This is a genomic window from Alicyclobacillus fodiniaquatilis, from assembly GCF_042678105.1.
GTDB classification, from domain to species: domain Bacteria; phylum Bacillota; class Bacilli; order Alicyclobacillales; family Alicyclobacillaceae; genus Alicyclobacillus; species Alicyclobacillus fodiniaquatilis.
This window is the reverse complement of the sequence record NZ_JBHUCX010000004.1, coordinates 115,618-230,960: the sequence shown is the minus strand read 5'-3', so window position 1 is coordinate 230,960 and position 115,343 is coordinate 115,618. Positions and strand designations below refer to the sequence as shown.

The 115,343-nt window shown below is 51.9% G+C and carries 121 protein-coding genes and 2 pseudogenes (1 of these 123 running past the window's edge); 41 read left to right on the top strand and 82 right to left on the bottom strand.

What is annotated here, in order from left to right; genetic code table 11:
• On the bottom strand, positions 1 to 124 hold the 5' portion of the coding sequence (locus tag ACFSB2_RS01790) for a 3-hydroxyacyl-CoA dehydrogenase/enoyl-CoA hydratase family protein (protein ID WP_377940846.1). Its footprint begins 2,282 nt before the window's first position; only the first 124 of its 2,406 coding nucleotides appear in the window; it begins with the start codon at positions 122 to 124; its stop codon lies off the left edge, out of view.
• Positions 125 to 360: 236 nt separating this feature from the next.
• The gene (locus ACFSB2_RS01785; RefSeq protein WP_377940845.1) at positions 361 to 1,302 is read right to left on the bottom strand and encodes an aminotransferase class IV; all 942 of its coding nucleotides are present in this window, start codon (positions 1,300 to 1,302) and stop codon (positions 361 to 363) included.
• A gap of 170 nt (positions 1,303 to 1,472) precedes the next feature.
• Here ACFSB2_RS01785 and ACFSB2_RS01780 point away from each other — a divergent pair, with 170 nt between their 5' ends.
• From ACFSB2_RS01780 to ACFSB2_RS01770, 3 genes are all read left to right on the top strand, one after another.
• Entirely contained in the window at positions 1,473 to 2,180 is a 708-nt protein-coding gene (locus ACFSB2_RS01780) for a Na-translocating system protein MpsC family protein (RefSeq protein WP_377940844.1), read from the top strand.
• 122 nt (positions 2,181 to 2,302) lie between these two features.
• Positions 2,303 to 3,421 carry an ATP-binding protein gene (locus tag ACFSB2_RS01775; protein ID WP_377940843.1) on the top strand — a complete coding sequence of 373 codons (1,119 nt, stop codon included), beginning with the start codon at positions 2,303 to 2,305 and terminating at the stop codon, positions 3,419 to 3,421.
• 145 nt (positions 3,422 to 3,566) lie between these two features.
• Positions 3,567 to 4,340, top strand: a complete 774-nt coding sequence (locus tag ACFSB2_RS01770; RefSeq protein WP_377940842.1) for a phytanoyl-CoA dioxygenase family protein — start codon at positions 3,567 to 3,569, stop codon at positions 4,338 to 4,340.
• Between the two features lie 64 nt (positions 4,341 to 4,404).
• On the opposite strand, the gene ACFSB2_RS01765 is transcribed toward ACFSB2_RS01770, so the two are convergent.
• The gene (locus ACFSB2_RS01765; protein ID WP_377940841.1) at positions 4,405 to 5,301 is read right to left on the bottom strand and encodes an AraC family transcriptional regulator; all 897 of its coding nucleotides are present in this window, start codon (positions 5,299 to 5,301) and stop codon (positions 4,405 to 4,407) included.
• 191 nt (positions 5,302 to 5,492) lie between these two features.
• Between ACFSB2_RS01765 and ACFSB2_RS01760 the strand changes: the two genes are divergently transcribed.
• Positions 5,493 to 5,843 carry a histidine triad nucleotide-binding protein gene (locus tag ACFSB2_RS01760; protein WP_377940840.1) on the top strand — a complete coding sequence of 117 codons (351 nt, stop codon included), beginning with the start codon at positions 5,493 to 5,495 and terminating at the stop codon, positions 5,841 to 5,843.
• On the opposite strand, the gene ACFSB2_RS01755 is transcribed toward ACFSB2_RS01760, so the two are convergent.
• The 5 genes from ACFSB2_RS01755 to ACFSB2_RS01735 all read right to left on the bottom strand — a co-directional run bounded on the left by ACFSB2_RS01755 (position 5,840) and on the right by ACFSB2_RS01735 (position 9,642).
• Complete coding sequence (locus tag ACFSB2_RS01755; protein WP_377940839.1) at positions 5,840 to 6,298, bottom strand: OsmC family protein; 459 nt, start codon at positions 6,296 to 6,298, stop codon at positions 5,840 to 5,842. The genes ACFSB2_RS01760 and ACFSB2_RS01755 overlap by 4 nt on opposite strands.
• Before the next feature lie 157 nt (positions 6,299 to 6,455).
• A complete protein-coding gene (locus ACFSB2_RS01750; RefSeq protein ID WP_377940838.1) occupies positions 6,456 to 6,800 on the bottom strand; it encodes a cupredoxin domain-containing protein in 345 nt (114 codons plus the stop codon).
• Positions 6,801 to 6,917: 117 nt separating this feature from the next.
• The gene (locus ACFSB2_RS01745) at positions 6,918 to 7,481 is read right to left on the bottom strand and encodes a phosphatase PAP2 family protein (protein WP_377940837.1); all 564 of its coding nucleotides are present in this window, start codon (positions 7,479 to 7,481) and stop codon (positions 6,918 to 6,920) included.
• On the bottom strand, positions 7,472 to 8,527 hold the full coding sequence (locus ACFSB2_RS01740; protein ID WP_377940836.1) for a phospholipase D-like domain-containing protein: 1,056 nt from the start codon (positions 8,525 to 8,527) through the stop codon (positions 7,472 to 7,474). Before ACFSB2_RS01740 ends, ACFSB2_RS01745 begins: the two co-directional genes overlap by 10 nt.
• 338 nt (positions 8,528 to 8,865) lie before the next feature.
• Positions 8,866 to 9,642: a YheC/YheD family protein gene (locus ACFSB2_RS01735; RefSeq protein ID WP_377940834.1), complete on the bottom strand. Its 777-nt coding sequence runs from the start codon at positions 9,640 to 9,642 to the stop codon at positions 8,866 to 8,868.
• 165 nt (positions 9,643 to 9,807) lie between these two features.
• Between ACFSB2_RS01735 and ACFSB2_RS01730 the strand changes: the two genes are divergently transcribed.
• A complete protein-coding gene (locus tag ACFSB2_RS01730) occupies positions 9,808 to 10,008 on the top strand; it encodes a hypothetical protein (RefSeq protein ID WP_377940832.1) in 201 nt (66 codons plus the stop codon).
• On the opposite strand, the gene ACFSB2_RS01725 is transcribed toward ACFSB2_RS01730, so the two are convergent.
• The 3 genes from ACFSB2_RS01725 to ACFSB2_RS01715 all read right to left on the bottom strand — a co-directional run bounded on the left by ACFSB2_RS01725 (position 9,996) and on the right by ACFSB2_RS01715 (position 14,289).
• On the bottom strand, positions 9,996 to 10,715 hold the full coding sequence (locus ACFSB2_RS01725) for a hypothetical protein (protein WP_377940830.1): 720 nt from the start codon (positions 10,713 to 10,715) through the stop codon (positions 9,996 to 9,998). The two genes, ACFSB2_RS01730 and ACFSB2_RS01725, sit on opposite strands and share 13 nt — an antisense overlap.
• Positions 10,712 to 13,822: a DEAD/DEAH box helicase gene (locus tag ACFSB2_RS01720; RefSeq protein ID WP_377940829.1), complete on the bottom strand. Its 3,111-nt coding sequence runs from the start codon at positions 13,820 to 13,822 to the stop codon at positions 10,712 to 10,714. Before ACFSB2_RS01720 ends, ACFSB2_RS01725 begins: the two co-directional genes overlap by 4 nt.
• Positions 13,823 to 14,106: 284 nt before the next feature.
• A complete protein-coding gene (locus ACFSB2_RS01715) occupies positions 14,107 to 14,289 on the bottom strand; it encodes a hypothetical protein (protein WP_377940828.1) in 183 nt (60 codons plus the stop codon).
• 149 nt (positions 14,290 to 14,438) lie between these two features.
• Between ACFSB2_RS01715 and ACFSB2_RS01710 the strand changes: the two genes are divergently transcribed.
• The 3 genes from ACFSB2_RS01710 (at position 14,439) to ACFSB2_RS01700 (ending at position 15,607) form a co-directional block, all read left to right on the top strand.
• Positions 14,439 to 14,777, top strand: a complete 339-nt coding sequence (locus tag ACFSB2_RS01710) for a YtrH family sporulation protein (protein ID WP_377940827.1) — start codon at positions 14,439 to 14,441, stop codon at positions 14,775 to 14,777.
• Positions 14,774 to 15,226 carry a hypothetical protein gene (locus tag ACFSB2_RS01705; protein ID WP_377940826.1) on the top strand — a complete coding sequence of 151 codons (453 nt, stop codon included), beginning with the start codon at positions 14,774 to 14,776 and terminating at the stop codon, positions 15,224 to 15,226. Before ACFSB2_RS01710 ends, ACFSB2_RS01705 begins: the two co-directional genes overlap by 4 nt.
• 63 nt (positions 15,227 to 15,289) lie before the next feature.
• The gene (locus tag ACFSB2_RS01700) at positions 15,290 to 15,607 is read left to right on the top strand and encodes a DUF1811 family protein (RefSeq protein ID WP_377940824.1); all 318 of its coding nucleotides are present in this window, start codon (positions 15,290 to 15,292) and stop codon (positions 15,605 to 15,607) included.
• A 114-nt stretch (positions 15,608 to 15,721) separates the two neighbouring features.
• Here the strand turns inward: ACFSB2_RS01700 and ACFSB2_RS01695 are convergent, their stop codons facing one another.
• Both ACFSB2_RS01695 and ACFSB2_RS01690 read right to left on the bottom strand, forming a co-directional pair.
• Positions 15,722 to 16,831: a M24 family metallopeptidase gene (locus ACFSB2_RS01695; protein ID WP_377940823.1), complete on the bottom strand. Its 1,110-nt coding sequence runs from the start codon at positions 16,829 to 16,831 to the stop codon at positions 15,722 to 15,724.
• A 31-nt stretch (positions 16,832 to 16,862) separates the two neighbouring features.
• The gene (locus tag ACFSB2_RS01690; RefSeq protein WP_377940822.1) at positions 16,863 to 17,993 is read right to left on the bottom strand and encodes a YheC/YheD family protein; all 1,131 of its coding nucleotides are present in this window, start codon (positions 17,991 to 17,993) and stop codon (positions 16,863 to 16,865) included.
• Between the two features lie 146 nt (positions 17,994 to 18,139).
• Between ACFSB2_RS01690 and ACFSB2_RS01685 the strand changes: the two genes are divergently transcribed.
• Positions 18,140 to 19,228 carry a glycosyltransferase family 4 protein gene (locus ACFSB2_RS01685; RefSeq protein ID WP_377940864.1) on the top strand — a complete coding sequence of 363 codons (1,089 nt, stop codon included), beginning with the start codon at positions 18,140 to 18,142 and terminating at the stop codon, positions 19,226 to 19,228.
• 200 nt (positions 19,229 to 19,428) lie between these two features.
• Here ACFSB2_RS01685 and ACFSB2_RS01680 read toward each other — a convergent pair whose 3' ends face one another.
• From ACFSB2_RS01680 to ACFSB2_RS01660, 5 genes are all read right to left on the bottom strand, one after another.
• Positions 19,429 to 20,343, bottom strand: coding sequence for a proline dehydrogenase family protein (locus tag ACFSB2_RS01680; protein ID WP_377940821.1), 915 nt, complete (start codon positions 20,341 to 20,343; stop codon positions 19,429 to 19,431).
• Positions 20,344 to 20,480: 137 nt separating this feature from the next.
• Positions 20,481 to 20,654 carry a hypothetical protein gene (locus tag ACFSB2_RS01675; RefSeq protein ID WP_377940819.1) on the bottom strand — a complete coding sequence of 58 codons (174 nt, stop codon included), beginning with the start codon at positions 20,652 to 20,654 and terminating at the stop codon, positions 20,481 to 20,483.
• Between the two features lie 76 nt (positions 20,655 to 20,730).
• The gene (locus ACFSB2_RS01670) at positions 20,731 to 21,693 is read right to left on the bottom strand and encodes a 4-hydroxy-3-methylbut-2-enyl diphosphate reductase (protein ID WP_377940818.1); all 963 of its coding nucleotides are present in this window, start codon (positions 21,691 to 21,693) and stop codon (positions 20,731 to 20,733) included.
• Positions 21,694 to 21,737: 44 nt separating this feature from the next.
• A complete protein-coding gene (locus ACFSB2_RS01665; RefSeq protein ID WP_377940863.1) occupies positions 21,738 to 23,216 on the bottom strand; it encodes a nicotinate phosphoribosyltransferase in 1,479 nt (492 codons plus the stop codon).
• A gap of 25 nt (positions 23,217 to 23,241) precedes the next feature.
• Positions 23,242 to 24,138, bottom strand: coding sequence for an inositol monophosphatase family protein (locus ACFSB2_RS01660; protein WP_377940817.1), 897 nt, complete (start codon positions 24,136 to 24,138; stop codon positions 23,242 to 23,244).
• A gap of 279 nt (positions 24,139 to 24,417) precedes the next feature.
• On the opposite strand from ACFSB2_RS01660, the gene ACFSB2_RS01655 reads away from it, so the two are divergent.
• Positions 24,418 to 25,893 carry a class II fumarate hydratase gene (locus tag ACFSB2_RS01655; RefSeq protein ID WP_377940816.1) on the top strand — a complete coding sequence of 492 codons (1,476 nt, stop codon included), beginning with the start codon at positions 24,418 to 24,420 and terminating at the stop codon, positions 25,891 to 25,893.
• Between the two features lie 171 nt (positions 25,894 to 26,064).
• Here ACFSB2_RS01655 and ACFSB2_RS01650 read toward each other — a convergent pair whose 3' ends face one another.
• From ACFSB2_RS01650 to ACFSB2_RS01625, 6 genes are all read right to left on the bottom strand, one after another.
• Positions 26,065 to 26,460 carry a hypothetical protein gene (locus tag ACFSB2_RS01650; RefSeq protein WP_377940815.1) on the bottom strand — a complete coding sequence of 132 codons (396 nt, stop codon included), beginning with the start codon at positions 26,458 to 26,460 and terminating at the stop codon, positions 26,065 to 26,067.
• Positions 26,453 to 26,794, bottom strand: a complete 342-nt coding sequence (locus ACFSB2_RS01645) for a hypothetical protein (protein ID WP_377940814.1) — start codon at positions 26,792 to 26,794, stop codon at positions 26,453 to 26,455. The genes ACFSB2_RS01650 and ACFSB2_RS01645 overlap by 8 nt, the downstream gene beginning before the upstream one ends.
• 473 nt (positions 26,795 to 27,267) lie before the next feature.
• Positions 27,268 to 28,239 (bottom strand): electron transfer flavoprotein subunit alpha/FixB family protein, encoded by a 972-nt coding sequence (locus tag ACFSB2_RS01640; protein WP_377940813.1) that lies wholly within the window; start codon positions 28,237 to 28,239, stop codon positions 27,268 to 27,270.
• A gap of 41 nt (positions 28,240 to 28,280) precedes the next feature.
• On the bottom strand, positions 28,281 to 29,051 hold the full coding sequence (locus ACFSB2_RS01635; RefSeq protein ID WP_377940812.1) for an electron transfer flavoprotein subunit beta/FixA family protein: 771 nt from the start codon (positions 29,049 to 29,051) through the stop codon (positions 28,281 to 28,283).
• A gap of 268 nt (positions 29,052 to 29,319) precedes the next feature.
• Entirely contained in the window at positions 29,320 to 29,763 is a 444-nt protein-coding gene (locus ACFSB2_RS01630) for a redoxin domain-containing protein (protein WP_377940811.1), read from the bottom strand.
• Positions 29,764 to 29,801: 38 nt separating this feature from the next.
• Positions 29,802 to 30,335, bottom strand: a complete 534-nt coding sequence (locus ACFSB2_RS01625) for a peroxiredoxin (protein ID WP_377940810.1) — start codon at positions 30,333 to 30,335, stop codon at positions 29,802 to 29,804.
• A gap of 127 nt (positions 30,336 to 30,462) precedes the next feature.
• On the opposite strand from ACFSB2_RS01625, the gene ACFSB2_RS01620 reads away from it, so the two are divergent.
• Positions 30,463 to 30,738, top strand: coding sequence for a hypothetical protein (locus ACFSB2_RS01620; RefSeq protein ID WP_377940809.1), 276 nt, complete (start codon positions 30,463 to 30,465; stop codon positions 30,736 to 30,738).
• Positions 30,739 to 30,877: 139 nt separating this feature from the next.
• Here ACFSB2_RS01620 and ACFSB2_RS01615 read toward each other — a convergent pair whose 3' ends face one another.
• The 12 genes from ACFSB2_RS01615 to ACFSB2_RS01560 form a co-directional block, all read right to left on the bottom strand.
• A complete protein-coding gene (locus ACFSB2_RS01615) occupies positions 30,878 to 31,312 on the bottom strand; it encodes an RrF2 family transcriptional regulator (protein WP_377940862.1) in 435 nt (144 codons plus the stop codon).
• Positions 31,313 to 31,380: 68 nt separating this feature from the next.
• Positions 31,381 to 31,692 carry a non-heme iron oxygenase ferredoxin subunit gene (locus ACFSB2_RS01610; protein WP_377940808.1) on the bottom strand — a complete coding sequence of 104 codons (312 nt, stop codon included), beginning with the start codon at positions 31,690 to 31,692 and terminating at the stop codon, positions 31,381 to 31,383.
• Positions 31,693 to 31,749: 57 nt separating this feature from the next.
• Positions 31,750 to 33,147 carry a Fe-S cluster assembly protein SufB gene (gene sufB / locus ACFSB2_RS01605; RefSeq protein WP_377940807.1) on the bottom strand — a complete coding sequence of 466 codons (1,398 nt, stop codon included), beginning with the start codon at positions 33,145 to 33,147 and terminating at the stop codon, positions 31,750 to 31,752.
• A gap of 64 nt (positions 33,148 to 33,211) precedes the next feature.
• Positions 33,212 to 33,634, bottom strand: a complete 423-nt coding sequence (gene sufU, locus ACFSB2_RS01600) for a Fe-S cluster assembly sulfur transfer protein SufU (RefSeq protein ID WP_377940806.1) — start codon at positions 33,632 to 33,634, stop codon at positions 33,212 to 33,214.
• Complete coding sequence (locus tag ACFSB2_RS01595; RefSeq protein WP_377940805.1) at positions 33,621 to 34,853, bottom strand: cysteine desulfurase; 1,233 nt, start codon at positions 34,851 to 34,853, stop codon at positions 33,621 to 33,623. The genes sufU and ACFSB2_RS01595 overlap by 14 nt, the downstream gene beginning before the upstream one ends.
• Complete coding sequence (locus tag ACFSB2_RS01590) at positions 34,850 to 36,127, bottom strand: SufB/SufD family protein (protein WP_377940803.1); 1,278 nt, start codon at positions 36,125 to 36,127, stop codon at positions 34,850 to 34,852. Before ACFSB2_RS01590 ends, ACFSB2_RS01595 begins: the two co-directional genes overlap by 4 nt.
• A 15-nt stretch (positions 36,128 to 36,142) precedes the next feature.
• The gene (gene sufC, locus ACFSB2_RS01585) at positions 36,143 to 36,928 is read right to left on the bottom strand and encodes a Fe-S cluster assembly ATPase SufC (RefSeq protein WP_377940801.1); all 786 of its coding nucleotides are present in this window, start codon (positions 36,926 to 36,928) and stop codon (positions 36,143 to 36,145) included.
• A gap of 276 nt (positions 36,929 to 37,204) precedes the next feature.
• Positions 37,205 to 37,513, bottom strand: coding sequence for a metal-sulfur cluster assembly factor (locus tag ACFSB2_RS01580; protein WP_377940800.1), 309 nt, complete (start codon positions 37,511 to 37,513; stop codon positions 37,205 to 37,207).
• A 44-nt stretch (positions 37,514 to 37,557) separates the two neighbouring features.
• Entirely contained in the window at positions 37,558 to 38,673 is a 1,116-nt protein-coding gene (gene ald, locus ACFSB2_RS01575; protein WP_377940861.1) for an alanine dehydrogenase, read from the bottom strand.
• Between the two features lie 106 nt (positions 38,674 to 38,779).
• Positions 38,780 to 39,046, bottom strand: coding sequence for a hypothetical protein (locus tag ACFSB2_RS01570; protein WP_377940799.1), 267 nt, complete (start codon positions 39,044 to 39,046; stop codon positions 38,780 to 38,782).
• A 164-nt stretch (positions 39,047 to 39,210) separates the two neighbouring features.
• Positions 39,211 to 40,224 carry a hypothetical protein gene (locus tag ACFSB2_RS01565; protein WP_377940797.1) on the bottom strand — a complete coding sequence of 338 codons (1,014 nt, stop codon included), beginning with the start codon at positions 40,222 to 40,224 and terminating at the stop codon, positions 39,211 to 39,213.
• On the bottom strand, positions 40,217 to 40,771 hold the full coding sequence (locus ACFSB2_RS01560) for a sigma-70 family RNA polymerase sigma factor (protein ID WP_377940795.1): 555 nt from the start codon (positions 40,769 to 40,771) through the stop codon (positions 40,217 to 40,219). The genes ACFSB2_RS01565 and ACFSB2_RS01560 overlap by 8 nt, the downstream gene beginning before the upstream one ends.
• Positions 40,772 to 40,930: 159 nt before the next feature.
• Here ACFSB2_RS01560 and ACFSB2_RS01555 point away from each other — a divergent pair, with 159 nt between their 5' ends.
• Positions 40,931 to 41,995: a quinone-dependent dihydroorotate dehydrogenase gene (locus ACFSB2_RS01555; protein ID WP_377940794.1), complete on the top strand. Its 1,065-nt coding sequence runs from the start codon at positions 40,931 to 40,933 to the stop codon at positions 41,993 to 41,995.
• A 114-nt stretch (positions 41,996 to 42,109) separates the two neighbouring features.
• Here ACFSB2_RS01555 and fabI read toward each other — a convergent pair whose 3' ends face one another.
• Entirely contained in the window at positions 42,110 to 42,880 is a 771-nt protein-coding gene (gene fabI, locus ACFSB2_RS01550; protein ID WP_377940793.1) for an enoyl-ACP reductase FabI, read from the bottom strand.
• 168 nt (positions 42,881 to 43,048) lie between these two features.
• On the opposite strand from fabI, the gene ACFSB2_RS01545 reads away from it, so the two are divergent.
• The 3 genes from ACFSB2_RS01545 to iadA all read left to right on the top strand — a co-directional run bounded on the left by ACFSB2_RS01545 (position 43,049) and on the right by iadA (position 46,768).
• Positions 43,049 to 43,657: a superoxide dismutase gene (locus tag ACFSB2_RS01545; protein WP_377940792.1), complete on the top strand. Its 609-nt coding sequence runs from the start codon at positions 43,049 to 43,051 to the stop codon at positions 43,655 to 43,657.
• A gap of 277 nt (positions 43,658 to 43,934) precedes the next feature.
• On the top strand, positions 43,935 to 45,362 hold the full coding sequence (locus ACFSB2_RS01540; protein WP_377940791.1) for a hypothetical protein: 1,428 nt from the start codon (positions 43,935 to 43,937) through the stop codon (positions 45,360 to 45,362).
• Between the two features lie 68 nt (positions 45,363 to 45,430).
• A complete protein-coding gene (gene iadA, locus ACFSB2_RS01535; RefSeq protein WP_377940790.1) occupies positions 45,431 to 46,768 on the top strand; it encodes a beta-aspartyl-peptidase in 1,338 nt (445 codons plus the stop codon).
• A 135-nt stretch (positions 46,769 to 46,903) separates the two neighbouring features.
• Here iadA and folE read toward each other — a convergent pair whose 3' ends face one another.
• The gene (gene folE / locus ACFSB2_RS01530; protein WP_377940789.1) at positions 46,904 to 47,497 is read right to left on the bottom strand and encodes a GTP cyclohydrolase I FolE; all 594 of its coding nucleotides are present in this window, start codon (positions 47,495 to 47,497) and stop codon (positions 46,904 to 46,906) included.
• A gap of 325 nt (positions 47,498 to 47,822) precedes the next feature.
• On the bottom strand, positions 47,823 to 49,013 hold the full coding sequence (locus tag ACFSB2_RS01525) for a hypothetical protein (RefSeq protein ID WP_377940788.1): 1,191 nt from the start codon (positions 49,011 to 49,013) through the stop codon (positions 47,823 to 47,825).
• Positions 49,014 to 49,182: 169 nt separating this feature from the next.
• Between ACFSB2_RS01525 and ACFSB2_RS01520 the strand changes: the two genes are divergently transcribed.
• Positions 49,183 to 49,845: an SGNH/GDSL hydrolase family protein gene (locus ACFSB2_RS01520; RefSeq protein WP_377940787.1), complete on the top strand. Its 663-nt coding sequence runs from the start codon at positions 49,183 to 49,185 to the stop codon at positions 49,843 to 49,845.
• Between the two features lie 50 nt (positions 49,846 to 49,895).
• Positions 49,896 to 50,129 carry an RNA polymerase subunit sigma gene (locus tag ACFSB2_RS01515; RefSeq protein ID WP_377940785.1) on the top strand — a complete coding sequence of 78 codons (234 nt, stop codon included), beginning with the start codon at positions 49,896 to 49,898 and terminating at the stop codon, positions 50,127 to 50,129.
• Here ACFSB2_RS01515 and ACFSB2_RS01510 read toward each other — a convergent pair.
• The 3 genes from ACFSB2_RS01510 to ACFSB2_RS01500 form a co-directional block, all read right to left on the bottom strand.
• Positions 50,116 to 51,690: a recombinase family protein gene (locus ACFSB2_RS01510; protein WP_377940783.1), complete on the bottom strand. Its 1,575-nt coding sequence runs from the start codon at positions 51,688 to 51,690 to the stop codon at positions 50,116 to 50,118. The genes ACFSB2_RS01515 and ACFSB2_RS01510 overlap by 14 nt on opposite strands.
• Before the next feature lie 15 nt (positions 51,691 to 51,705).
• Complete coding sequence (locus ACFSB2_RS01505) at positions 51,706 to 51,870, bottom strand: hypothetical protein (RefSeq protein ID WP_377940782.1); 165 nt, start codon at positions 51,868 to 51,870, stop codon at positions 51,706 to 51,708.
• Positions 51,871 to 51,976: 106 nt separating this feature from the next.
• Positions 51,977 to 52,636, bottom strand: a complete 660-nt coding sequence (locus ACFSB2_RS01500; RefSeq protein WP_377940781.1) for a DedA family protein — start codon at positions 52,634 to 52,636, stop codon at positions 51,977 to 51,979.
• Positions 52,637 to 52,782: 146 nt separating this feature from the next.
• Between ACFSB2_RS01500 and ACFSB2_RS01495 the strand changes: the two are divergent.
• Positions 52,783 to 53,079 (top strand): annotated as a pseudogene (locus ACFSB2_RS01495) (sigma-70 family RNA polymerase sigma factor); the annotation flags it as partial.
• 212 nt (positions 53,080 to 53,291) lie between these two features.
• Here ACFSB2_RS01495 and ACFSB2_RS01490 read toward each other — a convergent pair.
• The 4 genes from ACFSB2_RS01490 to ACFSB2_RS01475 all read right to left on the bottom strand — a co-directional run bounded on the left by ACFSB2_RS01490 (position 53,292) and on the right by ACFSB2_RS01475 (position 57,955).
• A complete protein-coding gene (locus ACFSB2_RS01490; RefSeq protein WP_377940780.1) occupies positions 53,292 to 54,023 on the bottom strand; it encodes a hypothetical protein in 732 nt (243 codons plus the stop codon).
• A gap of 193 nt (positions 54,024 to 54,216) precedes the next feature.
• A complete protein-coding gene (locus ACFSB2_RS01485; RefSeq protein ID WP_377940779.1) occupies positions 54,217 to 55,311 on the bottom strand; it encodes a GerAB/ArcD/ProY family transporter in 1,095 nt (364 codons plus the stop codon).
• Positions 55,311 to 56,426, bottom strand: coding sequence for a Ger(x)C family spore germination protein (locus tag ACFSB2_RS01480; RefSeq protein ID WP_377940777.1), 1,116 nt, complete (start codon positions 56,424 to 56,426; stop codon positions 55,311 to 55,313). Before ACFSB2_RS01480 ends, ACFSB2_RS01485 begins: the two co-directional genes overlap by 1 nt.
• Positions 56,423 to 57,955: a spore germination protein gene (locus ACFSB2_RS01475; RefSeq protein WP_377940776.1), complete on the bottom strand. Its 1,533-nt coding sequence runs from the start codon at positions 57,953 to 57,955 to the stop codon at positions 56,423 to 56,425. The genes ACFSB2_RS01480 and ACFSB2_RS01475 overlap by 4 nt, the downstream gene beginning before the upstream one ends.
• A gap of 127 nt (positions 57,956 to 58,082) precedes the next feature.
• Here ACFSB2_RS01475 and ACFSB2_RS01470 point away from each other — a divergent pair, with 127 nt between their 5' ends.
• Positions 58,083 to 58,895, top strand: coding sequence for a DUF2935 domain-containing protein (locus ACFSB2_RS01470; protein ID WP_377940775.1), 813 nt, complete (start codon positions 58,083 to 58,085; stop codon positions 58,893 to 58,895).
• Between the two features lie 145 nt (positions 58,896 to 59,040).
• A complete protein-coding gene (locus tag ACFSB2_RS01465; protein WP_377940774.1) occupies positions 59,041 to 59,163 on the top strand; it encodes a hypothetical protein in 123 nt (40 codons plus the stop codon).
• 130 nt (positions 59,164 to 59,293) lie between these two features.
• Here ACFSB2_RS01465 and ACFSB2_RS01460 read toward each other — a convergent pair whose 3' ends face one another.
• Complete coding sequence (locus tag ACFSB2_RS01460) at positions 59,294 to 59,479, bottom strand: hypothetical protein (protein WP_377940773.1); 186 nt, start codon at positions 59,477 to 59,479, stop codon at positions 59,294 to 59,296.
• A 239-nt stretch (positions 59,480 to 59,718) separates the two neighbouring features.
• Between ACFSB2_RS01460 and ACFSB2_RS01455 the strand changes: the two genes are divergently transcribed.
• The 3 genes from ACFSB2_RS01455 (at position 59,719) to ACFSB2_RS01445 (ending at position 62,161) form a co-directional block, all read left to right on the top strand.
• On the top strand, positions 59,719 to 61,269 hold the full coding sequence (locus ACFSB2_RS01455; protein WP_377940772.1) for a recombinase family protein: 1,551 nt from the start codon (positions 59,719 to 59,721) through the stop codon (positions 61,267 to 61,269).
• Between the two features lie 45 nt (positions 61,270 to 61,314).
• Complete coding sequence (locus tag ACFSB2_RS01450; protein ID WP_377940859.1) at positions 61,315 to 61,623, top strand: sigma-70 family RNA polymerase sigma factor; 309 nt, start codon at positions 61,315 to 61,317, stop codon at positions 61,621 to 61,623.
• Positions 61,624 to 61,693: 70 nt separating this feature from the next.
• Entirely contained in the window at positions 61,694 to 62,161 is a 468-nt protein-coding gene (locus ACFSB2_RS01445; RefSeq protein WP_377940771.1) for a hypothetical protein, read from the top strand.
• Positions 62,162 to 62,260: 99 nt separating this feature from the next.
• Here ACFSB2_RS01445 and ACFSB2_RS01440 read toward each other — a convergent pair whose 3' ends face one another.
• The 4 genes and pseudogenes from ACFSB2_RS01440 to ACFSB2_RS01425 all read right to left on the bottom strand — a co-directional run bounded on the left by ACFSB2_RS01440 (position 62,261) and on the right by ACFSB2_RS01425 (position 67,444).
• Entirely contained in the window at positions 62,261 to 63,502 is a 1,242-nt protein-coding gene (locus ACFSB2_RS01440) for a S1C family serine protease (protein ID WP_377940770.1), read from the bottom strand.
• Between the two features lie 49 nt (positions 63,503 to 63,551).
• Positions 63,552 to 63,818 (bottom strand): annotated as a pseudogene (locus tag ACFSB2_RS01435) (alpha/beta hydrolase family protein); the annotation flags it as partial.
• A gap of 159 nt (positions 63,819 to 63,977) precedes the next feature.
• Positions 63,978 to 65,945: a dynamin family protein gene (locus ACFSB2_RS01430; protein WP_377940769.1), complete on the bottom strand. Its 1,968-nt coding sequence runs from the start codon at positions 65,943 to 65,945 to the stop codon at positions 63,978 to 63,980.
• Positions 65,942 to 67,444, bottom strand: coding sequence for a dynamin family protein (locus tag ACFSB2_RS01425; protein WP_377940768.1), 1,503 nt, complete (start codon positions 67,442 to 67,444; stop codon positions 65,942 to 65,944). Before ACFSB2_RS01425 ends, ACFSB2_RS01430 begins: the two co-directional genes overlap by 4 nt.
• A gap of 159 nt (positions 67,445 to 67,603) precedes the next feature.
• Between ACFSB2_RS01425 and ACFSB2_RS01420 the strand changes: the two genes are divergently transcribed.
• The 3 genes from ACFSB2_RS01420 (at position 67,604) to ACFSB2_RS01410 (ending at position 70,259) form a co-directional block, all read left to right on the top strand.
• Positions 67,604 to 68,647, top strand: a complete 1,044-nt coding sequence (locus ACFSB2_RS01420) for a M42 family metallopeptidase (RefSeq protein WP_377940767.1) — start codon at positions 67,604 to 67,606, stop codon at positions 68,645 to 68,647.
• An 81-nt stretch (positions 68,648 to 68,728) separates the two neighbouring features.
• Complete coding sequence (locus ACFSB2_RS01415) at positions 68,729 to 69,124, top strand: hypothetical protein (RefSeq protein ID WP_377940766.1); 396 nt, start codon at positions 68,729 to 68,731, stop codon at positions 69,122 to 69,124.
• Between the two features lie 34 nt (positions 69,125 to 69,158).
• Positions 69,159 to 70,259 carry a tetraprenyl-beta-curcumene synthase family protein gene (locus tag ACFSB2_RS01410; RefSeq protein WP_377940763.1) on the top strand — a complete coding sequence of 367 codons (1,101 nt, stop codon included), beginning with the start codon at positions 69,159 to 69,161 and terminating at the stop codon, positions 70,257 to 70,259.
• Between the two features lie 23 nt (positions 70,260 to 70,282).
• Here the strand turns inward: ACFSB2_RS01410 and ACFSB2_RS01405 are convergent, their stop codons facing one another.
• The 8 genes from ACFSB2_RS01405 to ACFSB2_RS01370 form a co-directional block, all read right to left on the bottom strand.
• Positions 70,283 to 71,143: a YihY/virulence factor BrkB family protein gene (locus ACFSB2_RS01405; protein ID WP_377940762.1), complete on the bottom strand. Its 861-nt coding sequence runs from the start codon at positions 71,141 to 71,143 to the stop codon at positions 70,283 to 70,285.
• A gap of 99 nt (positions 71,144 to 71,242) precedes the next feature.
• The gene (locus ACFSB2_RS01400) at positions 71,243 to 72,256 is read right to left on the bottom strand and encodes an RluA family pseudouridine synthase (protein WP_377940761.1); all 1,014 of its coding nucleotides are present in this window, start codon (positions 72,254 to 72,256) and stop codon (positions 71,243 to 71,245) included.
• A gap of 82 nt (positions 72,257 to 72,338) precedes the next feature.
• Positions 72,339 to 72,587 (bottom strand): NifU family protein, encoded by a 249-nt coding sequence (locus tag ACFSB2_RS01395; RefSeq protein ID WP_377940760.1) that lies wholly within the window; start codon positions 72,585 to 72,587, stop codon positions 72,339 to 72,341.
• A 105-nt stretch (positions 72,588 to 72,692) separates the two neighbouring features.
• Positions 72,693 to 73,265: a GNAT family N-acetyltransferase gene (locus ACFSB2_RS01390; RefSeq protein ID WP_377940759.1), complete on the bottom strand. Its 573-nt coding sequence runs from the start codon at positions 73,263 to 73,265 to the stop codon at positions 72,693 to 72,695.
• Between the two features lie 106 nt (positions 73,266 to 73,371).
• The gene (locus ACFSB2_RS01385) at positions 73,372 to 73,860 is read right to left on the bottom strand and encodes a hypothetical protein (RefSeq protein ID WP_377940758.1); all 489 of its coding nucleotides are present in this window, start codon (positions 73,858 to 73,860) and stop codon (positions 73,372 to 73,374) included.
• 146 nt (positions 73,861 to 74,006) lie between these two features.
• Positions 74,007 to 76,145, bottom strand: a complete 2,139-nt coding sequence (locus ACFSB2_RS01380) for an ATP-dependent helicase (protein WP_377940757.1) — start codon at positions 76,143 to 76,145, stop codon at positions 74,007 to 74,009.
• 158 nt (positions 76,146 to 76,303) lie between these two features.
• Entirely contained in the window at positions 76,304 to 78,142 is a 1,839-nt protein-coding gene (locus tag ACFSB2_RS01375; RefSeq protein WP_377940755.1) for an AMP-dependent synthetase/ligase, read from the bottom strand.
• A 202-nt stretch (positions 78,143 to 78,344) separates the two neighbouring features.
• Positions 78,345 to 78,998, bottom strand: a complete 654-nt coding sequence (locus ACFSB2_RS01370) for a TVP38/TMEM64 family protein (RefSeq protein WP_377940754.1) — start codon at positions 78,996 to 78,998, stop codon at positions 78,345 to 78,347.
• A gap of 181 nt (positions 78,999 to 79,179) precedes the next feature.
• Here ACFSB2_RS01370 and ACFSB2_RS01365 point away from each other — a divergent pair, with 181 nt between their 5' ends.
• From ACFSB2_RS01365 to ACFSB2_RS01325, 9 genes are all read left to right on the top strand, one after another.
• On the top strand, positions 79,180 to 79,695 hold the full coding sequence (locus ACFSB2_RS01365; protein WP_377940753.1) for a DJ-1/PfpI family protein: 516 nt from the start codon (positions 79,180 to 79,182) through the stop codon (positions 79,693 to 79,695).
• 201 nt (positions 79,696 to 79,896) lie between these two features.
• Positions 79,897 to 80,607, top strand: coding sequence for a peptidylprolyl isomerase (locus tag ACFSB2_RS01360; protein WP_377940752.1), 711 nt, complete (start codon positions 79,897 to 79,899; stop codon positions 80,605 to 80,607).
• Positions 80,608 to 80,620: 13 nt separating this feature from the next.
• Positions 80,621 to 81,040, top strand: a complete 420-nt coding sequence (locus ACFSB2_RS01355; RefSeq protein ID WP_377940750.1) for a hypothetical protein — start codon at positions 80,621 to 80,623, stop codon at positions 81,038 to 81,040.
• Between the two features lie 201 nt (positions 81,041 to 81,241).
• Complete coding sequence (locus ACFSB2_RS01350) at positions 81,242 to 81,982, top strand: phosphocholine cytidylyltransferase family protein (RefSeq protein WP_377940749.1); 741 nt, start codon at positions 81,242 to 81,244, stop codon at positions 81,980 to 81,982.
• The gene (locus tag ACFSB2_RS01345; protein ID WP_377940748.1) at positions 81,979 to 82,725 is read left to right on the top strand and encodes a CDP-alcohol phosphatidyltransferase family protein; all 747 of its coding nucleotides are present in this window, start codon (positions 81,979 to 81,981) and stop codon (positions 82,723 to 82,725) included. The genes ACFSB2_RS01350 and ACFSB2_RS01345 overlap by 4 nt, the downstream gene beginning before the upstream one ends.
• A gap of 1 nt (position 82,726) precedes the next feature.
• A complete protein-coding gene (locus tag ACFSB2_RS01340) occupies positions 82,727 to 83,917 on the top strand; it encodes a glycosyltransferase (RefSeq protein WP_377940745.1) in 1,191 nt (396 codons plus the stop codon).
• A gap of 492 nt (positions 83,918 to 84,409) precedes the next feature.
• Entirely contained in the window at positions 84,410 to 84,664 is a 255-nt protein-coding gene (locus tag ACFSB2_RS01335) for a hypothetical protein (protein ID WP_377940743.1), read from the top strand.
• Complete coding sequence (locus tag ACFSB2_RS01330) at positions 84,655 to 85,035, top strand: retropepsin-like aspartic protease (RefSeq protein ID WP_377940742.1); 381 nt, start codon at positions 84,655 to 84,657, stop codon at positions 85,033 to 85,035. Before ACFSB2_RS01335 ends, ACFSB2_RS01330 begins: the two co-directional genes overlap by 10 nt.
• A 188-nt stretch (positions 85,036 to 85,223) precedes the next feature.
• Positions 85,224 to 85,595, top strand: coding sequence for an NUDIX hydrolase (locus ACFSB2_RS01325; RefSeq protein ID WP_377940741.1), 372 nt, complete (start codon positions 85,224 to 85,226; stop codon positions 85,593 to 85,595).
• Between the two features lie 203 nt (positions 85,596 to 85,798).
• Here the strand turns inward: ACFSB2_RS01325 and ACFSB2_RS01320 are convergent, their stop codons facing one another.
• Together ACFSB2_RS01320 and ACFSB2_RS01315 are read right to left on the bottom strand one after the other, a co-directional pair.
• Complete coding sequence (locus ACFSB2_RS01320) at positions 85,799 to 86,758, bottom strand: mannonate dehydratase (RefSeq protein ID WP_377940740.1); 960 nt, start codon at positions 86,756 to 86,758, stop codon at positions 85,799 to 85,801.
• 23 nt (positions 86,759 to 86,781) lie between these two features.
• Positions 86,782 to 87,546: an SDR family NAD(P)-dependent oxidoreductase gene (locus ACFSB2_RS01315; protein ID WP_377940739.1), complete on the bottom strand. Its 765-nt coding sequence runs from the start codon at positions 87,544 to 87,546 to the stop codon at positions 86,782 to 86,784.
• A gap of 171 nt (positions 87,547 to 87,717) precedes the next feature.
• Between ACFSB2_RS01315 and ACFSB2_RS01310 the strand changes: the two genes are divergently transcribed.
• Complete coding sequence (locus tag ACFSB2_RS01310) at positions 87,718 to 88,392, top strand: nucleotidyltransferase domain-containing protein (RefSeq protein WP_377940736.1); 675 nt, start codon at positions 87,718 to 87,720, stop codon at positions 88,390 to 88,392.
• A gap of 255 nt (positions 88,393 to 88,647) precedes the next feature.
• Here ACFSB2_RS01310 and ACFSB2_RS01305 read toward each other — a convergent pair whose 3' ends face one another.
• From ACFSB2_RS01305 to ACFSB2_RS01265, 9 genes are all read right to left on the bottom strand, one after another.
• The gene (locus ACFSB2_RS01305) at positions 88,648 to 89,826 is read right to left on the bottom strand and encodes an acyl-CoA dehydrogenase family protein (RefSeq protein ID WP_377940735.1); all 1,179 of its coding nucleotides are present in this window, start codon (positions 89,824 to 89,826) and stop codon (positions 88,648 to 88,650) included.
• Between the two features lie 30 nt (positions 89,827 to 89,856).
• Positions 89,857 to 90,558: a PIG-L deacetylase family protein gene (locus tag ACFSB2_RS01300; RefSeq protein WP_377940733.1), complete on the bottom strand. Its 702-nt coding sequence runs from the start codon at positions 90,556 to 90,558 to the stop codon at positions 89,857 to 89,859.
• A 57-nt stretch (positions 90,559 to 90,615) separates the two neighbouring features.
• On the bottom strand, positions 90,616 to 90,927 hold the full coding sequence (locus ACFSB2_RS01295) for a DUF1806 family protein (RefSeq protein WP_377940731.1): 312 nt from the start codon (positions 90,925 to 90,927) through the stop codon (positions 90,616 to 90,618).
• A gap of 141 nt (positions 90,928 to 91,068) precedes the next feature.
• Positions 91,069 to 91,938: a metallophosphoesterase family protein gene (locus tag ACFSB2_RS01290; protein ID WP_377940729.1), complete on the bottom strand. Its 870-nt coding sequence runs from the start codon at positions 91,936 to 91,938 to the stop codon at positions 91,069 to 91,071.
• A 35-nt stretch (positions 91,939 to 91,973) separates the two neighbouring features.
• Positions 91,974 to 92,555, bottom strand: coding sequence for an HAD family hydrolase (locus tag ACFSB2_RS01285; protein ID WP_377940727.1), 582 nt, complete (start codon positions 92,553 to 92,555; stop codon positions 91,974 to 91,976).
• 104 nt (positions 92,556 to 92,659) lie between these two features.
• Positions 92,660 to 94,168 (bottom strand): carboxypeptidase M32, encoded by a 1,509-nt coding sequence (locus ACFSB2_RS01280; RefSeq protein ID WP_377940725.1) that lies wholly within the window; start codon positions 94,166 to 94,168, stop codon positions 92,660 to 92,662.
• Between the two features lie 67 nt (positions 94,169 to 94,235).
• The gene (locus ACFSB2_RS01275; protein ID WP_377940724.1) at positions 94,236 to 95,345 is read right to left on the bottom strand and encodes a phosphodiester glycosidase family protein; all 1,110 of its coding nucleotides are present in this window, start codon (positions 95,343 to 95,345) and stop codon (positions 94,236 to 94,238) included.
• Positions 95,346 to 95,462: 117 nt separating this feature from the next.
• On the bottom strand, positions 95,463 to 96,290 hold the full coding sequence (locus tag ACFSB2_RS01270; RefSeq protein WP_377940723.1) for a sulfurtransferase: 828 nt from the start codon (positions 96,288 to 96,290) through the stop codon (positions 95,463 to 95,465).
• A gap of 112 nt (positions 96,291 to 96,402) precedes the next feature.
• Positions 96,403 to 97,182 carry an SDR family NAD(P)-dependent oxidoreductase gene (locus tag ACFSB2_RS01265; protein ID WP_377940721.1) on the bottom strand — a complete coding sequence of 260 codons (780 nt, stop codon included), beginning with the start codon at positions 97,180 to 97,182 and terminating at the stop codon, positions 96,403 to 96,405.
• Positions 97,183 to 97,291: 109 nt separating this feature from the next.
• On the opposite strand from ACFSB2_RS01265, the gene ACFSB2_RS01260 reads away from it, so the two are divergent.
• A complete protein-coding gene (locus ACFSB2_RS01260; RefSeq protein ID WP_377940720.1) occupies positions 97,292 to 97,615 on the top strand; it encodes a hypothetical protein in 324 nt (107 codons plus the stop codon).
• A 120-nt stretch (positions 97,616 to 97,735) separates the two neighbouring features.
• Here ACFSB2_RS01260 and ACFSB2_RS01255 read toward each other — a convergent pair whose 3' ends face one another.
• Positions 97,736 to 98,653 carry a hypothetical protein gene (locus ACFSB2_RS01255; protein WP_377940718.1) on the bottom strand — a complete coding sequence of 306 codons (918 nt, stop codon included), beginning with the start codon at positions 98,651 to 98,653 and terminating at the stop codon, positions 97,736 to 97,738.
• Positions 98,654 to 98,848: 195 nt separating this feature from the next.
• Here ACFSB2_RS01255 and mnmA point away from each other — a divergent pair, with 195 nt between their 5' ends.
• Positions 98,849 to 99,958, top strand: coding sequence for a tRNA 2-thiouridine(34) synthase MnmA (gene mnmA, locus ACFSB2_RS01250; RefSeq protein ID WP_377940717.1), 1,110 nt, complete (start codon positions 98,849 to 98,851; stop codon positions 99,956 to 99,958).
• A gap of 125 nt (positions 99,959 to 100,083) precedes the next feature.
• On the opposite strand, the gene ACFSB2_RS01245 is transcribed toward mnmA, so the two are convergent.
• From ACFSB2_RS01245 to ACFSB2_RS01235, 3 genes are all read right to left on the bottom strand, one after another.
• Complete coding sequence (locus tag ACFSB2_RS01245; RefSeq protein ID WP_377940715.1) at positions 100,084 to 100,236, bottom strand: hypothetical protein; 153 nt, start codon at positions 100,234 to 100,236, stop codon at positions 100,084 to 100,086.
• Entirely contained in the window at positions 100,226 to 100,360 is a 135-nt protein-coding gene (locus ACFSB2_RS01240) for a hypothetical protein (RefSeq protein ID WP_377940714.1), read from the bottom strand. Before ACFSB2_RS01240 ends, ACFSB2_RS01245 begins: the two co-directional genes overlap by 11 nt.
• 282 nt (positions 100,361 to 100,642) lie before the next feature.
• Complete coding sequence (locus ACFSB2_RS01235; protein WP_377940713.1) at positions 100,643 to 101,269, bottom strand: ECF transporter S component; 627 nt, start codon at positions 101,267 to 101,269, stop codon at positions 100,643 to 100,645.
• Between the two features lie 341 nt (positions 101,270 to 101,610).
• Here ACFSB2_RS01235 and ACFSB2_RS01230 point away from each other — a divergent pair, with 341 nt between their 5' ends.
• Positions 101,611 to 102,525, top strand: coding sequence for a DMT family transporter (locus tag ACFSB2_RS01230; protein ID WP_377940712.1), 915 nt, complete (start codon positions 101,611 to 101,613; stop codon positions 102,523 to 102,525).
• Between the two features lie 16 nt (positions 102,526 to 102,541).
• On the opposite strand, the gene ACFSB2_RS01225 is transcribed toward ACFSB2_RS01230, so the two are convergent.
• Together ACFSB2_RS01225 and ACFSB2_RS01220 are read right to left on the bottom strand one after the other, a co-directional pair.
• Positions 102,542 to 103,387 (bottom strand): energy-coupling factor transporter transmembrane component T family protein, encoded by an 846-nt coding sequence (locus tag ACFSB2_RS01225; protein WP_377940711.1) that lies wholly within the window; start codon positions 103,385 to 103,387, stop codon positions 102,542 to 102,544.
• 3 nt (positions 103,388 to 103,390) lie between these two features.
• Positions 103,391 to 105,220: an ABC transporter ATP-binding protein gene (locus ACFSB2_RS01220; protein WP_377940709.1), complete on the bottom strand. Its 1,830-nt coding sequence runs from the start codon at positions 105,218 to 105,220 to the stop codon at positions 103,391 to 103,393.
• A gap of 119 nt (positions 105,221 to 105,339) precedes the next feature.
• Between ACFSB2_RS01220 and ACFSB2_RS01215 the strand changes: the two genes are divergently transcribed.
• A complete protein-coding gene (locus tag ACFSB2_RS01215; protein WP_377940708.1) occupies positions 105,340 to 106,233 on the top strand; it encodes a LysR family transcriptional regulator in 894 nt (297 codons plus the stop codon).
• Between the two features lie 130 nt (positions 106,234 to 106,363).
• On the opposite strand, the gene ACFSB2_RS01210 is transcribed toward ACFSB2_RS01215, so the two are convergent.
• The 6 genes from ACFSB2_RS01210 to tkt form a co-directional block, all read right to left on the bottom strand.
• Entirely contained in the window at positions 106,364 to 107,314 is a 951-nt protein-coding gene (locus ACFSB2_RS01210) for an aldo/keto reductase (protein WP_377940707.1), read from the bottom strand.
• A gap of 16 nt (positions 107,315 to 107,330) precedes the next feature.
• Entirely contained in the window at positions 107,331 to 107,522 is a 192-nt protein-coding gene (locus ACFSB2_RS01205; RefSeq protein WP_377940706.1) for a hypothetical protein, read from the bottom strand.
• A gap of 47 nt (positions 107,523 to 107,569) precedes the next feature.
• Positions 107,570 to 108,862: a replication-associated recombination protein A gene (locus ACFSB2_RS01200; RefSeq protein WP_377940705.1), complete on the bottom strand. Its 1,293-nt coding sequence runs from the start codon at positions 108,860 to 108,862 to the stop codon at positions 107,570 to 107,572.
• Positions 108,863 to 109,156: 294 nt separating this feature from the next.
• Positions 109,157 to 110,065 (bottom strand): fumarylacetoacetate hydrolase family protein, encoded by a 909-nt coding sequence (locus tag ACFSB2_RS01195; RefSeq protein ID WP_377940704.1) that lies wholly within the window; start codon positions 110,063 to 110,065, stop codon positions 109,157 to 109,159.
• A 16-nt stretch (positions 110,066 to 110,081) separates the two neighbouring features.
• Positions 110,082 to 111,518, bottom strand: coding sequence for an aldehyde dehydrogenase family protein (locus ACFSB2_RS01190; RefSeq protein ID WP_377940702.1), 1,437 nt, complete (start codon positions 111,516 to 111,518; stop codon positions 110,082 to 110,084).
• A 150-nt stretch (positions 111,519 to 111,668) separates the two neighbouring features.
• Entirely contained in the window at positions 111,669 to 113,660 is a 1,992-nt protein-coding gene (tkt, locus tag ACFSB2_RS01185) for a transketolase (protein ID WP_377940701.1), read from the bottom strand.
• A 504-nt stretch (positions 113,661 to 114,164) separates the two neighbouring features.
• On the opposite strand from tkt, the gene ACFSB2_RS01180 reads away from it, so the two are divergent.
• A partial coding sequence (locus ACFSB2_RS01180; RefSeq protein WP_377940700.1) for a glycosyltransferase family 39 protein occupies positions 114,165 to 115,343 on the top strand: 1,179 nt, incomplete at its 3' end.

The following is a 115,343-nucleotide window of genomic DNA, read 5'->3' as shown; positions in this document are numbered from 1 at the left end:
TCAACGCATCCGGTACGATATCAAGCAACAGCACGGAAATGCCCACGTTTGCCAAATGGGCGGCAATTTGCGCGCCCATGACGCCCGCACCCAAAACTGCTGCTTTGCGGATATTGAGGGTCACGATGACAATCCTCCTTCGTCTACCTCCCTTTGACCGACCGGTCGGTAGATCATTTCACTCCATGTTAGCAAAAACCCTAAATCGCTGTATAGAACGCCCGTCTCGGTGTATCTTATATCAGCAAACACATGAAAATGTCAGTCAAGCGATTTATCGTATATGCGCGCGCCAAGATGTCAGTTCAATTCAAATAACGCAGCGAAAATGGACAGGCTCAAAGCCTGCCCATGTTCAACTCAAGTGGTCGATGCCGCATTTGCATTTCTGAATTGTTGAATTCGCGCGTCAAACGCAGAACGCAATTGGTGAACAAGTTCCAAATTCGCAGCCTGCCATATCCTCGTACATCCTTCTGGCTCCACCGCCAACGGATGTGGTGCGACACTAGGCAATGTCGCTTCGATTGGACAATGAGGATGTGTAATCACTTCACCGATTGGAAAAATTTCTGTCGTCGTCCCCGTGAGAAACATCCCCTCAACACGCGCCAACTGTGTATAAGGCAATTTTTGCTCATAGACGGGAATCTGTAAATCTGCGGCCAAGTCGAGCACAAACCGCCGAGTGATGCCAGGCAGTATGTACCTGTCCGTCGGCGCTGTGATGAGCGCGCCATCGCGAACGAACCACAAATTTGAACTAGCGGCCTCCAGCATGTAGCCGTCACGAACAAGCAGCGCCTCATCTGCCCCCGCGTCATGCGCCGTTTGCTTGGCGAGAATATTCGGCAGTAAATTGATGGTTTTGATATAGACGTTTGCCCAGCGCTCATCAGCTTGAGCCAGCAATGTCCCAACGCAGGCAGAAGGATGAGTGGTTACGGGGCGAACCACCAGACTGACAGCTGGCGCAATCTCCCCTTCTGGGAACAAGTGGTTCCGCAGCGCCGCGCCGCGTGTCACCTGCAGATAAACCGACGCCTCGCGCTCACCGCTTTTCGCGATGGCGGTTTGAATCAGTTCCTTATAGCCCAACGCATCATGCGGTGATGCGATCCGCACCGCCGAGAGGCTGTTCAGCAATCGCTCAATATGCCATTCAAGTAGAAACGGCCGCCCAGCGTAGACCCGGATCACCTCATAGACGCCGTCGCCAAACTCATGACCACGCTCTTCAATGGGTACGACGCCTTCGGCGGGATCGACAAAACGGCCGTTGTAATAGCCTATCACAGCCATACGCAACCCCCTCACTTTGTCAAAAGTTACAGTCATCATATCACAACAGGGCTTGGGGACATGTGAAAATCCATTCTCAAACCACCTGTCTCCGCATAGCCGTAAACAATCGGGTTGAAAATACTGTCAAATCAAATTATGATAAATCTGGGGCAGAGGACATAGCGCCTGTGCCTGATGAAGGAATGACCAATTTGGATAATTCTCAGCAAAAGGAACTTGGGGCATACATCGGCAGATTATTGCGGGATAGTTTTGGCAAAGGGCCCGAGGGTACTTTTGTTTCCATTGGCGGACATTTTGTCACCGTGTATCTGCGGAATTTTATGTCCCCCACTGAACAAATCCTGATGGAACAACGCCAGGAAGCGATGGTCGTCTCCACGCGGGCAACCCTGATGGAAAAACTGATCCCTGAAATCAAAACAGGCATTCTTTTTATCACAGGCATCGAGTTGCAAGAACTCTATTACGACTGGGGATTGCACAACCGGTCAGGCATGATGATTGGCATTTCTGTCGAGCCTTTTGCTGCGCCACCAGTAAATGAAACGTACGTCGGAAAAGCGCAAGTTCACCGCGAAGTGGATGATATCAGTCAACAGGCGCAAAAGGTGCCTGATGAAACGTATTCATGTGAATTGAATCGCAGAACGCTTATCGTCATCCGCAACGGCATATTGGTTGCCATTGAGAAGGAATTGATTCGGCTAGGGTATGAAATTGCGCTGAAGTACGCGAAGGGAAACTTAGAAAAACGATACCTTCATAACAGCAATCACTTTGAGTCGAGTTTGAATAAAAAAGTCATTGACATCTTTTTGGACTGGGATTTCGTTCGCGATAAAAGTGTCATCGCATTTGTTTTGAACGAGTGACCATCATCAATTTGGCGGGTATGAGCTAGACGCGAGCTAGACATGAGCCGAATGAGACACAACGTGTCTCGTTCGGCTTTTTATGTGTCTGCGCGCCGTTTGACAAAAGGAGTGTGTATTGTTTGAAGGATCAAAGTCTCAAACTTGCCGAAAAAGAATGTTCAAAACTGCGGCGCGCACTGCAATTCGCTGGTGTTGGTCTGTGGGAACTGGATTTGGATACACATGTATCGGTCTGGAGCGAGGAAACTTATCACATTTTCGGGCTCAAGCCCAGCCATGAGCCGATCCCGCTGCATGCCATCTTACAGATGATTTTGCCGGAAGATGCGACTGTTGTGCGTTCAGCTATCGCCAAAGCGCGCGCAGAACGCATTGACGTCAAATATCGAATGAAACGCGATGATGGCTCCATACGGTTTTTGCACGCACAGGCCACAGCTGCACCTACACCCGCATCGCGCGTGATTGCAGGCATTGTCCAAGACATCAGCGCGCAAAAAGAAGCCGAACAGAAACTAGAGGATATCCAGTCCAGTCACAAATTCATCACCGAAAATACGACCGATGAAGCGATGATGAAAATTGAAAAATTATCTGCCGTCGGCCAACTCGCCGCCGGCATTGCACATGAAGTGCGCAACCCGCTGACCGCGCTCAAAGGGTTTACACAGATATTGCACGCGACGGCGATGGGTGACCAACGACGATATTGTGACATCATGCGCGGCGAGCTGGATCGCATTGAAATGATTCTGAACGAACTATTGTTGCTCGCCAAACCACATGTGATAAATATTCAACCCACGAATATGAAATACATTCTTGAGGAAGTGACAACCCTGCTCTACGCCCAAGCTGCTTTGAACAATGTCGTGATGAAAACAGAAATTGGCAATAAGATTCCACTGGTGGCATGTGACGCCAATCAACTCAAACAAGTGCTGATCAACGTGATGCAAAACGCCATTGAAGCCATGCCCCATGGTGGAGACATGGTCCTCAAACTGACGGCAGATGAAGGAAACGTGCATCTCGCGTGCATCGACAATGGACAAGGGATTCCGGCGGATCGACTCAATCAGTTGGGGAAGCCGTTTTTTTCAACCAAGTCAAAGGGAACGGGGTTGGGGTTCATGATCAGCCGCAAGATCATCGAAGCGCATGGCGGCGATATCCAAGTTGCCAGTGAAGTCGGCAAAGGGACGACCGTCCGCATTGTCTTGCCAGCCCATACATAATGTCAAAACAGACAGCCGGTCAACTGCAATGAGGTTCAAAGCGCGAGATTGGCAGATTCGCCAACCTACTTTGGGAAATTACCCAGGCAAGGCGACTGGCTCCTCCATTATAAAGGTATTAAAGGAAGCTAAGGAGGATAAGCCAATGACTAACCGACTGTCCAAAGAACAAATCGATTTTTACCAAGAAAACGGATTCGTGCAAGTGGATGACGTGCTTTCTGCAGATGAATTGCAAGAGTTTCGGCAATACATCGAGGAAGCCATGCAGGAAGAAAACCAGAACGCCATCAAAAACAACGCTCAAAACGGCAGCTACTATCGTGTGCTCAATCAAAAAGTGAATACATGGCGCGATCACGGAGGAATGGCGAGGTACGCGTTCCACCCACGCTTCGCACAGATGGCCCGCCAACTCACAGGCGCGGATGGCATTCGCTTTTTTCACGATCACGCTTTGTGGAAGATGCCCGGAGACTCGAAACCGACGCCTTGGCATCAAGATTTGCCGTATTGGCCAATGGATCAAGACAAAGCGTTGTCCATCTGGATTGCGCTTGACGACGTGGACGAAAATAACGGCTGTATGATGTTTGTCCCCAAATCGCAAACGGTCGGCAAATTAAAGGGCATCGATCTCGTCAATCCGCAAGACATTTTTCAATTTACAAAAGGGACTTTCGTAGAGGAACAACGTCCAGTCATCGTCCGGATGAAGGCCGGAAGCTGCACATTCCATTCCGGTCTGACTTTTCACTACGCGCACGCCAACAACACGGCCAATCCGCGTCGGGCGTTTGCCATCATCTTCATGCCAGATGGAACAGTGTACAACGGGCAGAGACATGTGGTGACAGATGACTGCGCCTTGACACCCGGACAACCTTTTGCTGGTGGTCGTTTTCCTCGTCTCGCTTGAAAAGCGCCCTCATCCAATTCGCAAAAAGCCGTCCGCAGGTCCATGCCTGCGGGCGGCAAAATCCTCAATCTGATGCGTTCACATTCACTTGGCGCCGATATTCACTGGGTGTCAGCCCCAGTGCGCGCTTAAACGTTTTGTTGAAGTAGCTGATATCCCCAAACCCTACACGCAGCGCGATTTCCGTAATCGGCTCTTCGGTCTTCGCAATGAATTCCCTTGCAAATGAAAGTCGAATATCATTGCGAAACTGGATGAACGTCTTCCCGACATGACGTTTAAATTTATCGGTAAAAGCAGACTGGCTCAAGCCGCACAAATGGCTGACCTGCTCTAATGTCAAAGGGCTTGCATAGTGAACCTGGATAAAATCACGGACATGATTCAACATGGCCTGCTCGTCCGTGATGCTGGCCATGGTCGGCTCTTCTTGCTTGTGCTGATAGCATCTGCTTAAAAAAATGAACACTTCAATCAGACGCGTTTTGATCAAAATTTGATACCCTAATTGCTGTCGTTCATACTCCTCTAGCAATTTATCCAACAGCAATTTCATTTCCATTCGTTCCTCTATGTTCAACTTCAGGTGCGATTGAAAATTCAGTACCTCCCGCAGGAAAGGCTCTACATAGAAAAAATCGAGGAATGATGTCACCTTGGACAGGGTGATTAGTTCTTCTTTGAACACGGATGGTTGAAACAAGATATTGTACACCGTCAAGGAACCTGCCCCATCAACACGGTACATATGCTCAACTTCAGGTTCAATGACAAACACATCACCTGCGGTGATGGTATAAGAATGTCCTTTGTACACATGCTCCCCACGCCCGCTCACAACATAGACAAGTTCAACGAAATCGTGACAATGCGCTTCGATGCCACTGTCCTGAAAGTAATAAGATTCTGCATGAAAGAGCAGTTCGTTATTGAAATAATCCTTTCCCTCCAGCCGATACATACGATTCTCCTTGGCCATTCGGATCTGATGCCTTATCTGATTCAAATCACTTCAAGAAAATACTTGCGCGATCCGATATAATGATGGTGGGTTACATATCGATGTTTGCAAACAGCATGAGCAAATAACGTAAAACGGTTGCTAATCCACATGGGCTTAGACAAATCATCATGTTTTTGGAAAGGATTTTGATGCGTGTGACCGATTGTCTCTTCTGCAAAATTGTCGCTGGTGAAGTGCCCGCTGACAAGGTGTTTGAAAACGACGAAGTATTGGCATTTCACGATATTCGCCCGCAAGCGCCCGTCCATGTGCTTTTGATTCCAAAGAAGCACATTGCCTCGGCACAGGATGTCACGGCAGAGGATGCGCCGTTGATTGGCCGTTTGCAAGCCATTGTCCCTGAAGTGGCCGAGAAACTGGGCGTTGCCAAACAAGGGTATCGACTCGTGACCAACATCGGCTGGCACGGACAGCAAACGGTCGCACACCTGCATTACCATCTGGTAGGTGGGCGTCAATTGGCATGGCCTCCGGGTTAATCCGCGGGGCCATCCGATGTGACCACATCCAACGGTGGCACCTCTGTTCCATTGAGCACTAAGTGGGCGATCACGTTTGCCCGTATGGAGCCAATGGCTGAACAGTACTTTTCTTCACTTAAGTGAATGGCCCGCCACGCCTTCGAGGCTGGGACATCCCCTTCCACATGATATGTCAAGTGAATTTCGGTAAACGCCTTAGGATGCTCGTCTCGCCGTACTGCTGACGCTTCAATTTCCAGCCCTTTCATGTCCAAGCGCATTCGCTCCAAAATCATCGCGATATCAATTCCAGTGCAACCGACAATGCCCATCAACAACAGCTCCATGGGACGATTGCCTTGACCAGTCCCTCCCTCTTCGCGCTTGGCATCCATATAAATCGTGTTTCCAGATGGCCCGTCCGCTTGAAAATGGCGTTGACCAAGCCATTTGCTAATTACTTTCATTTCCAATCACGCTGCCCCCCATTCTGAAAATACTTTCGTATTTTTGTAGTTCACCTGCGTGACGCCTTGTATGTTCATGCCACTCGGATGAGACATCACGTATGGCGGTATACTCAAGTATAGTATACCGCATTCCACACGTCAGAACTTTTCAAACATATGTTCATCTAATGTGCAGATGGCCTTCCATTCCCGGCTCAGGCACCCCGTTCTTATCCGAATAATAGCGAAATGAACCTTTCTTATCTGGCGTAAATCGAACATCGACCTTTTGGCCAGGTTGCAGATTTTGCGTGAATACATAAAAGTCGGGAACGACAAAATTATGTATACGTGTGCCATTGTTCTGAACGACGGCATGAAATTCCTGCCGGAATTCTGCCTGGATATTTGCAGGCTGGATGCTTCCATCCTGCAAAACGACCTGTACCGTAGCAGCCGATACAGTGAACGGTGCCAGTGCAAAACTTCCAATCAATACGCTTGCGCACAAAGTTAATACACGCACAGGCACTCACCTCACTCGCGCTTCAATCATCTATCTCATCGTTGAGGAATTTTTCATGTCCCAGGGGACATGGGCGGACACATACTTAGCATGGCTTTGCCTGCATCGTCTCATGCGTCACCACCACGCGAGTGAAGCTGCCAGATTCGCGCAAATCAGTCCCACACAGATGCCGCCCGCCGCCCCGACAACCACATCGCTCATGTAGTGAAGACCGCAATAAACACGAGATATGCACAAGCAAATGGCCATCACCAGCAAAATGGTGTGGTACCCAGACAATCCACTTGCGCCGCATGCCAATGCCATAGCGCCGCCAGCGTGATTGCTCGGAAACGAATCACCGGGATCATGCGCGAGCAACGGCTGAAACGGCTCAGTATCAAATGGTCGCGGTCGCGCAAGCAAACGACTGATGGGCTCGTGAATCAGACGAATGACAACTGCGGCCACAATGGCGGATCCTGCTCGAAAAAAAGTCATTCGTTCATCACTGGTACCACCGATGACATCGGCTGCAGCAATCACGAAGAGACCCAGCATCGCAATGGGTGTATATTTCGCGACAACGACCATCACCACATTGACGAAAGTCCATTTCGGCCACAGCCGTTCAATCTGTCTTGTCACCCAGTTGTCCACATGAAGACAAATTGCCCAGAACGAATCCATCAACCCCATGCATGCTGGCTCTCTTTCATCGGATAATCGGTTCCTCTAGCCATCTGCGTGCTCAAATCATCTCGAAACGACGCATCCAATTGCGGGACGTTCTGAAGCACAACGTCCGCTTCATGGTTATATGTATAAGCCTGATGGCTGAAATTCGCACTGCCGATGATGAATGTTTTACCGTCATCCACGTCGATGATTTTGGCGTGCATCAACTCGCCGTCATAGGGCCGATAATACCGAACCATCGCCCCGGCGTTGCGCAAGGCATCCACAGATGCGCGATTGTAATACTCCGTCGGGTCCACCAATAAATTCAACGCCACTCCGCGCCCGACAGCAGCCTCTAGCGCAGAGACCACTTGCTTGTCGGAGAGGACAAACGCCTCCATATCGATGGTTTTCCGTGCAGTTTGAATCGCATGTAGCACCGCTGTTTGTATGTGCGCGTCATCCACGAGCGGCAATTGCAGCGTCGGGGCTTCAACTGCTTGTCCACCAGCTCGCGCAAAATCCCAGAGAAACATCGTTTTAAACGATGCGTTTGGGTGCATGATGACAACTGAAGCGTCATTGTTTTTCCAACTTTGGTCGCCAAAATTCATGCCGCCAATCAGAACGCCATCATCCGTGACCAGCATTTTGACGTGGTCTATTCCCTCTTTTATCGAAAGTTGGCGCACATTGACGCCATCCTTCTGCAAGGTGGGAAATCCGGTTTCCGTCGAATGGGATTCAGTCGCATCCAGCACCACGCGAACGTCCAACTTGTGTTTGTGCGCTTCGGCCAACGCAGACATGATATCCGGATCTGACAGTTCGTACATCTCCAAGTAAACTTCGTGGTGGCTGTGCGCAATCAACTGCAACGCCGCTTGCTTCACCTCTGGTCCCCAGACAAAGCGGATTCCACTTTTCGTCGTCACCTGCTGCGGCAATCGTTGTGTGGTATCCATGACAACCCCATTTTTGGGGGTACAACCAACCAAAGCCACAGCAAACAGACAAAGAAAACCAGTGGCAAGTCGACGAAGAAAAGAGTTGGTATGCTTCATTAGAATGAACTCACCTCATAAATTCCAAAGCGCCTATCGGATATCATTCCCGGTGCCACGGCATTCGCGATGCTGCAATGGACTGACCATTTTCAACTGCCTACCGGGGGGTGCTGGTACCACGTAAAGCGTCTCTCAAGTGTCGCTGATACAGTTTCCACAGAACGCAGAAAAGCCCTTTTTACTATCCTTTATTTATCCAAAATGATAAATTTGGTTGCGAACAAATGGTCGGCTTCCTCGCGTCTTATCTGGATGTCAACAACAAACATCACGATATCACGACAAGAAAGCCCAGAATAACTCGTTTTTCTGTATATCACAAATGGCAATGGCCGTCACGCCCGTTTTGCCTTTGCGCGGTGGTACGCGCCCCAACGATACTCTATCCGCCGGAATAGACCAGGGCTTTGTTTGTTTCTCGCAAACAATCTGTGGCTCGGCGCAGTATTCTGCTCGATGAGCCACACCTTTCCTTTCACATCCACCGCCGCATCGAAGCCCAGCTCTCGATATTTTTGATAGTTGTCAAAATGACGGGCTGCCAGAAAACCCAACTGTTCCAATTTCTGCATACATTTTTTGCATTTCTCTTGTTTCCACCCAAGCGCATTGGCCAGCGCGACATCCACATCAATGACCGTTCCATGAGACAGCGCCGTATTGGTGACAATGCTGTTCCCACCAGCCACTTTGGCCACCATTCCAGAAAATTGCCATTTCCCGCCTGGTCGATCACGCTGCATCATCACGCGAATATCAAACGGTTTTCCTTTGTATTTCGCCAAATGAATTCCCTGTTGAACAATGTAGGCTTTGCCATCTCGCACTTCGTCCAAATAGCGTGTCACATCATCCAGCGACGAACATGCGCGCTGGGCGTAGACATTTTTCTTGACCATATAACCGTGCTTGGTCGTCCATACTTTGCAAATCCCCTTGCCTTGACTCCCGGCGCACGGTTTTACGTAAACCATGCCATACCGCCGCATGTATTGTTTGAGTGACGCATGTGTGTACCGCGTCGTCTCTGGCAGGTATCTTCGGACATGTTTATCCTTGGCGAAAAAACGATAGAGTAGATATTTGCCCATTTCCGGTTTCCGCGCGCTCACCCGTCCATCTCCTTAAGTTTTCCATAGATTATGCACAACGCGCCGAAAACGAACGGGCAAAAAGAATTTGTGTGAAAAGAAAATTTTAAGCGAAAAGGTGAAACATTTTGCGGAGGTGCGCCGTCTAATCTAGTGAGAGATTAAAAGATGAAAGAGGGAATCAACGTGGGACTCGGATTTCTTTTCACCGTTGTCTTGCTGTCCGCAATGCTTGGTCTGTTCGCGAAGTACGCACTGTCCGCCGACCAACAACCAACCGATTCAGAGGCCAATCCGCTTGAACACGCCATCGAAATTCAAGAAAGCCAGACACAAGCCGTCAGCGTTGAATCCGAACAGCCAGTTGAACATCCTCACGCCATGTGATGTGGATGTGTCCACATTTGACGTTTCTGCTGGTCAAATTGTGGGACGAGCCGTCCGCTCGACTCCATTGGGGTGTCATCGGGCACAGCGATTGTGCGTTGCGGACCTCCCGCGCCAAAGGCGCTGGGTTCTAGCGTTTCGCGGACTGGGTGCGCATGACGCAGCCACTGCTCACTTTCTCGGTGCGCTTGGTCCAACAACCAATCGACTTCCAGCCCGACAAAGCGAAATATCGCCAAGGGATGCTGTTGCGCCTCCGCTAACAAATGATGTAACAACGCGAATGCATGCACACAGAGTGGTTGCCAATCACTGCAAGTACACTTGGTTTGATCTTGCAGCTTGTTCCACGATGAGTCGTCAGGAAACAAAGTCAATCCGTTCTCGTTGACGAAATCAATCAGGTCAATGTCCCACTCCCCTGAAAAGTGCGCAGCAATCCAATCTGGTCGATGCGCCAACCATTTCGCAACCTGGTTTGCATATGCGGTGTAATCAGCCAAACACGGCAGAACCACTTGAAAGTTCCCCCGCTCTGGCCCTGTCGCCTTCACTGTGGCGGCAATGACGCCTTGACGCATGTGGACATCGTGCACAACGCCAGCACGCGCGTCTTGTTTGCCTCTGCGCACACGCGATTTGTCTGCTTGTTGCAAAATGTTCTTCCACGCTTGCTCCACAACGGAAATACGCGCCTTGGCACTCACGCTTCATCTTCCTCCCAGACACTTTGCTTATCCAGTGCAAATAACGCACGCAATGCGTCATCGTCCAGTTCCGTCACCCATTCGCTCGAACCGCCGACAATGGCCTGCGACAACTCTCGTTTCATGGTGATCAACTTGTCGATCCGCTCTTCCAACGTGCCTGCGCAAACCATTTTGTGAACCTGCACATCCTTTGTCTGCCCGATGCGGTACGCCCTGTCTGTCGCTTGATCTTCAACCGCAGGGTTCCACCACCTGTCAAAATGAAAGACGTGGTTGGCCCGCGTCAGATTGAGACCCACACCGCCAGCGCGCAACGAAAGCACTAAAACCGGTGAGGGATCCGTTCCCTTCTGAAACGCCTCGACCATCTCACCGCGCGCCGCGGCGTTTAAGCCCCCATGGAGAAATTTGGGACGAACAGCCAGCGCGTCGGCCAGCGCATCACAGATAATTTCTCCCATGTCGCGAAACTGTGTGAAGACAAGCGCACATTCACCTTCAGCGACAACGGTACTTAAGAGCTCGACCAACTGACGCAATTTGCCAGAGCGCCGCACCGTCGCGTTGCCGCCCGAAATGAGACAAGGATGGTCACACACCTGCTTCAAGCGCACCAGCGTCGCCAAAATCTGTCCCCTGCGCGACATGCCGCCACCTTGCAGAGGTTGAATATCGGTGAACAGTTGGTTGACCAAAGCCTGATACACCGCCGCCTGTTCACTGGTCAACAAGGCGTGTTCGTTCACTTCCCATTTCTCCGGCAGTTCCGTCTGAATATCAGGATCTGACTTGCGCCGTCGCAACAGAACTGGCCGCAGCAAAACCTGTAACTTCGTAGCCGTCTCGCCATTGGGGTTGCGTTGAATCGCTTCCACAAACATCTTGCGGAACCAAGTCACCGTGCCAAGGTATCCAGGATTCAAAAAATCCATCAACGCCCAGAGTTCTTCCAAGCGGTTCTCCATTGGCGTACCCGTCAAGGCGATGCGATGCACGCCCACAACCGTTCGTATCGCCTGCGCCTGCTTGGTATCCGCATTCTTTATATTTTGCGCCTCATCAACGATGATCGTATCAAAATCATGCATCGTCAGACCATCCAGATCACGCACCAGCGTGGCATACGTGGTCAACACCAGATCCACATCCGCGTTCGGGCCGACATGTCCTGTCAAATCGCGTTGCTGGCCATGGTGAACATACATGCGCAAACTCGGGGCAAACCGCTTCAGTTCGGCCTTCCAGTTTGGCAAGAGCGAAGTTGGGCAAACAAGCAGATGGACGCCGGACGCGGCGTTCGCGGCTTGTAAGTGCAAGAGATAGGCCAACACTTGAACCGTTTTTCCAAGCCCCATATCATCTGCCAAGCAGGCTCCACAGCCAATCGAGCGCAGGTGCAACAGCCAAGAATAGCCTACTTGCTGGTAATGGCGCAGTTCTCCTAAAAAGGATGACGGCTGCGCGACAAGCGGCGGATCGGCAGCTTGACTGAGCATATGAAGCACCTGTTCCAAAGGCTGCGCCTCTTCCTGAAAATCCACCTCTACGGGAATATCCTCTTCATCTGATGGCATCAACAAGACGCGCGACAGATCCATCAACCTCGTAGCATCGGTGTGAAGGCCTCCCAGCTCATTGATCTGACGTAATATTTCGTCCACCGGCACCAAACGCCATGACCCATTCACCTGAATAAATGGCGTTTGCGCCGCCACGAGCTGCGCAAACGTCTGACTTGACACCTCTTCATCATCAATGACCACCGACCAGTCGAAATCCACCAGCCGATTTGCGTCAAACCCTTGCATGGCTGCGCCGGACTGGCGCTTTTTTTCAGCTTTGGCGCGTTTGACTCGAACGCGCACACGCACGCGGCTGCCATCGGAGCGCAAGACGTTCGGCGCTTCCACGACCACGCCAAGCGCACGCAGCTGCGGGACAGATTCGGTCAAGAAACCATAGACATCATCGGCAGAAATGATGCAGCCATTTGGGGCAGGCAACATCAATGATTGACGAATTTGCGGACAGACGGCGCCCGCTGATTTGAGCGCTGGCAATATCCATGTATCTGGCGCAAGAAGCATGTCGTCACCGAGCGGCCACACGCGTTCCACTTGCCGCCACCAGTCATCCAGCCAACCAGCTGTGTTCGTGTAGCGGTGGCGAACCTGATAATACAGCTGCCAATCAGCAGAAGTGCCATCCCCCGTCGGCGGCATGAGACACAAGGAAAGTTCGTAAAAGCTTTCTCCCGACTGATCATCAATCAGTTCGGGCATCCAACCTGATTTTTGCAAGGCCTGGCGCATCGTTTTTGCGACCAACCAGCCATCTGCCGTAAAGGTCCGCTTCGCCCCGCGCAGGGCCTCCTGCCATGCCGAGATGACATCCGCCTCGCCACGATACATCACACGGTACGATCCGCCGTTGGTCGCCGTTGCATCGTTCACACCGACGATGGTTTTGCGCACAAGTACGTCCACGCAAAGCAAAAGCAGCCAATCCATCGAATCAAAATATTCGTCCACATCTGCTTTGCCTAGACATGCAGTGACAAAACGCCGTACCTTGCCAAACAGTCCCATACGCTGACTGCGCAAACGCGCCGTTGACCAAGCAGGTACCCAAACACCGACAAACGTTCCATTGCCGGAACCCCAACTTGGCATAATATCATCCGTAGCGGCTGCTGTTTCACGCAGCACGCGCAAACACTCAAATGGTGAAAACGAACCTACGAACGCAGCAGCAATCACATCCTGTTGCCACACCAACGTCTGAGCCAGCGCAAAGGCGTCGAGCGCCAGTTGCAGTTGTTGACCAGCTTCTGTATGGAAAACCGCTTCATCCAGGCCGAGCTTTGCAAGTTCATACAACAGATGCACAAGGCCGACATCTGTCAATGCCACCTCGCCTGCTGACAGATCCACCGCCGCGATGACGCCATCATCGACCAGCGCTTGCAGAATAGGGCGAAGCGGGTGATCCGGCACTGCCGACGCCGCTTCTCCAAAGGAGAACACGACCTGATCCTGTTCATTCATTTGCGCTCGCATCTCCCAGCGCAGACCAAGCATCATTTTACCATCGTTGTCAGCCATGCTCTCACCGCTTTACTGAAGGGTCGCCTGCTAAAAGGTCAATTGCTCAAAAAGTCTGTTCCTCCATCTTATCATTTGTGACAGTTTGACGTAAAACCAGAGACAAGCGCGTCACCCCGTTCAGCAAAAAAAGGACAGGCTAGTTGTGCTGCCTGTCCTGCGCAAAAAGACATAAAGATCAAGTAGACTGCCATGCATGATACGTCCTACACCAGCAGAGAAATACCGGTCCATCAAGGGATCGTGAATAGCGCCATCAAGGCGCTGTGCGATTTCGCAGTCGCTTAACGCTCAACATCGTGATCGTCCGGGCTATCATTGGCAGCGAGTGTCCGCGCATCGCCAAGCGTCGCTTCACAGCGCCCGCCCTCATCACAAATATCATCAGGTGATTTTTCCTTGGCCACTGCCTGCCCCAGTTCATTTGCCAGCTGCATCTTCGATTTGGATTGTCGTGGGTCTGTCAACATGACCACCTCCTTTGCCACAGTTCACTTAGTCTTTTCGGAGACGACGGACGATATGCGAATCATTTAATGCGTGCGCACGCATACGCATAGACCTTGTCCCGTATGTTTGGAGTATAGATGTGATTGCAGATGAAAAGAGGATGCCCATGTTTACCGGAACAATCGCGACCTGTTTGCTCGATTTCTGCGTGGCGATGGGGCTTGTGGTCGGCGGTTCTCTCTTAGGTGGCTGCGCCGCGTTGATCACGCACAACAATCCGGGTTCAACGATGCTCAACCTGGCCGACGAACTGAAAATTTGGGCGTTGGTTGCAGCGCTTGGCGGTACGATGGACACGTTGCGCGTGATTGATAGAGGGGTGTTTGGCTTAAATATTCTCCCGATGGCCCGTCAATTGATCTTTCTTGTCGCGGCGTTCCTTGGATGCCAAGCCGGCTATCTGATCATTGAGTGGATCGTTCACGGAAGCGACGGCCATCTATGAAAAGACTGATTGCCATTTTTTTGCTTGGCGTCATGGCCGGCGCTGTGGCGGTAACGCTTTATGCGACGCGGGATTTGGACAAACTTCACGACCAAGTGAAAACGTTGGAACAGACGAATGAGGAGCTTTCGACAGAAAATGCATTTTTGACGGCGCAGTCACAACAGCCAGACATCAAACAACCGCTCAAAAACATTCAGGTGGAATGTATCACCACGCCCGATGATCCGTCCATAGAAGCCGTCATCAAACAGAAGGTGATCAAACGCTTGTCCTTTTTTCTCGGCAAACCGCAAGACGTGCTGGTCAATCACCCGGATTTGCCCGCCAATATCTTGGATGGCCAATTGGTCCACGTGGGGAAACAAAAGTTTCGAGTCACGGTCACACTTGTTATAATGACTCACGACGAGTTGCACTTGCGTGTCCGCGGACGCTTGGACACATGAAGTTGCCTGGCAGATGGCGCACGCAAAGGTATCGACTATATTTACAGGACGGAGTCGTGGCTTGTGCTTTATAGTGATATGTCAAAAGAACAACTGCAAAAAGAGATGAAGGAATTACAGCAAAAAGGACAGCGCGCTTTTGATGAAGAAAATTGGAGTGAATACGAGGTGCACATGACGAAATGGTACCTTGCCAAAAGCTATGAAATGCTCCCTGACGCAAAAATTGAAGTTGGACGCACGTATCGCCTCGCTGAAGTGTATGACCGCCTGACCGTCACCGCACTGGAAGGCGTGATGGCTTGGGGAATACAGCAATCATCCGGAGAGACCATTGCCGTGCCCATCGCACGGCTTGAAGCGTATGACGACGATTTGTAATGAGTAAAATATTCCCCTAGTCCAGATTGTAACCCCCCCCCCTCAAAATCCACATCCGAAAACGGGGTTGCGCCAAATTCGCAAACCCCCGTTCAGATATCGACACTCGGCTGCTCAGATGCGGACAATCATATCAGCGAGCGTCTTTGGCGCACTGTTGAGTGTTTTTGCGCCTTCTTCTGTGATGACAATCAAATCTTCAATCCGCACACCGAATTTCCCCGGCAGATAAACCCCTGGTTCAATGCTCATGACCATCCCCGGCTCCAGCACTTGCTGGTTGCCAGCCATGACAAAGGGCGCCTCGTGAATATCTAAACCGACACCGTGGCCTGTCCGGTGATTAAAATACGGACCATATCCACCATCTGTGATGACTTTGCGCACAACCTCGTCGACATGTCCCAAAGTGACGCCGGGCTTCGCTGCGGCAATGCCCGCCAGATTGGCTGCTAGCACCAACTCATACACAGTGCGCACTTCCTGTGTCGCTTCGCCAATTACAAACGTGCGCGTAATATCGCTGCAGTACAGATTGTGAATGCCGCCTGTATCGACAATCAGCGTCGTCCCTGCCTGCAGTTTTGTTCGATCCGGTTCGTGGTGCGGTTCGGCCCCATTTGCCCCGACGCCGACAATCGGCGGAAATGACATTCCTTCGGCGCCGACTTCTTCCCACAATTGCGCCAGACGGTTCGCGATCTCCTTCTCCGTCTGACCTGCGGCAAATTGACGGGCAAGTCGTTGCACGACCTCGTCAGCCTGCTTCGACGCATGCAGAAGTTCCTGCAGTTCGACTTCGTCTTTGACCACCCGCACCGCTTCAATGAATCCATCGCCCGCCACCGTCTGGAGCGCCGCAGGCAAATCCGCCTGCAGTGCAAGCAGATGTCTCGCCTGCCAAGCGCCATCAATCGCAAGTTGCCCGCTTTGTGCGCCTATCGCTTGCACGATGAGTGGATAAGGTGAATCCCCGTCTGACCAATACGTGGTGGGTACCTGCATGGCCGAGACAGGCGACCGGAACATCTCGTGTGCGACGGCGCGCACTTCGCCATCGCGTCGGACGATGAGTGCGGCTGCCCGCTCGCCCGTTTCTAATCCAACTCCGGTAAAATAGTAAAAACACGCAGGATGTGTCAGTAAGATGGCCGCTACATCTGCTGCTGCTAGTTGTTCTCTAAGGCGTGTTTGACGTGTTGCGTGAATGTTTTGCCCAGACATAACCGCACCTCCTATATCGCCCCTAAGTGTATCAGAGCGACGGTGCCGTGTTAAGCAAATATCGCGCGAAACGAGCCACCTGCTGCATGGTCACCTCCACCTCGTGATTGGTCAGAATATCACGTCCAGGACGGCTGTTGCAGTCATACACATATGCTGCCTTATCGGCGGCAGATATGCCCACGTCGATGCCCAGGATGCCGACATGTGGATACTTCAATGAGACGAGTTTGGCGACCTCTAAAGCCTGATCGGCGACATGACTGATATCTGCTTCCTGCAATTGCAACGCGGCGATGGTTTCACGCGTCGCCTGCGCATTTTGCAGTGTCAATGATTGAATGGAGCCGCCTGCATGGAAATTGGTGAGCGCATGCCCCACTCTGCCAAAGCGGGCAGTCAACGCAGTCACACCCCATATCCCCTGGCTGCCTCGCGCCACGGTGACGCGAAAATCGACTTTGCGGCCATCTTGTGTCTGGAGGAGACCAATGTCTTCCTGAAGCAGATACACACGCTGCGTCAAGGCGCGATCGAGCCGACGGCAAAGCTCATCTTCACTCCATTCCGCCTTGATGTCTCTGTCGTAAAACCGCTCGCCGCGCACTGCAAATCGCTTGTTGGTCAGTGGCTCTATGCGCAGCATATTTCGTCCACCAGAACCGTATACCGGCTTGAACCACATCGGCGACTGCGTTTCATTTAATCGGCGCAGAACCACGTTTGCATCGATATCAAACTGCGTTGACGGCAATAGTTTTTTGTCTGCTGTTGCCTTGCGTTGCTCATATTCCAGCAACAACCATTGATGGAGTTCATCTTTCGCTGGCAGTTTTGGGTTGAAAAAAATGATGCCCAAACGCCGCAGCGTCGCCAACGCCTTCCTGTAGGCGCCGCGATGTGTTTTCAGTTCAGAGAGATACATTGCGTCGTATACAACCCCACCTGCCATTTTGCAATGCCGGGATCGCCAGATATGGGGACGCTTTTTATCGAGCGACCATCCGCGACAAAAACCGCGCGCGTCAATGCGTTCCGGTGTGGTCAATACCATCTCCAAATCAAGCGTGGAGCAGGCATTTGCCAACCACTCAAACGTCTTTTGACGGCGGCGGAGATGACGAAGGGCCCGGGGATCACTTCCAGTCAATACAAAAAACACGACGCCCCCTCCTTGCATCAAAGACGGATCTCAAAATCTGATCCTGGCCCATCGTATTCAAACAGCCGTGACGGTTTGACGGCAAATCCGTATTCTAAACTCAAAGACAAGTCAGATCTACGAAGGAGTGACTTGCAGTGCACGTGATGCTTGTTGCGCCAGAGGATCTCCCGATTCCGCCAACACGTGGGGGAAGTGTGCAAATCTACCTCTCCCACTTATGCGCTGCTTTGGCGGAACGAAAACACATTGATATCACACTCATCAGTCCAGGCAACGTTGCACAAAGCAAACAGTACACCCATACGCCCTATCGCCACATTGTGGTCAAGGGAGACAAAAAAACCTACTGGCGGCGGGTTCACAGGTTTGTGAAAGCAGGAGAACCTGACGTCGTCCAAATTGATAATCGCCCTTTAGAAGCGCTGCACATCCTGGAGGCCAATCCTCACAGTAAGGTGGTTTTAAATTTACATTCACTCACTTTTCTCGGTCCACGCCACATCAAAACTGAGGAAGCAAGGACCATTTTGCAAAAAGCCGACGCCGTTGTCTGCAACAGCCGCAACTTGGCAGATACCATTGCAAGGCGCTACAAACTCAAACACAACTGGCGGCGCCATGTCATCTATCCTGGTGTACAATCGACAACCGACACGCCGGCGCTCACGCGCGGACATTCCACCGATACGATGCGCGTGCTTTTTGTCGGGCGAGTCATTCGCCAAAAAGGCGTTCACATCGCGATTGAGGCAATCCGTCAACAACACCGTCAAAACAATGTGTCATTGACCATCGTCGGCAAAACACACGCTTGGGAAAAAACGTACCGCAAGCAAATTGAACTCGATGCCAAAGGGTTACCCATCAAGTTCGTCGGATTCGTGCCGCCACACGAGTTGACAGAACTGTACAAAAAACATCATCTGCTGATTTGCCCCTCGCAAAAGCATGAGGCGTTCGGCCTCGTCAACATCGAGGCAATGAACCACGGTCTGCCCGTCATCGCCAGCAAGCTTGGCGGCGTTCCCGAAGCGGTCGGAAAGCACGGCGGCATACTTGTGTCTCGTTACCAAATGCCCAGTGAGTTCGCCAAGGCCATTGACAAAATGCGCGATCCGAAACGTTACAACAAAATGAGTAAATACGCGCTGCGGCATGCGCAAAAATTCACATGGAAAAAAACCGCACGCAAGTTTGATCACCTCTATCGCGACATCTGCCCAGCCAGATAGTCCGCGTCTGGTACAAAGGCATACAAAAACACCCGCCGAATCGGCGGGTGTTGCACATTTTTTGATCCTCCAATGATGAGGGAGCTTTAAACCTATCCTGTAAGTAAAATCGATACCTTCGTGTGCACCATCCGCAATGCTCCGATTGACCTTTTATTTTCCATGGTTCTGCTGGTGCGGGATGTATCACGCATGGCGGTCTATTGAAACATACCGCGCATGACGAAACTGACGTTTGCTGGGCGTTCGGCCAAGCGTCTCATGAAATAACCGTACCAGTCATCGCCATAAGGCACGTAAATGCGCACAGGATAGCCTTCATCTACAAGTTGTTGCTGCAAATTGTTGCGTATGCCGTAAAGCATCTGGAACTCATATTGCGCCTTGGCAATGCCCTTTTGCGCAATCTGCTCTTTGGCGTAGCTGATGATTCGTTCATCATGAGTGGCGATGGACGTCAACCCTGGGCTGGGCAAGTGGACATCCAACATTTTTAGGTAGTTTGCATCCACATCTGCTTTGTCTGGAAAGGCCACAGACGCAGGTTCCTTGTAGGCGCCTTTCACAAGGCGGATGCTGGCGCCGCGTTCAGCCAGTGCGCGCACATCGTCCAAACTGCGGTACAGATACGATTGAATCACGGTTTGCAACTTGTCGTAGGATGCGGCCAACGACGTGAAAATGTCCAGCGTCATCTGACAACGCTCAAAGTCCTCCATGTCGATGTTGACCCACAACCCCCGCGATTTCGCACATGCAATGATCTGACGCATGTTTTCGAGGCAGAGTTCCTCACTGATATCCATACCAATTTGCGTCAGTTTCAAACTGAGGGAAGAATTGACTCCCGCCTCGTGAATCGCTTCGAGTGTACGCACACAGAAATCTGCAGACGCGCGCGCCTCCTGTTCATCCGCGACAAACTCGCCAAGGTGATCCAGCGTCACAGCCATGTTGTTCTCATTGAGCGCACGCACCGTGGCAATTGCACTTTCAATGGTCTCCCCGGCGACAAAGCGATTTGCGCCAAAGCGCAATCCATATCGACGCGCCCAATCGTTCATGCCTTTATTTTTTGCCAACTGCAGGAAGAAAGAACGAAGCGCCTCTTCCATAAAAACATCCCTCACTTTTAATCAACCACTCACGTCCGCGTGCCTAAGCCACACGCGGCAATCCAAATCATCGTTCTTTTCCAATCGTCGCCCGATGTGCGTTTTTTGAGCTGCCCTGACGCAGCATCGGGCTTCTATTACCTGGTGATATGCAACAATTTCAATATGCTGACACCCCGCTCACCCGCAGTGTACCCGAGGACAAAGCCGAGCAATACAATGAAGGCCAGCCAAAAGACGACGGTCAGGAAGGTCAGTAAAAAGCGTCCCAAACTTCTCCGCCGTGCAAACCGACGTAAAATCATCAACACGATGGCTATGATTCCTGAAATGACAATAAGTAAATATAGCAGTGTTCACCGCTCCCCAAACCCCGGCCGCCTTTGATTAAGAACGTACGGCCGGCAAAATGCGGTCGGGATTGACCGTTCGGACAATGGCATGTGTACGAACATCTGTCGCATCAAACTGCGTGAGATAATCTATCACTTCTTTTGTGATGACCGTCGGTGTGCTCGCGCCCGCCGTCACGGCCACCCGTTTTGCATCCATCAACCAAGACGGACGGATCTCACTGACATCGGCCACTCGGTGAGCCCGCGTTCCAGCAATTTCCTCTGCCACTTGCGCCAAGCGATTGGAATTGTTGCTGCGCGGATCACCGACAACAATACAGACATCTGCCGTGCCTGCTTGTTCTGCCACGGCCTGCTGACGCATTTGCGTCGCCATGCAAATTTCATTGTGGACTTCTGCGGTTGGAAACTTTTCAACGACCAACTGCATCAGATCCCGCGTGTCCCATTGGCTCATGGTCGTTTGATTGGTCACGATAATTCGTTCGGTTTGCAATGTCAGCGCACTGACATCAGACGCGGATTCAACCAGGTGAACACGCCCTGGCGCAACACCCATGGCGCCTTCTGGTTCCGGGTGGTTTTTTTTGCCGATATAGACGATGTCATAACCAGCAGCCACCTTTTCTCGAATCAAATCGTGCGTTCGCGTGACATCAGGACAAGTCGCGTCAATCACACGCAATCCTTTGGCCTTTGCCATCTGTTTGACTTCGGGAGACACGCCATGTGCCGTAAATATGACCGTGCCCTCGTCTATTTCGTTGAGCAACGACAGCCTGTCCGCTCCATCCACAGTGATGACGCCCTGTTTCGCAAAGGCATCGACGACATGCTGATTGTGCACAATCATCCCCAGGATATAGACCGGCCGCTTAAGCGATTTGTCTTCCGCCGCGCGTTTGGCGATGACCATCGCGTCGACCACACCATAACAGTATCCCCGCGGCGTGATTTTAATGACTTCCGTTGGCTTCGCCCCCTTTCCACTCATCATACAACATCTCCGCCAAACCGGAAGTTCCAACATTTGGACGTTTATGACTTTTGCCACTGACGCAGCAATGTCTGCTTTAAATCCCACAATTGCTGTGATAGATCCACATGGTACTCATGCGGTTTAAGATGGCGCAGCACCTCTGACGAGAAGTATTTCAACTGCTCCTCCACACGCTTTTGAATGGTAGCGATATCGGGTAAATCATATACCAATTTGCCTGCAATAAAAACAGGAATTAAAAGTTCCTCAATTTTGTAATTAGAAATCACCTTGCGCTTATAAGTGTGAATGGGATCAAACAGTTCCAATTCTTCATTGGGATCGTAGACTTCGTCCCACAATGTGATCAGATCCGCTACGGCGTGATCCTCTACATATAGGCGGAGCAATTTTTTCTTGCCGGGATTCGTCACCTTGCTCGGATTCTCCGAAACCTTGATTCGCGGTTCTAAACGCCCATCGACTTCTTCCGCCACCAGTTTGTACACACAGCCTAGCGCTGGACATTCCGAACTGGTGATGAGGTGTGTGCCAACGCCCCACGTATCGATTTCCGCACCCTGTGTGACCAAGTCCCGTATCGTGTATTCGTCGAGATCGGACGAGGCGACAATGGCCGTCTCGGTCAACCCAGCAGCATCCAGCATCTGGCGCGCCCGCTTGGAAAGGTACGCCAAATCGCCGCTGTCGATGCGTATGCCCTTCAACTGATGCCCTTTTGCCGCCAGTTCTTTCCCGACGATGATGGCATTGGGCACGCCCGAACGCAAGACATCATATGTATCCACGAGCAATACGGTATCGTCCGGAAACGCATCTGCATAACCGCGAAACGATTCCAGTTCACTCGAAAAACTTTGAATCCAGCTGTGCGCCTGCGTCCCCACGACAGGCAAATTGTACGATTCTGCAGCCATGACGTTGCTTGTCGCCACACAGCCGCCGATAAATGCGGCCCGCGCGCCAAACACGGAAGCATCTATATTTTGCGCCCTGCGCAAGCCCATTTCGATAACCGGACTCCCCGGACGACGGAAATTCGTCTCTGCCGCCTCGACAATCCTGCGCGCCTTGGTGGCAATCAGGCTCTGGTGATTGACAAAGGACAAGATAGCCGACTCAATCAGTTGCACTTCGAGAACAGGGCCTTCCACACGAATGATTGGCTCATTGGGAAAAACGACGGTTCCCTCTGGCACTGCGTAGAGATCGCCGCTGAAACGAAAATCTTTCAGATGGTCTAAAAAAGCTTCAGAAAACATCTGAAGCGAACGCAAATACGCCAAATCCTCATCGGTAAAATGCAAATGAGACAAATACCATGCCGCTTGCTCCAACCCTGCTGCAATCACATAGCCATTGCCGCAAGGGTTTTGCCGATAAAACAAATCAAAGACAACGCGTTCTTCGTGCCGGCCCGCGCAAAACTGGCCGTACATCATGGTCAATTGATACAAATCTGTCAGCAACGTCAAATGTCGATCCCGATAAACCGGAAGTTGCGACAGCGTTTGCATGCGCGCTTCTGCGCGATTTGCTTGTTCACTCAATCTGGTCGTCATCTCCTGCAAGTTGATTACAAATTTCCCGTGCCAGATTTGCTTCTCCCGCGGCAATCAGGTCTCGAGTCACAAGGCCGTAGTCGGTCCCATCCAACTGACTGACTTGCCCGCCAGCCTCTTGGACTAACAGTACCCCTGCTGCAACATCCCAGGCGTTCAACTCGAACTCCCAAAACACGTCAATGCGTCCCGCCGCCACATAAGCCAAGTGCAGTGCCGCCGCTCCGAGCGTGCGCAAACTTTTTGCACGCTTGACGATATGCATGGTCCGCTCCATCATCAAGGTCCGGTTCAAGTGGCGCATCGGCAGTCCAGTCGCCAGCACGGCGTGATCGATTTCAGACACACGTGAAACGGAAAGTCGCATGCCCGGCGTCCGTTTGGTAGACTCGCGCAACCAGGCTTGCGCATCTTCTCTTGTGGTCAGATGCGCACCTTGACCACGTACAGTGTAAAACAGTTCTTCGCGGTATGGATCATAAATCACGCCGACCTCAATCTGGCCGTGTGACGCATAGGCGATGGATACGACAGACAAAGGAATCGCATTGACGAAGTTGGTGGTGCCATCGAGCGGATCGACAATCCAAAGCGATGCTTCGTCCTTCATCTGATGTGTCGCCTGAACCGATGCTTCGCGGCCTGGCTCCACTGCTTCTTCGCCGAGCACCTGGTGCGTTGGAAACGCTTTTTCAATATGCCCGCGAATGATCCGCTCACAGTGCGCATCCACATCGGTGACCACATCAGCTGGGGAGGTTTTTGTATGAACAACCAGTTCAGTCGCAAATCGCGACCTGAAATAAGCGCCTGCTTCAAGTGCCGCTTCGATGGCGGTTTGCAAAACAAGCCCGTTTATAGAAGCAGATGTTGTCATATTGAAGTGATCCTTTCTCTGACGACTTTGGTCTAATGGACATGTGAAAATCCATCAGATTGAATGACAAAGGTACGTATCTGGTGTTTGGCAAAAGACTCAAACACCAAATATATTCGATTTTAATGATTATAGAGGACTTTTTCACTTGTCCCCTAGTCACACTGTACATGAGGGACAGAAGACAGACAAGCACATCATCCAGATTGCTCCAGTCGTCATGGCGAGATAAGATAGAAGGAAATCATATCAAGTCAGCGCATCAAGGGAGGCTTTTACATGTCGCACTTGAACACACGTACAGTACATGACTCGCTAGGGGATATACAAATTCCCGAGGAAGCTTATTATGGCGCCCAAACTGCCCGGGCCATCGAGAATTTTCCAATCAGCGGCATCCATCTCCCGCATGCCTTTGTTCATGCGCAAGCTTTGATCAAATGGGCCGCAAGCAAGGCACATGCCGACTTGGGCGTATTGGAGAAAACCAAAGCAGAGGCCATTTGTCAGGCCGCCGAAGAAGTGATGGCAGGCAAACACGCAAACTGGTTCAAAGTTGACGTCTACCAAGCTGGCGCTGGCACATCGCAGAATATGAACGTCAACGAAGTGATTGCCAGTCGGGCGGCGGAACTGCTGGGCAAGCAGCGCGGAGATTCACAGGCGGTTCACCCCAACGACGATGTCAACAAGTCACAATCCACCAACGATACCATTCATGTCGCCATGAATATCGCAGGCATGAACCTGCTCGCCAACGAGTTGGATCCGGCGCTGGCTGGGTTGCAAAGCGCCCTCGAAGAGAAAGCGACCGCGTTCGCGGCGATTGTCAAGGCTGGCCGCACACACTTGCAAGACGCGGTTCCGATGCGCCTTGGACATGAATTTGCGGCATACGCAGAAAATATTCGGCGCCATCGCGTTTGGCTCGAACAAAATGCGGCCGCGCTGCTGGCGATTGGGCTCGGCGGAAATGCGGTTGGCACGGGAATCAATACACCGCCTGGTTTTGCCGACATCGCTGTGAAATACATCGCAGAAGCCACGAAACTTGCGTTCCATCTGCCCACCAATCCATTCACATTCAATCAAAACCCGGATGAAGTGGTGTTGGTCAGCGGTGTGTTGCGCAATATTGCACAGGCGTTGGGGCGTATTGCAAATGATTTGCGGTTGCTCGCATCCGGACCGAGAACAGGCTTTGGTGAACTGGAACTGCCTGCGGTTCAACCGGGTTCCTCCATTATGCCGGGCAAGGTCAACCCCGTCATGGCGGAAATGATGAACATGGTCGCCTACCAAGTGGCCGGTTGTGATACAACCGTCGCCCAAGCAGGCGCTGCTGGACAATTGGAGCTCAATGTCATGATGCCGGTGATGGCGGCAAATTTCCTCCACGAAATTCACATTTTGACGACCAGCGTCACCGCGCTGACTGAAAAGTGCATCTACGGTATTGCGGCAGATGAAGCGCGCTGCCGTTGGTATGCAGAAAACACATTGTCACTGGCAACGGCGCTCAACGTGGAAGTCGGCTACGAAGAGGCGGCAAAACTGGTGAAACACGCCTTAGCACACGACATCTCCTTGCGTGAAGCAGGTCAAGCAATCGGCGTAGACGAACAGACGCTGAACAAGGCATTGGATGTCGAGCGCCTCTCACAGGTGGTTGACAGCGTGGCGCCGCCACAGTCAAACGCCCTACATGGAACAGGCGCGAAGCCCACAACCCGTGAATTTGAATCAGCAGATTGAATGCCCAGGGGAAATGTGAAAATCCATCAAATCGAATGACTGAAGGCCCTTTTCACATTCGCCCGAGGCCACCATGCGCGATGCTTCTCGCATCGATAGCTCGTGAAATGAGCCAACCAATCGAGGCATCGCCGATGGCACGCAAATGTATGAACCAAGCCAGATTAGATGTCACTCGTCCTTGAAGTAGCGCCAGTCCAGTTTGGACGATTTGAGTAGTTCGTCAAATGAACCTTCGTCGTCTTCCTGTGGGTCAAATAACTCGGCAAATGACAAATCTGGGTTGTCGGCGAGCCGTTCCTCTGTTGTGCGGCCCGCCTTTTGCTTGGTTTTTGGCTGTATCTTCTCCGGCTTCTTTTCTTCTACTTCCGCCAACTGCGCTTTTAACTGCGTCAATTTTGCCGCAGCTTGTCCACCGATGGCATCGCCTAAATGAAAAGTTTCTTCCTTGGGTTTCTCCGGTGCCTTTTTTTTCGGCGCATCCCGGATGATGTCCATTGCGTAATCCGGCTTGTCCGGTCGTTCTTCAACAGATTTTTGCCGCTTGTTTTTATGTCGTTTACTCATCGCTTTGCCGCTCCTCTTCTGATTTGGCTTGCGCATCTAGCCAGGCAGCGAGATACTGCTTTTCTTCCATAACCAAATCCGGGTGGTCGTTCAAATACTTGCGCAAAATGACATCCTCATACGCTGGATCATCAGGTGTGGCGACGATGTCATTGATGATGTTGGACAGTCTCCTGTCGTAGAGAATTTCCCATTCTTCTACCCCGTTCAAGGTGTTCTGCCGCAACACCTGCATGTATATCCCGTCATGTTCAGTTCCGTCCATCTGGACGTACATCATCATCTCGAAGTCATCCCAGCGATGAACCCAGTCCAATTGGTCAAACGTACGCATTATCAAGCTCCATTCCGGCATAAATCATGTCTGCTTGCGCCAAAGTATATCATATGATGCATGCCTATCGGAGAAAGCGATGAATCCGCAAATGGAAACAAAGATGCAGGACGCACTCAATTTTGCTAAAATGACAGGAGTGTTACATAATCGTTTGGCAAGACGCTGATAGTGTGATTGCGTTCTTGAGGAGGCAATAGGTACATGCGCAAGTTTTTCTGGGTCTTATTCTTTATCGCACTCGTTGTTGTTGCTGTTGAGACATTTATGCCACATAGCGCCTGATTCAAATAACGGTTTGTTTGAAACAACCGTGAGGCTGGGGAACAACCCAGCCTCGTTTAGAAAACTTCCCTCTACCCTAGAAATGTTACGACACCTTGGTCGCGCCATTCGCGATACCTTGATGGAGTGGCATTTTCATGATGCCTCTGATGCGGAAGGCAGCACGTATGACGGTCCATCCCATCCGTTCAGGATGTCAGCGCCTGTTTGAACGCTTTCGTCAGCAAAGGGACCACTTCAAACAGGTCACCGACAATGCCATAGTCCGCAATTTGGAATATTGGCGCTTCTGGATCCTTGTTGATGGCCACAATCACTTTTGAATTCGACATCCCCGCCAAATGCTGAATTGCACCAGAAATGCCACATGCAATATAGAGATCTGGCGTAACCACTTTTCCGGTCTGACCAATTTGTAACGCATAGTCACAATAGCCTGCATCACAGGCGCCGCGCGATGCGCCAACAGCAGCGCCGAGCACATCTGCAAGTTCTTGCAGCGGTTGAAAGCCTTCCGCAGACTTCACACCTCGACCGCCGGAGACGATGATTTTGGCCTCAGTGAGATCTACGCCGCCAGTTGCCTTGTGGATGACCTCTTGCACCATCGTGATCAAATCGGGCGTTTCAAATGTGATGTCGACGTTTTGCACCTGGGCGGTCTTTTGTTCGCCCGTGTACGGAGGTAGATTGTTTGGACGTAGGGTCAGCACGTATGGTTCGGATTTAGGGGCCACTTTCGTCAATGCCTTGCCAGCGTATATTGGCCGCGTAAATGTCGGTTTCTCACCACTTGCATCCAGATGAATGACGTCCGAAATCTGCCCCAAGCCGAGGCGCATGGCGACCATTGGAGCCAAATCTTTACCGATGGCAGAATGTGCAAACAGAACAACTTGCGGCGATACGGACTGATAGATATGAAGGAACGCTTTCCGATACGAAGCCGGCGTATAATGGGCAAGTGCTTCGTCATCAACCTGCCATACGACATCGGCGCCGTGCGCCCCCAGTTCCGGCACTTCCACCTGATGCCCCAGCACCACCACATGGACCGCGCCCCCATTCGCCAACTGGTTGGCTGCGCCCAATAGTTCATATGTGACTTGCCGCAATGCCTGGTGGCGCACATCCGCGACAACCAAAATGGTTTTTCCCACGCTGGTTCCTCCTCGTGTTGTCAGGGTATCTTCGCCGACACTCAGCCCACGACTTTATCAACTGTGCAAAGCGCGCCAACAAGTTCTATCACTTGCGCTGTCAAATCTCCTTGCAGGATTTTTCCAGCCGCTTTCGCAGGGGGCAAGAACGTGTCCAGCACTTCTGTTTTTGCCGCAATGTCGTCCTCACAAAGTGCCAAGTCGGCCAGCGACACGGTTCGCAGCGGTTTTTTCCCCGCTTTGCGTATCCCAATCAAAGACGGGTAACGCGGGTCATTCAAGCCTTGCTGCGCAGTGATGACCATCGGCAATTGTCCCACAACGACCTCTTCGTCCCCTTCTGCGTCCCGCCGCCCGACAACCTGGTTCCCGTTCACTTCCAATTTCGTCAGTGTAGAAATGTGTGCGTAGCCCAACAGTTCCGCCAAGCGGACAGCAACTTGGCTGGCGCCGTCATCGACAGCTTGGTTCCCCGCCAGAATCAGGTCGTATTCACCCTGCTTGGCGATGGCCGCAAGTACATGTGCGGTGGTGTAGGAATCGCCAAACAGCGCCGGATCGGAAGCTAAAATGGCCTCGTCGGCGCCCATCGCCAACGCCGTGCGCAAAGCTTCCTGCGTTCGTTCGGGCCCTACACTCGCCACGGTCACAGTCGCGCCATAGGCCTCTTTGAGGCGAACGGCCTCCTCTATCGCATATTCATCATACGGATTGACGACAAAACGAACGCCATCTTCTTTTACACGCCCATCGACAATCGCAATTCGCTCTTCCGTGTCAAACGTCTGTTTTAAGAGCACCAGAATATTCATGACCCTGCCCCCTCCTTCGCACTCCTCGGAAGCGCTTGCTCATGTTTTGAAATCTATGTGGCCAAAGTCAATCAAAGTATCGATTTATTTTACGTGCATAGACGGATGTATTGCAAAGATGTGTGGTGTATTTCAGTGGTTTGGGCACAACGATGAATTTGGAGATTAGTGTAATCCTGCCAATGACACGTGTCAATCGTGGAAAGAAAGCTAAAGGACGCCCGCTTGGGCGCCCCTCATCTTGCAAAGAGCAAGTTCTAACTTAGCGTCATGCAAGTCCGAGCGCTTCCCGCAACTTGGGTTCCACTTTTTGAAAACCTTTATCGCCAGCTGCGCGGAACTTTAACGCGCCATCTGTGCCAAAGATAAAGAATGCAGGGGCGAACTCGTTCTCAAAGCGCCCAGCAATCGCATGTTGGTTGTCAACCGCACATGGCTGTGTGATGCCGTATTTTTCAATGTCCTGCTCAACACGTGCCACATTTGTGTCCTCTTCCATGCGCGGCATGTGAATCGCCACCGTCTGAAGACCATGTGCGCCGTATTCGTCACGAAGGCGAACCACTTCAGGCATCGTCTCGTGACAGATATGGCAAGACACCGCCCAAAAATGGACAAATGTGACCTTGCCTTCAGCAAGTTTGGGTTCGCCATTAAACCACTGTGTTGCACCCTCTAGGCTCGGCATCGACGTGCCCAAGCGCATAGGCATTGTTCATCACCTCGTCCAATCGACTTCCCCAACTCGACTTACAGTGTAGCTTGACCAGGCTTCCAGTTGGCTGGGCACAATCCGCCAGATTGCAATGCTTCCAGCACACGCAGGGTTTCATCGACACTGCGGCCAATGTTCAAGTCATGCACAACTTGGTAAGACAGCGTACCTTCAGGATCAATGATGAACAGTCCGCGCAAAGCCGTGCCTTCTTCTTCAATCAAGACATCGTAGTTGCGTGCGACGGTCTTGGTGAAATCAGAAGCGAGTGGGTAATCGAGGCCGCCAAGACCATTCTGGTCTTTCGGTGTGTTAATCCAAGCCTTATGGCTATGTACACTGTCGGTGCTCACACCCAACACTTCTGCGTCGAGATCCTTGAATTCTTGCAGACGGTCATTCATTGCGATGATTTCGGTCGGGCAAACGAACGTAAAATCGAGCGGATAGAAGAAAAGAACAAGCCATTTTCCCTTGTAGTCCGCAAGACGAACACGCTCGCTCAATGTTTCCATATTCTTCGTGGACACCATGTCAAAGTCTGGTGCTGGACGACCAACTAACGGCATAAGAAACCCTCCTTTGAATATGTGCAAACTGGCAATATAGCACACAACCCATTATACTATTACAGTAGATGCAGCTTCAATCTTTCTAAAACTTGTGCGACCACCGACGAAGGAGATGAATCCACATATGGACACTTATCGCTCTGAGGCCTGGAGCAACGCACACTTTCTGGTCAATGAATTTCTGACCCAATTGCTCAATCGCGTCCGCGATAACGGTTATAATCCCAGTTTGCATATTTCCTATGATCAGGAAGAACACCAATTGCGATTGGATCCCATCATCTTAAATAAACACGATGATATCAAGCAAATTTACCTGCAGTATGTTGAAGCGTGCAACACGCGAGACAACGCCGTGGAGGAAATACAATCCCTGCCCAAACTCGATTTGGGATTCTAGGACGCCATCTTTATAAGCAGCACTGGGTACTACGCCAAATTTCAAAAGCAATACATCCACAAAAAACATCTTGAAGCACTTGTACGAATCCGCCTCAAGATGTTTTTATCTTGAATAATGATGTGGTGCAAGCCTGCCGTTATACGCGCAAAGGCACTTCATCATGCATGACTTCCGCCAATGTCAACTTGTCAAGCGCTTCGGTCAAAGCGATGGTCACACGCAACCAAACACTGCGCGTATGACACCCCTGATACAAATCGCAGATGTTTTCCGGAGAATCCCCTTCACCCTCCGTGATACAGTTGATAGGGGATAAAGAACCTTCCAACACGCGGACAATAGAACCAATGGAAATCTCTTCTGCCCTGCGGCTCAAACGGTAGCCGCCACCAGCGCCACGCACACTTGTCACTAACCCTGCTCGCCGAAGCTTCACCATAATCTGATCTAAGAACTGCTCAGGAATGGCCTCATTTTCAGAAACCTCGCGAAGTGGCACCGGCCGCTCTACACCAGCCATTTGCGCCAAAGCGACCATCGCACGCAAGCCGTATTCGGTTTTACGGGACACTTTCAAGCCAAACGCCTCCTTCTTTACAGCCCTTGTCTCATTTCAGCTTCAGGTAGGGCGAGACATATTCATTCCTCGTAATCAAGCCAAACTGCGCCATCGCGAATCTCGACGTCGTACGTCTGAACCGGCATCACACAAGGAAATGCAACAGCTTGCCCAGTGCGAACATCAAATTTACCGCCATGTTTGGGACAAGCCACGACATGCTCCTGAAGCGTGCCCGAACTTAACGATTGGGCAGCATGTGTGCAAATATCCGACGTGGCGTAAAAACCATCTTCAAGGCGATACAGCGCCAAGTCATCCTCGTCCAACGGGATTTGCATCATCTCGCCAATTGCGATGTCGTCCACTTGCGCTACCTTGATCCAAGCCATCATGGTCACCTCAATCAACAACAGCGCGCCCAGACGAGCTGGGCGCACACATCTTTCTTAACCGATGGAACCTTCCATCTCGAATTTGATCAACCGGTTCATTTCCACCGCATATTCCATTGGCAATTCACGCGTAAACGGCTCAATGAAGCCCATGACAATCATGCGTGTCGCTTCCTCTTCCGAAATGCCGCGGCTCATCAGGTAAAACAGTTGATCCTCACTGACCTTGGAAACCGATGCTTCGTGCTCCAATGTCACGTCATCATTCATGATCTCGTTGTACGGAATGGTGTCCGACGTCGAATCGTCATCGAGAATCAGCGTGTCGCACTTGATGTTCGCCTTCGAATTGCGCGCGTTTGGCGCAAAACTGGCCAATCCGCGATAAGTCGTCTTGCCGCCATGCTTGCTGATGGACTTCGAAACGATGGTAGAAGTCGTGTTCGGCGCATTGTGAACGACCTTCGCGCCTGCGTCCTGATGTTGTCCTCGACCGCCTACTGCGATGGACAGCACCATCGCCTTGGCGCCCTCTCCCTGCATGTACACCGACGGATATTTCATCGTCAGCTTGGAGCCGATGTTGCCATCAACCCATTCCATCGTGGCGTCCTTTTCGGCAATTGCCCGCTTGGTCACCAGGTTGTAGATATTCGGCGCCCAGTTTTGGATGGTTGTGTAGCGACAGCGCGCGCGATCCTTGACAATGATTTCAACAACCGCGCTGTGCAGCGAATTGGTGCTGTACACTGGCGCCGTACATCCTTCCACGTAGTGGACAAAGCTGTCGTCGTCCGCAATGATGAGCGTCCGCTCAAACTGCCCCATATTCTCGGAATTGATACGGAAGTAGGCCTGCAAAGGCACTTCACAACGAACGCCCTTCGGCACGTAGATAAAGCTGCCGCCACTCCACACAGCGCTGTTCAACGCGGCAAATTTGTTGTCCTCCGGTGGAATGACCGTGCCAAAGTACTGTTTAAAAATCTCAGGGTGCTCTCTCAAAGCCGTGTCGGTATCAGAGAAAATGACGCCCATTTTCTGCAGATCCTCGCGCATCGAGTGGTAGACCACTTCTGACTCGTACTGCGCTGACACACCAGCCAAGAACTTCTGCTCCGCTTCAGGAATGCCGAGTTTGTCAAACGTGTTCTTGATTTCTTCCGGCACTTCTTCCCACGTTTTTCCCTGCCGCTCAGACGGTTTTACATAATATGTGATGTCGTCAAAATTGAGTTCACTCAAATCGCCGCCCCAGTTGGGCATGCCTTTTTCAAAGAAAATATCGAGCGAACGCAGGCGAAAATCGGTCATCCACCCCGGTTCGTTTTTCATCATCGAGATCTCTTCGACCGTTTTGCGAGTTAAGCCTTTTTCAAATTTGACAACAGAGACGTCCTTGTCGCGAAAGCCATACTGGTATTCTTCCATTTCAGGCAACGCTTTTGCCATCTTGAAACAACCTCCCTATTGTGAAAATAAAGTCGGCGCCTTTGCGACGCGTCATCCGCCAAAATTATTCTGCGCTGCTGGCCGCACGCTCAAGCGCTTGCCACGCCAACGTCGCGCATTTGATGCGAGCAGGAAATTTGGAAACCCCCTGCAGCGCCTCAAGTTCCCCAAGTGCGTCGAGATCGACATCTTGGCCGGTCATCATCTCGCGAAACTGATGGGACAGGCGCACCGCCGCGTCGATCCCCTGCCCTTTGATGGCCTCTGTCATCATGGATGCGGAAGCCATCGATATCGAGCAACCGGTCCCCTTGAAACGCACATCTTGCACGATCCCGTTTTCAACCACCATCTGCAGTGTAATTTCGTCGCCGCAGCTTGGATTGCGCAAATCGACGGAGACCGTCTCTTGTTCCAGCGTTCCCTGATTGCGCGGGTGCTGGTAGTGATCCATAATCACCTGACGATACAAATCATCCAATTGCATGACCGAAGAACTCCTTCGCTTGTTGTAGGGCACCTACGAGTGCGTCGATGTCGTTCTCGGTGTTATATAAATAAAAGCTCGCACGCGCTGTCGCAGGAACGTCGAGTATGCGCATCAGCGGTTGTGCGCAATGATGGCCAGCGCGCACCGCAACCCCTGCTGCGTCCAACACGGTCGCGACATCATGCGGATGCACACCGCGCAGGTTGAAAGTGACTAAGCCCCCACGTTCGACGCCTGGCCCTGGGCCATACACGTCGATTCCCTCCATATCAGACAACCGCGCCATCGCAAGTTGCGCCAAATGCATATCGTGACGTTGAACCTCTTCCATGCCGATTGCCGTCAAGTAATCGACCGCTGCGCCTAATCCGATGGCGCCCGCGATGATTGGCGTACCGCCTTCAAACTTCCACGGCGCCTCTTTCCACGTAGACTGGTGCAGTTCAACGATATCAATCATCTCACCACCAAAATACGTCGGTTCCATCTCGGCGAGCAATGACGCTTTGCCATATAATACGCCAACCCCTGTGGGGCCGCACATTTTGTGCCCAGAGAACGCCAGGAAATCACAATCGAGCGCCTGCACATCCACAGGCATGTGCGGCACGCTCTGGGCGCCGTCCACCACGATGATCGCGCCATGCGCATGCGCGATTTCGGCAAACTGTTGAATCGGGTGAATCGTGCCAAGCACGTTGGAAACCTGCGCCACAGCGACCAGCTTTGTCTTGTCCGTGACTGTAGCGGCGAAATCCTCCACCCGAATGGTGCCGTCCGCTTGCAGCGGCAGATATTTGAGTGTCGCGCCCGTGACACGGGCCACCTGCTGCCATGGAATGAGGTTGCTATGGTGCTCGCTTGGCGACAGGACAATCTCATCCCCTGCCTGCAGTCGCAAGCGGGCATACCCATATGCGATCATGTTCAGCGATTCAGTTGTACCACGCGTGAACACCACTTGGCTTGAAGATGGCGCATGAATGAACGCGGCGACCTTCTCGCGCGCCCCTTCATACGACTCCGTCGCCCGATTGCCGAGTGTATGTACACCACGGTGGACATTCGAATTCTCATGCTGATAATACTGTTCAATTGCGGAAAGCACCTGACGCGGTTTTTGCGACGTCGCAGCACTGTCCAAGTAGACCAGTGGGTGCCCGTTTATCTGCTCGTCAAAAATCGGAAAATCATCACGCAGCGATTGGATGTTCATCGCCCGAGCTCCCTTTCGATCCGCCCAGTCACAAGTTGACGTACAGACTCACTGGGCAAAGCTTCAACTGACTCGTGCAAATAGCCCCAGATGATCATCTTTGTGGCTTCTGCCTTGGGAATACCCCGAGACATCAAATAATATATTTGATTTGGATCAATTTTACCGACACTTGCAGCATGTCCGCAACGCTTTACGTCGTTTTCATCAATCAGCAGCATCGGAATGGCGTCTGCTCTCGCTGTGCCGTCGACCATAATCATCCGGTCAGATTGCTCGCTGCCAGCTTCCACAGCGCCCTTGACAATCTCTGTGCGGCTGCGATAGATGCTGTTCGCCCTGTCGCACAGCACGTTGTGCATGATGATTTCGCTCTCCGTATTGCGGCCTTCGTGCACCATGCTGGCAGTTAAATCAATGTGCTCACGGCCATAACCAAGACCGATAACGCGCGTTTGTGACTGTGCCCCTGCGCCTTTGAGCACACTTTCAACGAGCTCAACCGCAAAACCGTCGCTGACATCGCTGACAAGCCATTCAACCTGCGCATCCTTATGGAGTTCAGCGCGACGTGTCAAAAAGTAAGTCGGCCCCTTGCCCAGTTCGTCCGCAGTTGCGACAGAGACGCGGCTCCCTTGCTTGGCAACCACTTCAATCACGTGGCTGTTTGTGACTTTCTGCCGCCCTGAAGCGACAAACGAAGTTTCAATGACCTTCACATCAGCCAACTCGTCTGCCACGATGAGACTTCTCGGATAGCTCCCAGCGGCATCAGCGGAAATGGCGTGCACAACTTCAAACGGCACCTCCAACTGTAAACCGCGCGGCACATACAAGAAGATGCCGCCTGCAAACAACGCCAGGTTCAAAGCGCTCCATTTGCTCTCTGCCTTTGTCACCACAGTCGCAAAGTGCTTTTTGAACAGATCCGCATGCTTTTCCGCAGCACTGTGAATATCTGTGAAAATCACGCCTTGTTGTGCCAGTTCCAGCGGCACTTTCAGCTCAACCAAATGCCCATCGGCAAACAGCGCAATCGGATGAGACACGCCAGTGACATACTCGCTTGCTTCAGCCGCTGGCTTGGCAGATGCAGCGGCAAACGTGCCCGTCTCCCATCCACGCTTGCGCAAGTCGGTTTTTTCCAGACGCGGTTCAGGCATCGTATCAAATTGCTGCCATGCCTGCTCCCGGATTTCTTGCAGCCATGTCGGCTCATGAAATGTTGAACTTACGGAATGCACTTGGAGCGATACCGTATTCGCTTCAGCCACCTAAGGTCCCCTCCTTTACGCTTCAACCTCGACAGTTTCCTCTTCGATGCCCAGCTCCGCTTTGAGCCAATCGTAACCTTTCGCCTCAAGCTCTTCAGCCAATTTGGCATCGCCAGACTTGACAATCCGCCCTTGCATCATGACGTGGACGTAATCTGGCACGATGTAGTTCAGCAAACGCTGGTAGTGCGTGATGACAAGGAAGCCAATCTTGTCTGATTTCACTTCGTTTACGCCGTTCGCGACAATTTTCAACGCATCGATATCAAGCCCCGAGTCGATTTCGTCCAAAATGGCAATGCGCGGTTCCAACATCGACATTTGCAGGATCTCGTTGCGCTTTTTTTCACCGCCGGAAAATCCTTCATTCAAATAGCGTTCAGCAAAAACAGGGTCAATGTTCAACTTCTTCATTTTTTCCTGCAATGTCCGGTGAAACTTCAAAACAGGCAGTTCGTTGCCTTCACCCAAGCGGGCGTTCAAAGCCTGACGCATAAAATTGGCATTCGACACACCAGGAACTTCAGAAGGATACTGCATGGCTAAAAACAAACCCGCGCGTGCGCGTTCATCTGTCGCCATTTCCAAAATATCTTCGCCGTCGAGCTCAACGCGGCCAGCGGTTACTTCGTAGTGTGGATGTCCCATCAATGCAGAAGCCAAGGTGCTTTTTCCCGTTCCATTTGGTCCCATCACAGCGTGAATCTCGCCGCCGTTTATCTGTAGGTTCAAACCTTTTAGGATTTCCTTGCCTTCTACACTGACATGCAAGTCCTCAATTTTGAATACTGGCTTTGCCATGTCTATCAACCTCGCAGTTCATCTATGATAATTTAATGTTGACTCATTCGGTCATGTATTACTCAGTCAGCGTAACAACAGTTGTGGAAAAATGCAAGTTTTCGACTTCAACGCTTGTCTGATGCTCCGATTGACTTGTATGTTCCTGGTTTTGCTGGTGCGGGATCCGTCAGGGCGGTCTATCCAGCGATTTACGGCAGGCCACCAAAGACTGGCAACCTGCCGATGTGCCCTTCGCCCATTTTTGCGCCCGTTGGAGACAGAATCAAACAGAGATCAAAAGAGGTACTTGAAGACCAGTTTCGCCTCTTCACTCATCATTTCCTTATCCCATGGCGGATCGAACGTCAATTCCACGTCCACTTCCTCGACCCCTTCCAGGGATGTGAGGCGTTCCACGATTTCCTCTTTGATCTCGTCATACAGCGGGCACCCCATCGTGGTCAACGTCATAGTGACGATGATTTTTCGCCCCGCATCCTCAATCGCGATATCATAAACCATCCCGAGGTTGACGATGTCAATTTGAATTTCTGGATCTAATACTTCAGACAACATATTGCGCACGAGTTCTTCGGTTACCATACCCTCACCTCTCCTCGATAATGAATGAAGACGCCTAAACTCAATTACAACAGCCCGGCAATATCATGATAAGGCAGTTGCAGCGCTTCGGCGACCGCCTGATAAGTTACTTTGCCTTGATAGACGTTTATTCCTTTCGCCAAAGCCGCATCTGCTTTGGCCGCCGCGGCCGCACCGACATTCGCCAAGCGCAGCGCATAAGGAATGGTCACATTGGTCAGCGCCAGTGTCGATGTCCGCGGCACGGCGCCAGGCATATTCGCGACAGAGTAGTGAAGTACGCCGTACTTTTCGTAGACGGGGTCGCTGTGCGTCGTAATTCTGTCAATCGTGGCAATGGAACCCCCTTGGTCGATGGCGACGTCGACGATGACACTCCCCTTATTCATCCCTTGCACCATCTCTGCGCTGACAATTTTAGGCGCCCGCGCGCCGGGGACCAACACGGCGCCCACCAACAAGTCGGCGCCAAGCAGGTTCTCGCGCAAGTTGTAGGCATTCGACATCACCGTCTTCAACCGTCCGTTGAACAGCTCGTCCAATTCGCGCAACCGCTGTGGATTGCTGTCCAGAATGGTGACATCTGCCCCCATGCCCACCGCAATGCGCGCAGCATTGGTGCCGACAATGCCGCCACCGACAATCACCACGCGCGCCGGGTGCACACCTGGGACACCCGCCAAAAGCACCCCTTGTCCACCGTGCGCCTTTTCCAGAAAATGCGCGCCAATTTGGATAGACATCCGTCCGGCCACTTCAGACATGGGCGTCAAAAGCGGCAAGCTTCTATCCAACAGTTGGACCGTCTCATAAGCGATGGCCGTCACGCCAGTTTCCATCAAAGCGCGGGTTAATTCCGGTTCTGGCGCCAAGTGCAGATACGTGAACAAGGTGAGATCAGACTTGAAATAAGCATATTCAGAGGCAAGTGGCTCTTTTACTTTCATGACCATATCGGCAGCACGCCAGGTGGAAGCGGCGTCCTCCACAATGGTTGCACCGGCGGCGACGAAATCCTCATCTTGAAAGCCGCTGCCCACACCAGCGCCTGTTTCGATCAGCACTTCGTGTTTTGCCTCACTGAGCGCATGCACGCCGGCAGGTGTAATGGCGACTCGATTCTCGTTGTTTTTGATTTCTTTAGGTACACCAATTTTCACGTCGGTTCCCCGTCCTTTCCCCCGATGCAGCCCGTTCAATTTGGGCATTGTCCGCTCCTAGTGTAGATCTGCCGGCAGCGAAACGCAACGAACAGGAACAAGCAGGTTATTCACCCGCCTGCTCCTCTGCAATTCGTTTGACGCGCACTCTTCGCGCTTTTGCGCCAGCACTTTGCGAAATGGCCTCAGGGTGCGCTTCTAGCCATGTTTTGATTGGCAGCACATCACTGGGGGCAATCCGCCAAGTTCGCTCGTTGTAGATGAACGACTCACCAGAAAGCTCATCGCGTTGAGCCTCGACGGCGTTGCGCACCGCCTCCACAGAGACATGCAGCATATCCGCCAACTCGGCCAAGCTAAATCTCGTCGTCATAGTGATTGAAACTCCTTAAACCGTCCGCCATGCGTGATGCATCCCGCACCAGCAGAATCATGAAGAAGCCAGTCCAATCAAGGCATCACGGATGGCGCCACACCAAGGTGCCATATTATTTTCAAGGTAGAACAACCGCATCCTAAGTCTCCCCAACCATCACTTTACGATGTTTGCTGTGGGTCATCAATGATGATGACATGCGGTGTGCGACTGAAAAAGTCTGAACTCATGTCTGACAAAACGACAAAATTCACTTTGACAGTCTGATTGGGCTTGACGACGGTCGGCCAGGTGTCATCTGCCGACTGCGGTGTCACATGGTACATGAAACGAATACTATTCTGCGACACAAAGCTCTGCTTATCCGATGAAGCAAACCAGATGACCGCCAGAACATTGTGTAAATCTATCGTCTTCTTGGTGGTATTCGTCAACTTGGCATTGACCTGCACAGACTGTTGCCCATTGCCCAAATCATACGGCTGCACATACAAATCGTTCTCGTTGACTGCCAACCCGCTCCGCTTCCAGACGGTGTCCGCCTGACTGGGCGCGACCAGATGTGAAGCATAAAACGACAGATGAGGCACTTCTGTCAGTTGATCTCCGCTGCCGGAGCGCAACACGCTCCCAGATGGATGGAACCACCATTTGACCGTTTGTCCAGGTTGAATGGTTTGGTTTGGACCGTTGACAATGGTGATCCAATTTTCTTGATTTGGCGTTGACTTCGGTGAGAACGACAAAACGCCGAACATATCTGCAGATGCGACCGGTTGATTCGAAGTGTTCTTCAGTTCCGCCAACACTTCGCCATCCTTCCAGGGATCGCCAGGGTGTGTGCCAATGTGCATATCCACAATTTGAACAGGCGCTTGCGCCAGGCCAAACTCAGTGGATGATGCATTATACGGAACCCTTTTGGCCGTTGTCACCGGCGCTTGCTGGTGCTGTTGTTTTTGATCCACCATGAAAGCGCAAAACAAACCAGCGGCGACCAGACTGCTCACCATCGCCGTATAACGCCCCCACAAGCGCCTTTTGCGCCCTTTTGGCACAGGCGTTTGCGCTGCTCGAACCTCTGTCAATATACGTGCTCTCAACTCATCACGAAAGGGGACGTCTGTCAGTTGTTTCATCAAATCGCGCATTTCCTGATCCTCAGAATCAACCATTCTCTCTCATCCCCTCTTCGCTGAGTGCGTTTTTCAATAGTTGTCTCCCCCGATGCAGTCGCGTGCGAACCGATTGTTCGCTGATGCCCAACACCTGCGCGACTTCCTGGCCACTCAAATCTCTCTGATAATATAGCACAACAACTTCACGGTACTTTTCTGGCAATTGATGCACCACCCGCCATAATCGATCCCGCTCTAATTTATTTGCCACTTGCGCTGCTGTATCTGACACGGACATGGCCTCAAATGCAGTGCCGTCATCCGCGATTTCATGTTTGGCGCTCCATGAGCGCAGATAGTCTTTACAGCGATTGGCCGTAATGGACAACAGCCACGTTTTGACTGAACTTTCCCCTTGAAATGTCGCCATATTGCGCCACGCCCGAAGAAACACATCTTGCGCGATGTCTTCCGCCTTATGGAAACTGTGCACATACGAATACGCGAGATGCACAACATCTTGGCCATAAGCGCTCATCCACTCTTCTAGTTGGACAACACCGTCTAAAGACTCTGCTGGGCCCGTTTGACTCGCTTTCGGCATGCTGATTCCCCTTCTAGAGACCGGTGCCTCGATCATTTAGACGTAGCATGCGTACATTGTGTGACAAAACTGATGACAAGTTTTTAAAACCGATGCACTTCGTCTAAAAACATGCTACACTGTCGTGCAGATTTGATAAAGCCGAAGTTGGAGGTTTTTATGTACTCGCTGGCTCGTGCACTGCTCTTTCAACTCGACGCTGAACGCGCGCATCGCCTCGTCATGCACAATTTGGGGCGCTGGCCGCTGCTGGCAAAACTGGCTGTCTCTCGTTTTGAGGCGCCAGCGACCCTCGAACAAACCATATTGGGACACAGCTTTGCCCATCCAGTTGGCCTTGCCGCTGGTTTGGACAAGGACGGCATTGCCATACGCGGAATGTTCCAATGCGGCTTCTCCAGTGTAGAAGTCGGAACCGTCACACCGTTGCCCCAACCTGGCAACGAACAACCGCGTCTATTCCGCTTAAAACAAGATGAGGCTTTGATCAACCGGATGGGATTCAACAACCACGGGAGCGCGTCATGTGCGGCGCAAATCCGCAAGTTGTCGCAAAGGCCGGGGATCATTGGGGTCAATATTGGGAAAAACAAGATCACGCCAAATGAGTCGGCAGGCGCAGATTATATGAAAGCCCTATTGGACGTGGTTTCTGTCGCCGACTACATCACCGTCAATTTAAGCTCGCCCAATACGCCTGGGCTGCGCGATTTACAAAGCGCTAGCACTGTCAAAGACCTTTGCAAACAACTTGAACCTACTTTGCTCGACAACAATACACCAGTTTTTATAAAGCTTTCCCCAGATCTCAACGAGGAAACACTGATAGATATCATCGAATCCATCAAGACGCTGTCCACGTCGCTCAAAATCGGCATAATCGCCACGAACACCACGGTGACGAGAGAGAATTTGCATAGTCCGGCTCAACATGAGACAGGTGGCCTCAGTGGAAAACCGCTCACCGCGCGCTCTACAAAAGTCATTCAAACCGTCTGGCGCGCTTCTGGCGGACAACTGCCTATCATCGGTTGCGGCGGCATTTTTGACGCTGCAGATGCCTACGAAAAAATCCGCGCAGGCGCCAGTCTGTTGCAAATTTACACCGCATTCATCTACCGTGGCCCAACGGTCGTTCGCGACATTGTATCCGGCTTGGACGAGTTGCTTAAAGCAGATGGATTCAAACACATTTCAGAAGCCGTCGGCTGCGACGTCCGTTGAGCCAAAAACGAGACAGGCCCATCCCACTGCCGCAAGACTGCGGATAGCGAGACAGGCCTGTCTCCATGACGCGCGCAAATTGGACCACGGTGTACCCGCCGACCATTTTGCGCATTACAAACCGATGATATGGTATCCCCCATCGACGTGCAAAACTTCGCCAGTCATGCCACTGCTCAAGTCACTCAAGAGGAAAGCGGTCACATCGCCAACTTCCTTTGCATCGACATTGCGCTTGAGCGGCGCCTTTTCCTCCATCGCATGCAAGACGTCATTAAAGCCGCGCACACCCTTCGCTGCCAATGTGCGAATTGGTCCAGCTGAAATGGCGTTGACACGGATTTGCTCTTTGCCTAAATCTTTCGCAAGATAACGAACACTCGACTCCAATGCCGCTTTCGCCACACCCATGACGTTGTAGTTGTCGACCGCGCGTTCCCCGCCAAGATAGCTCATGGTGACAATACTGCCACCATGCTGCATCAATGTACGCGCCGCGCGCGCGGATGCCACCAGCGAGTAGGCGCTGATATTTTGCGCCAACAAGTAGCCTTCGCGAGAAGTGGCCACATACTCGCCTTGCAAGTCTTCGACATTCGCATGCGCGATGGAGTGCACCACGCCGTCAATGTTGCCGAGTTCACTGCCAAGTTGCGCAAAGGCAGCATCAATGGAGTTGTCATCCGTGACGTTACAATGCACCACCGTCGCCGTGATATCTTCTTCCGCCAGCAACTTGTGAATCTGTTCCCCAGCGCGATCACTATTGTACGTGAATGCCAGCTTGGCGCCGAATTGGGCTGCGCGCATGGCGACGCCCCATCCAATGCTGCGTTTGTTGGCCACGCCCATGATGAGAATCGTTTTTCCTGCTAATATGGTCACGAAATGCCCCTCTTTCCAGACTAGGAATCTTCTTTACATGTATACCATTCAACCAGAACAATCGTAAACATTTAGGGTAATCACCCCGTAGATTCGTTTGGTATTCTCGCTAAATGTGCGTTACAATAATAAGCGAACACATCCAAAATACATAGGGAGGTTTGTCATATGGCACATGAATTGCCAGCACTACCGTACTCTTTTGATGCACTTGAACCCCATATTGACGCGTTGACAATGGAAATTCACCATGACCGTCACCACGCGACATATGTCAACAACCTGAATAACGCTATCAAAGGCGATGCAGCGCTTGAAGCAAAGTCGATTGAAGCATTGATTTCCGACTTGAATTCGGTGCCTGAAAACATCCGCACCGCAGTTCGCAACAACGGCGGCGGTCACGCAAACCACTCGCTGTTTTGGCAAATCTTGAGCCCAACAGGCGGCGGCCAACCGACTGGTAAACTTGCCGAAGCAATTAACAGCACCTTTGGAAGCTTCGACAAATTCAAAGAGGCGTTTGCTGCTGCAGCAACGACTCGTTTTGGCAGCGGTTGGGCATGGCTGGTTGTCGATGGCGGCAAAGTGGCCATCACCAGCACCCCGAACCAAGACAATCCGCTGATGGAAGGGAAAACACCTGTTCTCGGTTTGGATGTTTGGGAACATGCCTACTATTTAAAATATCAAAACAAGCGCCCAGACTACATTGGCGCATTCTGGAACGTCGTCAATTGGGAAGAAGTCAACAAACGTTACGAAGCTGCGCTGTAATCGGCAGTTGTATCTCTGCAAACAAAGGCGTCATCGCTTTTTGCGGTGGCGCCTTTGTTTCATGATCACGACTGGCATGCCACGCTAAGCCGCATTGCTCTTTAGCGGTATAAGCAGGAATCCTGCATAGATGAAGCGATCTTTTGTCGCAGACCAATGTTATGAAGAATATCCCTTTTCTTGCTGTGGTTAAGACAAGCTCCTCTGATTCCTGTACAATTGATCTTGTTTAGGCTTACAATTCTCCCTTTTTATCAAAGCGACAGGAGGTGCGAATGTGACAAAGCAGCTGCCAGCGCGCGCGCAATGGGTGCTTCAAAAGATTGTCATTCCGGCGACCGTCGTTTCGTCTTCCATCTGTATCCTGACAGCCTCTTATTGGTACCACGAGCGGCAGTTAGACCGACAGCTTGCTGAGGCCAGCCCAAAGAAAGCACTTGTCGTGCAGAAACAGACGCCAACGACGCGCCGACCAGCCACCAAACACAAACAGGCTTCGAGCACACATACATCTGTCAAACAAAGTAAACCAACCAATTCAACGACCAAAAAAACGCAGACCGTCACAACAAAGTCTGGCGTCAAAAACAGCGCTACTGTACACGAGACAGCAAATTCAAAGACCAACGACAGTCCAGCAAATCAAAAACAAGCGACACATGACGGTACGCAATCTGCCAAAAAGACACAAACAAATGTTCTGGGCGGCACACTTGCACCGACCAAGCAGGGACAAATCACCAACACCACTGCCGAATCCAGTGTAATTCAATTTGGCACATCACCGCAGACAGCGAATATTTCTACCCCTATGTCAAGCGCCAATGGCGGTAGTTTAACTATACCTAGCGATATTGATAAACATACGTTGCTTGAACTTCCCTTGACGAACGGCGTCATTTGGGCAGTTGTGCAGCCAACACAGTTGGAAGCAAACGGCCAACTCGCTCAAGCGAGCACACCAACACCGTTGTACTACACACCTTATCCAAGCCAAGGTACGGTTAGCCTGGAAGCAGGGGCTGTGACACTCGGCGAAATTCCGACGAGCACCGCCAGCCAACAGTTAGATGCAAACTGGGCGCAAACGCAAGCCACAGAGCAGGAAACAAACACAGCCGAAACCGTCAACAGCGACGAACAGGCAAATCAAATCGCATCCTCATCTGACAATCCGAGCGCTGACCAAGTCACCAATACAGCGAGCAACGGGACGACAGGCACACAACAAAACCAGACCAATCCATCACCGCCGTCCAATGTGGCTTCTGTTACCCATATTTATTTGTTCAGCTTAGAGCGCACCAATGCAGGCGCTGTGATTGTACTAAATCTACAAGATGCTGACGGGGCGCAAAGTAAGGTCGTATATCTATTCAACGAGGCGACAAAATCGATTCAGATGTTAACCCAGTTACCCAATGACGGAGATCAGTTCAGTTGGTTGGCGGTAGGAGAGGATGTCATCTATTGGGGCATTCGTTCAGTCAATCCGGATGATCCAAGCACGTATTCGGAAAAACAGACAGTGTACGATGTCTCAACCGGCCGTACACAGCAAATTTCACTGGGAACTTGGACAAGCACAGCGTACCCGCATCAAAATCAGTTGGTCTTTCAAGTCAAAAACACGACGAGATGGCAGACGTTCACACCTGAAAAAGATAGCACACAGACGAAAAGCACCCCAAGCGCCTCGCGCTAATCCCATCATGATTTCAGCGCACATCGGGCAAACTTCCTTCTGAGCCGGAATTCTCAGGAGGATGCAGTATGAGTGTTTTAACCATTATCAAACGGGCGCATGTCTTCCAACCGAAAGATGCCGGAATCAAGGATGTGCTCATCGGCGGGCGGCAAATTCTCGCCATTGGCGACAATTTGTCCATTCACGGAACGCTGCCTGAAGTCAGCGTGATCGACGCAGACGGTCTATACCTGTTTCCGGGCTTAATCGACCAACACGTACATATGGCTGGCGGTGGCGGTGAGGGCGGGTTCCACTACCGCACACCGGAAATCAGCCTGAGCCATTTGACGACTTCTGGCGTCACAACCGCCATTGGCGTGCTTGGGACAGACGGTGTCACACGCAATACGCGTGAACTGCTCGCCAAAGCGAACGGCCTAGACTTTGAAGGCATCAGCACCTGGATCTATTGCGGCGCATATCAGGTACCGACGCGCACCATCACGGGCATGCCGCGCTCCGACATTGTCCTAATCGATAAAGTGCTTGGTGTGGGGGAAATTGCAATCGCAGACTCGCGCTCCAGCCATCCAAGTAGCCAAGAAATTGCTGAATTGGCTTCCGAAGCTCGCGTGGGTGGTCTGTTGTCAGGTAAGGCAGGCGTCGTCCATTTTCATGTGGGAGACGATGATTCACGCTTAGACATCCTGCATGAGGTGATTCAGAGAACCGAGTTGCCGATGTCTGTCTTCGTCCCTACACACCTCAATCGCAATCCAGATCTGCTGGAGGCGGCTATTGAATGGGGGAAAATCGGCGGTTTTGTCGATGTCACCTCTGGCATTCGGCCAGATGCGCATGATCACGTATCTGTGAAACCAGCCAAAGCCATCCGCAAGTTGCTCGATGCCGGCGTCAAACCGGGCTACATCACTATGAGTTCGGACAGCAACGGATCATCGCCGATTTTTGATGATCAAGGCAAGTTGGTCGCTATGGGCATCGGCAACATTGCCACACTTTGGGAAGAAACAGTCGACGCGATTCTGCGCGAAGGTGTGCCAGTGGAGACGGCCATCAGCATCGTGACACGTCACGTTGCCCGCGTCTTAAAGCTGCGCTACAAAGGGATGATCAAACCAGGGTACGACGCAGATCTACTGCTGTGTGACAGTGATTACAAAATTCAGCACGTTTTTTGTAAAGGTCGTCAGATGGTCAAAGACACACAGGCGATCGTATTTGGCACGTTTGAAAACCAGCCGCACATCGCCGGATCGCCAGATGGCAAAGAACATTCTGGAGATAAAAACGATGATCGAGGGCGGCCGATGCTGGACCCGGACGAAGATGATCCGGATGATTTCCCTGATAGGGACGAACGGCAAAAAAACGCGCGCCGTCGGCATTACTGTTGTTGATGCCCACATCTGCGCAAACGGCGTGTCGCGATTGACGTGCCAGTCCATTGGACGCTCCATAAAAAAACATCCCGTAGATGGGATGTTTTTTTATACGACGATACAGGTTGCCCTCATGGTATATAAAGGAAACACCTATCGCAGCATCCGCAAAATTTCTTCTCGCAAACGCACGTCTTCCTCATAGCGTCCGCGTGCGGCCAGTGTCATCGTACGGCTGCCCGGCTTTTGAATGCCGCGCATGCTCATGCACAAGTGCTCACCATCAATGACGACCATGACGCCTCTGGGATTCAGCTCCTCGTACAATACATCAGCGATTTCATTCGTCATGCGCTCTTGCACCTGGGGCCGCTTTGCGACGGTATCGACCAACCGCGCCAACTTCGACAGACCTGTCACCACATTGTCCTGCGGCAAATAGGCCACATGCGCCACGCCGAAAAACGGTAACAAGTGATGTTCACACATGGAATAGAACGGAATATCCCTGACAAAAACCACTTCATTATGCTCAACGTGAAAACGGGCGCTCAATTCAGCGCGTGGATCACGATGTAACCCTGCAAAAATTTCCTCGTACATACGCGCCACTCGACTGGGCGTATCCAGCAATCCCTCGCGATTCGGGTCTTCCCCAACGGCGCTTAAAATCATGCGCACGGCTTCTTCAATTTTAGCGGCATCTACAGTCCTCACGGCATCCGATTCGTGACGCGATTTTATCATTCGAGCTTGCTCCTCCGCGATGGTCAATGGTTGTCCCCCTTTAAACAGCAGTACAATCTAACAAATCCGCAGTGGGCAGCGGCGGGTTCCTATATTATCCCCTTTTTGGCGCAAATCAGAAGCTATCATTTGCAGAATGTAATCCCATCAACTATATCAACCATTGCGCCGACAAGACAAGTGATAAATCGGTTCTCTGAATCAACATATGTATAGACCGGCCATGATCGGAAATTTGGAGCCTGGAAATGCACGAAGGCACACCCAGACCCCAAATGCAAAGCAATTTGTACCTTGTAAGATATAGCGGTCTGTTGCCTTTAGGTCAAGTTGGCCCACAGTCGATCCCGCTGTCGCGGAACTGCAACGTGTTGTACAGCGCACCCCAGCTCTTGACGCGCGTGACGTCGCTCTTTGCTGGGCTGTCCGCGTAATATGCGATATACCCGCGAATATTGCTTCCTTTCACCATCGGTTGATTGTCGGCAACCGGCGCAATGGCGATAAAGGCTGGCAAAGGCGCCTGCGCCAACTGAAAGGTTTGATATTGTGATTGGTTGCAGTAAAATCCCGGTTTTAACGCTGCATTCACAGAGGTGACCCCAGCGGCAAAGCCATTGATAAAATCGTGAAACTGCTGAATGGTCTGCGCTGGCGAATTGTATCCTTCCGGGTCGAGAATCACGTAGTTCGGACGGACGTCGGCTGGATAGGCTTCGATTTGTTGCGCTGCATATTCCCCAGCGTCGCGTCCAGCCTGCAGGAATGTCGTCCCACTGCTCGGCCAGCTGACCGTCCAAAATGACAACCACCACGGCCGCGTCGTGTTCTGGGCCATGACTTGGGCGATTTGTAGGTCAGGCTGTCCGGGTAACACCTGTGTAAAAGGCGCCTGTGTCGTCCCCAGCGCCGCTGTCACGCCAATCCCTTCCCACCCCAACTGGATCGCTTTTTTCACATCATTCTGATTCATGATGGAGGCGTAAATCCCCACCGAAGGTTGATTGACCGTCGGAAGCGCGGTGGGTTTAGGATCGCCATTGAGTGCGACGGTCGGCACGCTCGGACTGGCGTTGCGCGCACATACCTGCTGTGGCACCTCTTGTCGCGGCAAACGCCCATACCCATTTGGGAAAACGCCATGCACCGCGTAATAGGACAGCATCACAGCCAGCGTGAGACTGTCCAGCGAGGTATACCCCGCCGCATTGACGAATGTATTGGCCTGCAGCGTCTTAATCCCTTGGCCGACTTTCCGCATTTCAAACGGCGTATGTCCCCCCGCCTCCCCGGCGGGATTCGACCAGTTGCACGGATTGTAATACAGTGCGTAAAGCGCTGCGCCGCCCACGGCCAGGACCAGGGTATCGCTGGAACTCACTTTCTCCCACGCTGTCTGATAATCTCCCAAACATTGATCCGTCGGGACGCCCGTCACATCTGCCGCAGCGAGACATTTTAAGTAATCGGTCGCAGTCGCTCCATATAGGTACACCTGATTTGCACGTACAGTCATGCGCCTTCCCCCCATCCCGAAATAAAGCGACGCTGTTTGCCCGAGCGTAGGCATGCAACCTTCCAAAGCGCAGCGTGATCGCATTGAATACAGCGATGAGCACACATGTCTGTGCTACTTTATGCAACCACATGATCTGCCCATGTGGATTGTATCGGAGGTGAGGATCATGCGCTTTGTCGCGTTAGGCGATTCCATCACATACGGCGACGGGGCCAGTCGCCCATGCCGCTCCTACCCCAATGTCTTGACCGCCCTGTTGCGCCGCGGGGAACACCGCGCGCCAACATATGGCGACATTTTGGCTCAACCCGGTTGGACGAGTGGCGCATTACGAGCGGCGGTGACCGCGAGCAACATAGAGATTCTCCGCAGCGCAAACGCGGTGATTGTCTGGATTGGCGGCGACGACCTCGCAGACACTGCACTGCGCCTGGCACAGGGTGCGCCAAACCCGCAAAAGCAAATGGCTGGCGCAATTAAAAATTATGCATTTCAACTCGGCGGCATACTTACTGTCATTCGCACAGTCAGTAAGGCAAATGTATATGTCTGTACACAGTACAACCCATTTCCAAACAGCCCGCTGGCTGTCGCAGGCATTCAAACATTGAATACCACGACGCTGAATGTGGCAAACCGAGCGGGTTGCCACTGTGTCGACACGAGCAGTTGGTTTGCTGGACGAGAATCAGCGCTTATCGCCGGTTACCGCACTGGCACACTGCGCGATGCGCGTCAATATCCCATCCCTATCCACCCCAATGACAGAGGACACCTCGTGATCGCAGAAGGGCTTTACAGAAACATTGCACCAAATATCCGCAGTTGACATAGGCTAACCCACCGTGTGCTGTGATGTTTGTCGGAGGTGAACGCGGATTGTTGTCACTTGCTCTTGCCGTTTCCATGATCCGGGACATCGTTTTGGTCACCGGCTTCGTCAATCAATCGTTTCCGCAACCACTTGACAAGGAAGAAGAAAGGCGCTGTTTTGAACGCTGGCGCGAGGCGCAAGACAGGCAAGCGCACGATTTGCTTGTCGAACACAATTTGCGCTTAGTGGCCCATGTCGCCAACATGTTGGCGACATGGTCACAACTCAAAGCACTTTAGACGGACACCCGAGATAGCTTATAGGGCCAGTCAGTGTCAACTCGACAGCTGTTTTGTCATGGGCGTCCACCGCGACTTGTTCTACCAACAAGGAAACCATGCGTTGCCGAATGGCAAAAGAAATAAGTTCCAGATTTTTACAAGACGATTGCAACATCTGAACCAACGCATCGATGTGCGTTTGCATCAGTCGTTTCAACGCCGCCCGCCGCAACGCGAACTCATCTTGCTGCTTCTCTAACCCCGCCCGCTGTTCGCGCACACGTGCAACCTGTATCTCATAGGCCGTTCTTTCGATCCCGCCAGTCATATGCAAGTTCAACAGCCGCTTTTCCATTTGCAGCAATTGCGCCAGTTGACGCCCCATCTGCTCCTCGCTTTCCTTCAACCGCGCTTCTTTGGCCTGCGTATGCGCCTGCCACTCTGCCACCAGCTCCCTGGATGTCAAGACGCGCGTTGCGATCAACTGCCAAATCTGCTGCTCCACGCGTTCTGCCCTGATACTTTTGCACTGATGCGCACAAACCTGTTCGCAGCCGCTGCGGTTTGCCGGACGGCGATAAAACCGGTAAGCGCGCCCGCCCCTGTCCCGATACGCTGCAGCATGCCAACGGCTGCCGCAAAGCGCGCAGACAGGTAATCCTTGTAACAAATGCTGATGCGTTTGACGTGTTCCCTGGTGGCGTTTTGTTTGCCGTCTGTGTGCGGCGAGTTGAAAGGTGGATGTATCGATGATGGGAGGTACAGATACAGATATCCATTCCGAGCGAGGGCGAAATCCTTTCACACGGCGAATGCGCGACGGTGTGAGAGTCGATGTAGCACGCTTCACCTTTTGGGTCATCCGACGATTGTAAAAATAGCAGCCAGTGTATAATTCATTCGCAAGAATGCGACCGATGGTGGCATGACTCCAATGCAGACTGCGCCCGGTCTTGGTCGGCACCCCAAGTTCATCCAAGCGAGCGGCAATCTCCCGCAGACTCAACCCCTCGTGCGCATACCACCGAAAAATACTGCGCACGAATTGAGCTTCTTCCTCGATCACAACCAAATTCCCCGAGTCATACCGATACCCATATGGGTCGATGCCCATTGGCATCAGTTGTCCTTCTTTGGCGGCGCGCAATTTACCAGACAAAGTACGTCGGCGGATCTGGCGCAACTCGTACTCGGCGATGCTGCTGATGATGTTGAACAACAAATTTGCCTCATCTGACTTATCCCAATCCGGCACATCGACGAAGACCAGTTCGACGCCAAGCTTTTGCAGTTCACGGACAATGATGGCTTTGTCTGCCATGTTGCGCGACAGTCTATCCGGATGTTTGACAATCACATGACTTAATTCATGCTGTTTGGCGCACTCGATGAGCCGCATTAACTCCGGGCGATCCATATCTTCGCCAGAGGCGCCAGCTTCACGAAAGATGACAACTTCAGTTCTGTCAAAGCCAAGCTTTTCAACTTGTGCATAACAGTCATCCAGTTGGACATCAAGGCTGTGACCTTCCACGGCTTGATTGCCTGTCGACACTCGAATATAAATGGCTGGCCTCACGCGCATCACTCCCATTCACCTATCCAGCAAATCAGTCGATACTTTTGCGTGCGCCATCTGTTCAACGTGCCATTCGAGTAAACATGTGATCGCCTCTTCAACCCCCAACCGGGCACGTTCGGTCTGCATTTCATCATCTAGATCCATCGGTGCCACATTGATAACGAGCCGTCGCTCCACGACAAATCGCCCCCCACACAGACATATGCGAGGGGGGCGTTGTCCTATCCAGAAAATAAAGTCGATACCCGAGTGTGCGCCATCCGCGATGCCGAGCACCTTAGCATCACTTGTCCATCTCGTCAGCTTCGTCATCAGCTTGCTGTTCAGCAAGCTTTGCCTGCGCTTCCGCCTCCAGACGCCGCTCACGGCGATGCGAGCGAACCTTGAAAAAGACGTATATCGCGATAAGCACGACCAGAAGGATGATGCAGGGAATGAGATATTGATGGATCAATCCTTGATATCTGTGTAATACAACGCCAATATAATGTCCGGCGATGATAAACAAGCCAGACCACACAATGGCGGAAAGCGCATTAAAGGGGGCAAAAAGCCAAAACGGCATGCGATTGATGCCAGCCAGATAAGGCACCAAAATGCGAATGCCCGCAATAAATTTGGCAAAAATCACAATCCACAGTTCATATTTCTCAAATTGATCATTTGCCTTGTTGAATCTCGCTTCTGTGATGCCAAAATATTTGCCCACATAGAGGATGATGGGCCGCCCCAAATACATGCCGATACCGTAAGCGATGGTTGAACCAATAATATTCCCAAGGCATGCTGCAAGCCAAAGGGGGAAAAGATGAAAGACGCCCTTCGTCCACTCGATCCCCGAAAGGGTAAGTGTCGTTTCAGCTGGGAAAGGGATGCCAATGGCCTCTGAGAACACGATCAAAAAGACGCCAAAGTATCCGAAGTGACTAATCCACTCCTGCAAACCAATTCTCCTATCCTGTAAATAAAATCGATACCTGTGCGTGCGCCATCCGCGATGCTCCGATTAACTGGTATTTCCATGATGCTGTTGGTGCGGGACGCATCACGCATGGCGGTCTATCCTGTAAATAAAATCGATACCTGTGCGTGCGCCATCCGCTCAAGGTGCTTACCGCGGCATCATTTTGTGCACGCGTATATCACACCAAGAAGTTTGATGCATCTGGCATTGACCAAGATGATTTGATCTCTATTGGCACAGTCGGCCTGATTAAAGCCGTAGATACGTACCAACCAACAAAAGGAACCAAATTTGCAACATATGCCGCACGGTGCATTCAAAATGAAATACTGATGCAGTTGCGTGCACAACGAAAAACGCGTAAAGATATTTCACTGTATAGCCCAATTGGCACCGATAAAGAGGGAAATGAATTCACTATATGATGTTATCTGTATTTTCTTCGGTCACCATTCACTATTTTGATGTTATCTGTATTGCCAGTGACTTTCAATAACGATTGCCATTAGATGTTATCGGTTTTGTGAATGTCTTTCAACAAAAAACACGCAAGCGACGTCATTGCTGACGAAACTTGCGTGCTGGTATGGCGATCCATATGGTTTGCGCGACTACAATGGAAACAAGCGTAACATTAGTTTGCCGCCGTGCTCAGTGAATGCTTCGCATTTTTTCCGTGGTGGAAGCCACCTTTGTGATTGATGAATTTATCCAGGTGCGCCTGGTACCGCTTCAGTATCTTCGCCTCTTTGTCAGACGACAATTTGCCTGCCTTTACCGCTTGGTCCAGACGCGTCTTCAAGCGTGCGGTCAAAGCGCTGACCAACTGTTGTTGGGACATCCCCTTTTGTTGCGCCAGTTGGAGAATCGACTTGCCGCTGTTCAACTGGGACTTCAGTGTGGCCTCATCCATGCCGAGCACGGCTGCTGCGTCCTGCAGTCCATGGAAATGATGGCGGTGCTTCCGATGAAAACCCCCTTTGTGTTCGACAAGCTGTTTGTCGTGTTCGTCCATATCGGTTTGCATCTGTTGCGCCTCTGCCGCAGTCAATTGGCCGTTCTGCACAGCTGCATCGAGGCGCGCCTTCTGACTCGCTTCGATATTGGCAATCAGTGTTTGCTCACTCATGCCCTTCGCCGCGGCAATTTGCACGAGTGACTGCCCTTGGGCAAAATCACTTTGCAGTGTCTTCTCGTCAATGCCGAGCATTTTTTCAATGTCGTCCATTTGTCCAACAACCATAGCGCGCTCTGTGGTTGGCGACACATCGACGGTCGATCCGGCATCTGTTGCGGCAAAAGTGGTCATCGTGCCGAATGCGCCAAACGTCACAATGGTACTTGCGATCACGGCTTTCAGTTTCAATCCAGGTTCCTCCTATATGGTGTTTTTTTCCTTACACCTAAACAGGATACCACATTTCCTTGAATTACCATTGAAAAATCAAAGTGCACTATTGTGCTATTCGAGGATGCTGAGGGCCGAAAACCAACGCCACCGTTTTCAATTGAACTCTATCGTGAGTTTGGCGCGGCAATCGCTCGTATGCATACATGGTTTATTGGGAAAATCTTTTGACATGCGCGCGCCGAATGAGCGCCATGATCACGAGGAATAAGGGAACACCTAGCAAAAGACTCCAACTGATAGGTACCAGCACATGGTCGTATATCCAAAGCGCAACGGCGCCGTTGGGCACCGACATCGACATGCCAGTGATAACCGCTACCACAATCACCGAAAATCGACGGTAGTCCTCTTCGGGTTGTCCGAGGATCCTCGCGATCAACATAGCCTGACACCACATGTGATTGCTTGTAAACAACACTGAGTATGCAGTCGCAAGAATGATAATTACGATGCCGATACGCTCGATTAAGAAGCCTTTCAAATGCAGGAGGCTAAAGGTAAATTGCATTGGGTAAAGAAGGTGCTCCGGCGCAAACCAGCCCAAATTGCTCACCACGGCAAAAAACGAGACCAACATCGCTACTCCAGCGACCGAAACGCTGATATAGCAATACCAGTTCGACATTCTACTGGCGCGGTAGTATGGATTGAGCATCAAGAATATATTGAAGCCTAGGTAGAGTGGAAACAGATGAAGAACTCCGAGCCATGTAGCGTGCAGGTTGACCATTTGAGTTGGAATCCATTTGTATTCTCCGCGTACAATCACCGCTATACAACTTACGACGTTGCCGATCAAAGTCATTGGGAATACAATACTCGCCACACGTCCTAAATTTTCGATCCCGCCCCACGCACCTCGCCAAGAGAGCAACAAAAAAGATATCAAGAAAATAAAGCGTGGGGTTTCCGGAAAATATGATTTCATCATTGAAGCGAAAAAATAAGAACTTATTGCAACAAAGAGCAGATAGCATGGCACATAGACGATGCCAATGATTGTCCCCATCCATCTCCCGCAAACAAGCACCACAATGTCAAATCCGCCCGTATGCGGGAGTCGGTCATTTATCCACTGGTGTCCCCACGCCATGATATAACTAACAGCGATGACGCCAAGCATCGCCCATAGCGCATCTATGTGAGCGTATTTGACACCTATACCAGCGAATATCCAGTACGCCAGAGGAAGGTAACTGGCGGATGCCAATGAGAGAATTTGCAGATGTGTCATGCGTTGCATTAGTTGAAGGCTCCTTTATGTCCGATTTCAACTTTCACGTGGACGTTAACCAACGCAGATGAAAAGAGCGTCGGCCAGTTATCGGAGACGATTGGCTTATCGTTCGGATGAACGATCATTTCCTTTAGTCCAAACCCGAAAGGATCCACCTTCTTTTTCTGGCATGCTCGAATCAACTGTATGACGTGACGTTTCACCGTCATCTCGATGACCTTCTCATAAAGCCGCATATCGTTCGGTGATAATTCAATCTCTCCATTCGTTGCACTCACATCAAGGTCACCTTTGAGAAGAATATTGTCGACAAGTTCTACGTGCCCGTGAATTTGTTGGACGGATCTCTTGCTGTACGATTTCAGGTGACTCACTTCAATATCAGAATTTTTATACGGGAATGTCATCGAAATATTTTTCATTTTCCCCATGATGATGTTGTAGTTAATTGTCTCTTCCATAGGTAATTCGCAAATCGGTTGAAATCCCTGGAATACGACCGCCCCTCCGACGTCAAATCCGTCGGGAGACGAACGCAACTTGGCGGTCGTCGGATTGATGCCCGGCTGAGTCGTATCTCTCCAAAACTCCCAGATCCTGCGCCGCACGCTATAACCAGACTGCCGGACTCGACTGAGCACGTTGTCCAAGTCGTCGGCCGGTTCATTGATGCTTGGCCCACTGAGAAAATCCCCAGCATGTTCGGAGGTCATGAATAGGTACGCCAATTTGTCAGAGGACGTATTGCCCATAACAGAGCCAACAATCTGTTCAATCTGTTCATCTCGAAGATGGTCATTCAAAATAACCACTTGCAAATTAGCGAGATAAAACTCCTTACTGTTTCTTGTTTGTAACTTGGAAAGCGCTGCAGACAACGTTGAACACGAAACCCTGAAATTCTTATAGTGTCTGGAACGCCCACTCATTTTGTCACTCGAGTCGGAACTTTGGACAAAAATCGGCACGTGCAGTGTGAAGATGACCTGATGTGAATTACCTGGAACGGGATCGACGGCGATGCCTGTCACCTGAGCCCTATCGTTGATGCGCTCATAGTCCCAACACCCCGTCAGCGGCAGACAAAGAAACAGACAGAGTATAATGTTGAGAATCCTCACGACTCTGCACCCTTGTCATCAACAGGCTTGTTGTGTTCGGCACGCTTTTGCAGCAACTTCAACGGGTACCGGATCAGCCCATCTACGAAGAGATCACGTATATATTCCCCGTCCATCGGCGCCAGATAAGGTGTCCCAAATGATCTCAAACTCACAACTTCATACAGGAACCAAAGTGAAACTAACAATACCCCGTAGAACCCAAACACCGCAGACGCCAACAGCGTGATCCAACTGCCGATACGCAGCAAGTTGGTGAATTCGTAGCTTGGTATGACAAAGAAGCTGATGGCTGTGAGCGAAACGACAATGATCAGAATATTGCTTACCAAGCCGGCTTGTACCGTCGCTTCGCCGACGACAAGACCACCAACAATGCTGATGGTCTGCCCCAACTGTCTGGGCATTCTTAAAGTGGCTTCACGTAGAATTTCGACCACAATTTGCATCAGTACCACTTCGACGAACGCGGAAAATGGAACCCCTTCGCGCGACTGGGCAATCTGCATACCAAGCACCTTTGGTAGCAGTTCTGGATTGAAATCGACGAATGCGACATACATCGCCGGCAAATAAAGGCTTAAGAGCAGTGCAATCACTCGTAGCCCGCGGATGAGTGTGGCCTCCCAAGTGGAACGCATGTAATCCTCTGAGGTTTGAAAAAAATCCTGGATAGTCACTGGATACAGGAGTACACATGGGTCCCCGTCCACAATCAGTACGACCTTGCCTTGAACCACTTCACGTGTAACTGCGTCAATTCGCTGAGTGACTCTCGACATCGGGAAAGGACTCCACGGATGCTCTGACAGTGATTGTTCAACAGTAGCAGACCCAACTACGACATCTGTGTTGACTCTGCTAATTTTCTCTTGAAGGCGGCGCACCAATGAGGGATTCGCAACATCGCTCAGATACACCATGGCAACAGTTCTTCTGCTTCTCTCTCCGAGCTTATACTCTTTGACGCTTAGATTGGCGCACGCTAAGTTTGCCCGAATCAGCCCAACGTTTGTTTGATAGTTTTCGACAAAACTAATTTGCGATCCGCGCGTCGTCACCTCGACTGTCGGCTGCTCAGGCGTCCGATGCTCCACGCTCCGCGCTGGGATCACAATGACATTTGATACACGCTCAATCAAAATGACGAGATCGCCGTTTGTCAGTGGTCGGAGAATCTCATGCAAATCTGATGCCAAATTCAGATTGACGCCTGTCAAAACGCGATCTAGGATGTATGATTCGAAAGCCATGTGCATACGCTTCGGATAATGATAATGCAGTAGTGAGCGAATGGATTTATCCACCACATCCCTATCGCAGATACTGTCGTAAAACAGAAAAGCACAATGACGCCCCGCTACATGAAAGCTCCTTACCACAAAATCGTCGCTTTCACCGAGATGTGATGACACGGCAGACACGGTTTCGTTTACATCTCCGCGATACTGGACAGAACCTTTCGTCGGTGTCGATAGTGAAGGATTGCGATGATGGCGAAGCTTTAGCCGTGGTCGATCAACGTGCAAAGTACCATCACTCCCTAAATATCAATCAAATTTAATTTTCCCCGGCGTTCTAGGATATATCCACTGTATTTATCACAGAGCATGACATGACATATGATGTGGCAATTTGGAGAGGAGTGAAGACAGAATGAGTCCCTTGACAGTTGCAGAGGAACATGCATTTTGGCTGAACATTTTGTTGGACCACGCTGTGTTTGTACGCGATTTTCTCTCTCCAGCTGAAAAGGATTACGTTCGACGCGCGAATCATTTTATTCGCGAATTCGAGGAAATGATTCATCGGTTACATGAAGAAGGCGCTTCGGCTCAGTTCGCCGCACAATCACTGCAATTAGCCGAAAACTACTATCAATTTGAAGGACATTTACAAGCCCTGCGTATCAAAAACGAGATCGTCATCGACCTGACACCGACGTATCTGATTGGTACATTGAACGAAAACGAAGAATATATCCGTCTTTGTCAAAAATGGTCACAGGGTCAAACACCCACGATGTTGTCTACACCAAAATTGCTTAACCTCTGGCTAGACGACATGCTCGGTCACGCGTTGCTGCTTGTGAACATATTGGACCCGATTGAAATGGTAATGATTCAAAAGACGACACGTTTGGTCGACGCGTATGAAAAGTACAAGTTAAAAAACTCCGCGATTCAGAAATATCTGCGATTCATGCCGACGTTTCCCGGTGAGAACAGATTCACCTACGAAATTGCTGAAACAACCATCGCCTTCAACAATTGGGTCGACGAAGTCATCCACATGTTTCAACACGATGAAGTATTAAGCCGAACGACACTGCCGTTCCTTGAACATCATTTGCCCGAATCATGTTATTTCCTTCTGCATTTGGCTCAAAGAAATCCAAGGGTCAACGCGTTGGGGAAAACATCGCAGTCGAGAGAGATCTTAACGAGATACATCACGCGATTTCAGTAGTCACTGGAGCAGGAGCGCTTTAGGTGGATGCATTTATCGTATCATCCACTGCCAAGGATGTCCGTAACAGCAAGACAATCGCCGTCTCAATATCGATCACGCCTCCATATCCTACATCCATGACATAACAAGAGGGGGCGTTTTCATGGGGACTTTTGGCGGCTATACGCAATGGGCAGTTGTGTTCTTGATCATCTTCGTTCTGTTCTTCTTGCTCGTTCCGTCCTTTGGCGGTGGCGCAGCTACCAGCTGTGCGGGAGGATACTAAAAACCCAACAGATATCATTTCTGCAAAGAGGGGGCGGCCAGCCCCCGACTTTTTCATTTGTAGCGTATTCGGGCATCGCCAATCACCTTCTGCACACGCCCCTGTAACAGCTCGTCCACTGGAGAGAGGCTTAAGCCCCCCCGCTTTCTGATTCATCCCGAGCAGATCTGAGACAGTCAGCAACGGATCGAACGATTTCCTGATGACAATATTGCTGTTCAGCTTCCGTCAATCCTTCAGGCGCAAATATTTTGATCTTTGTACCGCCAACCTGCATTTCGGCGTCCGGCTTACGCGTCGTGATACTCGGGATCAACCGCAACACCCCCTCACGTGATGCTATGCGTCAACGGTTTGTACACTTGCTTGCAACAACTCCTAAGCTAATATGAAGCCGATGAACCTCTGGCTATGTACAGAAGTACTTCCGCAACTCACCGCTTAAACATATTGCCCTCCGGGGCTTTTTTACGATTCGGCCAACAAACCAAAGAAGGGTTACCGGCCCACTTTATCACGTATAATCCCATATACGGATAAAGGCGGACTGATCATATGGCACATCACAGTTTCCCCGAATATCTAGATAATGTTTGGATATATCTGCGTAAGTCCCGTGAGGACCGTGAAGCAGAGGAACGCGCGCGAAGAGAAGGTCGAGATGAAATCGAGACGTTGGCACGTCATCGGCGCAAACTGTTCCAGTTGGCCCATCAGCACCATTGGAACGTCACTCGTGTATTCGAAGAAGTTGTCTCCGGTGAATATATATCCGAACGTCCAGAAATTCAGAATCTCCTCGCTGGCGTCGAGCATGGCGAGGCACATGCCGTGTTGGCCATCGACATCGACCGACTTGGCCGTGGTGACATGGAAGACCAAGGGCGCATCCTCCGCACGTTTCGCGAAGCGTCTACACTCATCTTAACGCCTGACAAAGTATACGACCTGACGGACGAGATGGACGAGGAATGGACGGAGTTTAAGGCGTTCTTTGCTCGACGCGAACTGAAGATGATCACAAAACGCATGCAACGCGGTCGGATCGCCAGCATAAACGAGGGAAAATACATTGGTACACGCCCCCCGTTTGGCTATGACATCAACCGGGAACTCGTACTGGTACCAAATAAAGATGCAGACACTGTACGGATGATCTTTGATCTTTACGTGAATCACGGCATGGGCGGCGGTCAGATCGCGAACTACCTCAACTCGTTAGGCATCCCGACCGCGCAGGGCAAGTTGTGGAGAGCGGCCAATGTAATCCAGATCATTCGAAATGAACATTATGCCGGCTACGTCACTTGGCGCAAGATCAAGTATGATAAACGCCGGTCAACGCATGTCAAACGACCAGACGATGAAGTGATCCGCGCAAAAGGCCAGCACGAGCCTATCATCGACATAAAGACATTTGAAAAGAGCGCACACATTCGCAGCGCTCGCGCTCATCACCCTGTTGGATACCGACTCGGCATTTCAAATCCGCTTGCCAGCTTGGTCGAGTGCGCACAATGCGGTGAAAAGCTCATCAAACGCCCATATGGCAGACAAAGACCGCACCTCATGTGCAAAAACCCGAATTGCCAGCAACGCAGTACACGGTTGGACATTGTAGAGGAGCGGATCCTCGCAGCCATGCGCGAATGGTTGAGCGATTATGAACTCACGATGGATGAGATCACATTCACCATGAGTTCATCGCAAAAAAAAGTTTTCGACAAGTCAAAGTTGCTTGAGCAAGTGGATCAAGCCATTGAACAGATAGCGAAACAACGCGACAATCTGCATAATCTGCTCGAACGCGGCACCTATGATGACGAGACATTTTCGACGCGCAACAAAAAATTGGTGGAAGAGCTCGCCGCTCTGCGTGAACGCAAGCATATCATCCAATCTGAAATTGAACGTGAACATACAGTTGATCAAGCAAGATATGACATTATCCCCCGCGTCACACATGTGCTGGATGCGTACAAAAAAACATGTTCCGCCAAAGATCAAAATTCGCTTTTGCGGTCTGTTTTGCATAAGGTTGTCTATAATAAAGAGACGTGGCAGCGTGGTGACCAGTTTGAGCTAGCACTTTATCCAGTTTTGTGACAGCAGCAACGATTCCAGCACTGATAACATCGTGGTGTAAATGAAATTACGATATCGGATATACTCTGGTCGAATGACGACAGCACAGAGGACGAGGTCAACAAGCGCATGGAGATCAACGGCATGCTCAAGCTGCTTGATATCCTGGATGAACGAGAGCGCAGAGTGATCGAACTGCGCTTTGGCTTGATTGATGGGCAGGAGTGGACCCAAAATGAGGTCGCCGATGCATTGGAAATTTCCAGATCTTATGTATCCCGGCTGGAAAAACGTGCGCTCCTGAAAATGTTTCACCAATCATATGCTGGGCAAGAACGGAAAAAGGCATTTATTTACACACGAAATCAGCGATAATGCTCAAACTCCTGTCACCATTTCACCGCACACGTCAGCTATAATAGGGATGTCGTGCGAGGTGTCGTTTATGTTTAGTATGAGATCCAGGCGAATTACGCCGAAACTATTTATCATTCCCATCCTGATGATCTGCCTGTTCGTCGCCATCGTGATATTTGAGTACAGCAAACAGCATGTGCATGTACAGATGCTCGGCCAATCAATGGATGTATCGAATGTCGAACAGGTGCTGGTTGAACCTAGTGCTACAACATCACAACCAACGCAACAGTACTATACGCTCACAGATCAGGCGAGCATATTGAAACTGTGTAAACTGCTTGGAACGGCGCAACTGTATCAGGGCAGTGAGGGCGATTTTGCGACGAACATCGCCAATCTCTTGTTTCAGTCTACGAGCAATACCATCAGTATTCCGATTGCCCAGACAAGTACGAACGTGATTCTCATCTTCTTTAATGACCACACGTATCTGGCACCAGCGCATTTTCTAGAAACGTTGCAGCAGTTTGCAACAGACGCCAAAAAAGAATAGTTCACGATGCGCCATCATCTGTACGCACCGTGATAAACATATCAAAGCCTCTGTCCCGTTTGCTGACAGAGGCTTTGATAAGAAAAACATTGTTGATATTTACTGACTGCTAGGCCACTTTCCCAGTTTGACCTTCACCGTTTGATGTTGACCATTCCGAATAATTTCCAGGGTAATGACCTGTCCGACACTGTCTTGGTTGACGATTTGTGTCAAAGCTTCGATGGTGGCCACCGATTTGCCGTCCACGCCGACAATGATATCCCCGTCGCCCTTCAATATCTTGAATGGATCTGCGGAATCACTCGCACTGTCCAACTTACTGGCGTTGCTGTCGCCTTTCATGCCCGCTGTCGCCGCAGGACCGCCTTTCGTGACCTCTGTCACATAAATCCCCGTACTGACGCTCAAGTGCATCTCCTTTGCCATCAGGGAATCGACATCCATCCCTTCAATCCCCAACCATGCATGATTGATGGATTGACCAGAGATCAGTTGCTGCTCCAATTGCACCAATCTATCAATCGGAATGGCGAAGCCCACGCCGATGGAACCTTCTATCGGACTCTCAATCATCGTGTTGATGCCGACGACCTGGCCTGCGGCATTGAACAACGGTCCCCCGGAATTGCCTGGATTGAGCGGCGCATCGGTCTGAATCATCCCGTTCATGACGTGACCGCTACTTTCCGACATCGAACGGTTCAAGCCGCTGACGATGCCCGAACTGACGCTCTCGGTCAATTCGAACGGATTGCCAATTGCCACCACTAAATCACCGGGTTGCAGTGTTTTAGCACTACCTAGTTGCAACGGCTGCAACGATGCAGGCGCGTTAATATGAACAACCGCTAAATCATCAAGCGTATCGGCGCTCAAGACCGTTCCCTTGTACGTGTGATTGCCTTGCGCGACATTGACCGTCTTCGAGGTGCCAACCACGTGTGCATTGGTCGCGACATCTCCTTTATTGTCGATCAAAAAACCTGTGCCAACATCCTCTTGCGGACCGGACTTCGCACTGCCATCGGACACGGCGGTGATGGTGAAAATGCTGTCCTTGGTCGCGTTGTAGATGTTGGTCACCACATTTGAATCCGAAGTGCCTGATGTAGACGGATTGGCACCTGAATTCGTGCTCGATCCGCCAGTGTTCGGACTCGGTAAATAGGCCACCACATTTGAACGGGAAGGATGCGCGATGGCTGCGCCCGTCCATATGCCAAACACGTAAAACACGGCGAGACCAGCTACAATACTTGGCCATAAGACCGATGCTCTTCTTTTCCCGCCGCGTCCTTGCTCGGGCCAGTCGTCAAACTCGTTCCAGCGACGCCCCATCCTGCTTCCCCCTCAAAAATTCGTTCAGCTCCCGCTTGAGCTGCCGTCTTTACACGACCAACTGGTTCTGAAGAAACACAACAATATACTCCCACCGTACCACACGGTGCCACAGTTGCCCACTGCGCGACAAATCATCGGATTCGTCCGGAAAGCGGACCATGCGCACAGGGACATGATGATACCGAAGCGCTGCATAAAATTGCTCAGCCTGTTCAACCGGGCAACGCAGATCATGTTCAGCATGAATCACTAAAACGCTTGCTTTCATATTATCCGCGAAAGCAAGCGGGGACAAGCGCGCATAACAAGTAGGATCTTGCCATGGGTGTCACTTGCAGATCCTCTATATCGGTAAAACCGACGTCACAGGTGCCAAACATGCTGTATTCGTTGACACATTGGCATCTCTCCCATCTAGCATATCCAAAGGTGAACGCGAACAAGCCTCATTCACACGTGAAGGACATCTTTGTCATTCCGAAAATCCAAGTGAACCCAAGTACTCGAAAGCCTGGCGCAATTGCGCCAACAATGACGCATCAAACGGTTTATTCGTATCCTCTATCGCACGGCGCACTTGTTCGAGCAACTGGGCACATCCGTCGCCCAAATGCGACTGGACCTGTAATGTCGCAGCCTGGATGATCTGCCGCGTGGTGTCCGCCAACGCTTGGCGCACAAATTCCATCATGCCCTCTTCTGTGGCATCCAGCATCGCTCGCTGGCCGCCCCCTTCGAAGAATTGACGACCAGTTGAGAAATGACGCGCCTGCTGCTCCAACGGCAACGACGAAATCTCGCAGTGCACATCTTCTACAACGAGATTGGAAAAATCGGCGCGCGGCAAGCGGTTGTTTGAAACCGCAGCCTGCGCAAGAGACGTTTGCCATTTCTGCAGCCAGTTCAAAGATGTCTGTTCGGCCAAATTTGCCGCGCGCAAAGAAAATGTCCGCGTTTCGATATCGACTTGGCGCGCTAAAGCATCACACAGCGCAGAAGCGGCCTCCCGCAGCTTGTCCTGCGGCTTGCCCAGTCGAAACCGCCCTGGATTGTACGCATCCCGAAACAGATCTCGATAGCGCAGGCGCAGACGCTCTGCCGCGTGAAACACCAATTCCGCCAACTCCTTGTCAAACTGGCGAATCACGCTCGCATTTTTCGATTCGATCTCCATCGCACGTGCGCTCTCCAAGCGCTCCTTGAGCGCTGTCAGCATGTCGATGCGCGCCTGTTTAGCAGCGTCATCCGCAGCCTGACGCATGTTTGCTTCCTCAATGAACTGTTTGATTTGACGGGCAAGTTCACGCAGTGTTCTCGCCACCATGTCGCCAGCCAGCGCTTCCCCTTCCTGTTCGACATAGTTGGTCAAATCCGTTTCCAGCAAGGTGACGCCCGACTGCGCCAGCATCTCATCTGGCTCAGGGAGCGGCGCATCTGCAGCCAACTGCAAGCGCGCGCGCGCCATCTCCTCGAACGCAGCGTCATTTCCTCCGTGCGCAAGCTGCCGGGCTGCCAAGGCGATTTGCGCAGAAACCTCGTAAATGCGCGGAAAACGCATGCCCAGTCGACGCATTTCTTGTTCGACGCGCGTGCGCACAGCGACGCGCTCATCCTCTGATTTGGCCAAGTCGACGGCATTGATGACCGCAAACAGTTTATTCGCCTGCGCCACATCCTGCACACCCGACAATTGGAGGAGGAAATCCCGGTCTCCCTGGGTGAACGCATGTGAGTAATACATCACAAAGACAATCGCATCGGCGCGACGCATATAGCGAAAAGCGACATCTGTATGTCGACGATGAATGGAGTCAACGCCGGGTGTATCGACGAACAAAAAGCCCTTTTGCAGCCACGGATGGGCCGCGTGGACGTCGACACGTGACACATAGGCCGCGTATTGTTCAATGGCACTAAAAGACTGTAATTCGGAAACCGTGGTGTGCCACTGCGTCCCTAAACGCGCTGACATCTCCTCGTAGCCGCTGTGAATCGCCTTCAAAAAGCGCAGATGACTGCGCAGCGCAGTTGGGTAATCGCGCGGATTGAGTGTCGCAGCGCGCGCAATGGCTTCACTTAAGGTTGCCGGATGCTCGTGCAGCGCAGCGAACGTACTTTCCACATCACGCCACAGTTCCGCCTCGGTTTTGGCGGTCACCACGACATCGATTTTGTCGCCGATGCTTCCTTCTAGCTGCGTGACCGACGCTGTGGTCGGATTGGGCGACACCGTCAACAACGCTTGTCCTAAAAGCGCGTTGAGCAAAGACGATTTGCCAGCCGAGAATGCGCCAAAAACAGCGATCAAATAGCGATTCTCCTGCAGCCGCGCCTCCACTTCGTCCAATTCTTGGAGAGATAGCCCGGCAATCCCGGTCAACCTATCTCTCACATCGCGAATTTGATTGAGTAACTTGTCACGTTTGCGTTCATCTGTCACGATGTTACAGGCACCTCCCCCGCCAAAAGTTGGTCGATTGTCGTCTGCTCGTCCGCACAGACCGATAAATACATCTCTAGTGAACGAGCGCGACGATGCGCAGTGTCGATTTGCGCCTGCAATTCTTGCTGTGCAGCAAAAAAATCGGCCTTTGCCGCTGCAAACCAACCGTCGACCAACATCGTCAACTGGGCGCTGACGTCGCGTTTGACGCGACTGACGACATCTTTCACATACTGGTAAGGATATTGCGACGAAACCAGCGCTCCACTTTTTACCAAACGGTGCACATAATCCTCATCGACCGTCAACTGAATTTGGCTCAAATCGCCCAGCCATTCGTCTTTGCCCCAATCGCTTTGCCGCACATCCTGGGCAATCTGATTGGTCAACGGTGTCACCAAATAGTTGTCGATCCGCTCGTTTAAATCTTGAAGGAACCGTTCTGCGCGCGCCGTTTGTTCCACCTTTGTCTTCTTGGCCGCAAACAAAACACCTACTTTGAAGTCTGGCCGCAAACTCTCGACATATAAACGTCCTTTTTCCGTCGTTTCATACGGGGCAATTTGCGCCAGCTCAACCACTCGAATCCAGCGCTCGCGCAGCTCATTGCGCGCCTCCACCGTCTTTTGATAAGCCGCCTGCAACTGTTCATTCAACTGCTGATGCCGCGTTTCTTCTGCCGACAACCAGGCGCGCGCCTCAGCCGTATCAAGCGGACGTTGCTCCATTTCGCGCGCAACAGCGTCCAACGCCTCATCACGTCTTTTCGCATACTGCCCAGCAACCGCCTCGCGCACCAAATCGGTGAGCCGTTTTTTCACTTGTTCAAGCCGGGCTTCCTCATCTGTATCTCCCAACGCCGTCAACCAGGCGCGCAAATCATCCAACTGGTTATACGGAGACGAAGTGGTTGAAGTATAAAAAATTCGCTCGACCACGATGCCGTAATCGTCCAGCGCTTCCTCCACATGCGTTTGAAACGAAACAAATGGCAATTCAAAGTCCAGATGTTTATCCACCTGATTGACGACAAACAAGAGCCGCTTTCCCTCGTCCGTAAAGGCGCGAAGCAGTTCAAGATTCTCTTCCGCCTCAACGTGCTGATAATCTGCCACAAGCACCATCACGTCCGCCCGGTGCAGCGCGTTCATTGTCGCCTCTCTGTGCGTTTCATCCGTGGAATCGACTCCCGGGGTATCCAACAACTGCACGCGATCCTGTGTCGCAGGAAGCACAACCACCGCCACATCACTCGTAGTTGGCACCGCCCCTGTCGCCAAATCGTCTACCTGACACAAGGCGTTGATGAGACTCGACTTGCCAGCCGAGAAGAGGCCGCAAAACGCTACAGTCATCGCCGGTGAATCGGCAGTTAACTGCGCCAGAATCTCGCGCATTCGCCCAGAGTAAATAGAATCTCCCTGCCCTGCTATCCATTTCTCGATCCGTTGAAAGTGATCGACCATTTCATTTGTACGCTTGATCATTGCTCGCATAGACCGTGAAGCTCCTTTTCGGTCAAACTTTTCTCCTCGAATATCATACGTGAAAACGCGTTGTCCTGCACGGCGTAACAACTGTCACTGTGTTACAATGAGGGGACAATTGTGACAGTTGTGCAAATCAAATCGCAAACATAAAGGGAGTTCAGGCAAATGGAATCGCTATCATACATAAAAGATTTACTTGTGCGCTTATTAAATACCCCATCGCCAACTGGGCATACGGCAAAAATTATCCAAATGCTTGAAACTGAAGCAAATGCGTTGGGCTATGGCACTTCCATCATCAACAAAGGTGGTTTGCTCATTCATGTCCCTGGAAAAGACATGGCCAAACGCCGTTTTTTGACTGCGCATGTCGACACGCTCGGCGGCATGGTGAAACAGATTCTCGACAACGGACGCCTGCGCGTTCACCGCATCGGCGGCTATGCCTGGAACACCGTGGAAGGTGAATATTGCAATGTCATTTGTGCCGATGGAAAGCTTATCAGCGGCACCATCCTGCTCCACAACACATCTGTGCATGTCAACCGTGAAGTCGGCGACACCAAGCGCAATGACGACAACATGGAAATCGTGATCGACGCCAAAGTGACAAGCCCAGCCGACGTGCAGGCGCTTGGCATTCAAGTCGGCGATTTTGTCGCCTGGGACCCGCGCGTGGCGGTGACCGATACGGGCTATATCAAGAGTCGGCACCTCGATGACAAGGCGAGTGTCGCCGTCCTCTTTGGGCTGTTGCAGCACATCAAACAAACAGACCTCGTGCTGCCGCATGGACTGGATGTGCTCATCAGCAACAACGAGGAAATCGGCTACGGCGGCAATTCGAACATCGCGCCGGAGATTGTTGAATACCTCGCCGTGGACATGGGCGCCATGGGCGACGGCCTCACGACAGATGAACACTGCGTGTCCATCTGCGCCATGGATGCAAGCGGCCCTTACCACGAAGGATTGCGTCGGCACCTGATGAAGCTGGCCAAGGCGAACGATGTGCATTATGCAGTCGATATTTACCCATATTATGGTTCAGACGCGTCTGCGGCAGTCCAAGCTGGCGCCGATGTGCGTCACGCATTGATTGGACCTGGTGTCGCCAATTCCCACGCCTATGAGCGGACGCACGAAGAGGCGCTGGCGGCCACATGGCAGTTGCTCTCTGCCTATATCAACTCACCTTGCTTGGCGTAATTCGGCGATGAAGACGCGCGCGGAGGACGCCTGCAAGCGACCTGCATATCATGAAGCAATGACAGGTCGGGAGGGAGCGACGTGCAATTTAACTCGTTTATCAAATTCGGATCACTCGCCTTTGATGTGGCAAACGATGAAAAAGTGCGCCAACTGTTTGGCATGACTTATCACGGCGCACGACGCCGCGGGTTGATTGGTCAGGGGCAATCCATGCATCCACAGATGCTGCAACAGATGGCGCCACCGGCTGGCCAGACTCACCCAGCGCATTGGCCCAAATTAAATCAGCCAATTCCATTTTCCTCGGCAGGGCAAGCGAATGCCAAGCCGGCGACCAGCGCGCCAGCACCGGCGCAACAAGCGCAACCTGCGGCAAAAGCGCCAGATTTTGATGTGAAACAATGGCTGAACATGGACAACGCCAAAAAAGTGCTCGGTTGGGCAGGCACCATCAATCAGTTTCTTGAAAAATGACCGTTGCAGCATAAACGAGACTTGTTTGATCTCGATGCACAAATCGCCCCTAGCGGGGCAGCGGGAGGTCTTTTATCTGACATCTGTGACACCCAAGCGACCAACCGTATTTTTGTACCGACTCTTCCACGACGTGATGCCACTCGCCAGACGTCAGATTGAGCGATGGACGGCTAAAGCAGACGCCATTCCAGACAGTGAACTGCGGCAACAAGCATTGTCGAGCCTGCAGCATAAACGGTTCCACGCCGATGGCGGGACAGTTTACGCAGCCGCCCACCCCGCTTTTGCAGCGACCTTGGTGGAATTGATTGTCGCCTTGCAAACGATTAGCGATTATTTGGACAATCTGTGTGATCGCTGTGCACGATACGACGCAGATGACTTTCGCCAATTGCATCACAGCATGCGAGACGCGGTGCGTCCCAATGCGCCGCTGCGCGCGTATTACGCGCTGCGCGGCCAACCAGACGACGGCGGTTACTTGGCGGATTTGGTCCAGACATGCCAACGTTGCATCCAGCAATTGCCCCAGTATGCTTTGGTGCAGGATCAGGTTGCATGGTATGTGGAGCGCTATTGTGAACTGCAACAACACAAACATATTGAGCCCCATCTTCGCACTTCGACGCTGATGGCTTGGAGCGCCCCATACACAGCTGAATTTGAAGGGGTTGAATGGTGGGAATTCGCCGCAGCGAGTGGCTCAACACTGGGTATGTTCTCTCTGTTTCTCGCAGCCACTTACGACATTGACGACGAGACAGTGCCAAAGATTCACGAGAGCTACTTTCCGTGGGTATGCGGTTTGCATATTTTGCTCGACTATCTCATCGACTTGGAAGAGGATGCACAGGAAGGGGATTTTAATTTTATCGAATGTTACGCGGACAAGCAGTTGGCCCGGCGGCGGATCAAACATTTTGCCAAACAAAGCTGGCGCAGGTGCAAAGATATGCCCTATGGCGGTTCCATCCATCGGTTCGTCATCCAAGGTCTACTCGGCATGTATCTGTCCGACACCAAAGTTCACCAACAACGAGCCGTCCGCAAAGCCAAGCGCATGGTATATCAATTCGGCCCGACCGCTTGGATGTTTTACGTGGCTTGTCTGGTTTATCGAGCCATTCGTTGAGTATGGGACAACCTTGTTCAGTGTCACTCCACCGCCGGCTTTACAGCCAGACGGCCAAACCGCTCAAGGGAAGCGGCAATTTCAGCGCCAAACAACAGCATGATGCTGGCGATATAAAGCCAGAGAATCAACAGCATGACCACCGTCAAACCGCCATAGATGAAATGGTAGGTGACCAAATGGGCGGCGTAAATGACAAAGCCAGTGCGCGCCAAGTCCAGCGCAACGGTCGCAGTCAGCGCGCCAATGAGCACACTGTAGTTTTCTGTCCGGCGCGACGGCAGGAAGCGATAAAAAATAAAACATGTGACGAACAGGGAAAACGGATAAAGTATCCGGCTGATTCCATGTAAAAGCGGCACCCAATGCGAAAATACAGTTCCCGCGCTGATCCTGTGAACAAACGCCGGATAAAACGCCAGCGCAAAAGATGAAATCACCGCGAGGATGATCAGCAACACAAGCATGGCGAAGCTGATCAAGCGGCGAGCGAAAAAATTGCGCTGCTGTTGAACCTCGAAAATGATGTCCATCGCCTGTTGAACCGCGATAAAAGCGCTCCCTGCAGACCATGCGAGGATGGCAAAACTAAACAAGGGAATCTTCCCGCCAGCAGCGGCTAAACTCTGAATGCTGCGCTTGATGAAGCTGTTTGCGTCCGACACGTCCGGGTAATACGGTTGCATCATGCGCAGTAAAAGCGATTCAATTTGCAGGTGTGGCACGATGCGCGTCGTCCCGTAAATCACCAACAACAATAGCGGAAACAGGGAAAACATCGCATAAAAACAGATTCTAGCTGATAATGCTGGCAAGTCGTGTCTCACCAGGCTGGCGCCAAGCAAAGAAAAAAACCGTGCAGCTAAGCGCATTTTTTGACGCATACCCACACTCCTAAAAACAATCTCCATCTAAAAAACAAGCGATACCGTTGCAGTGCCCCATTTGACTGCATATGCGTGTTTCTACTGGTCCGGACCGTATCACAAATACTGCTCTAATGACCATTGTTGCCTTAAGTATCGCTGCCAACCCTCATCCAGCGGTGATTTTACCTCGATGGTCTGTTCTTCATATGGATGGTAAAAGGTCACCTGATACGCATGCAACGCAATTTGACCAGATGGCGGGAAATCGCCGATAGCAGACACGCCGCCGTAATCCTTGTCACCCACGATGGGTGCGCCGAGAAACGCGGCGTGAACGCGAATTTGGTGTGTACGTCCGGTTTCCAACTCGCATTTGACGAGCGCTAGGTGCCCACTTGGCGCAGCCGTTTGCGCTTGCACACGAAAATGTGTACGCGCTGATTTACCTGTTGATGATACACGATATAAACCAGCCTGATGCCGATTGCGGGCGATTGGTTCATCCACCGTCAACTTTTTCGCCAACCGCGCGCCTTGCACCACGGCGAAGTAACGCCGTTTCATCTGCCGTGCTGTCAACTGGTAATCCAACGCTCGGGCGATGAAACGATGCTTTGCGTACACCACCGCCCCCGTCGTCGGCCGATCCAAACGATGCACGTGGAGTACAGGACTCGCTTGTCCAGTATATTCATAATAAGCTGCAACTTGTTGATCTAACGTCGGCGTTTGTGGATCTTCCGCATGAATGATGAGGCCAGGTGCTTTATGCACAACGAGAACGTGATCGTCCTCGAATAGAATTGGTGGCGCTGTGACGGCTGCGCTCACTTTGGCAAGACGGGGCGCTGGATCCACCAGTGTGATTTTTGTTTTCGCGTCAAGCGTAACCGCAGCATCTGCCACATGGCTTCCTTTGCGCACGCATTTGCGCGCAAATAACTGTGCGACATCATTGGCAGGCAATTGCAGCTGTCTGATCATAAAATCATCCAGACGCCAACCGACAAAACGCTTGTCTGCATGTATCTGAAGTGCACCTTGCAGCATTTCAACCTGCAAGAAAAAGCCTCCCGTCCGCTTGGCGCGTTTGGCGACAATCAAACAAAATGGCGCGATGCTGTGCACCGCGCCATGCCTCCACGCCATTGTGAAAATCACATCGCTCATTCTACCTTGAAAATGATGCGATACTTTCGTGCTGCGCCATTTAGATGGCCTCAACAAACTCCACATCTGGCACAACTTTCTTGACTGCGCGCTCAACACCCATTTTGAGGGTCATCACGCTGGCAGGACAACCTACGCAGGCTCCCTGCAAAGAAACAAATACAGTCTTTGACAACTCGTCATACGATACAAACTCCACATCGCCGCCATCCATTTGAATGGCCTCGCGAATGGAGGACAACGCTTCCTCAATTTTCTCTTCGATGGAGGCCATTTGTTCTGTCGACATCTCGCATCCCTCCGTATGCTTAGCATACGCTGTAGGCAGCACAAGATGCAAGTGGTGAATACCACGAGTTGGTCACCGCGCTGGTATCACCACTTCTGCATTTCATCAGTTTCCGATTCTCTTTTGAAAACCGATGGTGTTCGGTTCAATGCGAAACACTTCTTGGAAGCCTAAACTGCGCGTGAAGGCAAGACTTGGCGCATTGTTCTCCTGCACGAACACTTCCAAGGTGCGCACACCCTGCGCAATCGCGTCCTCTTCCAATTTCGCCATCACTCTTTTGCCAATCCCCGACGATTGGTGTGCGGGATCTATCACCATTGCGCTAACGTGCATTTTCGCATCTGGGCCTATCAGATACGAGTAGTAACCAATTGGCTTTCCTTTTTGTTCAATGACAATTGTCGGCGCACCGGATTGAATGTACTGGAGAAATTGTTGATCCGGAAACGGTTGCCCAAACGCTTGCTCGTGAATGGTGCCAAGTTGCGATCTCGTCAGTTGCAAAATATACGCGTCATCCTGCAACGTCCGCGGCCGATAACTCAATTCCACCACGGGTTGCCGTTTCACTTGTTTCTTTTGCGCTGTGGCTCTCGCCTTCAAAGTTCCTTTTTTCTTGCGTTTCTTTGCCGCAGGTTTCGGTGTTAACATCATGTTGACCGATGCATTCGGCATGCGTGCTCGACCTCCTCAACGTTTCCCCTTGTCGACACAACAGCCTATGCATCAGCCTAGATAATTGACATTCACAAAATCGCGGTCCAGTTTGGGGCGCCAGCGTTCAATTGCTGTTTTTGCGGCGCAAAAACCGGCGCTTTGGTTTGCTTTCAGCAACTTCCTGCACTTTCGCCTTGGCGCTGCTGCGCTGCGCGTTCTGCGTGCGCTTGCTTTGCACCTCGGAAATGACGTTGCCAATGTAATTGCCCATGATATCCATCTTGTATTTGTGGTTTACCTGAATTTTGTCGTACTCTTCCTTCGTCGTGCGGAACGTGACATTTTGCACGCGGTTCATGTGAACACCGCGCATCGTCTGCCCAACCGTCAGACGTCCAACCACTTGGTACGTGCGAATGGGCATATATTTTCCGATGCCAGAAGTTCCTTTTTCGCGCAGCCTGCGCTTATTGAGCACAAATACTTCATGCCGTTCTTTCATGGCCAAATACTGGGTATCAAAAGCCTTTTGGCGTTTGCGCGCAAAGAGAAAGACGACAACATAGGCCGCAATCACCAAGACGATGATGCCACCGACAATGTACCAATACAAATGACTTCCCCCCATCCTGATAATCACTTCGGTACCTGGGTACCGCGCCATCCGCGATGCATTGATTGACTCATATGTCTATGATTCTGCTTGTGCGGACACATCACACACGGCGGTCTATCCCGTCCAAAATCCCCAAAGTGCATTTATTGTACCACGGATTCCGCTTTGGGCCGCAATAGATTCTTGCCGACCCACTTCATGCCTATCGATGGATGGAACATCACTTGCACCTGCTCGTCCCCGCCATCTTTGGCGGCGGCCAAATGCAAAATGACGCCTTCGCCAAATTGCGCGTGTTTGACGTGCTGTCCAGGCGCCAGCACCATGTTGTGCTGCACCGCAAAATCGCTCAACGTCACCCACGCTTCTGGCAACTCGTCCAAAAATCGCGAAGGTTCGCGCTGAGTGATGTTGCCGAACAACGTCCGCTCGACCGTATAAGTCATATACAGTTGATCCATCGCCCGCGTCATGCCGACATAGCAGAGGTTGCGCTCTTCTTCGACGGATCGATCATCGTCCATGGACCTCGGGTGCGGAAAGATGCCCTCCTCCATGCCGACCAGAAACACGAGCGGAAATTCCAGCCCTTTGCTGGCGTGCATGGTCATCAAGCGGACATTTCCCTTGCCTTTCTCACGCTCTTTGTCCACATCGCTCAACAAGCTGACCTCAGCTAGGAATTCCTGTACCGTACCCTGGCGCCGTTTGTCAAACGACTTTGTCACACTGAACAGTTCATCGATGTTTTCCACGCGCTGCAAATCTTCCTTTTTGCCGCTCTGCAAATACATCTCACGATATTTTATGGCGTGCAGGACCTCAGACAGATACTCTGATACAGGCATGCCCTCCATCCACAGCATCAATTCGCCGAGCTTGGCGTGAAATTGGCGCGCCGACTCGCTGACCTTGCTGCTAAGTCCTGCAGCTTCCCCATGCGCCAACGCTTCATAGAGCGTCATCCCCTCAGCATGCGCGTAGTCCATCAAGCGACCGATGGTCTGTTCCCCCAAGCCGCGTCTGGGCGTATTGATGATGCGCAGCAGGGAGATCTCGTCGCGTGGGTTGGTCAGCAGCCGCAGGTAGGCAAAAATATCTTTGATCTCCCTGCGATCATAAAACGTCAATCCCCCGACAATCGTATACGGGATGGCCTGTCCCATCAGCGCTTCCTCAATCGCTCGCGACTGCGCGTTGGCGCGATACAAAATGGCGACGTCGCCATATGTGCCGCCATTGTTCACGTGTTGCACAATGCTTTCCGCGACGAAAGTCGCCTCCTGCTCACTGTCAGTCAGACAACATACCGCAACATTATCACCGCGACCACGGACCGCGCGCAACATTTTCTCCTTGCGCTTTTGGTTGTTGGCAATCAGCCCGTTGGCCGCCGCTAGAATCGCCTCTGTGGAGCGATAGTTCCGCTCCAGCAAAATCACCTTCGCCTCTGGATAATCATGCTCAAAGCGCAGCATGTTTTCGATGTCCGCGCCGCGCCACGCGTATATCGCCTGATCCGCATCGCCCACGGCGCAGAGGTTGCGGTGCGCTTCAGCGAGCGTCTGCACCAGTTGATACTGCGCGTGATTGGTATCCTGATACTCGTCAATCAGGATATACTGAAATTTTTCCTGATAGCGCGCTCTGACCTGTTCATCCGTTTGCAACAGACGAACCGTCTGGATAATGAGATCGTCAAAATCCATCGCGTTGATGGCAAACAAGCGCGATTGGTACAACTCGTATACATCTGCGGCGACAGAATCTTCCAACCGCGTGTCCAACGGCAACTTTTTGACGGTTGCCACAGAGTACATGAGGTTTTTCCAGTTGGAGATGGTACTGCCGATTTGGCGTGGATCAAACTTTTTCAAATCGCAGTTTAAATCAAGCAAACACTGTGAAATCAGGGATTGTTGATCATCTGAATCAAGAATGGTGAAATTTGATGTGTAACCGAGCACTTCCGCCTCACGCCGCAGGATGCGCACACAAATGCTGTGAAACGTGCCCATCCACAAATCCTCTGCGCGTCGACCGATGAACTTGCGAATTCTGTCCTTCATTTCCCGCGCGGCCTTATTTGTAAATGTGATGGCCAAAATTTGATGCACCGGAACGTTGTGGTTGCCAATCAAGTAGGCGATGCGGCGGGTCAAAACACTTGTTTTGCCACTGCCAGCCCCTGCGACCACGAGCAGCGGTCCGTCAACCGTTTGCACAGCGCGCTTCTGCTCTGGATTCAGTCCATCAAGTAAATTGACCTCTTCTTCGCGCATTGAGGACGCCTCCTTCAAAACAAGCCTGCAATCATACAGACTAACACGGAGATGTCGCGGCGTGAACCCTCATTCTATGCGACATATGAAAAAATCCACTCGTCATCCGAATCTGATGGATTTTCACACGTCCTCTAGGACGCAAGTCCTCATGGCCATCAAAAACCCGGCGGAGACGAATCCATCGTGCGGTTGATGTGCGACAACGGATGCGCCTTTTCGGCAGGATCGACGGCGTGATCGTAAATGTGATTGATTTCGTTTTGATACGCCGCATATACGGCTGTGTTCTTCACTTTGAGCGTAGGCGTCAACAGCCCATTCTCGACGGTAAATGGCTCGTTCGCCACAATCACGCGCTTCGGTTGCTCGAACTGCGCGTAGTGTGCGGTGCAGCGCGCCACCTCATCTTGCAGGAACGCTGCTATCTGCGCCTTGTCAGCAGGAAGCGTCTTGGCCAAATCAGTGAACAATTGGTCAGAAGGAACCACAATCACAGCGACAAACTTGCGGCCTTGACCGACCAAGCACGCCTGCTCAATCCAAGCGCTTTGCAAAATGTCGCTTTCAATGGGAGCGGGGGTCACTTTTTTTCCTGTGGACAGCACCAGTAGATGTTTTTTTCGATCCGTTATCGCAATGTATCCATCGGCGCTAAGCGTAGCGATGTCACCGGTCTTAAACCAACCATCTTCCGTAAAAGCTTCCTCGTTGGCCTCAGGATTGCGATAATAGCCAGGTGTGACACTGGCTCCGCGCACCAACAGCTCATCATCCTCCGCCAGGCGCACCTCCACATTGCGCAGCCGCTGGCCGACCGTGCCCAGACGAGGTTGGCCTGGTATGTTGAAAGCAATCACGGGCGACGTCTCGGTCATGCCATACCCTTCGCAAATCGAGAGGCCCAGCGCCAGGAAAAACTGGCCGACATGTTTGGCCAAGGGCGCCCCGCCACTGAAGCAAATGCGCAGACGGCCGCCCAAAACCTGCCTGATTTTCTTGTATACAAGCTGTTCGTATACCTGCAGCGCGATGGGAGAAACCGCCTCTTTGTCGATGCGCGCCCGTGTGCCCGCCGCCAGTGCGCGGCGAAAAACCCACAGTTGAATGCCACCTTTTGCCGCCATCTGCGCCTCTACGCGCTCTTGCATTTTCTCCAGCAGCCGCGGGACGGTCGTGAACACGGTTGGCCGCACACGCGCAAAGTCTTGGACGATGGTATCGACGCACTCGGCATAACAAATGGAAGCCCCGCTCAACAGCGGTACGTACTGTCCGCAGGTTCGTTCAAAAATGTGACACAAGGGCAAATACGAGAGGTGAACGTCTGTTGGTTCCAAAACAAGCCGCTGACGAATACCCGAAAAATTCGCCAAGATGTTGCCATGCGTCAAAATCACACCTTTCGGCGTCCCTGTCGTTCCCGAGGTGTAGACGATGGTCGCCATATCATCAGCGCGAATCTCGACAGGCAATCGCCCGACTTCTTCCCTGACTTGTGCCTGGCACCACGCTGCATAGTTGAATGTCGGCCACGGCGCGCGTTGTTTGATGTCCGCCAAATCGGTTTCCTGCAAAATGACGACAAAAGAGAGGGCCAAAGGCTCGTCGAAATGCGTTTTCAGCAGTGTTTCATACAATGCTTTATTCTCGACAAAGACACCCGCCATCCCTGCATGACGAACAATAAACCCGATCTGGCTGGCTGGCACATTCGGATACACAGGCACGGTCACCGCACCTGTCGCCATAATCGCGAAATCGCAGATGGGCCACCACGAGCGGCCTGCCGAAATCAACCCAACCCGGTCTCCCTTTTGCACATCGAGTTCCAACAGCATCTGTGCAATGGATTCAATGGTTTGTCGCATTTGTGTATATGTGTATGTGGATTTAGATAGTGATGGAGGATCTGACAAAGCCAAGTGATTGGGATATTTCGCAACTGTGGCATACAAAGCCTCTGGCAAAGATGAGAAAACGGTTGAAGCAGACATAAAAGACGCCTCCCGTTCGCATATACAGTTACCCCACATCAGAAGCACGAGCGAATCAGCGCAATCGCCGCCTGCCTTTACTATCAGATTCGTGATTTGCAGAAAACATTCCTGCTGTTCGTGATGTCGCCCGTATTGACTGGGGGTTCACAGCAGATGTCGTTTGAATCAAACGGCCTGAACTTGACCGCCCGAACAGCATTTACCGCTCCGCCTGTCTGCGCGCTTTTTGCCGCCTGCCAAAGCGGTGCAGCCACAGGTAGACGCCGAGCGCCAGCAGGATGACCAAAGCGAATTGCCACCAGACACCTGCATGTTTCCAACCGATGAACAAAAGCGCCCAGACAATTTGATATGGCGCAAAGCCCAGCAGACTGGCAAACAGAAACGGCCAGAATTTTACCTCCCGAAGCGCGCCAAGCAACAAATTCACCACCAGAAACGGAATCGGTAGCAGTTGCAATGCCACCAAAACCCAAAACCGCCCATCGGCAAGCGCCGTCTCTGCGCGCAGACGCCATGTGGAAAACGGTGGACGAGCGAATGCGGCGTCGACCACCCCGGCGGCCAAACGACCGACCCCGAACAACAAGAGCGCGCCAAGCATCACACCGCACAAATCGTTCAAGGTGCCCACGACAAGCCCATTTGTCTGGAGACTGGCCGTCATGATGGGTTCTGATGGAATGGGCAAAACGGCCGCTACTGCCATCGCCCCCATCCACATCAAATCTCCTCGCAAACCTGTTCCGCCAATTTCATGCACCCAACTAGCCAGCGGCAGACGAACGATTCCGAGACTTGCCAGAATGAATAGGAAGGCCAAAATACGCAAAAAATGTCGAGAACGCTGCAACAGACTCCCTCCACCTCCGACAATTTGTTAGGATAGAAGCGATACCAGCGAGGTACATAGACCACCGCGCGCGATCCGCCCATCGAGCAGGCGCGAACTACATTGACTACCAGTCAACGAAAACATACGAGATATACGACAAGGTAGCGTTTATTTCCATCATACAAAGGAGGGGGTGGCCATGCGCAAAGCCGCGTTCGTCGCTTTACCAGGTTGTCTTCTTGGCGATTTATCGGCCCTGCTTCGGCAAATCCAGCACCAAGGCTGGCGGTTGCGCGTCTTTTCCTTGGACGGTAAACCCACCACCACAGGTGAGGGGCTGCACCTTTTGGCAGATGCGCCGCTCGAAAATACCATGCCTGCAGATCTCCATCTTCTGATGATTCCTGGGGGTCATTATACACCTGATGTGTATCAAGACATTCGGCTGCACCGGTTTTTGCGGCAATATGACGGCCAGCGGCGCTGGATAGCCGCATCGTGCGAAGGTGTCGTCTGTCTGGGCGCAGCCCAGTTGCTCGGCGGCGTCGCCTTCAGTGCCCCAGCGTCCGTGCGGACCAATTACGAGCACATTCTGCGCCATGCTGTGTATCGGCCACAGCCGATCACCATCGACGCCAATATCATATCCTCCGACGGCACCAATCCGGTTGCCTGGATGAAAGCCGTCAAAGATAGGATAGATCTCGAATTTTGACCCAAATCGTTCAGAAATCATGGCAATTGTGCATGCTATGATGGACAAGCAGTACAGTAACGCGTTTGCGTACAGGTATAGACCGTCATCCGTGATGCATCTCGCACCAGCAGAACTGTGAAAATCCATTCAATCAAGACATCGCGGATGGCGTACACCAAGGTATCGACTTTATTTTCAAGTATAGAGAGGAGCAAAGTGATGTTTGCTTTACAAAAATCACTCATGCGAAAATCAATCATCGGTGTGGGCGCAGCTACCCTTCTGCTGACCCTCGTGGCAGGATGCGGAGCCCCGCAAAACAAGACCACTGAGTCCGCGACACCGCCCAAAAACACCGCAAACTCCGCCACTAGCGGCCAAAAACAGCTGAAGACGTCAGATCAGCAGTGGTCTTCCCCGCCCAAGATGACGATCGATCAAAACAAGCAATACGACGCCGTGGTGACGACCAATTACGGCGATTTCACAATTCAGTTATTGCCAAAAGAAAGTCCTGTGACGGTCAATAACTTCGTCTTCCTAGCCGAACATGGTTTTTATAAGAACAACACGTTCTTTCGCATCATCAAGAACTTCATGATTCAAACCGGCGACCCGAGCAACACCGGCTCTGGCGGGCCTGGCTATCAGTTCAAGGACGAACTGCCGCCCAAACAGCCGTATAAGGAAGGCACGGTGGCCATGGCCAACTCTGGTCCAAACACCAACGGCAGCCAATTTTTTATCTGTACTGTGCCGGATCAAAAAAATCTTCAGCCCAACTACACGATTTTCGGCAATGTCGTCAAAGGCATGAACGTCATCAAGGAGATTGCGAACATTCCTGTGACAACCAACCCAAATTCGGGCGAAGACAGCTACCCGACGTTGACGGCTTATATCGAGTCGGTCAAAATCGAGGTTCACTAAGAGGAGCAGGCATATGAAGCGTCAGTGGTGGCTGTCCATCGTGATCATCGCGCTCGTGATAGTGTTCCGGCTGACAACCAGTGGCGGAGCGCTTTCGTTGCCGCCAAACGCCACACAGATGGCAGGCAATCAGATTCGGATTCCCACGGTGATGGAAAACATAGACAGCCAAAACAACAGTAGCGATCCCGCCAATGATGAGACATGGCTCTTGACCAGACGCGGCGATGGCACCTACTATGTGACGGTCTATGTGAATGATCGACCCTCGCGCTATACATTTGCAGCAGGGCCAGTCACGCATTCAAACGCGAGCGGCACAGCCTATCAAACCAAAGGAAAAGTGAAATTCGGCGCACAGTCGTATCACGCGACAGATATGTACGTCAACCATGGCGGGAAGCGTGGTTACATCGACTTCGTCAAAGACTAAACTCGCTTCCTTGACGTTTTTCGGCACGGCTGATTAAATGATAATGCGAGTTGGATCGACAAAATTCGCCGCTTGACTGGATGCTTCTCGTACAGATTGATATGGATACAATATCGGTCAAATTGTAATTGTAGAGCGTCTCGTTACGATTGACGGCGCATGAAGGTCGCAAACTATTTTCAGATGGGAGTTGATGGCCACGTGACGGAAACGAGTATCATTTTGGCCGCTGGCCGTTCCATGCGCCTGCGCCCATTGACAGATAATCAACCGAAATGCTTGTTGGACATGGGTCCGAAAAAAATCCTCGACTGGCAACTGGATGCCTTAAAATCGATTGGCGTCAGCCAAGTTCGCATGGTAGTTGGTTATCAAAAAGAGATGATTCAGGCACATATTGCCGCGAAACATGCGGGCTTAGAGGTTACATACATCGAAAACAAGGACTTCGAGACGACCAATACCCTGTTTTCTTTGGCGCTCGCGCTTGAGCAATTCGCAGACGACTTCTACTACATGAACGCTGATGTCGTCTTTGAACAGCAGATTCTGGCGCGTTTGAAGACCGGAGAAAACGGCGGCTTCCTCGCCATTGACAGAAAACAGTGTCGCGAAGAAGAAGTCAAAGTGTTGGTAGACAATACACAAATCACGGCGATTGGGAAACATCTCGACCCTGCCCAAAGTTACGGCGAGTTTATCGGCGTCGCCAACTTCACCGGCGATTTCGCAAAACGGTTCCGCAATACCGTTCTGGCAGAAGCCGTCACAGGCAATGAGATGAAATTTTTTGAGCATGCGCTTGATGTCATGCAGGACAAGCACGACATGTACGCGGTCGACATCACAGGCATTCCTTGCGTTGAAGTCGATTTCCCAGAGGATTACGAGTATGCCGTAGAAGAAGTTTTGCGCGCATTTCCCAGGGTGGATCGTCCATGAGTGAACTTGCCAAAATCAATGCGTGTGCGAAACGACCGATTGACATCTGGACGAATTTTATCTATTACCCACTCTCCATTCGTCTCGTTTATCTGGTTCGCAATACTGGCATTACGCCAAACGTATTGACCATTTCCTCCCTCATCATCGCTTTGGTGGGTTGCGGTTTCTTCGCCGCCGGCCAGCGAAGCGATGTGCTGTGGGGGTTGCTGCTGGTTCAGATCTCATACGTCATCGATTGCGCCGATGGCCAATTGGCCCGCTACAAACGCAAGTTTTCACCAGTTGGTGGCTGGATTGATCAAGTCGCTGACCGGATCAAAGAATTCGCGATTTACGCAAGTCTCGCCTATGGGACCATCAAACAGCACGACCACGCCGCATCTGTGTGGTTTTACGCCATGTTCGCGCTGTTTGTACTTTATCTATTGGAGTATTACGGCCAGATTCAAATGGTCAAACCGACACAAGAATCAGCGGCCGCAGCAACTGCGCCTTCCTCTGCCAGTCAGACAGCAGAACCAGACGCTGCGTCAACGGACACGTTTGACCGCATGCAGCAATTGCGCAGTCTAGTGCCATTTCGCGGGTTTCTCATTGGTGAACAATATTTCGCGCTGCTCGTCTTCATCTTGTTCGGCGCAGTGGTTCCTTTTTTTATTTTTGTTGGCATTCTGGGCGCTTTGATGTGTATTTATCGCCCTGTCATTCAATACATCAAACTGCGCAAAGGGCGGTTGTGAGGTGACTGAAAAGACTTTGGACGAAAAAGAGATGTACCCAACCATCGTGTTGACGTCCGCCGTCCCTTGGGACGGCCTGACTGCCCGTCCGCAGCATCTTGCCCGACAATTGGCGGCAAGCGGATGGCCAGTGCTATTTGTTGAACCGCCCGTCACCTTGATTGGACCGCTGCGCAATCCAGCGCTGAAATCGCGGATGTTTCCACGCCAGCCGATTTCCACCGTGCTCCAAAGCGATGGTAAGCAAGCAGAAATTCGTGTTCTCACCCCCATGGCCAGTGTGCCATTCTACCACATGGTACGTGGCATCAACCGCTTCAACCAGCGCATGCTCGCCCACCAGATCCGCCATCACGTGCCAGGTCCGCTCATTTTACTCTCAATGTTGCCCGATTCAGTCGATTTGATCCCACATCTGGCTCCCATCGCCACCTTCTACGATTGTGTGGACGATCACGGCGCGTTCGGCGGCCTCACTCGGCTGGATGTGATGGATACCCTAGAAGCGTCCATGGCCTATGCCAGCCGCACCATCTTTGCCACTGCCGATGCGCTCGTCGAGAAAATGCAAGCGTTTCACAGCGATGTCCGTTTGATTCCAAACGCGGTGGAACTTGGCCACTTTGCTCAAACAGTACAAGCAGAGGAACATGCGCTGCTGGCACAAATACCCGCACCACGGGTCGGCTTTGTCGGCGGCATTGGCGCTTGGCTCGATTTTGAATTGTTGCGTGGACTGGCGATGGCTCGCCCGGATGTGCAGTTTGTCTTTATCGGCCCGATTGAAGCGGATGTATCGTCCATTCGCTCACTCGCCAACGTGCATTTGCTCGGCAAACAACCGTACGCCCAGCTTCCCGAATTTCTAGCTGGCTTCGAGGTCTGTCTGTATCCATTTGCAAACAACAAGTTGACCGAAAGCGTCAACCCCGTGAAGATTTACGAGTATCTCGCTGCAGGTAAAGAGGTCATTGCCACGCCAACGCGCGAGATGCACAAATTCACAGAACATGTCTGGCTCGCTCCCAACCTTGAGGCAGGACTTCAGGCGCTTGACGCCATCTTGCACGGCAAACGCAAAGTCGCGCCGCAATCCGTGCAGCCATTCTTGCAAAAACAGACTTGGCAAGCGCGTGCGCTCGAAATGGATGCCGCACTGTTGCAAAGCCTGCCATTGAGGGAAAAGCGATAGTGAAGAAATAAAACAGAACACAGGGTCGGAAATGACGTGCTCAAGCGTTAACGAGCACGTCATTTTTATATGACGAGAAGAAGGTGTAGATTAGCCCCTACGGCACCGATGTCGAGATAAGTATCATTGATGACAATCCGACGGATGAAATCTCCGTTCTGATGAAATCAGGAGATAGAAAGAGCCAAGTGAGCATGAGGTGGAATCACACCCAAACGGAACTGCATGTCGTCAAAGGGGCGGAACTGAACTGACGGATGTTTTTATTGAATCGTGCTTGTAAATGTGAGCCGCTCTATACTCAACTGCCTGTAGATACGTCCTACTGGCTATTGATCATAAGAACACGTTAGTCATAATGAATGGAGATGGAACGTTCCTTCAGTTGCAGGTCGATAGAAAGCCTTGATTAAAGCGGAAAACTTGGATGAAATATTTATTCATACAAAAATAGTACCGTAATAGAAATAAAAAAGTAAGGACGTGATAAGCATGCTATGGTCGGTGGTTCGAAATTTGTACCCCAATCAATTTGTTTATCTGGAAGATTTGCAATCTCACATGCAGGATGGAAAACTTTATGTTGATGAGGTCGCCATCATTCGCCCGCTCACCGATTCTCAAGAAGCGCTCCAAGCGCTCAAGGACGCTAGGGAAAAGAAGTTCATTTACCATACTTCAAATGAACAGATCGTAATGGACATCGTTAGGAAGCCATTGATTAAAGGCATTCGGTCATGCATTTAACCATCATCAATGGCATTCTAGTCTCCCCGTTTTGGATTTCTCATAGAGGAAAAAGCATCACACTTGAATCCATGATTATAGACACGGGTTCCGCTCATACATGGGTTAATCTAGATGTCGTTGAGGACGTTCTGGATGTATCTCCTGAAGAAGGCGATCATATTATCACTGCTTTCGGCATTGGCGGGCGGGATATAGCAAACAGAAAAAAAGTTGAGCAGATTCAATTTGAGAATTTTACCGCCGTAGAATTTCAAGTTGATTTTGGACGAATGGATGCTGACATCGACGGTCTAATCGGATTAGATCTTCTGATAACAGGAAGTTTTGTCATTAATCTTGCAAGAATGGAAGTATATCAAGAACGGTAGATAAAAATCCTGCATGCCGCATGATGATACGATAACGCTCTTCGGACAGCTAAACTGAGTATGGAGGCAAAACAAATGCGCTACAGAGCATCTTCACTTTGCATCATAAAAAGAGATAAATTCATACTATATGGAGCGGTTTCCTGAATTCAACGGTGTTACAACATTTCGTCCTGTTGGTGGGACGATTGAATACGGCGAGGAAAGCCAAGCTGCCGTTGTTTAGAGAGGTTAAAGAAGAGATCAACGAAAACATTGTTGATCCACAGTTGATCGGAATCGTTGAAAACATCTTCCCATGGTTTGATGAAATCGTGCATGAGTACGATTTCATTTACGAAGCGAAGTTCGCTAATCCAGATACATATGGAAAAGAAGTCATTCATGGCATTGAAGATGACAAAGAATATGTTGCCGTTTGGATGGACTTAGATGATTTTCAGGACAACCGCAACTTCAAGCTTCTGCCTGATGGACTGTATGAAATGTTGAGACCCGAAAAAAATAGCAAGGCGGTTCGTTCAATTAGACACGTGAGCACAAAAGCGCTAGAGAGATGAGTCCTTTATTATCGTGGATTCGAGCATTGAACATGTTTGTGATTTTAGAAAGCCGTGCTGATAAGAATGATGAAGCCATCGTCCTATAACATGACTCCACTCAAGTGTCGGTGCCACCAAACAGGGTCACACCGACACTTGAGTGCGATGTCACATCTGCGCCACTGAGCGCCTACCCCATTTCAGCGGGCGCTTCTGACCATTCATCTGTAGGTCGCTTCCATTAAGCCTTTGATATAGCCGACGGCGAAGAGTCGACCAAGCGATTCATACCCCGGATTGTCGTTATTTTCACCCACCATGGTCGGAACATGGTCTGGGCGAGCAGGGCCATCAAATCCGACTTCGGCATATGTCCTCATCGCTTCGAACATGTCTGTCTTTCCGTCATCATGGAAGGTTTCCTCAAACTTTTCTGCCGTCCCTCGCACATCTCTGAAATGGACAAAAAACAATTTGTTTTGTTGCGCAAACCGACGAATGGTCGCTGGAATATCGTCTCCGGCCGTCGCCAAAGTTCCTTGGCACAAGGTAATGCCACTATATTCACTCGGCACCAAATCGATGGCGCGTTGTAGCGCATCTGCGCTCGTAAGAATGCGTGACACGCCACGAATCGGAGAAATCGGCGGATCATCCGGATGGAGCGCCAGTTTTACTTTTGCCTTTTCCGCGACAGGCACGATGGCTTTTAGATAGTACTCCAGATTCTCCCACAGTTGTTCCTCGCTGATCGGCGCGTTCTCGGTGTATGGTGCATTTTTCATCAGGGCGTGATCGTAACTCGATACCAAAGCACCACCACGTGTTCTCGTGCTCGTTGATGTGCGGAACCAGTTGAACTCAGCCATGAAATCGTAACACCAAACCGGAATGCCGAGCTCCCCCATATTGCGAATCAATGCTTGAACCGTGGCAATTTCTTCATCACGTCCTGGCAACCCCAGCTTGATTTTATTCGCCGGTGGCCTGGCTTCAATCACTTCTACTTTCAAACCAAAATTCTCAAATCTTTGTTTCATATGCAATAGATTGACATAATCCCAAGGTTTATGGCCATTGACTTCTCTCGGTAATCCAGCAACCGCGCAATTTATTCCCATCTGTTTACAAAGTGTCCACAATCTTGTTTCATGGGTCCCTAACATTTCGGCCAATTTCATCGAAAACGCCTCCCATGTAATTTCTACCTCTTCAGAATGAGCCCACCATCTACAACGATGCTTGCGCCAGTCATATATTCAGACAGCGGTGACGCTAGAAACAACGCGGTTCCTACAATATCCTCTGGCTCTCCTGCCCTTCCATAGGGAATATTCGATCTCGTGTTGTTCCCCTTTTCCTCCCTACGCGGCGTCCTGGATTTTTGGGTTAAATTCGTATTGATGGCACCCGGCGCAATACAGTTGACACGAATATGTAGGGGTGCTACTTCTACAGCCAGGGACTGCGCCAACGATTCGATGGCCGCCTTTGTACTGGTATACACGGCCTGCGACGGCAAGGGGCGTTGTGCGTTAATCGAGCTGATCACGATAATAGCGCCTTTCGTTTGATGGGCTTTCATCATTGCCACCGCATTTTGCAAACAATAAAACGTCCCCGACAAATTGGTCTCAATTAATTTCCTATATTCATCTTGAGTCGTCTCCGTAACCGTTTTCAAAACTGTGATGCCAGCGCAATGCACCAGGATATCAAGGCCATCTGGTAAAGTCTGTGCGTCAAACAAAGCGGATACCTCTTGTTCAATACTGACGTCGCAAACTTTGATTTGTATGTGCGCATTTTCGCTTTCGAGTTCCCTCTGCAACTGCAAGAGATTGGTTTCATTGACGTCTGAAGCAAGGACCTTGGCGCCTCTCTCGGCAAATCCACGGGCGATAGCACGCCCAATTCCGCTCGCGGCTCCTGTGACCACGACACGCTTATCTCTTAGAAACCTATCCACGGGCCACCTCACACCTCCAGTTCAATATGTCTTATAATCAATACTTAGCGTTGTCATAGCAATTTGGTTCATGGGCAAACAAGCGAACTTCACATTGACTGCCTTCGACATTGCGAAAAGCCTGCACAAGTCATGACTATGTTAAAAGTATATCAGGAGAGGGCGAGCTTCATGAAAGATTTGATAGAGATCGAAAAATTTTTCCGCCAAGCGCCCTTCGACTGGGCCATCGGCGGAGGTGAAGCAATAGATCTCTTTTTAGGAAAGACCACGCGGGAACATAAAGATGTAGACCTCGTCGTGTTTTGGCGTGATCGAAACCAAATCATTGATTTCATGCTGAATTTAGGCTGGCGCGTATTCGAGTTTTGCGGAAACGGGCTTGTGCATGAATTGTTCAATTCAGACCAGCCATTGATTCAACGAAATCTATTTTGTTTTTCAGCTGCAAATACGAATTGCCAACTGGCATCTACTGCAGATGAGGACACCTACCGATTCACTTTTGTTCCCACAGAACAAGATCATTTCAACTATGTGGAGTTCCTCTTTAATCAAAGAGATGAGGACAACTTTTTGTATCACTGGAACCATGCCATCAAACGTTCGCTCAATCAAGCCTTGCTTCAGGTGAATCGCGTACCGATTTTGTGTCCAGAGATTGTTCTCTTGTACAAATCGACGTATGCAGAATCAACAGATGTAGCCAGCGATCACAGCCGTGATTTTCATGTATCGTTGCCTTGCTTGAGCCAGGAGCAGAAAGCGTGGTTGAAAGCTGCGCTGGAAATTGAGCATTCGGAGCGTCATCAATGGGTGGACCAACTCAGCGAATCACCCACCTAGTTTTACATGACACCTCTGTTGCAGCTCAAGGGTTATTCATACGCACATTTGAGGAAATAAAAAGTACGGAAAATCCTAAGTTCCCTGAGTTTTATACACTGATTGCTGACAAAACCGACATACAATTGCCCCCATTGTACGCCTAACATCAAGTCTTTGTTGTTAAATAAACAGAGCTATCCGTTAAAATCGTCGAACTTCTTCAAACAAGAACTTACGCAAAAAAACTGGCGTGCCATCAGCACGCCAGTTCATCTACGCTCGATACAAAGCCGTGCCCTGTTTCGCCAGAGATTTGAGCACAATGTCATCCATCGGCGGGTTGTGCAAACCGGCCCGAACATCTCGATAATAGCGTTCCAACGGCAGCGATTTTGCCATACTCCGCGCGCCGACCACGCGCATGGCCAAATCCACCGCTTCGTTGGCGCGATTGGTCGCTTCCATCTTCACAGCGCCAAAGTAAGCGCGCAACTGCGGTCGATCCGCTGCATCTGCCGCGTCCCACCGGGCAGCCAAATCGTACATCAGTGTGCGCGCTGGCAGCAGCTTCAGCTCGATTTCCCCCAACTTTTGTTCAATATGCGGCACGTCCGCAATCGGATGCGTCAGGCTGTTGGGCTGATAAGTTGCGGCAAATTTCATCGCGAAATCCCGCGCCGCCAAGCCAACACCCAAATAGCATGCCGGAATGTGCAGCATCCAGCCACCGCCGTCATTGTGGCGCTCCGTTCTCACACCAGGCTGTTTCACTGCGACGACCTGGCTTTCAGGGACAAAGACATCCTTCAGCACGATATCATGGCTCCCTGTCGCTCGCATTCCCAAGGTATCCCATGTTTCGATAATCTCGATGTCTTCGCCGCGCACCAGAAACTCGCCCGTTGCATCCGAATCTGCGATGCCAGCCGTCACTAAAATCCAGTCCAAGGCCGGAGACAAGGTGCTGAATGTTTTGCGCCCTGTGATGCGGTAGCCATTTTCCACAGGTGTCGCCGTGGTTTCCGGCCGCCCGCCGCGACTTGGGCTGCCCGTGGCCGGTTCACTGGCGCAACTGTTGATGAGCGCGCCATCCTTCATCACAGACTCGCACACCCTGCGAAACAGTTCCTCAGGAAAGGCGCGACTTGTGCGCAAACTGAGGATCATCCCAACATGCCAGCCAATGGCGAGTGCTGTGGACCCATCGCCGCGCGCCAGTTGCTCCTGATGCATGATAAACTCGTAGAGGCTGATTTCCTCGCCGCCGAATTCGCGCGGCACGGTCCATTTCACGTAGCCACACGCCCGCAAATCGGCGATATTTTCGTGCGGAAAAGTGCCTGCTCTATCGTGTTCTGCGGCTCGCTTGGCGAATGTTTCCGACAGTTGCCTCGTGATTTCTAGCCTTTTTCGCTGCGCCTCTGTTTGAACGAACCAATTATCCAATTGCACGCTGACTCCCTCCTCTGCCGACACGCGCTGTCAGATAAGTGTCCCCTTTTCTGTCAGCGCAGGGCCTAAACTATGAACAAAAAATTCAGTATCCGACAGGCGGGATAGACTTTGTTTTTCGCTTTTCCAAATCTCTTTATTCATGCCAGACTGCGTTTTGTGCGCGCGGAACGAAGCCAATTTCGCTTTTTTGTGGTCGCGAATTGAAATTTCCACCACTTGCTGCACTGGCTGCGGATGCACTGTGTAGACAGATGAATCCCCCGTCCAAGCCAAGTAAAACAGGCGAGGCACAAGCGCGCGCTCCAACTTTGCCGTGTATGTTTGATAAGCGCGTGTCGCCACTCGACCAATGGCGCAATGATCCGGATGGCCCCCTAGCGGATCGTGAAAAGTGATGATTGCATCTGGCGTTTCTTCCTGTAAAATCTCTTCTACACGGCTGGCCAACGCCACTTCATCCTGAATTTCCAACGTTTTGTCGCGCAAGCCCAACAGGACCAGCCGCTCGATGGACAACGCCTCACAAGCAGCCTGCAATTCCGCCTCGCGCAAACGAGCAATCGATTCCCGCGACGCGATAGGCGGCACACCCATGCGCCGACCCGCTTCGCCCAGCGTGGCGCAAACCAGCACTACGCGATGCCCTTCTTCCGCATACTTCGCCAACGTTCCTCCGCAGATGAACGATTCGTCATCCGGATGGGCAAAAACTGCCACAATGGTACTCAAACCACTCACCTCGTCACCTGATTTTCTATCGCAAACCTAAAACCAAACTGAAATGGTTTACATCGACAAAGGAACCGGACTCAAGACAACACTTTGCGCAATGCGCGACTGTGTATCATAGGCAGTACAGATGAGGCATGCATTCTCTTCGTAAAAATCTGTGATCTCGTTGAGTTGCACCATTCCTTCAGGGTCATCCCACGTCAGATAGACTCGATATGGGCCAGCGCCTTTAATGTGGCCAGCGCGGAACGCGACTTTTGCATTCCGTATGTATCCCTGCGGGTTGACTTCCAAGTGTACATACAATGTCAAACCCTGATGACGTTTGAGCCATGCTTCGGCGTCTTGAACAGACAAAGATTGCACGGTTTTCCCCCCTCATGAAACATCGTACATTCACGCATGCAGCGTCAGTTAAAACGCTCCATCCTTATTGTAACGTGATAGCAAGCGATACTCAAAAAATCCATATAAAAAGGTGACGCACCTTTGGGTCACGTCACCGCGCTACGTCGCTTGTTTCAGTTGTGCCACATATCCGTGAAAATCAAAGTTGCAGTCCAGCGACTTCAGCCAATCCTCAGTGACAATCGCCAGTTCTCCTGTCACAGTGTCGATCACGGCGATGCTTCCCGCTTGGACACTCCTGCGCTCCCCATCCCTTCGCAAGTCCACCAAAACAGCCAGACCTAGATAAGTCGTGCGCCCATAGTCGCGCGGACCATTCAGGTGATGATAATGCCCTGCTATCAAATAGCGCGGTTGTATCTGTTCGATGAGCGCAGAAATTTTCGCCGAACCTTGCGTTTCGCCGTGGTAGTTGGTACTGATGCCGTAAGGCGCATCATGTGTGACAAGGAGGTCAATCTCCCCAGGCCGATAGGCATACAATTTGCGATACATGGCTTCGTCAATGGAGCGTTCGTCGATTTCTCCAGTCTCAATGCCGCCCAAAACCGCAACACGCCAGCCCCCGACCTCCATCACCGCCCCATCGGAGACATAGGCAAATAAATCGAACGGATCGACAGGCGTCACCGTAGTTTGCCTTTCCATTTCCACCTGCTTCAACCAAGCAAAATCTTCATGATTCCCTCTGATGAAGTGAATGGGCGACGCCAGCTGTGCTCTGAGGGCACGGAGATCTGCAACAAGGTCGTCTTGCGCGTTCAGCATGCGGGAAAAGTCGAGCTGGGTCGAGTCCTGCAAAATGAACCGATTGTTCTTCAGCTCATCGTTGGGGTTCGGATATGCCCCCAAATCCCCGACTTGCAGCAAAAAATCCAATCTTTCTCCATGCTGTCGCTGCCATTCGCACACCGTGGCCAACGTCTGAAACACCCGTCCGTGAATGTCGCCAATCAAAGCGATTTTCATGGCCGCATCACCATCCTTCCATCAACCGACATTCGTTAATCCTGTGATAGCCCCATGAGATTGTGTTCACTGCCCGTGCTCGCCTGCAATACGCCCAGCGCTTGTGGCACATCAGCTACGTCCCACACGGGCACAATCCACGGTGGAGATTGTACAGGTGTTGTCTCATCACGCCGAGCAGCAACCGCAGGGTTCTTCAGCCATATGGCATGCAAGCCACTGCGATTGGCGCCCAAGATGTCGTTATCCCAGCTGTTTCCCACCATGACCGCCTGATGTGCCTGGATGCCAAGTGCGTTGAGCACCAATTCGAACACGACGGGATCAGGCTTCTCAGGCTTATTGTCATCCAATTCTGACTGCGTTGCATAAATGAATGTGAAATAGGACGCAATCCCCAGCCGTTCCAACAACCGTCGCGCCGCATCGCTGTCGCTTGTGGCAGTATTGCTCAGGACCGCTTGCACACATCCCGATTGCCGAATGGTCTCCAGCGTTTCCACCACACCTGAACGGAGTGCAATTTCCATGCACAAATCGAGCGGTTGCAAGTCTTGTCCACCATTGGGCGGTGTGACCAACGTTTCGCCCAAATCCCAAATGACATGTGTCAACATACGACCCATCTCCTTCTTGTTTGGATTTGCTTGACCAAAGGCACAGCGCGTCGGTCCCTGATATGTGCCCTTGGTCATCACTGCCCGTCTTGCGATGGTGCTCTTTACAGCCGATAAATTGGAGAGAACTTCTCCCTCAAATAGGCAACCAAATACTGACCTGTGAGTGGCTCACCAGTCACTTTTTGCACCAGTTCATCAGGCTGCAACACGCGGCCATATTGATGGATCTGTTCACGCAGCCACTCGCGAATGACCAGTAAGTTGCCAGCGCGAATCTCGTCGTCCAAATTTGGAATCGCTTTGAGCAAAGTATGCCGGAACTGCGCCGCATACAGGTTCCCCAACGCGTAAGACGGAAAATAGCCGAAGTCGCCGCCCGACCAATGCACGTCCTGCAACACGCCATGCGCGTCATCTGGCGGTGTGACGCCGAGGTATTCCTCCATTTTCTCGCGCCACAGTTGCGGCAAATCGGCCACTTGATACTCGCCGCCAATGAGTCCTTTCTCCAGTTCGTAACGGACCATGATGTGCAGATTGTATGTGACCTCATCCGCTTCGATGCGAATCAGAGATGGTTCGACGTGATTGATATAAGCGTAAAACGCCTCGAGGCTCGCCTTGTTGAACACATTCGGAAAGGCGGTTTGCAACAGCGTATAGTAACGTTCCCAAAACGGCAGAGAGCGGCCAATCATGTTTTCCCAGAACCGCGATTGCGACTCGTGAATCCCCATCGATGTCCCCATAGACAACGATGTGCCAATCAAATCAGGCGAAATGCCCTGTTCGTACAGCGCGTGGCCGCCTTCGTGAATGGTCCCAAACAAAGTTGGGCGGAGATCGTGGAGATCATAATGTGTCGTCACACGCACGTCATAGCGGTTGAGGGTGATTTCAAACGGGTGCACTGTGCTGTCGATACGGCCAGCGCCAAAATCGTATCCCATCACTTCCAGCACTTGACGATTCAACGTTTTTTGCTGTTCAAACGCATACGCTGTCGTGAACAGCTTGCCGTCGTGGACAGGACCTTTTGCCGTGATGGCCTGGACGAAAGGAACCAAATCCCGGCGCAAATCGCCAAATACGGCATCGAGGTGTGCCACAGTCATCCCCGGCTCGTACTGATCTAACAGCAGATCGTATGGGTGCTCTGCGGCGCCCCAGTGCTCGATGAATTGTTTTTTCATCACGATGATTTTTTCCAGATAAGGTTGAAATGACGGAAAGTCGTTTGCAGACTTGGCATCTTCCCACACCGATTGCGCTGTGGACGTCAACACGCGGTATTCGTGCAACAATTTCTCTGGAATTTTATGCATCAAATCGTACGACTTCTTCTCTTCCCGCACCAGCGCTTGATCCACTTGCGAGAGCGCGTTGAACACGGCTGGTTCAGACAGCTCATTCAACCACTCGCCGATGTCCGCCGAAGTGGACAATGCATGCGCCTTGGCAGCCAGCGTCGCGATGGCTTCCGCACGCAAAGCGTGACCCTTTTTCGGCGCCCCTGTCCGCAGATCCCACTCCATCAGGGACAATGCCTCATTGAAATGCGTGATTTCACGAATTCTTGCTTTGAGTTGTGTCAACGATTCACTGGTCATATCGTCACCCCGTCATACATAGTCAAGCCTGTCTATTATAGCAAAAAAAGGAGGAGCCAGGATAGGCTCACTCCCCTGCCGCTTTGGCCGCCTGCTCGGTCGGAAAGACCATCCAGGCATCAGGCAAATGACGCTGTCCGTTTGGATCAATCGTCGAGGGTGAATTGATGATTTTGCCGTTATCGTACATGACCGATGAAGAACCGCCGTCCATCGCGCAGGCATTGACCGCATGATACCGCAACATGATGTCCATCACTTGGCGCTGAGTCGCCCCAATGGAGCCGCCATGCAATCGTCCATTGATGACCACGAAGATGACCGTACCGTCCTTGGCCTGGCCAATGGCCGTACGGGGATCAGCTCCCCAACCGCCATCCCCTTCCGTGATGGTCGGTTTACCGTTGACCACAAGTTCCGGGTGAAACTGCATGGCATCACGAACACCCAGTTGGTTTAACTCACTTGTGCTGTAGTCCCCCATGACCAGGACGCCGTCACTTGTAAACCCAACGGTCGCCCAACTTGCGGTCTCCTTGGACGCTTGCATCGTCTGCCCGTTGACATATTCCAAACCGACTGGAATCCCACCCCAGCCGTTGCCATTGGGATCCTCAAAGCCGCTGGCATTGATGCCTGCCACCGCGCTGACGCGTTTCGCCATATCTGTGATATATTCGCCCATAGCCCCTTCGACATGCGCAGGCACCAGGCGCACCAAGCGTGGATCATGCACGAGCATCACATAGCCGTTGTACCCGTTCTCGCTCAAATGGTGGAGTTCAATCGGCGGCTGCGACGCGTCATTGCCATCTCCGATACTTTGCGATGCTTGGGCCGGCGGCACATGAATATTTTCCATCGCCGCCTGCTGCACTTTGATGCCATTCAAATTGCGCAGTAAAGTGTCGTATTCTTTGGCTGTCGTCAAATAGCGCGCCAAGTGGTCATGGCGCGTCGCAATGATGGTTTCCGCCGCGAACAACCGCCAATGCGTGCCAAACGGCGTGCCGAACGCAACCCCGACCACCCCGCCAACCAACACGACAATGCCTATCAATATACTGAAAATGCGTGTAGCTACGCGGCGACGCAAACGACGGCTGTTTTGTTTTCGTCGATCCCGACGCGACAGCGGCGCATTTTTCCCCTGACTGTTTTTCCGCGAATTCGCCAAAGCTCGCCCTCCTCTGAATCAAAGCGATGGGGCTCCATAAGCTTAGACGACAGCGAACGACATGATGTTACAAAACCAGGATAAATCGCGAGACCACGAGCGACAATGATTTGAAATCTATGACTTCGCAACTGGATTTTCCCGATAAGAGATCCAGTCACTCCAACTTCCTGCATATAGGCGCACAGTTTTTGCCCCTGCCAGTTTCAAGGCAAAAATGTCGGCACAAGCGGTCACGCCGGAGCCACAATAGACGACGATGGGCAGTTTTTCCGCCAGCACTTCGCTGAACCGCGCTTTTTGCATGCGCTCCGCTTTCCACATTCCTTTTTCATTCAGCCCATTTTGCCAGGGGTAGTTGACCGCGCCTGGAATGTGACCGGCAACAGCATCGATTGGCTCCACTTCTCCGCTGTATCTGTCGTGTGCGCGCGCGTCAATGAGAATGGCGTCCGCTTGCCCAGCCACGATACGCCGCACCTCCTGCGCATCCACCACCCAGCCATGCTGAATGTCGGGATCGTAATCCCTGTCGACGAGCGGCGGCGCCTGTGTGGAACATGGGTACCCTGCATCCAACCACGCCTGATAACCGCCATCGAGCACCAGCACGTCATCTAAACCCACATAGCGCGCAAGCCACCACGCGCGCGTCGCCATGCCCTCGCCGCTGTCATACACGACCACAGTCGAAGTGTCTGTGACACCCGCATGCCCCAATTTATTGGCGAACACATCGAGGTCAGGCAGCGGATGGCGTCCGCCATGTTCATGCTTGGGTGAGGATAAATCGCGTTCCAAATCAAAATAATAGGCGCCCGGAATATGCGATTTTTGATACATTTGGTTGCCCCAATCTGGGTCGCTTAACCGGAAACGACAGTCCAGAATCACCAAATCAGATTCGGCAAGGCGCTGGTGAAGCTCATCTGCACCGATTAACATATTGTGGAATCCTCCTGTCAGACCGTTCTGCATGCCTTACACAATCTTGAAACTGCGGGACTCAAAAATCCATAAAGGGCGGTCAGCGACCCGTTCACTTCACACGAGTGATTCAACTTTTGCGCGCTACGCGTTTCGCATCTGCTTGATCTATGGTTTTGACGATCATCTCATCGATGTTCACATGCGCTTTGCGCGTCGCGGCGAACAAGATGCAATCTGCCACATCCTCTGCCGTCAGCGGACGCACGCCCTCGTATACCTGCGCTGCCTTGTCGTTATCGCCATGATAACGGACCACGCTGAACTCTGTCTCCACCATCCCAGGGTCAATACTCGTGATGCGAATCGGTTTGCCCAAGAGTTCCTGGCGCAGCGCGCCTGTGATGGCCCGAACAGCGAACTTCGACGCGCAGTAGACACCGCCACCAGCATACGCTTCATGTCCTGCGATGGAACCGATGTTGATAATGTGGCCAGCGCCGCTGGCGACAAGATGCGGTACCAGACGCTTCGTCATCCGCAGCAACCCCAACACGTTCGTATCGAGCATCAATTCCCAGTCGGTCTCGTCGGCGTTTTCATCGATGTTGTCGATACCAAGGGCCTTCCCTGCATTGTTGACCAGCACGTGCACCGTCTGGTAATGCTGAAGTACGCCCTCAATGAAGGACTCCACACTGCTGACATCTGTGACATCAAGCGCGGCTGCGAACGGGCGTGCACCCGTGCTTTGCTCGATTGCTTGCACGAGCCCCTCCAGCTTGTCTTGGCGGCGAGCGCCAACAGCCAATTGGAAGCCCGCGTCGGCCAACGCCAAAGCGGTCGCATAGCCAATCCCTGAACTTGCGCCTGTCACAATCGCGACTTTTCCCTCGCCTGAAATTGCCATCTCACATCTCCCTTTCTGCGAACTGGGCTATGGTCACTATCACAAACGTGCGCCGCCCCCATACAATGCACCATCCAAGTGACATCGTTGTAGAAGGAGGCAGCTGTTTATGGCCTGCCCTGAAGTGATTACAGGTTCAGTCGTCATTCCCGGTGAAGACTACGAACGCATTCAACGCGCGGCCGCAAACGGACAGAACCTCTGGCGCTTAAGTCCGGTTCGCACGGCGCAAGAGGTCGGCACCATCCATCTCGGCCTGCGGACCAATGACGCCTATACATTTGTTGAACAATACCGCGATACAGACAGCGGACTCATGCACGCAGTGGTTCGTGTCAAACATCGGTCATGCACCTATCTAGTGGAATTATACCAACCTGAGCAGCAAGGGCGAGGAGGAATTTGGGTCGTCGAAAGCATCCGTGAAGCATAATTGCGTCATGACACAACATGTGCACTCAACACACGACCGCAAACGCTTAGCGGTCGTGAAGGCATTCTGCGACCAAATCCAGCCTCCCACCCAGGAATGATTTGTAAAAACACACCTGTGCTACCGCTGCTTTTCCCACATCGAAGGCGGCAGTTTCCCCACCGACTCCAGCAGCAAATCGTACAAGTTCATCTGTAAGACCTGCTCCAGCGGCAGTTCCAGTTTCGTTGCGATGTCGCCAATTGTGCATTGTTCCTTGCGCAGCGTGCGCATCGCCTTTTCCCACTGCTGGAGGTGCGGACCGTGATAGTCGATCAAAAACGTCCATTTTTCCTCGTCCAACAGCATGCACGCATTCAGCATATCGGAGACGATGTCGACCGTCGCCCCTTGCGCGCCCTTCTCGAACAACCGTTGCCGGAATATCGTTTTGATAAGGGCCTCTTCGGAAAACTCCATCAAAAATGGCGGCATGATGTAGCCGACAGGCAACTTCGCACGGGCGGCTTGCATCTGTTCGACCCGATCCTGCTTGGCAAGGCGAATGACCGTGCGGATGCGCTCCAGCTCTTCCTCGTACTCCTCTGGATTTTTCGCCTCAACCGGCAACTCAAATCCCCAAGGCACATTTGCGCGCTGGCCGCCAGCAATGCGCGTAGGACGGCCGACGGTATAGGTGACCATGTGGTCGTACACCGGCTTGCCTACACCGATGAACAAAAATAAAATGGATTCACCGCGAATGGGCTCGTACGAGTGACCAGCAGCGACCATATTCTGGAGAAAACGCTTGGTATTCGCCATATCGCGGTACTTGCCCAAATACAAGCTGGCCTTGAACGCACTGGACAACCGTCCCTTATCTGTCCCCCGCAACGCGATGACACGTCCCGCCTGCGCGACATCCCAGCCTTGCTCTTCATAGCAGATCCGAATAAACTTTTCGATGTTATCCAAATGCGTATCAATGGGCACGACATCGTGCAGCAGTTTCAATCGCGGGTGTTCCGTGATGGCCGATTTATCGAGATCAAACATGGATATACCACCTTTCGCATGACAGAAAAAACTTTGGATAAAGCCGTTGCGGAGTAACCCAACTGTCGCAAAGCAACATGAGAAACAGGACAGATGGGCGACCGCACATCACTGAAGACAAGCTGACAACTTTCACGATAGCACAAATCAAGACGTACTTGTTGATTGTACAAGGACGTATCGGAGGTGGACAAGATGCCAGCCAATCATCAGACAACTCGGGTTGTCGTCGGCATGTCTGGCGGCGTGGATTCATCTGTGAGCGCGCTGTTGCTCAAAGAACAGGGCTACGACGTCATCGGCATCTTCATGAAAAATTGGGATGACACAGACGAGTTGGGGCACTGCACGGCGACAGAGGACTTTGAAGATGTCGCGCGCGTATGCGAACAAATTGGCATTCCATATTACGGCGTAAATTTTGAACGCGAGTATGAGCAACGCGTCTTTCAGCATTTTTTGACCGAGTACGAAAAAGGACGCACGCCGAACCCGGATGTGCTCTGTAACAAAGAGATCAAATTCAAAGAATTGTTGCAGCGGGCGCTGGAGCTGGGGGCGGATTACCTAGCGACAGGACACTATGCACAGGTGCGAACCCATGACAGCGGGCTTGTGGAACTCGTGCGCGGCAAAGATGCCAACAAAGATCAAACCTATTTTTTGCACACGTTGGATCAAGCGCCGCTCCGACAGGCCATGTTTCCCATCGGCCACCTGGAAAAAAGCGCTGTCCGCGACATCGCGCGGGGGCACAACTTGGCCACAGCCAGCAAGAAAGACAGCACAGGCATCTGCTTTATCGGCGAGAAGAACTTCAAGCACTTTTTGAGCAACTACCTGCCAGCGCAGCCGGGCGTCATTGAAGACACCAACGGGGTTGTCGTCGGCCAGCACGAAGGCTTGATGTACTACACGATGGGGCAGCGGCGCGGCATTGGCATCGGCGGCCAACATGACCGCACAGGAGCGCCTTGGTTTGTGGTGGACAAGGATTTGGCGCGCAATGTCCTGATTGTGGCGCAAGGGCAGGATCATCCGCGCATGTTTGCGACCAGTCTCACCGCGAGCCAACTCTCATTTGTCAGCGGCCAGGCGCCTGCATCCAGTTTCCGTTGCACGGCCAAATTCAGATATCGCCAAACGGATCAGGCGGTGACGGTGCACATGCGTGGAGAAGATATTTGTGAAGTGATTTTTGACGAACCGCAACGGGCCATCACACCTGGGCAGTCTGTCGTCTTTTACCACGACGAGATCTGCTTGGGCGGCGGCGTCATCGACACGCGGGTCATCGGCGTGTGAATTTGACCAGTTCACATACCCTGTAAATAAAGTCGATACTTTGGTGCTGCGCCATCCGCGCTGCTCCGATTGACTGGCATTTTCATGGTTCTGCTGGTGCGGGGTGCATCACGCATGGCGGTCTATCAAAAAAGTTGTCTTTTTCGATCCGGCACGTCCATCGAAGCTTGCCGACAAAAATGCCGACCGAACGGGTGCGCGCTTTGCCCCATCAGGTCGGCGTATTGTTCTGCTGCGCGATACGCCTTTGTAAGGCGCACGAGTGATTTACCATACACTTTCGCGCTCCCGTTCCCAAGATGCTTCGCAGTCTGGACACAGCCATGTTGTTGGATTGCTGTCCGCTTCTATCTGTTCGCCGCATACGGTACATTGCTGTTCATGCTGTTGTTCCGCGTCCATGTTCGCACCTCCCTTGCCTCAATATAAAAACCATTGTAATGCCAGATGGCGGTGAACTCAATAGAAATTTCTGAACATTTTAATAGGCGACCAGGCGCGATGCGCCTCGCACCAGTAGCATCATGAAAATACCAGTCAATCAAGGCATCACGAATGACGTGGCACCAAGGTGCCGATTTCATTTACAGGACACAGATACAGGACACAGGTGATAAAACAAAAGCGCTGTTCAAAGTCGACCTGCGCCATGGCCGCTTGGAACAACGCTGAAAAAAATCAGATTTATGATATCCGCGATTTACGATTGGATCGAACAATGCCCAAGTAAGCTGCGACGATGGCTGTCGTCAAAATCGCAGAGACAACCGCTTCGGGCAGACCCTGGACAAGAGAAATGGTCGCCAGTGAGGCGAATGTGACAGGAAAGAACAGATATACGGCACCGAGCACCAAAATGGTGTTCACTGCAGAACCGACAAAGCCGGTGACGAGCAATGACACGAGACGCCATGACCGATTCTTTCCCCGCGCCAACAAGGCGTAGACGAAATAGCTGATAACTCCGATGAGAATCCGCGGTATGACGGAAACCAATGGATCTTTAAACCAGACATTCGATGCGTGCAAAAAGGACGAGGCACCGAATACGAGCCCGACAAATCCCCCCGCCAGCGGTCCTTCGAGGACGGCGGCCAAAATGGTGGGCACTTGCAAAATGGTCGCATTCCCAGCGGCAGTCGGAACTGGAATGTAGCCGAGCGGCGTCAGACTCAGCAAAATGCTGATGGCTGCGAGAACGGCGGTGATGACCAGGCTCCTCGTGCGGGATCTCGACTTTGCCACAACAGATTGTTGCACTGGTGCAACCGATTGAATATTCGATGTGTCTTGACGTTTTGGAGATTCCATCCAAAAACTGTCCCCCTTCAGGTGGAACGTTATGGTTGGCGCAGTTCGACTATACCGAACATTGCCTTGTCGTGTCTAGGGGCCATATGTAAAGCGCATTTGATCACGGTCCCCGAACATCCGTGCCGCAAAATTGATCCACTGACAGACTTGCCTGTGGTGTTATACTGTGCAAGGATGTTTTTCGATATCCGAAACATGATGATAGACCGCCATGAGTGATGTATCCCGCAGCAGCAGAGCCATGAAAATGCTAGTCAATCATGGCATCGCGCATGGCGCGGCACCAAGGTACCGATTTCTTTTACAAGCTAGGCGTTTTGGTAAGGAGGCGCAAGCGAGTGCAGACAAAATGGCTGACCGCGCTCTACATCTTCATCCTGGTTGTCCTGTGGGGCGTGTCATTCTCGATTTACAAAGTGGCGCTCCACTATTCACCGCCCGTTTTGTTTGCGGGGATACGCACATTCTTCGGTGGCATTATCTTACTTTGTATCGCGTTGATGCAGCGGCGCAGACCGCAGGTGAGGAAACACTTTTTTGTCTACCTCATATCGGCCTTGTTCAATGTGTTCTTGTTCTTCGGCCTGCAGACGCTCGGTCTCAACTATTTGCCCGCGGGCCTGTTTTCCGTGCTGGTCTATCTAGAACCTGTCTTGGTCGGTTTGTTTGCCTGGCTGTGGCTTGGCGAACAGATGTCGTGGACCAAAGTCATCGGCCTCATCTGCGGTTTTCTCGGCGTTGCGGCCATCAGCGCTCGCAGCTTGACCAGCCATTTGTCAGTCATCGGGATCATCCTCGGCATTTTGACAGCCATCGGCTGGGGCATTGGCACCGTTTACTCCAAAAAGGCGCAGGAACGCGTCGACATGATGTGGCTCTTGACCTGTCAATTTCTCATTGGCGGCTTTTTGTTGATGTGTGCAGGCAGCGTGATGGAACCTTGGACGAGCGTGGACTGGACGGCCATGCCCTTTATCCTCTCCACCCTGTTCGGCGGATTTTTTGGCATCGCCTTCTCGTGGATCATCTGGTTTCGGCTTGTCAACATGGGGGAAGCAACCCGTATCGCGGCATTCACCTTTTTTGTGCCGCTGATTTCTGTGCTGACCAGTGTTTTGTTTTTGCATGAAACGGTCAATGAGTGGCTGATTGTCGGCTTGATTTTGATCATCGTCGGCATTTATCTGACGAACAAGCAAAAAAAGGCGAAGTCGCCTGCCACTCCGCCCATTCAACATCAACAAACACTTTAATCCGAATGCATGGGGATCAGCGCAAATGCCACCCCCACGTACACCAAGCGAAGAACCCAACGACGATGACGGATGCGACAAGCGAAATGGCGTCCGTCTTGCGTCCCTCCAGTGATACGTAGGACGTCCGTTTTTGTCCCGGCCGATAGCCGCGCACCTCCATGGCCATGACCAGTGTTTCACCGCGATGCAATGCCCCGACGAACAAAGGGATGAGAATCGGGAACACGCTTTTGGTCCGTCTGATGATTTGCCACCAGCGCGCAGTCCCGAAATCCGCGCCGCGCGCTGCCTGAGCTTTCATCAACCGCTCCGCCTCTTCCCCCAACAAGGGCACAAACCGCAGCGCAATGGTCAACATCATGACGATGTCGCCAACTGGAATGCGCGCGAAACGCAACGGCGACAACACTTGCTCCAACGCATGTGTGAGATTGGACAGCGATGTGGACAAAGTCAGCAAGCTGACCAGCCAGACAATGCTCAAAAAGCGCGTGACAGACAAAAGCGCAAGCGCGATGCCCCCCGTTGTCACTCGCAACCAACCTGCATGCACCAACACAGTGGCATCTGGGCCGGATCGCGCAAACAAAATCTCAAAAATCAACATGATGCCAATCAGCGGCACCGCTGGACGAACGCCGGAAAGCGCGTAACCGAGCGGCAATTTTGCCAGCAAAAACAACACAGTTGTCAGTAGCAACAAAACAAATTGAATGATGATGGATGAAAAAGCACTGACCGCAAAGACCCACAACACAAAACAGAGCAGCTTTATCCGTGGATCCAGGCGATGAATAAAGGAATCGCGCGGCACGTAACGGCCAATGGTGATATAGCGAGTCAGTTCGAAATTGGCCACGCTCTATATCCCTCCCTTGTCGCGCAGACACAGCGACCCAAGCCAAACAAGCGCGTGCGCTGGCATAAGTGGCAGCGGTGATGGCAACGGCAGATGCGCCGCCCTGCAGACGGATTGGACATAGGCAGGCGCCTCTGGCAAATCAAAGCCAAGCGCGGTCACCTCATCTGGGTGGGACAACCACTCTGCTGGCGAGGCCGCCAGAACCAGTTGGCCGTGGTCCAGCACCAACACCTTGTCCGCCAACTCAACCACCTCTTCCAATTGATGCGTGACAAAGATGATGGTCATGTGCCGCTCATCGCGCAGCCGCCGCAGCATTTGGATCAGCTCGCGCCGAGCGAGCGGATCCAATGCGGCAGTCGGTTCGTCCAACACCAATATCTCCGGATTTTGCGCCAACACACTGGCCGTGGCAACCTTGCGGCGTTCGCCGCCGCTGAGCGCGAACGTGGGCCTGTCCCGCCAACTGAAATCGAGATTGACCAGTTCCATCGCCGCTTGAACCGCTTGACGCGCTTCCGGAACACTGGCGCCAAAGCGGAATGGCCCATACGCAATTTCGTCCCCCACCAGCGTTTCAAAAATTTGCGCCTCCGACTTTTGAAACAACATGCCCACACGCTGCCGCAACTGCCGCGCGCTCTGTTTTGCAGCGCCGTCCAGCCCAAGTACCGTGACCACACCTGGTTCCGCCTGATACAAGCCGTTCAAATACAAACCAAGCGTCGACTTGCCCGATCCCGTCGCACCGACAATGGCCGCAATCTCTCCACGGTCAATCGTCAGCGAAACGTCGCTTAACGCCTGTGTCTCAAGCGGCGTTTTCCGCATGTAGACGTGATGAAGATGAGCCACCTCCACCACCTTGGCCACAATGTCAACGGGTTCATCTGCTGTATGACGCTCTGGCGGATCGATATCGTCTATCTGGTCGTCACTTGCTGCATTGATATCAGCACCGACTGATTTTTTGGCCAACCGGGCGACAAATTCTTCTGGCGCAATCAGCCCCAAATTGTCTTCATTCAAACCCCGTTCGCGCAGTAGACGGGCGACTAAAGCCTGCATAGGCACCTCCAAATGAAGTTCCTTTACTTTCTCCTCCTGCAGGAACAGTTCATTCGGCGTCGTGTCCATCGCCAAATTGCCTTTGTCGAACACCAATACACGCTGGGCGTCGATCACTTCGTCCATATGGTGCGTGATGGTGATCACCGTGTGACCAGACGCGGCCAATTCGCGCATCAGGGCGCGGATTTCACGACGGCCGATGGTATCGAGCATGCTCGTCGCCTCATCGAAGATAAGGCAGGTTGGCCCGGCTGCGATGACACTGGCAATGGCCACGCGCTGCTTTTGGCCGCCAGAGAGCAGATGCGGCTCACGCATGCGGTAAGCCCACATACCGACGCGCTGTAGCGCCGCTTCGACGCGTTCGTGCATCTCAGCATGAGGGATATTCAAATTTTCCAGGGCAAATGCGACATCCTCTTCGACCACCGTGGCGACGCTTTGCGAATCAGGGTCCTGAAACACAAGCCCAACTACCTGCGGCAGCCGTCCTGTGGCCACATACGTCTCCACAGGCTCCCCCTGAAGATGAACCGTGCCAGCCGTCGCGCTCAAGAGGCCAGTCATCAGCTTGGCCAGCGTCGACTTCCCACTGCCATTGTGACCGACAATGGCGACATACTCCCCTTGCTGGATTTGAAACGAGACGTCGCGCAGCGCATAAGTTGTCGCAGTCTCGTTTAGGCGGTCGTCATTGCTGGAATACATATAATCGACATGATGAAATTGAAATAACGGGCAAGCATCGTTCACAGACATCTTCCTTTGCTCGCAATCTAACCTGACTCATTATAAATGAACGAGCAAAACAAATCAGTTTTTTGTTGGTTCGCCGTACGCGGTGCTATAATGCATAGAGCTTGTTCGGAGGGATTTCGTTGGATACAAAAGATCTTCAACTTTTTCTCGCCGTCACACGAAACAAATCGATTTCGCGGACAGCGGAACAACTGTTCATGTCACAATCCACCGTGACCACACGACTGCAGCGGCTAGAGCGCGACGTTGGGTACAGTCTCTTTGACAGAATGCCAAACGGCGTTCAACTGACGAAATTCGGCGCGCGTTTTTTGCCTTTGGCAGAGCAGATGCTCGCCATTGAGCAGATGATGATGGAACCATCGGGCCAACGGACTGAAACCTTGCGCGTGATGTCCGGCAGAGCATTTGTTTCCACAGATGTGCCGATGTGCCTACACAAAATGCTGCAAACAGAAGAAGTTCGCCTCACGGTGCGCATGGGCATGTACGATGACATGGTCGACGCTTTGATTGGCCATCAAGTCGATTTTTGTTTTCTGGGAGAACCCATCTATCATCCGCACGTCCGGTTGATTTCCTTTCCCGATGACGCCATCGACTTGGTCGTCCACCAATCACATCCATTTGCCCGCGATTTTCCAGGACTGCATGCGGTACACAACGAACCGCTCATCGCTTTTAGCGACTCCACGGCGCCTTTTCGCAGGCGGATCATGGTGTTGCTCGCCAAACACGACGTGTTTCCGGAAATTCGCATGGAGCTCGACAGCATCGACGGCATCAAAGCCATGGTCGGGCAAGGGTTGGGTGTGTCCTTCTTGCCCAGGCGCACGCTGCACGACGCCAAGAGCAAAGGTTACGTCGCCATTCCCATTCCATTGGAAGGGTTTACACGGCCGACTTTGCTCGCTTACCCCGACGTGCTGGAGGACAAACCGTTAACCAAACGGTTCATCGAGGTCGTGAGCGAACATTATCAGCACCAAGCGAGGTTTCATCAGGAGCCGTAAAGTGGACAAAGAGAACGAACGGACACGGTGTGATCGAAATAAAAACGGCTTCGGATCAGGACTGCTTTATCCAGTCCGTCACCTTAGCCGTGTATATGCCGTTGATGGATCAGCGGGTCACGTGTGGGCGTCAGGCATTTGTGTGTTCCGTTTGCTTCCAGGCTTGCGGGTGCTGATCGTTGACAAAGTCAAAATCTGCCGCTTGCGCGTTGGTCACAACTTGATTGGGATCTTTACAGCCTGGAATCACGCACGTCACAGCCGGATGTTGCAAACACCAAGCCAAGGCCCAACTGGCCATCGGTGCGCCTTCCGGCACCTCGCTCTGTGCGATGCGTTCCACTTCTTTGAGCCGCGCTTCCACCTGTTCCTTGTCGTGGCGAGATCTCACATCGTTTTCGGGGAACACAGCGCCAGGCTTGTACTTGCCGCTCAAATAGCCGCTGGCCAGGGGAACACGGGCCAAAACACCGAGGTCTTGTCGCTCACATGACGCGAACACCCGTTTTTCTGGCGTCTGATCCAGCCGATTGTAGACGACCTGAATGGCCTTGGCGTTGACTTTTGTCGCACTGTCCGTTTGGTGGATGTTGTCGTTGCTCCCGATGGAAATGCCCAGATTGCGAACTTTCCCCGCTTCGACTTGCTTCTCGAGCATGGTCCAAAGCTCATCGTTGTCAAATACTTCATCCGGTCCCGAATGAAACTGATACAAATCCACATAGTCTGTGCGCAGCGATTTGAGGGATTCCTCCAGTTGTATTTGCACCTCTTGCGCAGACCAGAAGTTCTTGCCGCTCTTGTTCCCCTCCAAGTGATTGTGACCGAACTTGGTGGCAATCACCCATTGGTCCCTGCTTTTGCGACCATCGATGTACTGGCCGATGAACTGCTCCGACAGATGATGACCGTAGCATTCAGCCGTGTCAATGAGATTGATACCGTTTTCATACGCAGTATCCAAAATGGCATCCACTTCCGCTTGGTTAAAATCCTTCCCCCAAGCGCCGCCAAACTGCCAAGCGCCTACACCGACAACGGAGACTTTCAATTCGGTCTTTCCCAGACGACGATATTTCATCTTTCAGATCTCCCTTCTAAACTGGTGCCCAAAATCGTCTTGCGCCAAGAGGAATGTGAAATCTATCAAATTGAATGACTTCACAAGTCCCTTTTCGTGCCGCGCCATCCGCGATGCCCTGGTTGGCGGGCATGTTGATGATGTTACGAGCAGGACGCATCGCGCATGGCGCTCTAGTACCAGTATAGAAAGTCAAAAACATTGCCACAAGAAGTGACCTCATCTATCGTTAGTTACCTCAAGGCAAGTGGGTGTTCATTTTGAGCGCTTCTGCCGAATCCACCGATATCTGTCGGCAAACTGTTTTTCCTGCCCGATTTCCTTCGGGAAAAAGTATTGGGCGCCCTTCAGCGCATCGGGGAGATATTGTTGGTCAACCCACCCTTCTGGGTAATCATGTGGGTACTGATAATCCACCCCTCTGCCCAACTTTTTCGCGCTGGCGTAATGGGCGTCCTTCAGATGCAAGGGAATATCGCCAAGATGCTTCGAATGTAAATCGCTTTGCGCCGCGCCAATCGCCGCTGTCACGGAATTCGATTTCGGCAGCAAGCACAGCTCCATCACAATCTTCCCCAATGGCAAGGCGGCTTCCGGAAAACCAAGCCGTTCAGCCGATTCGATGGCGGCAACCACATGTGAAGTCGCCGCCGGAAATGCGAGCCCGATGTCTTCATCGGCGACGCAGAGCAGGCGGCGCGTGAGCCCTATCAAGTCCCCAGACTCCATCAGGCGGGACAAATAATGCAGCGCCGCATCGACGTCACTGCCCCGCAAACTCTTATGAAAAGCGCTCAACAAATCATAGTGCCCGTCCCCATCTTTATCAGAAGAAAAACTTCTTTTTTGCAGGCACTCGACGGCAATCTCGTATGTGATGTGAATGACGTCGTCATCGTCCTCATCGGTCGACTGCACCGCAATTTCCAGGGCGTTGAGCGCTTTGCGCATATCTCCGCCGCACGTCTGCGCGATATGCGCCACAGAAGCTTCCTCGATTTGCACCGTATATTTACCAAGGCCTCTGTCGGCATCAGAGAGCGCGCGCCGAATGCCTTCCGCAATGTCTTCTGGTTCCAGCGGCTTTAACTCCAGTATCTGACACCGACTGCGGATGGCGGGGTTGACGTCGTGATACGGATTCGCCGTCGTGGCCGCCACCAAAGTAATCAATCCGTTTTCCGTAAATGGCAACAAGTAATCTTGTTGTTTCTTGTTAAAGCGATGAATCTCATCGAGAAACAACAACGTTTGGCCATACGCCTTTGCGTTCTCCACAATGGTTTCCACATCTTTCAGCCCTGCGTCGACCGCGTTCAATTGGGCAAAAGGAAGCTGGAGCGTGTTGGCCAATGCGTGGGCAATCGTCGTCTTCCCCGTTCCGGGCGGTCCATAAAGCAAGATGGAGACCGGTCGGTTTGCCTTCACCATCCGATATATAAATCTACCGGGCGCCAGTAGATGCTTTTGTCCAATCACCTCATCGATGGTGCGCGGCCGCATCCGATATGCCAGTGGCTCATTTCTCGCTGCTTCAAACAAAAACATGTCGATGCCCCTTTCACGCATGATGAAAGATGTGACGCGCACATCTGACCCCAGCTCATATCAAAATCAAAATAGGAATCGATGTTCCACATTCTCCGAGCACTTGCCACACTTCATTTTACCTTTCTCCACCACGTAGAACCACTATAGTTTCATTTGCCCGCACATCGCGATTTCACAAGCATCCCGCATAGGCCTTTATCTAAAAAAGCCCTCCTGGGGAATTTCACGTTGGTACGTGAAAAAGGCAGCCCATGTGCATGAGCTGCCTTTCCCTTTCGTGTCAGAGACTTATCAGATGGATGTCACTTTCATCTCAAGCGGCACCTCGACACGGTTGACCAACACCCCAATTGGCGAAATGGCGATCTCGATTGTGTCAGCGGCCTGCAGTGTAAAGTCATCTGGCGGAACGATACCTGTCCCCGTCAGCAGCACTGTGCCATCCTGAATCGGGTTGTCGCGCCGCAAATAGCTGATGAGTTCGGCGAAACTGCGGCGGAATTGCGAAAAGGAGACAACGCCTTCGAACGCGATGGCGTTGTCGCGGCGAATGACCAGTTCAATCTCCCACGTTTCAGGCTGTTCTCCGCCTGTGTTCCACAACAGCGCAGGTCCAAACGAGCAACTCTTGGCGAACACCTTTGCCTGTGGCAAGTACAAGGGATTTTCCCCTTCGATGTCGCGTGAGCTCAAGTCATTGCCAACCGTCCAGCCAACCAACTCACCGCCAGCAGACAGCACAAGCCCCAACTCCGGTTCAGGGACCATCCAACGCGAGTCTGAGCGCAAGCCAAGCGGCTTGCCAGGGGCGACCACGCGCGCATAAGTCGCCTTGAAGAACAACTCCGGCCTATCGGCGGTATAGACGCGATCATACACATTGTCTTTGATGGTCGTCTCTGCGTTGCGGGCCTCGCGGCTGCGCTCATATGTCACACCTGCCGCCCACACCTCCGGTGAAACCACCGGCGGCAAGAGTAAGCCATCGGCCTGCAACTGCGTATACGATACGGCGGAACCTTCGGCCAGTTTCGCTGCGGCGTGTGCCGGGGAAACGTCCAGCGCGCGCAGGGCGTACCACATGGCCAGCGGTTCCGTCCACTGTGGCACTTGGCGCGTGATGCTGTAGACAGCATCCCCCTCAAGCAATCCCAGTTGCACAGCGTCGTCTTGTGGATCCCGATAACGAATGGTTTTCACACGCGTTTCGCTCCTCTCAGCCGTAGTAGACGGCGCACGTTTTGATTTGGCTGTAAAAATCCAAGGAAGCCTGCCCTTGTTCACGTGTATGCGAACTCGACATCTTCATGCCGCCAAATGGCGCCTGATACTCAACGCCTGCGGTTTCCTGATTGACGCGCACCATACCGACCTCCGCCTCATCCAGAAAGCGAAGTCCTTTGCGCAAATCTTGTGTGAATACAGAGGCGCTAAGTCCATACATCGTGTCATTGCACAACGCCAGCGCAGCATCAAAATCGTCAGCGGGAAGCAGCGTCACCAACGGTCCAAAAACTTCCTCTTTCACCAGCGCGTGATCCTGCGCTACACCTGTGACGACCATCGGCAACACATAGTGTCCGCGCGCGATGTCGATGTCCGTCGTCGCCTTGGCCACCAATTCGGCTTCCTGTTCTGCCATCTGCACAAACTTCGTGACCTTCTCATATTGATCCGCCGATGCCACCGGGCCGAGATACGCTTTTGGATCTGACGCCAGCCCTAAATAGACGGATTTCAACCCTTCGCCAAGCGCCTCGCTGAACGCATCGAACAGCGCTGACTCGACGATCACGCGGCTGGTCGCCGTACACTTTTGCCCGGCGGATCGAAAAGCGCCGCTCAAGATGGCTGGAACCGCGACGGCCAAATCCGCATCAGCCAAAACGACGGCCGCGTTCTTGCCACCCATCTCGGTTTGATACTTGATGTTGCGCTGTGCAGCCATCGCCGCCACATGCATGCCCGTGGCCGTGGAGCCGGTAAAACTGAGGCCATCGAGTTCCACATCGGATAACAATGTATTGCCCACGTCTTTGCCTGCGCCAATCACCAGGTTCAACACCCCGGCAGGCAATCCGGCTGCTGCAAACACCTCGGTCACCCGCGTCGCTGTCAGAGACGCAATCTCAGCCGGTTTCCAAACGACGGTGTTGCCGCAGATGAGCGCCGGCGCAATCTTCCAAATCGGAATGGCGACCGGGAAATTCCACGGTGTAATGACGCCAACCACACCCAAGGGAACCCGCTTCGTATATTGCAGCGCCTGGGTCTGGCTGGCTGGGATGACGGTGCCAAAGGCGCGCGCGCCTTCTGCGGCATAGTAGCGCAGCAAATTGACGCCACGCATCACCTCGCCCTTCATTTCCGTAATCGGCTTCCCCATTTCTCGACTCGCGAGTTGGGCGATGTCCTCACTTTGTTGTTCGAGCAACACAGCCGCACGTTGCAGGATTTCACCCCGCTCCGGCGCAATGCGCTTGGCCCACGCGGACAGTGCCCGCCGTGCAGCGTGTCCCGCCTCCACCATGTCCTCGTGAAGCGAGAAATGGGCAACGCCCACCGTTTCATCCAAATCAGACGGGTTTTTCACGGTGACTTGTCCGCCTTTCGGCGTGATCCACTCGCCACCTACCCAGTTGCGTGACTCCATTCGAGCACCTCCACAATACTTGCTGGCAATCTATCTACGCTCCTAGTCTATTTCAGAATTTTGTGCCACACAAGGACAAACAAAAGTCGCCAGTGATCGATTGACCGACCAGTTGGCGACTTTTGTGCCTTTTTGCAATTGAAAGTGACTTTACTTCTGCAAAACAGCCTTCGCTTTGTTGTACACATTTTCAACCGTAAATCCGTACTTCTCAACGACAATGCCGCCAGGTGCAGATGCGCCGAATGTCTCGATGCCCAAGACCGTGCCAGCTGATCCGACATACTTGTACCAGCTCATCGGATGCGCCATCTCCACAGCGACCCGTTTGGTCAGGCTTTGCGGCAACACATTCGCCTTGTACGCTTCGTCTTGCTTCTCGAAGATTTCAAGCGACGGGAAACTGATGACCCGCACCTTGACGCCTTCGCTCGCCAATTTTTTGCCCGCCTCCAACACCAATTGCACTTCGGAACCAGACGCCAGCAAAGCGATGTCCGAGCCATCTTCGTGTTGGAACACGACATAGCCACCTTTATCAAAATCGGCCTTGTGCGCCTTCACTTCCGCCAACGTCGGCAACTTTTGTCGGCTCAGCGCCAGAGCAACGGGAGCATCCCGGTGTGTCAAGGCGTATTTCACCGCCAAGCCAGTCTCCGTGCCATCTGCCGGACGCAGCACGATCATGTTCGGAATCGCGCGGAATGAAGCCAATTGTTCCACCGGTTCGTGTGTCGGACCATCTTCCCCGACGGCGATGCTGTCGTGCGTCAGCACAAACAGCGCCGGTTGCTTCATGAGCGCGGACAAGCGGGCCGCCGGACGCAAGTAGTCGCAGAAGACGAGGAAGGTGCCCGCGTACGGGAAAATGCCGCCGTGCAAACACAACCCGTTCAACATTGCGCCCATTGCATGTTCACGCACGCCGTAGAACACGTTCTTGCCCGCATAATCCGGCTTGTCGAAGTGCTCGGAATCCTTGATCATCGTCATGTTCGATCCCGACAGATCCGCCGAGCCACCGAGCAATGTCGGCATGTGTGGCGCAATGGCGTTGATGACCTTGCCAAATGCGTCCCGCGTGGCCACTGCGTCGTTGAATTCCGGAATCACGCTGTCAAAGTCCACATCCGGGTTGCCAGCCAACACATTTTCAAGTGTCTTCGCATCCGCTGCGAACGCGTTTTTGTAAGCAGCGAACGTCTTGTTCCAGTTCGATTCATCTTCCAACAGCCGCGCCTTCAAATCGGCGAACAGCGAACGAACTTCCTCCGGCACGAAGAACGGTTCATAGTCCCAGCCATAGGTCTCTTTGGCCAACTTTAATTCATCGGCGCCCAACGGACTGCCATGCGCCTTCGATGTCCCTTGCTTGTTCGGCGCGCCATAACCGATGATGGTTTTGACTTCAATCAACGTCGGCGCGTCCGTGAATGTCTTCGCCTGGGCAATCGCTTGTTCGATCTCGTCCAAATTGTTGCCATCCTCGACGCGCAACACGTTCCACCCGTAAGCGCGATAACGCATCTTCACATCTTCTGTAAACGCCCAGTCGGTCGGCCCGTCCAAGGAAATGTTGTTGGAATCATACAGTACAATCAGTTTATTCAGTCCAAGGCGGCCAGCCAAAGAACTTGCTTCCCCAGAGATGCCTTCCATCAGGTCGCCATCACCGCAAAGCACATATGTATAGTGATCAAACAGTTCATGTTCTTCGCGATTGAACGTCGCTGCCATGAATCGCTCAGCCATTGCCAAGCCCACTGCGGACGCGAACCCTTGGCCGAGCGGACCAGTCGTCGTATCGACGCCAGGCGTATGGCCGAATTCCGGGTGACCTGGTGTTTTTGAACCCCATTGACGGAACGATTTCAAGTCATCAATTGACACATCGTACCCCGTCAAGTGCAACAGGCTGTACAACAACGCAGACCCATGACCTGCGGATAAAACGAACCTATCGCGATTCACCCAATCTGGATGGTCGGGATTGTACTTCATAAAACGACTCCACAGCACATACGCCATTGGCGCCGCACCCATCGGCAATCCTGGATGTCCAGAATTCGCCTTTTCCACTGTATCGATGGACAGTGTGCGAATCGTCTTTACTGCTAGTTGATCTTGTTCTGTAAACGGCATAACTCCACTCCATTCTCGGACCACGCAACATAGTCACTTGTTGATGAGCTTATCATACCACATTGCAGCATTTTCACTTATAACAAACGATGTTTTCTTGCGTGTTTCCGCAAGAAATCGAAGTATTCGTCTCCAGCCGGCGCATGAAAACGAATACTTCACATCTCGCTGTTCCGTTGCACCGGCGCCACAGTATCCCAACTGTCATTCCACAAACGGAAATAAGCCCGCCGCTTGCCGTTTTAAGTACAGTTCCTTCTTGCAGACAACCCCCCGCCAATGCGTGTACTATTTTCCATCTGATGAACGTACCTTAGTCCACGTGGACATTGTATCTCACAGCTTTCGCAGACACTGGATACGACCAAGGGCCAGGCCTTCTGATGTTCCTTTGCGCTCATCTGTTTGCTTGCCTTTTTCGTCGCCATTTTTCGATCCTCCCGTCGTGATCGATCCACCATATGCAGTTCGCTGTGGTTTGACAAAAACGAAAGGAGTTCCGCAATGGATGCCAGTGAAAACCGCAAACACAAACAGTGGATTTGGGATATCCTCGCGCTGAACCTCCTCTTTCGCGGCGTCTTTATCCTGTTTGTCCATCCGGCGCAAAAGGCGGATTTTTTGTGGTATTTCAATCACGCGAAAATGATGGCCGAAAACCAGGGATATGTTTGGGGCGGCCAACCGACAGCCTATTGGCCCATCGGCTGGCCCTTTTTTCTTTCGCTCATCTTCCGATTGACTGGCGCGCACATCCTCGTCGGGATGATCGTGAATGTGCTTTTGAGCACAGTCATTGTCTGGCTGGTTTACGCGCTCGCGCGCAACATCTTCCAATCAGAACCTGCCGCCCTTTGCGCAGCCATCGCGTACTCGCTGTTGCCGAGTCAAATCGAATGGAACGCGGTGCTGGGATCAGAAGCGCTGTTTACCGCACTCTTGCTCTTCTCGCTTTATCTATACGTGAAATCAGAGGCGCAACAAAGCGAAAAGCAGGCGTTTGGCTGGATTCTCCTGGCGGGCATCTCCCTTGGGTTCGCCGCCGATGTCCGTCCCATTCCGCTCTTTTTTCCGCTGTTTATCTTGTTGTATGAATGGCTGGTTTGGCGGCGGCGCTGGTGGACAAGTTTGCGGCGCGCGTTGGCGTTATGCGCCGCGATGCTGCTGGCCATTGCACCTGTGACCATCCGCAACGGACTGGCATTGCACCGCTTTGTTCTGATTTCCACCAATGGCGGTGTCAACCTGTGGCAAGGCACGCATACAAATGACGGCTATTTTTGGTCGTGGAATCCACAGGTGAATCCGCTGGTCAAAATTGCGGATGAAGTGCTCAAAAACAAGATCGCCAAAGAGATTGCGCTCAACCGCATCCTCGACGACATTGTGCTGACAATTGGGAATGGATTTTTGAAGATATATCACCTGTACAAGACAGATGTGAATGCGACATGGTATACGCTGCGCGTCATCCCTGCTTTCAAGCATTGGGTCGATCCCGTCAATCACTTGAACACGACTGCTTACTATCTATTGATGGCATTCGCGCTTATCGGACTCATCCAGTTCATCGCGCGCAGCAACGACAAGGCGCGAAGCGCCTGGTTGCCACTGGCGTTTATCCTCTACAACACATGCTTCTTTTTCTTCTTCCCGGCATGGGATCGCTTCCGTTATCCACTG

Excerpts from the sequence above, each read along its gene's own strand:
- ACFSB2_RS01580 (WP_377940800.1), bottom strand. The coding sequence starts at position 37,513 with ATGGTAACCGAAGAACTCGTGCGCAATATGTTGTCTGAAGTATTAGAT.
- ACFSB2_RS01695 (WP_377940823.1), bottom strand. The coding sequence starts at position 16,831 with ATGTCTGGGCAAAACATTCACGCAACACGTCAAACACGCCTTAGAGAA.
- sufB (WP_377940807.1), bottom strand. The coding sequence starts at position 33,147 with ATGGCAAAAGCGTTGCCTGAAATGGAAGAATACCAGTATGGCTTTCGC.
- ACFSB2_RS01260 (WP_377940720.1), top strand. The coding sequence starts at position 97,292 with ATGGCCTGCCCTGAAGTGATTACAGGTTCAGTCGTCATTCCCGGTGAA.
- ACFSB2_RS01710 (WP_377940827.1), top strand. The coding sequence starts at position 14,439 with ATGTTTACCGGAACAATCGCGACCTGTTTGCTCGATTTCTGCGTGGCG.
- sufC (WP_377940801.1), bottom strand. The coding sequence starts at position 36,928 with ATGGCAAAGCCAGTATTCAAAATTGAGGACTTGCATGTCAGTGTAGAA.
- ACFSB2_RS01220 (WP_377940709.1), bottom strand. The coding sequence starts at position 105,220 with ATGTCTGTGAACGATGCTTGCCCGTTATTTCAATTTCATCATGTCGAT.
- ACFSB2_RS01235 (WP_377940713.1), bottom strand. The coding sequence starts at position 101,269 with ATGGAATCTCCAAAACGTCAAGACACATCGAATATTCAATCGGTTGCA.
- ACFSB2_RS01625 (WP_377940810.1), bottom strand. The coding sequence starts at position 30,335 with ATGCCGTTAGTTGGTCGTCCAGCACCAGACTTTGACATGGTGTCCACG.
- ACFSB2_RS01685 (WP_377940864.1), top strand. The coding sequence starts at position 18,140 with ATGCTTGTTGCGCCAGAGGATCTCCCGATTCCGCCAACACGTGGGGGA.
- ACFSB2_RS01310 (WP_377940736.1), top strand. The coding sequence starts at position 87,718 with ATGAAAGATTTGATAGAGATCGAAAAATTTTTCCGCCAAGCGCCCTTC.
- ACFSB2_RS01290 (WP_377940729.1), bottom strand. The coding sequence starts at position 91,938 with ATGAAAATCGCTTTGATTGGCGACATTCACGGACGGGTGTTTCAGACG.
- ACFSB2_RS01440 (WP_377940770.1), bottom strand. The coding sequence starts at position 63,502 with ATGGGGCGTCGCTGGAACGAGTTTGACGACTGGCCCGAGCAAGGACGC.
- ACFSB2_RS01720 (WP_377940829.1), bottom strand. The coding sequence starts at position 13,822 with ATGGCTGACAACGATGGTAAAATGATGCTTGGTCTGCGCTGGGAGATG.
- ACFSB2_RS01210 (WP_377940707.1), bottom strand. The coding sequence starts at position 107,314 with ATGAAATATCGTCGTCTGGGAAAGACCGAATTGAAAGTCTCCGTTGTC.
- ACFSB2_RS01240 (WP_377940714.1), bottom strand. The coding sequence starts at position 100,360 with ATGGACGCGGAACAACAGCATGAACAGCAATGTACCGTATGCGGCGAA.
- ACFSB2_RS01345 (WP_377940748.1), top strand. The coding sequence starts at position 81,979 with ATGAGTGAACTTGCCAAAATCAATGCGTGTGCGAAACGACCGATTGAC.
- ACFSB2_RS01320 (WP_377940740.1), bottom strand. The coding sequence starts at position 86,758 with ATGAAATTGGCCGAAATGTTAGGGACCCATGAAACAAGATTGTGGACA.
- ACFSB2_RS01375 (WP_377940755.1), bottom strand. The coding sequence starts at position 78,142 with ATGTCTGCTTCAACCGTTTTCTCATCTTTGCCAGAGGCTTTGTATGCC.
- ACFSB2_RS01745 (WP_377940837.1), bottom strand. The coding sequence starts at position 7,481 with ATGGGGTTGATGGATTCGTTCTGGGCAATTTGTCTTCATGTGGACAAC.
- ACFSB2_RS01270 (WP_377940723.1), bottom strand. The coding sequence starts at position 96,290 with ATGTTAATCGGTGCAGATGAGCTTCACCAGCGCCTTGCCGAATCTGAT.
- ACFSB2_RS01705 (WP_377940826.1), top strand. The coding sequence starts at position 14,774 with ATGAAAAGACTGATTGCCATTTTTTTGCTTGGCGTCATGGCCGGCGCT.
- ACFSB2_RS01445 (WP_377940771.1), top strand. The coding sequence starts at position 61,694 with ATGTTTAGTATGAGATCCAGGCGAATTACGCCGAAACTATTTATCATT.
- ACFSB2_RS01635 (WP_377940812.1), bottom strand. The coding sequence starts at position 29,051 with ATGAATATTCTGGTGCTCTTAAAACAGACGTTTGACACGGAAGAGCGA.
- ACFSB2_RS01570 (WP_377940799.1), bottom strand. The coding sequence starts at position 39,046 with ATGACGACGAGATTTAGCTTGGCCGAGTTGGCGGATATGCTGCATGTC.
- ACFSB2_RS01470 (WP_377940775.1), top strand. The coding sequence starts at position 58,083 with ATGAGTCCCTTGACAGTTGCAGAGGAACATGCATTTTGGCTGAACATT.
- ACFSB2_RS01565 (WP_377940797.1), bottom strand. The coding sequence starts at position 40,224 with ATGGTTGATTCTGAGGATCAGGAAATGCGCGATTTGATGAAACAACTG.
- tkt (WP_377940701.1), bottom strand. The coding sequence starts at position 113,660 with ATGCCGTTTACAGAACAAGATCAACTAGCAGTAAAGACGATTCGCACA.
- ACFSB2_RS01395 (WP_377940760.1), bottom strand. The coding sequence starts at position 72,587 with ATGTCGACAGAACAAATGGCCTCCATCGAAGAGAAAATTGAGGAAGCG.
- ACFSB2_RS01360 (WP_377940752.1), top strand. The coding sequence starts at position 79,897 with ATGTTTGCTTTACAAAAATCACTCATGCGAAAATCAATCATCGGTGTG.
- ACFSB2_RS01680 (WP_377940821.1), bottom strand. The coding sequence starts at position 20,343 with ATGGAAGAGGCGCTTCGTTCTTTCTTCCTGCAGTTGGCAAAAAATAAA.
- ACFSB2_RS01465 (WP_377940774.1), top strand. The coding sequence starts at position 59,041 with ATGGGGACTTTTGGCGGCTATACGCAATGGGCAGTTGTGTTCTTGATC.
- ACFSB2_RS01620 (WP_377940809.1), top strand. The coding sequence starts at position 30,463 with ATGGACACTTATCGCTCTGAGGCCTGGAGCAACGCACACTTTCTGGTC.
- ACFSB2_RS01410 (WP_377940763.1), top strand. The coding sequence starts at position 69,159 with ATGCACAAATCGCCCCTAGCGGGGCAGCGGGAGGTCTTTTATCTGACA.
- ACFSB2_RS01335 (WP_377940743.1), top strand. The coding sequence starts at position 84,410 with ATGCTATGGTCGGTGGTTCGAAATTTGTACCCCAATCAATTTGTTTAT.
- ACFSB2_RS01330 (WP_377940742.1), top strand. The coding sequence starts at position 84,655 with ATGCATTTAACCATCATCAATGGCATTCTAGTCTCCCCGTTTTGGATT.
- mnmA (WP_377940717.1), top strand. The coding sequence starts at position 98,849 with ATGCCAGCCAATCATCAGACAACTCGGGTTGTCGTCGGCATGTCTGGC.
- ACFSB2_RS01650 (WP_377940815.1), bottom strand. The coding sequence starts at position 26,460 with ATGAGTAAACGACATAAAAACAAGCGGCAAAAATCTGTTGAAGAACGA.
- ACFSB2_RS01645 (WP_377940814.1), bottom strand. The coding sequence starts at position 26,794 with ATGCGTACGTTTGACCAATTGGACTGGGTTCATCGCTGGGATGACTTC.
- ACFSB2_RS01525 (WP_377940788.1), bottom strand. The coding sequence starts at position 49,013 with ATGACTGTACGTGCAAATCAGGTGTACCTATATGGAGCGACTGCGACC.
- ACFSB2_RS01670 (WP_377940818.1), bottom strand. The coding sequence starts at position 21,693 with ATGAGTGGAAAGGGGGCGAAGCCAACGGAAGTCATTAAAATCACGCCG.
- ACFSB2_RS01610 (WP_377940808.1), bottom strand. The coding sequence starts at position 31,692 with ATGGCTTGGATCAAGGTAGCGCAAGTGGACGACATCGCAATTGGCGAG.
- ACFSB2_RS01765 (WP_377940841.1), bottom strand. The coding sequence starts at position 5,301 with ATGTATCGGCTGGAGGGAAAGGATTATTTCAATAACGAACTGCTCTTT.
- ACFSB2_RS01365 (WP_377940753.1), top strand. The coding sequence starts at position 79,180 with ATGCGCAAAGCCGCGTTCGTCGCTTTACCAGGTTGTCTTCTTGGCGAT.
- iadA (WP_377940790.1), top strand. The coding sequence starts at position 45,431 with ATGAGTGTTTTAACCATTATCAAACGGGCGCATGTCTTCCAACCGAAA.
- folE (WP_377940789.1), bottom strand. The coding sequence starts at position 47,497 with ATGATAAAATCGCGTCACGAATCGGATGCCGTGAGGACTGTAGATGCC.
- ACFSB2_RS01770 (WP_377940842.1), top strand. The coding sequence starts at position 3,567 with ATGACTAACCGACTGTCCAAAGAACAAATCGATTTTTACCAAGAAAAC.
- ACFSB2_RS01405 (WP_377940762.1), bottom strand. The coding sequence starts at position 71,143 with ATGCGTCAAAAAATGCGCTTAGCTGCACGGTTTTTTTCTTTGCTTGGC.
- ACFSB2_RS01420 (WP_377940767.1), top strand. The coding sequence starts at position 67,604 with ATGGAATCGCTATCATACATAAAAGATTTACTTGTGCGCTTATTAAAT.
- ACFSB2_RS01285 (WP_377940727.1), bottom strand. The coding sequence starts at position 92,555 with ATGTTGACACATGTCATTTGGGATTTGGGCGAAACGTTGGTCACACCG.
- ACFSB2_RS01595 (WP_377940805.1), bottom strand. The coding sequence starts at position 34,853 with ATGAACATCCAATCGCTGCGTGATGATTTTCCGATTTTTGACGAGCAG.
- ACFSB2_RS01545 (WP_377940792.1), top strand. The coding sequence starts at position 43,049 with ATGGCACATGAATTGCCAGCACTACCGTACTCTTTTGATGCACTTGAA.
- ACFSB2_RS01760 (WP_377940840.1), top strand. The coding sequence starts at position 5,493 with ATGCGTGTGACCGATTGTCTCTTCTGCAAAATTGTCGCTGGTGAAGTG.
- ACFSB2_RS01665 (WP_377940863.1), bottom strand. The coding sequence starts at position 23,216 with ATGCAAACGCTGTCGCAACTTCCGGTTTATCGGGATCGACATTTGACG.
- ACFSB2_RS01280 (WP_377940725.1), bottom strand. The coding sequence starts at position 94,168 with ATGACCAGTGAATCGTTGACACAACTCAAAGCAAGAATTCGTGAAATC.
- ACFSB2_RS01265 (WP_377940721.1), bottom strand. The coding sequence starts at position 97,182 with ATGGCAATTTCAGGCGAGGGAAAAGTCGCGATTGTGACAGGCGCAAGT.
- ACFSB2_RS01255 (WP_377940718.1), bottom strand. The coding sequence starts at position 98,653 with ATGTTTGATCTCGATAAATCGGCCATCACGGAACACCCGCGATTGAAA.
- ACFSB2_RS01740 (WP_377940836.1), bottom strand. The coding sequence starts at position 8,527 with ATGAAGCATACCAACTCTTTTCTTCGTCGACTTGCCACTGGTTTTCTT.
- ACFSB2_RS01785 (WP_377940845.1), bottom strand. The coding sequence starts at position 1,302 with ATGGCTGTGATAGGCTATTACAACGGCCGTTTTGTCGATCCCGCCGAA.
- ACFSB2_RS01355 (WP_377940750.1), top strand. The coding sequence starts at position 80,621 with ATGAAGCGTCAGTGGTGGCTGTCCATCGTGATCATCGCGCTCGTGATA.
- ACFSB2_RS01455 (WP_377940772.1), top strand. The coding sequence starts at position 59,719 with ATGGCACATCACAGTTTCCCCGAATATCTAGATAATGTTTGGATATAT.
- ACFSB2_RS01520 (WP_377940787.1), top strand. The coding sequence starts at position 49,183 with ATGCGCTTTGTCGCGTTAGGCGATTCCATCACATACGGCGACGGGGCC.
- ACFSB2_RS01190 (WP_377940702.1), bottom strand. The coding sequence starts at position 111,518 with ATGGAGTCACGCAACTGGGTAGGTGGCGAGTGGATCACGCCGAAAGGC.
- ACFSB2_RS01630 (WP_377940811.1), bottom strand. The coding sequence starts at position 29,763 with ATGCCTATGCGCTTGGGCACGTCGATGCCGAGCCTAGAGGGTGCAACA.
- ACFSB2_RS01425 (WP_377940768.1), bottom strand. The coding sequence starts at position 67,444 with ATGCGAGCAATGATCAAGCGTACAAATGAAATGGTCGATCACTTTCAA.
- ACFSB2_RS01655 (WP_377940816.1), top strand. The coding sequence starts at position 24,418 with ATGTCGCACTTGAACACACGTACAGTACATGACTCGCTAGGGGATATA.
- ACFSB2_RS01485 (WP_377940779.1), bottom strand. The coding sequence starts at position 55,311 with ATGCAACGCATGACACATCTGCAAATTCTCTCATTGGCATCCGCCAGT.
- ACFSB2_RS01200 (WP_377940705.1), bottom strand. The coding sequence starts at position 108,862 with ATGTTTTTGTTTGAAGCAGCGAGAAATGAGCCACTGGCATATCGGATG.
- ACFSB2_RS01555 (WP_377940794.1), top strand. The coding sequence starts at position 40,931 with ATGTACTCGCTGGCTCGTGCACTGCTCTTTCAACTCGACGCTGAACGC.
- ACFSB2_RS01390 (WP_377940759.1), bottom strand. The coding sequence starts at position 73,265 with ATGCCGAATGCATCGGTCAACATGATGTTAACACCGAAACCTGCGGCA.
- sufU (WP_377940806.1), bottom strand. The coding sequence starts at position 33,634 with ATGCAATTGGATGATTTGTATCGTCAGGTGATTATGGATCACTACCAG.
- ACFSB2_RS01560 (WP_377940795.1), bottom strand. The coding sequence starts at position 40,771 with ATGCCGAAAGCGAGTCAAACGGGCCCAGCAGAGTCTTTAGACGGTGTT.
- ACFSB2_RS01660 (WP_377940817.1), bottom strand. The coding sequence starts at position 24,138 with ATGACAACATCTGCTTCTATAAACGGGCTTGTTTTGCAAACCGCCATC.
- ACFSB2_RS01380 (WP_377940757.1), bottom strand. The coding sequence starts at position 76,145 with ATGCGCGAAGAAGAGGTCAATTTACTTGATGGACTGAATCCAGAGCAG.